Annotated in this window: 102 protein-coding genes, 3 tRNA genes and 2 pseudogenes (1 of these 107 cut by a window edge); 84 read left to right on the forward strand and 23 right to left on the reverse strand. The window is 72.9% G+C overall.

Annotated elements, in window-relative coordinates:
- The 6 genes and pseudogenes from BMX65_RS24170 to BMX65_RS24195 form a co-directional block, all read left to right on the forward strand.
- A pseudogene (locus BMX65_RS24170) lies at positions 1 to 191 on the forward strand (ATP-binding protein); the annotation flags it as partial.
- Between the two features lie 211 nt (positions 192 to 402).
- Positions 403 to 1185 (forward strand): fumarylacetoacetate hydrolase family protein, encoded by a 783-nt coding sequence (locus BMX65_RS24175; protein ID WP_075002472.1) that lies wholly within the window; start codon positions 403 to 405, stop codon positions 1183 to 1185.
- Positions 1178 to 2665, forward strand: a complete 1488-nt coding sequence (gene gltX / locus BMX65_RS24180; protein ID WP_075002473.1) for a glutamate--tRNA ligase — start codon at positions 1178 to 1180, stop codon at positions 2663 to 2665. Before BMX65_RS24175 ends, gltX begins: the two co-directional genes overlap by 8 nt.
- Before the next feature lie 165 nt (positions 2666 to 2830).
- Positions 2831 to 2902, forward strand: a tRNA-Gln gene (locus tag BMX65_RS24185).
- 47 nt (positions 2903 to 2949) lie between these two features.
- Positions 2950 to 3022 (forward strand) — tRNA-Glu (locus BMX65_RS24190).
- Positions 3023 to 3068: 46 nt separating this feature from the next.
- Positions 3069 to 3141 (forward strand) — tRNA-Glu (locus tag BMX65_RS24195).
- A 496-nt stretch (positions 3142 to 3637) separates the two neighbouring features.
- Here BMX65_RS24195 and ndgR read toward each other — a convergent pair.
- Positions 3638 to 4360, reverse strand: coding sequence for an IclR family transcriptional regulator NdgR (ndgR, locus tag BMX65_RS24200; protein ID WP_075002474.1), 723 nt, complete (start codon positions 4358 to 4360; stop codon positions 3638 to 3640).
- 166 nt (positions 4361 to 4526) lie between these two features.
- On the opposite strand from ndgR, the gene leuC reads away from it, so the two are divergent.
- From leuC to BMX65_RS24220, 4 genes are all read left to right on the forward strand, one after another.
- Positions 4527 to 5951 (forward strand): 3-isopropylmalate dehydratase large subunit, encoded by a 1425-nt coding sequence (gene leuC, locus BMX65_RS24205; RefSeq protein WP_075002475.1) that lies wholly within the window; start codon positions 4527 to 4529, stop codon positions 5949 to 5951.
- Positions 5952 to 5981: 30 nt separating this feature from the next.
- On the forward strand, positions 5982 to 6575 hold the full coding sequence (leuD, locus tag BMX65_RS24210; protein ID WP_075002476.1) for a 3-isopropylmalate dehydratase small subunit: 594 nt from the start codon (positions 5982 to 5984) through the stop codon (positions 6573 to 6575).
- A gap of 421 nt (positions 6576 to 6996) precedes the next feature.
- Positions 6997 to 7251, forward strand: a complete 255-nt coding sequence (locus BMX65_RS24215; RefSeq protein WP_075002477.1) for an SCO5555 family protein — start codon at positions 6997 to 6999, stop codon at positions 7249 to 7251.
- A 124-nt stretch (positions 7252 to 7375) separates the two neighbouring features.
- Complete coding sequence (locus BMX65_RS24220; protein ID WP_075002478.1) at positions 7376 to 8023, forward strand: HU family DNA-binding protein; 648 nt, start codon at positions 7376 to 7378, stop codon at positions 8021 to 8023.
- A gap of 794 nt (positions 8024 to 8817) precedes the next feature.
- On the opposite strand, the gene BMX65_RS24225 is transcribed toward BMX65_RS24220, so the two are convergent.
- Positions 8818 to 9021 (reverse strand): hypothetical protein, encoded by a 204-nt coding sequence (locus BMX65_RS24225; protein ID WP_075002479.1) that lies wholly within the window; start codon positions 9019 to 9021, stop codon positions 8818 to 8820.
- A 9-nt stretch (positions 9022 to 9030) separates the two neighbouring features.
- Positions 9031 to 9702, reverse strand: coding sequence for a 2-phospho-L-lactate guanylyltransferase (gene cofC, locus BMX65_RS24230; protein ID WP_177214340.1), 672 nt, complete (start codon positions 9700 to 9702; stop codon positions 9031 to 9033).
- Positions 9703 to 9953: 251 nt separating this feature from the next.
- Between cofC and BMX65_RS24235 the strand changes: the two genes are divergently transcribed.
- The 3 genes from BMX65_RS24235 (at position 9954) to BMX65_RS24245 (ending at position 13073) form a co-directional block, all read left to right on the forward strand.
- Positions 9954 to 10808 carry a lysophospholipid acyltransferase family protein gene (locus BMX65_RS24235; RefSeq protein ID WP_075002480.1) on the forward strand — a complete coding sequence of 285 codons (855 nt, stop codon included), beginning with the start codon at positions 9954 to 9956 and terminating at the stop codon, positions 10806 to 10808.
- Positions 10805 to 11839 carry an NAD(P)H-dependent glycerol-3-phosphate dehydrogenase gene (locus BMX65_RS24240; RefSeq protein ID WP_075002481.1) on the forward strand — a complete coding sequence of 345 codons (1035 nt, stop codon included), beginning with the start codon at positions 10805 to 10807 and terminating at the stop codon, positions 11837 to 11839. The genes BMX65_RS24235 and BMX65_RS24240 overlap by 4 nt, the downstream gene beginning before the upstream one ends.
- A 97-nt stretch (positions 11840 to 11936) precedes the next feature.
- Positions 11937 to 13073, forward strand: coding sequence for a D-alanine--D-alanine ligase family protein (locus BMX65_RS24245; protein ID WP_075002482.1), 1137 nt, complete (start codon positions 11937 to 11939; stop codon positions 13071 to 13073).
- 124 nt (positions 13074 to 13197) lie between these two features.
- Here the strand turns inward: BMX65_RS24245 and BMX65_RS24250 are convergent, their stop codons facing one another.
- Both BMX65_RS24250 and BMX65_RS24255 read right to left on the reverse strand, forming a co-directional pair.
- The gene (locus tag BMX65_RS24250) at positions 13198 to 13728 is read right to left on the reverse strand and encodes a DUF3515 domain-containing protein (protein ID WP_075002483.1); all 531 of its coding nucleotides are present in this window, start codon (positions 13726 to 13728) and stop codon (positions 13198 to 13200) included.
- A 26-nt stretch (positions 13729 to 13754) separates the two neighbouring features.
- Positions 13755 to 13988 (reverse strand): Lrp/AsnC family transcriptional regulator, encoded by a 234-nt coding sequence (locus BMX65_RS24255; protein WP_019355801.1) that lies wholly within the window; start codon positions 13986 to 13988, stop codon positions 13755 to 13757.
- 313 nt (positions 13989 to 14301) lie between these two features.
- Here BMX65_RS24255 and BMX65_RS24260 point away from each other — a divergent pair, with 313 nt between their 5' ends.
- A complete protein-coding gene (locus BMX65_RS24260) occupies positions 14302 to 15270 on the forward strand; it encodes a thiamine-phosphate kinase (RefSeq protein WP_075002585.1) in 969 nt (322 codons plus the stop codon).
- Positions 15271 to 15283: 13 nt separating this feature from the next.
- Complete coding sequence (thiD, locus tag BMX65_RS24265) at positions 15284 to 16102, forward strand: bifunctional hydroxymethylpyrimidine kinase/phosphomethylpyrimidine kinase (protein ID WP_075002484.1); 819 nt, start codon at positions 15284 to 15286, stop codon at positions 16100 to 16102.
- A gap of 270 nt (positions 16103 to 16372) precedes the next feature.
- Here the strand turns inward: thiD and rpmB are convergent, their stop codons facing one another.
- On the reverse strand, positions 16373 to 16558 hold the full coding sequence (rpmB, locus tag BMX65_RS24270) for a 50S ribosomal protein L28 (protein WP_016470082.1): 186 nt from the start codon (positions 16556 to 16558) through the stop codon (positions 16373 to 16375).
- A gap of 308 nt (positions 16559 to 16866) precedes the next feature.
- On the opposite strand from rpmB, the gene BMX65_RS24275 reads away from it, so the two are divergent.
- From BMX65_RS24275 to mutM, 9 genes are all read left to right on the forward strand, one after another.
- Positions 16867 to 18630, forward strand: a complete 1764-nt coding sequence (locus BMX65_RS24275; protein ID WP_075002485.1) for a DAK2 domain-containing protein — start codon at positions 16867 to 16869, stop codon at positions 18628 to 18630.
- Positions 18631 to 18777: 147 nt separating this feature from the next.
- The gene (recG, locus tag BMX65_RS24280; RefSeq protein WP_239502229.1) at positions 18778 to 20982 is read left to right on the forward strand and encodes an ATP-dependent DNA helicase RecG; all 2205 of its coding nucleotides are present in this window, start codon (positions 18778 to 18780) and stop codon (positions 20980 to 20982) included.
- A gap of 75 nt (positions 20983 to 21057) precedes the next feature.
- The gene (rsmD, locus tag BMX65_RS24285) at positions 21058 to 21657 is read left to right on the forward strand and encodes a 16S rRNA (guanine(966)-N(2))-methyltransferase RsmD (RefSeq protein WP_075002487.1); all 600 of its coding nucleotides are present in this window, start codon (positions 21058 to 21060) and stop codon (positions 21655 to 21657) included.
- Positions 21658 to 21710: 53 nt separating this feature from the next.
- Complete coding sequence (gene coaD / locus BMX65_RS24290) at positions 21711 to 22190, forward strand: pantetheine-phosphate adenylyltransferase (RefSeq protein WP_079172055.1); 480 nt, start codon at positions 21711 to 21713, stop codon at positions 22188 to 22190.
- A 150-nt stretch (positions 22191 to 22340) separates the two neighbouring features.
- Positions 22341 to 23444, forward strand: a complete 1104-nt coding sequence (locus tag BMX65_RS24295) for a F0F1 ATP synthase subunit B family protein (protein ID WP_075002489.1) — start codon at positions 22341 to 22343, stop codon at positions 23442 to 23444.
- 203 nt (positions 23445 to 23647) lie between these two features.
- Positions 23648 to 24205 carry a YceD family protein gene (locus tag BMX65_RS24300; RefSeq protein WP_019355810.1) on the forward strand — a complete coding sequence of 186 codons (558 nt, stop codon included), beginning with the start codon at positions 23648 to 23650 and terminating at the stop codon, positions 24203 to 24205.
- Positions 24206 to 24207: 2 nt separating this feature from the next.
- Positions 24208 to 24381, forward strand: a complete 174-nt coding sequence (gene rpmF / locus BMX65_RS24305) for a 50S ribosomal protein L32 (RefSeq protein ID WP_016470089.1) — start codon at positions 24208 to 24210, stop codon at positions 24379 to 24381.
- Between the two features lie 19 nt (positions 24382 to 24400).
- Positions 24401 to 25297 (forward strand): ribonuclease III, encoded by an 897-nt coding sequence (rnc, locus tag BMX65_RS24310; protein ID WP_075002491.1) that lies wholly within the window; start codon positions 24401 to 24403, stop codon positions 25295 to 25297.
- Positions 25298 to 25395: 98 nt separating this feature from the next.
- Complete coding sequence (gene mutM, locus BMX65_RS24315) at positions 25396 to 26283, forward strand: bifunctional DNA-formamidopyrimidine glycosylase/DNA-(apurinic or apyrimidinic site) lyase (RefSeq protein ID WP_075002492.1); 888 nt, start codon at positions 25396 to 25398, stop codon at positions 26281 to 26283.
- A gap of 204 nt (positions 26284 to 26487) precedes the next feature.
- Here mutM and BMX65_RS24320 read toward each other — a convergent pair whose 3' ends face one another.
- The gene (locus tag BMX65_RS24320; RefSeq protein ID WP_075002493.1) at positions 26488 to 27372 is read right to left on the reverse strand and encodes a CAP domain-containing protein; all 885 of its coding nucleotides are present in this window, start codon (positions 27370 to 27372) and stop codon (positions 26488 to 26490) included.
- A gap of 222 nt (positions 27373 to 27594) precedes the next feature.
- On the opposite strand from BMX65_RS24320, the gene BMX65_RS24325 reads away from it, so the two are divergent.
- From BMX65_RS24325 to BMX65_RS24340, 4 genes are all read left to right on the forward strand, one after another.
- Positions 27595 to 27927 (forward strand): acylphosphatase, encoded by a 333-nt coding sequence (locus tag BMX65_RS24325; protein ID WP_272944200.1) that lies wholly within the window; start codon positions 27595 to 27597, stop codon positions 27925 to 27927.
- Between the two features lie 312 nt (positions 27928 to 28239).
- The gene (locus BMX65_RS24330) at positions 28240 to 28446 is read left to right on the forward strand and encodes a hypothetical protein (RefSeq protein ID WP_019355816.1); all 207 of its coding nucleotides are present in this window, start codon (positions 28240 to 28242) and stop codon (positions 28444 to 28446) included.
- A gap of 252 nt (positions 28447 to 28698) precedes the next feature.
- Positions 28699 to 32277 (forward strand): chromosome segregation protein SMC, encoded by a 3579-nt coding sequence (gene smc, locus BMX65_RS24335; RefSeq protein ID WP_075002494.1) that lies wholly within the window; start codon positions 28699 to 28701, stop codon positions 32275 to 32277.
- A gap of 238 nt (positions 32278 to 32515) precedes the next feature.
- Positions 32516 to 33955: a sugar porter family MFS transporter gene (locus BMX65_RS24340; RefSeq protein WP_075002495.1), complete on the forward strand. Its 1440-nt coding sequence runs from the start codon at positions 32516 to 32518 to the stop codon at positions 33953 to 33955.
- 102 nt (positions 33956 to 34057) lie between these two features.
- Here BMX65_RS24340 and BMX65_RS24345 read toward each other — a convergent pair whose 3' ends face one another.
- On the reverse strand, positions 34058 to 35077 hold the full coding sequence (locus BMX65_RS24345) for an LLM class flavin-dependent oxidoreductase (protein ID WP_075002496.1): 1020 nt from the start codon (positions 35075 to 35077) through the stop codon (positions 34058 to 34060).
- 108 nt (positions 35078 to 35185) lie between these two features.
- Here BMX65_RS24345 and ftsY point away from each other — a divergent pair, with 108 nt between their 5' ends.
- Positions 35186 to 36418 (forward strand): signal recognition particle-docking protein FtsY, encoded by a 1233-nt coding sequence (ftsY, locus tag BMX65_RS24350; RefSeq protein ID WP_075002497.1) that lies wholly within the window; start codon positions 35186 to 35188, stop codon positions 36416 to 36418.
- Between the two features lie 136 nt (positions 36419 to 36554).
- On the opposite strand, the gene BMX65_RS24355 is transcribed toward ftsY, so the two are convergent.
- Positions 36555 to 37289: a bifunctional DNA primase/polymerase gene (locus tag BMX65_RS24355; protein WP_075002498.1), complete on the reverse strand. Its 735-nt coding sequence runs from the start codon at positions 37287 to 37289 to the stop codon at positions 36555 to 36557.
- 374 nt (positions 37290 to 37663) lie between these two features.
- Between BMX65_RS24355 and nsdA the strand changes: the two genes are divergently transcribed.
- From nsdA to BMX65_RS24465, 22 genes are all read left to right on the forward strand, one after another.
- Entirely contained in the window at positions 37664 to 39232 is a 1569-nt protein-coding gene (gene nsdA / locus BMX65_RS24360) for a transcriptional repressor NsdA (protein ID WP_075002499.1), read from the forward strand.
- 260 nt (positions 39233 to 39492) lie between these two features.
- The gene (locus tag BMX65_RS24365; protein ID WP_075002500.1) at positions 39493 to 40818 is read left to right on the forward strand and encodes an ammonium transporter; all 1326 of its coding nucleotides are present in this window, start codon (positions 39493 to 39495) and stop codon (positions 40816 to 40818) included.
- Positions 40815 to 41153: a P-II family nitrogen regulator gene (locus tag BMX65_RS24370; protein ID WP_019355823.1), complete on the forward strand. Its 339-nt coding sequence runs from the start codon at positions 40815 to 40817 to the stop codon at positions 41151 to 41153. Before BMX65_RS24365 ends, BMX65_RS24370 begins: the two co-directional genes overlap by 4 nt.
- On the forward strand, positions 41150 to 43867 hold the full coding sequence (locus BMX65_RS24375; protein WP_075002501.1) for a [protein-PII] uridylyltransferase: 2718 nt from the start codon (positions 41150 to 41152) through the stop codon (positions 43865 to 43867). The genes BMX65_RS24370 and BMX65_RS24375 overlap by 4 nt, the downstream gene beginning before the upstream one ends.
- A gap of 125 nt (positions 43868 to 43992) precedes the next feature.
- A complete protein-coding gene (ffh, locus tag BMX65_RS24380) occupies positions 43993 to 45552 on the forward strand; it encodes a signal recognition particle protein (RefSeq protein WP_075002502.1) in 1560 nt (519 codons plus the stop codon).
- A 32-nt stretch (positions 45553 to 45584) separates the two neighbouring features.
- Positions 45585 to 46106 carry a GNAT family N-acetyltransferase gene (locus tag BMX65_RS24385; RefSeq protein ID WP_239502222.1) on the forward strand — a complete coding sequence of 174 codons (522 nt, stop codon included), beginning with the start codon at positions 45585 to 45587 and terminating at the stop codon, positions 46104 to 46106.
- Positions 46107 to 46322: 216 nt separating this feature from the next.
- A complete protein-coding gene (locus tag BMX65_RS24390) occupies positions 46323 to 46985 on the forward strand; it encodes a hypothetical protein (protein WP_177214341.1) in 663 nt (220 codons plus the stop codon).
- A gap of 250 nt (positions 46986 to 47235) precedes the next feature.
- Positions 47236 to 47688 carry a 30S ribosomal protein S16 gene (gene rpsP, locus BMX65_RS24395; RefSeq protein WP_075002504.1) on the forward strand — a complete coding sequence of 151 codons (453 nt, stop codon included), beginning with the start codon at positions 47236 to 47238 and terminating at the stop codon, positions 47686 to 47688.
- A gap of 2 nt (positions 47689 to 47690) precedes the next feature.
- Entirely contained in the window at positions 47691 to 47930 is a 240-nt protein-coding gene (locus BMX65_RS24400; protein ID WP_075002505.1) for an RNA-binding protein, read from the forward strand.
- Positions 47931 to 48072: 142 nt separating this feature from the next.
- The gene (rimM, locus tag BMX65_RS24405) at positions 48073 to 48696 is read left to right on the forward strand and encodes a ribosome maturation factor RimM (RefSeq protein WP_075002506.1); all 624 of its coding nucleotides are present in this window, start codon (positions 48073 to 48075) and stop codon (positions 48694 to 48696) included.
- Entirely contained in the window at positions 48693 to 49607 is a 915-nt protein-coding gene (gene trmD / locus BMX65_RS24410; protein ID WP_075002507.1) for a tRNA (guanosine(37)-N1)-methyltransferase TrmD, read from the forward strand. Before rimM ends, trmD begins: the two co-directional genes overlap by 4 nt.
- Before the next feature lie 209 nt (positions 49608 to 49816).
- Positions 49817 to 50167 carry a 50S ribosomal protein L19 gene (gene rplS / locus BMX65_RS24415; protein ID WP_075002508.1) on the forward strand — a complete coding sequence of 117 codons (351 nt, stop codon included), beginning with the start codon at positions 49817 to 49819 and terminating at the stop codon, positions 50165 to 50167.
- 44 nt (positions 50168 to 50211) lie between these two features.
- Entirely contained in the window at positions 50212 to 50928 is a 717-nt protein-coding gene (lepB, locus tag BMX65_RS24420; protein ID WP_075002509.1) for a signal peptidase I, read from the forward strand.
- A 499-nt stretch (positions 50929 to 51427) separates the two neighbouring features.
- The gene (gene lepB / locus BMX65_RS24425; protein ID WP_079172060.1) at positions 51428 to 52444 is read left to right on the forward strand and encodes a signal peptidase I; all 1017 of its coding nucleotides are present in this window, start codon (positions 51428 to 51430) and stop codon (positions 52442 to 52444) included.
- Positions 52338 to 53393: a signal peptidase I gene (gene lepB / locus BMX65_RS24430; protein ID WP_075002586.1), complete on the forward strand. Its 1056-nt coding sequence runs from the start codon at positions 52338 to 52340 to the stop codon at positions 53391 to 53393. The genes lepB (BMX65_RS24425) and lepB (BMX65_RS24430) overlap by 107 nt, the downstream gene beginning before the upstream one ends.
- 86 nt (positions 53394 to 53479) lie before the next feature.
- Positions 53480 to 54217 (forward strand): signal peptidase I, encoded by a 738-nt coding sequence (lepB, locus tag BMX65_RS24435; protein ID WP_075002511.1) that lies wholly within the window; start codon positions 53480 to 53482, stop codon positions 54215 to 54217.
- A 39-nt stretch (positions 54218 to 54256) separates the two neighbouring features.
- Entirely contained in the window at positions 54257 to 54580 is a 324-nt protein-coding gene (locus BMX65_RS24440; protein ID WP_019355837.1) for a DUF2469 domain-containing protein, read from the forward strand.
- Positions 54581 to 54826: 246 nt separating this feature from the next.
- Positions 54827 to 55342 (forward strand): YraN family protein, encoded by a 516-nt coding sequence (locus BMX65_RS24445; RefSeq protein ID WP_079172056.1) that lies wholly within the window; start codon positions 54827 to 54829, stop codon positions 55340 to 55342.
- Entirely contained in the window at positions 55342 to 56955 is a 1614-nt protein-coding gene (locus tag BMX65_RS24450) for a YifB family Mg chelatase-like AAA ATPase (protein ID WP_075002512.1), read from the forward strand. The genes BMX65_RS24445 and BMX65_RS24450 overlap by 1 nt, the downstream gene beginning before the upstream one ends.
- A gap of 239 nt (positions 56956 to 57194) precedes the next feature.
- Positions 57195 to 58535: a DNA-processing protein DprA gene (gene dprA, locus BMX65_RS24455; protein ID WP_420856837.1), complete on the forward strand. Its 1341-nt coding sequence runs from the start codon at positions 57195 to 57197 to the stop codon at positions 58533 to 58535.
- A 295-nt stretch (positions 58536 to 58830) separates the two neighbouring features.
- Positions 58831 to 59685 (forward strand): RNA polymerase sigma factor WhiG, encoded by an 855-nt coding sequence (gene whiG, locus BMX65_RS24460; protein WP_075002514.1) that lies wholly within the window; start codon positions 58831 to 58833, stop codon positions 59683 to 59685.
- Between the two features lie 100 nt (positions 59686 to 59785).
- Entirely contained in the window at positions 59786 to 60325 is a 540-nt protein-coding gene (locus tag BMX65_RS24465; protein WP_075002588.1) for a TetR/AcrR family transcriptional regulator, read from the forward strand.
- A gap of 391 nt (positions 60326 to 60716) precedes the next feature.
- Here BMX65_RS24465 and BMX65_RS31700 read toward each other — a convergent pair.
- Positions 60717 to 61388, reverse strand: a pseudogene (locus BMX65_RS31700) (peptidoglycan DD-metalloendopeptidase family protein); the annotation flags it as partial.
- A 553-nt stretch (positions 61389 to 61941) separates the two neighbouring features.
- Between BMX65_RS31700 and rpsB the strand changes: the two are divergent.
- The 5 genes from rpsB (at position 61942) to BMX65_RS24495 (ending at position 66846) form a co-directional block, all read left to right on the forward strand.
- Positions 61942 to 62850 (forward strand): 30S ribosomal protein S2, encoded by a 909-nt coding sequence (gene rpsB / locus BMX65_RS24475; RefSeq protein ID WP_075002515.1) that lies wholly within the window; start codon positions 61942 to 61944, stop codon positions 62848 to 62850.
- Positions 62851 to 62997: 147 nt separating this feature from the next.
- Positions 62998 to 63834: a translation elongation factor Ts gene (tsf, locus tag BMX65_RS24480; RefSeq protein ID WP_075002516.1), complete on the forward strand. Its 837-nt coding sequence runs from the start codon at positions 62998 to 63000 to the stop codon at positions 63832 to 63834.
- Between the two features lie 197 nt (positions 63835 to 64031).
- Positions 64032 to 64787 carry a UMP kinase gene (gene pyrH / locus BMX65_RS24485; RefSeq protein WP_026004505.1) on the forward strand — a complete coding sequence of 252 codons (756 nt, stop codon included), beginning with the start codon at positions 64032 to 64034 and terminating at the stop codon, positions 64785 to 64787.
- A gap of 283 nt (positions 64788 to 65070) precedes the next feature.
- On the forward strand, positions 65071 to 65628 hold the full coding sequence (gene frr, locus BMX65_RS24490; protein ID WP_075002517.1) for a ribosome recycling factor: 558 nt from the start codon (positions 65071 to 65073) through the stop codon (positions 65626 to 65628).
- A gap of 39 nt (positions 65629 to 65667) precedes the next feature.
- Positions 65668 to 66846: a phosphatidate cytidylyltransferase gene (locus tag BMX65_RS24495; protein WP_075002518.1), complete on the forward strand. Its 1179-nt coding sequence runs from the start codon at positions 65668 to 65670 to the stop codon at positions 66844 to 66846.
- A gap of 283 nt (positions 66847 to 67129) precedes the next feature.
- Here the strand turns inward: BMX65_RS24495 and BMX65_RS24500 are convergent, their stop codons facing one another.
- On the reverse strand, positions 67130 to 67867 hold the full coding sequence (locus tag BMX65_RS24500; protein ID WP_075002519.1) for a VOC family protein: 738 nt from the start codon (positions 67865 to 67867) through the stop codon (positions 67130 to 67132).
- Between the two features lie 202 nt (positions 67868 to 68069).
- On the opposite strand from BMX65_RS24500, the gene rlmN reads away from it, so the two are divergent.
- The 4 genes from rlmN to BMX65_RS24520 all read left to right on the forward strand — a co-directional run bounded on the left by rlmN (position 68070) and on the right by BMX65_RS24520 (position 73325).
- Positions 68070 to 69176, forward strand: a complete 1107-nt coding sequence (rlmN, locus tag BMX65_RS24505; protein WP_075002520.1) for a dual-specificity RNA methyltransferase RlmN — start codon at positions 68070 to 68072, stop codon at positions 69174 to 69176.
- 163 nt (positions 69177 to 69339) lie between these two features.
- On the forward strand, positions 69340 to 70416 hold the full coding sequence (locus BMX65_RS24510) for a thiamine ABC transporter substrate-binding protein (RefSeq protein ID WP_075002521.1): 1077 nt from the start codon (positions 69340 to 69342) through the stop codon (positions 70414 to 70416).
- A 149-nt stretch (positions 70417 to 70565) separates the two neighbouring features.
- The gene (locus BMX65_RS24515; protein WP_075002589.1) at positions 70566 to 72176 is read left to right on the forward strand and encodes an ABC transporter permease; all 1611 of its coding nucleotides are present in this window, start codon (positions 70566 to 70568) and stop codon (positions 72174 to 72176) included.
- Positions 72177 to 73325: an ABC transporter ATP-binding protein gene (locus BMX65_RS24520; RefSeq protein WP_075002522.1), complete on the forward strand. Its 1149-nt coding sequence runs from the start codon at positions 72177 to 72179 to the stop codon at positions 73323 to 73325.
- Here the strand turns inward: BMX65_RS24520 and BMX65_RS24525 are convergent.
- From BMX65_RS24525 to BMX65_RS24540, 4 genes are all read right to left on the reverse strand, one after another.
- A complete protein-coding gene (locus BMX65_RS24525; RefSeq protein WP_075002523.1) occupies positions 73303 to 74547 on the reverse strand; it encodes a hypothetical protein in 1245 nt (414 codons plus the stop codon). The genes BMX65_RS24520 and BMX65_RS24525 overlap by 23 nt on opposite strands.
- Entirely contained in the window at positions 74529 to 75308 is a 780-nt protein-coding gene (locus tag BMX65_RS24530) for an ABC transporter ATP-binding protein (RefSeq protein ID WP_075002524.1), read from the reverse strand. Before BMX65_RS24530 ends, BMX65_RS24525 begins: the two co-directional genes overlap by 19 nt.
- Positions 75309 to 75452: 144 nt before the next feature.
- Positions 75453 to 76814: an aspartate aminotransferase family protein gene (locus BMX65_RS24535; protein WP_075002525.1), complete on the reverse strand. Its 1362-nt coding sequence runs from the start codon at positions 76812 to 76814 to the stop codon at positions 75453 to 75455.
- Between the two features lie 2 nt (positions 76815 to 76816).
- Positions 76817 to 77305: an Lrp/AsnC family transcriptional regulator gene (locus tag BMX65_RS24540; RefSeq protein ID WP_086022648.1), complete on the reverse strand. Its 489-nt coding sequence runs from the start codon at positions 77303 to 77305 to the stop codon at positions 76817 to 76819.
- A 171-nt stretch (positions 77306 to 77476) separates the two neighbouring features.
- On the opposite strand from BMX65_RS24540, the gene BMX65_RS24545 reads away from it, so the two are divergent.
- Positions 77477 to 78910, forward strand: coding sequence for a gamma-aminobutyraldehyde dehydrogenase (locus BMX65_RS24545; RefSeq protein WP_075002526.1), 1434 nt, complete (start codon positions 77477 to 77479; stop codon positions 78908 to 78910).
- 132 nt (positions 78911 to 79042) lie between these two features.
- Here the strand turns inward: BMX65_RS24545 and BMX65_RS24550 are convergent, their stop codons facing one another.
- The 3 genes from BMX65_RS24550 to BMX65_RS24560 all read right to left on the reverse strand — a co-directional run bounded on the left by BMX65_RS24550 (position 79043) and on the right by BMX65_RS24560 (position 81258).
- Positions 79043 to 79399, reverse strand: a complete 357-nt coding sequence (locus tag BMX65_RS24550; RefSeq protein ID WP_075002527.1) for a zinc-ribbon domain-containing protein — start codon at positions 79397 to 79399, stop codon at positions 79043 to 79045.
- A 72-nt stretch (positions 79400 to 79471) separates the two neighbouring features.
- Positions 79472 to 80224, reverse strand: a complete 753-nt coding sequence (locus BMX65_RS24555; RefSeq protein ID WP_075002590.1) for a glycerophosphodiester phosphodiesterase — start codon at positions 80222 to 80224, stop codon at positions 79472 to 79474.
- On the reverse strand, positions 80221 to 81258 hold the full coding sequence (locus BMX65_RS24560) for an adenosine deaminase (protein WP_075002528.1): 1038 nt from the start codon (positions 81256 to 81258) through the stop codon (positions 80221 to 80223). The genes BMX65_RS24555 and BMX65_RS24560 overlap by 4 nt, the downstream gene beginning before the upstream one ends.
- Before the next feature lie 118 nt (positions 81259 to 81376).
- Here BMX65_RS24560 and BMX65_RS24565 point away from each other — a divergent pair, with 118 nt between their 5' ends.
- The 7 genes from BMX65_RS24565 to BMX65_RS24595 all read left to right on the forward strand — a co-directional run bounded on the left by BMX65_RS24565 (position 81377) and on the right by BMX65_RS24595 (position 89976).
- The gene (locus BMX65_RS24565; RefSeq protein WP_075002529.1) at positions 81377 to 82045 is read left to right on the forward strand and encodes a DUF4190 domain-containing protein; all 669 of its coding nucleotides are present in this window, start codon (positions 81377 to 81379) and stop codon (positions 82043 to 82045) included.
- A gap of 355 nt (positions 82046 to 82400) precedes the next feature.
- Complete coding sequence (locus BMX65_RS24570) at positions 82401 to 83924, forward strand: aminobutyraldehyde dehydrogenase (RefSeq protein WP_075002530.1); 1524 nt, start codon at positions 82401 to 82403, stop codon at positions 83922 to 83924.
- A gap of 88 nt (positions 83925 to 84012) precedes the next feature.
- Positions 84013 to 85254 carry a polyamine ABC transporter substrate-binding protein gene (locus BMX65_RS24575; RefSeq protein ID WP_075002531.1) on the forward strand — a complete coding sequence of 414 codons (1242 nt, stop codon included), beginning with the start codon at positions 84013 to 84015 and terminating at the stop codon, positions 85252 to 85254.
- Positions 85255 to 85302: 48 nt separating this feature from the next.
- The gene (locus BMX65_RS24580; RefSeq protein ID WP_075002532.1) at positions 85303 to 86505 is read left to right on the forward strand and encodes an ABC transporter ATP-binding protein; all 1203 of its coding nucleotides are present in this window, start codon (positions 85303 to 85305) and stop codon (positions 86503 to 86505) included.
- Positions 86502 to 87470: an ABC transporter permease gene (locus tag BMX65_RS24585; protein WP_075002533.1), complete on the forward strand. Its 969-nt coding sequence runs from the start codon at positions 86502 to 86504 to the stop codon at positions 87468 to 87470. Before BMX65_RS24580 ends, BMX65_RS24585 begins: the two co-directional genes overlap by 4 nt.
- Positions 87470 to 88369, forward strand: coding sequence for an ABC transporter permease (locus BMX65_RS24590; protein WP_420856836.1), 900 nt, complete (start codon positions 87470 to 87472; stop codon positions 88367 to 88369). Before BMX65_RS24585 ends, BMX65_RS24590 begins: the two co-directional genes overlap by 1 nt.
- 176 nt (positions 88370 to 88545) lie before the next feature.
- On the forward strand, positions 88546 to 89976 hold the full coding sequence (locus BMX65_RS24595; RefSeq protein ID WP_075002534.1) for an NAD(P)/FAD-dependent oxidoreductase: 1431 nt from the start codon (positions 88546 to 88548) through the stop codon (positions 89974 to 89976).
- 179 nt (positions 89977 to 90155) lie between these two features.
- Here the strand turns inward: BMX65_RS24595 and BMX65_RS24600 are convergent, their stop codons facing one another.
- Entirely contained in the window at positions 90156 to 90800 is a 645-nt protein-coding gene (locus BMX65_RS24600) for a phosphatase PAP2 family protein (RefSeq protein WP_239502221.1), read from the reverse strand.
- Positions 90801 to 91368: 568 nt separating this feature from the next.
- Positions 91369 to 92727: a 4-aminobutyrate--2-oxoglutarate transaminase gene (gene gabT / locus BMX65_RS24605; RefSeq protein WP_075002535.1), complete on the reverse strand. Its 1359-nt coding sequence runs from the start codon at positions 92725 to 92727 to the stop codon at positions 91369 to 91371.
- A 580-nt stretch (positions 92728 to 93307) separates the two neighbouring features.
- Here gabT and BMX65_RS24610 point away from each other — a divergent pair.
- From BMX65_RS24610 to BMX65_RS24670, 14 genes are all read left to right on the forward strand, one after another.
- Positions 93308 to 95359: a type IV secretory system conjugative DNA transfer family protein gene (locus BMX65_RS24610; RefSeq protein WP_079172057.1), complete on the forward strand. Its 2052-nt coding sequence runs from the start codon at positions 93308 to 93310 to the stop codon at positions 95357 to 95359.
- A 72-nt stretch (positions 95360 to 95431) separates the two neighbouring features.
- Positions 95432 to 97474, forward strand: a complete 2043-nt coding sequence (locus tag BMX65_RS24615) for a PucR family transcriptional regulator (protein WP_079172058.1) — start codon at positions 95432 to 95434, stop codon at positions 97472 to 97474.
- A gap of 334 nt (positions 97475 to 97808) precedes the next feature.
- Positions 97809 to 99263, forward strand: coding sequence for an aldehyde dehydrogenase family protein (locus BMX65_RS24620; RefSeq protein WP_075002538.1), 1455 nt, complete (start codon positions 97809 to 97811; stop codon positions 99261 to 99263).
- Positions 99264 to 99403: 140 nt separating this feature from the next.
- Positions 99404 to 99994 (forward strand): TetR/AcrR family transcriptional regulator, encoded by a 591-nt coding sequence (locus tag BMX65_RS24625; protein WP_239502310.1) that lies wholly within the window; start codon positions 99404 to 99406, stop codon positions 99992 to 99994.
- Complete coding sequence (locus tag BMX65_RS24630) at positions 99991 to 100956, forward strand: phosphotriesterase family protein (protein WP_107437566.1); 966 nt, start codon at positions 99991 to 99993, stop codon at positions 100954 to 100956. Before BMX65_RS24625 ends, BMX65_RS24630 begins: the two co-directional genes overlap by 4 nt.
- Before the next feature lie 233 nt (positions 100957 to 101189).
- Positions 101190 to 101957, forward strand: a complete 768-nt coding sequence (locus BMX65_RS24635) for a metallophosphoesterase (RefSeq protein ID WP_075002540.1) — start codon at positions 101190 to 101192, stop codon at positions 101955 to 101957.
- 160 nt (positions 101958 to 102117) lie between these two features.
- Positions 102118 to 102264, forward strand: coding sequence for a hypothetical protein (locus BMX65_RS33020; RefSeq protein ID WP_162637704.1), 147 nt, complete (start codon positions 102118 to 102120; stop codon positions 102262 to 102264).
- A gap of 382 nt (positions 102265 to 102646) precedes the next feature.
- On the forward strand, positions 102647 to 104572 hold the full coding sequence (locus BMX65_RS24640) for an acyl-CoA dehydrogenase family protein (protein WP_075002541.1): 1926 nt from the start codon (positions 102647 to 102649) through the stop codon (positions 104570 to 104572).
- 155 nt (positions 104573 to 104727) lie between these two features.
- Entirely contained in the window at positions 104728 to 106017 is a 1290-nt protein-coding gene (dxr, locus tag BMX65_RS24645; protein WP_075002542.1) for a 1-deoxy-D-xylulose-5-phosphate reductoisomerase, read from the forward strand.
- Positions 106014 to 107318: a M50 family metallopeptidase gene (locus BMX65_RS24650; protein ID WP_075002543.1), complete on the forward strand. Its 1305-nt coding sequence runs from the start codon at positions 106014 to 106016 to the stop codon at positions 107316 to 107318. The genes dxr and BMX65_RS24650 overlap by 4 nt, the downstream gene beginning before the upstream one ends.
- Before the next feature lie 166 nt (positions 107319 to 107484).
- Positions 107485 to 108642, forward strand: coding sequence for a flavodoxin-dependent (E)-4-hydroxy-3-methylbut-2-enyl-diphosphate synthase (ispG, locus tag BMX65_RS24655; RefSeq protein ID WP_075002544.1), 1158 nt, complete (start codon positions 107485 to 107487; stop codon positions 108640 to 108642).
- Positions 108643 to 108795: 153 nt separating this feature from the next.
- Entirely contained in the window at positions 108796 to 109641 is an 846-nt protein-coding gene (locus BMX65_RS24660; RefSeq protein ID WP_075002545.1) for a GNAT family N-acetyltransferase, read from the forward strand.
- Positions 109642 to 109713: 72 nt separating this feature from the next.
- On the forward strand, positions 109714 to 110283 hold the full coding sequence (locus BMX65_RS24665) for a GNAT family N-acetyltransferase (protein ID WP_075002546.1): 570 nt from the start codon (positions 109714 to 109716) through the stop codon (positions 110281 to 110283).
- Between the two features lie 122 nt (positions 110284 to 110405).
- Entirely contained in the window at positions 110406 to 112115 is a 1710-nt protein-coding gene (locus BMX65_RS24670) for a proline--tRNA ligase (protein WP_075002547.1), read from the forward strand.
- A 64-nt stretch (positions 112116 to 112179) separates the two neighbouring features.
- Here the strand turns inward: BMX65_RS24670 and BMX65_RS24675 are convergent, their stop codons facing one another.
- The 3 genes from BMX65_RS24675 to BMX65_RS24685 form a co-directional block, all read right to left on the reverse strand.
- Positions 112180 to 113133 (reverse strand): aminoglycoside phosphotransferase family protein, encoded by a 954-nt coding sequence (locus BMX65_RS24675; protein WP_075002548.1) that lies wholly within the window; start codon positions 113131 to 113133, stop codon positions 112180 to 112182.
- A gap of 73 nt (positions 113134 to 113206) precedes the next feature.
- Positions 113207 to 113686, reverse strand: coding sequence for a ferritin-like domain-containing protein (locus BMX65_RS24680; RefSeq protein WP_075002549.1), 480 nt, complete (start codon positions 113684 to 113686; stop codon positions 113207 to 113209).
- Positions 113683 to 114390 carry a hypothetical protein gene (locus BMX65_RS24685; protein ID WP_075002550.1) on the reverse strand — a complete coding sequence of 236 codons (708 nt, stop codon included), beginning with the start codon at positions 114388 to 114390 and terminating at the stop codon, positions 113683 to 113685. Before BMX65_RS24685 ends, BMX65_RS24680 begins: the two co-directional genes overlap by 4 nt.
- Before the next feature lie 304 nt (positions 114391 to 114694).
- Between BMX65_RS24685 and rimP the strand changes: the two genes are divergently transcribed.
- Together rimP and nusA are read left to right on the forward strand one after the other, a co-directional pair.
- Positions 114695 to 115252, forward strand: a complete 558-nt coding sequence (rimP, locus tag BMX65_RS24690) for a ribosome maturation factor RimP (protein ID WP_075002551.1) — start codon at positions 114695 to 114697, stop codon at positions 115250 to 115252.
- Positions 115253 to 115254: 2 nt separating this feature from the next.
- Positions 115255 to 115343, forward strand: the beginning of a protein-coding gene (nusA, locus tag BMX65_RS24695) for a transcription termination factor NusA (protein WP_075002552.1). 934 nt of this gene lie beyond the right edge of the window; only the first 89 of its 1023 coding nucleotides appear in the window; its start codon is at positions 115255 to 115257; the stop codon falls past the right edge of the window.

Consider the following 115343-nt stretch of genomic DNA (forward strand, 5'->3'; position numbering starts at 1 on the left):
GCGGGCTGCCGTTCGTGATCGCGCTCAACGGGTTCGACGGGCATCAGCCCTACGCACCCGAAGAGGTCCGCGAAGCCCTCCAGATCGGCCCCGACGCGCCCATCATCACCACCGACGCGCGGCACCGCGCGGACGCCAAGAGCGCGCTGATCACCCTGGTGGAGCACGCCCTGATGGCGCGCCTGCGCTGAGCACCGCGCTCCGCGGCGGGCATCCGTCCGGCGGGACGCGGCTGCGTCCCGCGGGCCGGCCGGTCCGGCGGAGCCCTCCCGCGCCGGGCGTCGACGGCTCCGCGGGGCGGAGCCGGGGGCGGCCGGGAGCCGGGAGAACCCGTCCCCGGGCCCTGCGACCGGTGGAATACGCTGGGGGTCTCAGCCATCGGCCCCGCAGCGAAGGACCCCTGTGCGCATCGCAAGATTCTCCCTGGACGGAACCGTAGGGTTCGGCGTCGTCGAGGGCGAGCCCTCCAGCCCGGAGGGCCCCGTCCTGGACATCATCAAGGGCCACCCCTTCGCCGAGTTCGAGCGCACGGGCCAGAAGCTGCCCCTGAGCAAGGTCCGGATCCTGCCGCCGACCCTGCCCAACAAGGTGGTCGCGGTCGGCAGGAACTACGCCGAGCACGCGAAGGAACTCGGCAACGAGGTCCCCGAGGTCCCGGTCACCTTCCTCAAGCCGTCCACGTCGGTGATCGGCCCGAACGACCCCATCGGCTACCCGTCCTTCTCGAACGAGGTGCACCACGAGGCGGAGCTGGCGGTGGTCATCGGCCGGCTGTGCAAGGACGTGCCGCGCGAGCGCGCCAAGGACGTCATCCTCGGCTACACCTGCGCCAACGACATCACCGCGCGTGACGTGCAGCGCACGGAGAACCAGTGGGCCCGTGCCAAGGGCTTCGACGGCTCCTGCCCACTGGGCCCCTGGACGGAGACCGAGCTGGACGCCGCCGACGTCGGCATCATGTGCACCGTCAACGGCGAGCAGCGCCAGTTGGGCCGCACCAGCGAGATGATCAGGCCCGTGGAGGACCTGATCGTCCACATCACCCAGGCCATGACTCTGCTGCCGGGCGATGTCATCCTCACCGGCACCCCCGCGGGGGTCGGCCCCGTGAACGTCGGCGACGAGGTCGCCGTCACCATCGAAGGAATCGGCACTCTCACCAATAAGGTGATCAAGCGTGACTAACGCGACCGCGGACACGGACGTCCGCGTACGTTTCTGTCCCTCCCCGACCGGTAACCCCCACGTGGGTCTGGTCCGTACCGCCCTGTTCAATTGGGCGTACGCCCGGCACACCGGCGGCACCCTGGTCTTCCGGATCGAGGACACCGACGCCGCGCGGGACTCCGAGGAGTCCTACGAGCAGCTCCTGGACGCGATGCGCTGGCTGGGCCTCGACTGGGACGAGGGCCCGGAGGTCGGCGGCCCGCACGGCCCCTACCGGCAGTCCCAGCGGACGGACAGCTACGCGGACATCGCGCGCAAGCTGCTGGAGGGCGGCTACGCCTACCCGTGCTACTGCACGGCGGAGGAGCTCGACCAGCGCCGCGAGCAGGCCCGCAAGGAGGGCCGCCCCTCCGGCTACGACGGCCGCTGCCGCGAGCTGACCGGCGAGCAGATCGCCGACTACGAGGCCGAGGGGCGCAGCCACGTCGTCCGTTTCCGGATGCCGGACGAGCCGATCACCTTCACCGACCTGGTCCGCGGCGAGATCACCTTCCAGCCGGAGAACGTCACCGACTACGGCATCCTGCGCGCCAACGGCGCTCCGCTGTACACGCTGGTCAACCCGGTCGACGACGCCCTGATGGACATCACGCACGTGCTGCGCGGCGAGGACCTGCTCTCCTCCACGCCGCGGCAGATCGCGCTCTACCGGGCCCTGACGGAGCTGGGCGTCGCCCGGCGCATCCCGGAGTTCGGGCACCTGCCGTACGTGATGGGCGAGGGCAACAAGAAGCTCTCCAAGCGTGACCCGCAGTCCTCCCTCAACCTCTACCGCGAGCGCGGTTTCCTGCGCGAGGGCCTGCTCAACTACCTCTCCCTCCTCGGCTGGTCGATCTCCGAGGACCGGGACGTCTTCTCGATGGAGGAGATGGTCGCCGCCTTCGACATCCGGGACGTCAACGCCAATCCGGCGCGCTTCGACCTGAAGAAGTGCGAGGCCATCAACGCCACGCACCTGCGGGAGATGGCGCTGAAGGACTTCGTCGCGGCCTGCGAGCCGTGGCTGAAGGCCCCCTACGCGCCCTGGGACGAGGCGGACTTCTCCCGGCAGGCGTTCGAGGAGCTGGCGCCGTTGGCCCAGACCCGGCTGACGGTCCTCTCGGACATCACCGACAACGTCGACTTCCTCTTCCTGGAGAAGCCGGTCGAGGACGAGAAGTCCTGGCAGAAGGCGATGAAGGAGGGCTCGGCCGACCTGCTGCGCACGGCCCGCGCCCGGCTGGACACCGCCGACTGGCGGTCCGCCGAGTCGCTCAAGGAGGCCGTCCTGGCCGCGGGGGAGGAGCACGGGCTGAAACTGGGCAAGGCCCAGGCGCCGGTGCGGGTGGCCGTCACCGGCCGTACCGTCGGCCTGCCGCTCTTCGAGTCCCTCCAGGTGCTCGGCAAGGACCGCACCCTGGAGCGCATCGACGCGGCCCTGGCCAAGCTCGGTTCGTAGCAGCCGAGGTGGGGACGGTGCACCGGAGCGGGCGCCGGGAACTCGTTTTGGAGCACCGTCCTCGATCAGGTAATGTTCTGTCTGTCGCCGAACGGGGCAGGCCGAAAAGGCCGGAACCGCACGGCGGCCACCCAGACAAAATCCCCCCGGGGGGTTGCGTTTCGGTGGGCTATGGTGTAATTGGCAGCACGACTGATTCTGGTTCAGTTAGTCTAGGTTCGAGTCCTGGTAGCCCAGCAAGATCCGCGTTCTGTTCGGAAGCGTTCATGTTCTGCGAGATCGAGGCCCCCGTTGTGTAGCGGCCTAGCACGCCGCCCTCTCAAGGCGGTAGCGCCGGTTCGAATCCGGTCGGGGGTACGGATTCCGTCCGGAGTCGGCAGACCCGGGTGGGATCACAGATAGGGCCCCCGTTGTGTAGCGGCCTAGCACGCCGCCCTCTCAAGGCGGTAGCGCCGGTTCGAATCCGGTCGGGGGTACTCGATCACGAAGGCCCCGCACCTCACGGTGCGGGGCCTTCGTCGTGCCGTATCCGGTCCGCTCCCGGCCCCCGACCCGGCGGCCGGACTGCTCGCGAGCAGGGCCGTCACCAGCGATCCGCGCGAGTACGCGGTGATCCAGTACGGGGAGTCGACGGAGAAGCCGCCGCCTGCGCCGCCGACGCCGGGCCTACGCACCGGCTCCCCTGTGCCGCCTTCGGCCGCCGGGCCCAGGACGGCAGGGGTGCGGCCGGGAGCCGGCACGCGACGTACGCCGTGTCCGCCGGGGTGCACGAGAGCGTCTACGCCGCCATGCCGCCATGCCGCCATGCCGCCATGCCGCCCTGCGGGCCGGCGGCCGCCCGCGGAAGCGCGCCCGTCGGACGACAGCGGGACCGCGCCGCTCAGCGGCTGTCGGCCGCCTCCGGCGGAGCCTGATCCGCCGGAGACCGCGGGCGGCGCGGTGGACCGGGGCGCCCCGCGGCGTCCCGGCGGATCAGATCCCGCCCGGCCGCCGCAGCGACTCGCTGAGCCGGGTCGCCGCGTCCACGATGGCCTGGGCATGCATCCGGCCCGGGTGGCGGGTGAGCCGCTCGATGGGCCCGGAGACGGAGACCGCGGCCACCACCCGGTTCGAGGGGCCGCGCACGGGCGCCGAGACGGACGCCACCCCCGGCTCCCGCTCGCCGATCGACTGCGCCCAGCCCCGGCGCCGCACCCCGGACAGCGCGGTGGCGGTGAAGCGGGCGCCCTGCAGTCCGCGGTGCAGCCGCTCGGGCTCCTCCCAGGCCATCAGGATCTGCGCGGCCGAGCCCGCCTTCATGGGCAGGGTGGAGCCGACCGGCACGGTGTCCCGCAGCCCGGAGAGGCGCTCCGCCGCGGCCACGCAGATGCGCATGTCGCCCTGGCGGCGGTAGAGCTGCGCGCTCTCGCCGGTCACATCGCGCAGGTGGGTGAGCACCGGGCCCGCCGCCGCCAGAAGCCGGTCCTCGCCCGCCGCCGCGGCCAGCTCGCCCAGCCGGGGACCGAGGATGAACCGGCCCTGCATGTCGCGGGCCACCATGCGGTGGTGCTCGAGAGCCACCGCGAGCCGGTGCGCCGTGGGGCGCGCGAGACCGGTCGCGGAGACCAGCCCGGCGAGGGTGGCCGGACCGGACTCCAGAGCGCTCAGTACCAGAGCTGCCTTGTCGAGAACGCCGACGCCGCTAGAGTTGTCCATGCGTCGATACTCACGTCTCAAACTGTGAAACGCAAGTTCAATTTTCCCGGCGAACCGCCAATCTTGAAGGACGGGCCGCCGCTGCGCGGGGGTCCCCCGGCCGCAGGCCGGGGGAGGTACTGATCTCGACATGTGGTCGGCGGCGCTGCCGACCGAAGGGAATGCGATGGGACGCACACTCGCGGAGAAGGTCTGGGACGACCATGTCGTCAGGCGCGCGGAAGGCGAGCCGGACCTTCTCTTCATCGATCTGCACCTGCTCCACGAGGTGACCAGCCCGCAGGCGTTCGACGGGCTCCGCAAGGCGGGCCGTGCCGTGCGGCGGACGGATCTGACCATCGCGACCGAGGACCACAACACCCCCACCCTCGACATCGACAAGCCGATCGCCGACCCGGTCTCCCGGGTCCAGTTGGAGACGCTGCGGAAGAACTGCGCCGACTTCGGCGTGCGGCTGCACCCGCTGGGCGACGTCGAACAGGGTGTCGTGCACGTGGTCGGGCCGCAGCTCGGCCTGACCCAGCCCGGCACGACGGTGGTCTGCGGGGACAGCCACACCTCGACGCACGGCGCGTTCGGCGCGCTCGCCTTCGGCATCGGCACCTCCCAGGTCGAGCACGTGCTCGCGACCCAGACGCTGCCCATGGCGCCGTTCCGCACCATGGCGGTCACCGTGAACGGCGAGCTGCCCGAGGACGTCACCGCCAAGGACCTGATCCTGGCCGTGATCGCCAGGATCGGCACCGGTGGCGGGCAGGGGTACGTGATCGAGTACCGCGGCGAGGCCATCGAGAAGCTGTCGATGGAAGCCCGCATGACCATCTGCAACATGTCCATCGAGGCGGGCGCCCGAGCCGGGATGATCGCCCCGGACGAGACCACCTTCGCCTACGTCCAAGGCCGCGAGCACGCCCCCCGCGGCGCGGACTGGGACGAGGCGGTCGCCTACTGGAAGACGCTGCACACCGACCAGGACGCGGCCTTCGACCACGAGGTGGTCATCGAGGCGTCCGAACTCGCGCCGTTCGTCACCTGGGGCACCAATCCCGGACAGGGCGCGCCGCTGTCGCACGCGGTGCCGGACCCGGCCTCCTTCGAGGACGCCAGCGAGCGGTACGCCGCGGAGAAGGCCCTGGACTACATGGGACTGCGCGCCGGGCAGCCGCTGCGCGAGGTCGCCGTCGACACCGTCTTCGTCGGCTCGTGCACCAACGGCCGGATCGAGGACCTGCGTTCGGCCGCCTCGGTGCTGCAGGGGCGCACGGTGGCCGACGGCGTCCGGATGCTGGTCGTGCCCGGCTCCGTACGGGTCGCCCTGCAGGCCGTCGAGGAGGGGCTGGACGCGGTGTTCACCGCCGCCGGGGCCGAGTGGCGGCACGCGGGCTGCTCGATGTGCCTGGGGATGAACCCCGACCAGCTCCAGCCCGGTGAGCGCGCCGCCTCCACCTCGAACCGCAACTTCGAGGGCCGCCAGGGCAAGGGCGGACGCACCCATCTGGTCTCACCCCAGGTGGCGGCGGCGACGGCGGTACTGGGCCACCTGGCCTCGCCCGCCGACCTGGCCGATGTACGCGAGCCGGCCGCGGTCTGACGGTCCGGGAAGCTCAAGGGAGAAGCACTGATGGAAGCCTTCACCACACACACCGGCCGGGCCGTCCCGCTGCGCCGCAGCAACGTCGACACCGACCAGATCATCCCGGCCCACTGGCTCAAGAAGGTCACCCGCGACGGCTTCGAGGACGGTCTCTTCGAGGCATGGCGCAAGGACCCGGAGTTCGTCCTCAACCAGTCCGCCCACCAGGGGGGCACGGTGCTCGTCGCCGGCCCCGACTTCGGCACCGGCTCCTCCCGGGAGCACGCCGTCTGGGCGCTGCAGAACTACGGCTTCAAGGCCGTCGTCTCCTCCCGGTTCGCCGACATCTTCCGGGGCAACTCGCTCAAGAACGGCCTGCTCACGGTGGTGCTGCCGCAGGAGACGGTGGAGGAGCTGTGGCGACTGGCCGAGGCCGACCCGGCCACCGAGGTGACCGTCGACCTGGTCCGGCGCAAGGTGCTGGCGCCCGGCGTCGACGCGGACTTCGAACTGGACGAGAACGCCCGCTGGCGCCTGCTGGAGGGGCTGGACGACATCAGCCTCACCCTGAAGAACGAGGAGGCCATCGCGGAGTTCGAGAGCTCCCGGGCCGCCTTCAAACCGCGCACGACGGCTGCCTGACCTGCCCGCGCCCTGTCCGGCGCCGCAGGGCTGAGCACCCCTCAAAAAGCGCTCTCCGCGCCCCCGCCGCATCTGGCGGGGGCGCGTTTCTGTTGTGCGGCGGGGGCGCGGCGGGGGCGCCGCGGGTGTACGGCGGGAGGGGCACCGGCCGCCCGGCCGGGAGGTGCGGCTCCCTCGGCGCGCCGCCACCGCCCTGCGCCACGTGTGCGCACACACGTGCGCTGACGAATGACGTGAATTAGTCTTGACGCAGGCTCCTGTCGCACTACGAAAGAGTGCTGTTCGCGACTCGCCCGCACGTTCCGCCGAGAGGTGCCAACACAGCCCCTTCCCGGCGGAGTTGGGGCCCACACCTGTTACGTCCCCGCCGCACGCTGACCCGCTGGAAGCGACAACTCACCCCCAATGGCACAATCACCGCATGGAACGCGACGGTCAACTGGAGCTCTACGACCGACTCGCCGCCCGACTGAAGGAGGCGCACTCGCGGGTGTGCTCCCCGCACATCCCGCAGAGCGCACGGGTGCCGCTGGCCCGGAAGCTGCTCGTGATCACCGCGGCTTCCAAGCACGATCTCGCCGGTGCCGAACGGCGTCTGGAGCGCCTGATGGCCGACATCGGCGAGGGGCGGTTCAGCGCCGCGGCAGGGGACGTACGCACGGACGGAACTCCGTGACGGGCGAGTTCGTTGCGGCACAAGGGTGATTCGCCCGTTTCGTGTTTGATTTGCGGTATATATCTGCCTAGCGTGCGAAAAAGCTGAACACATTCGTTCCGGCAATGTCTCCGAAGGGGAAGACGTGAACAAGGCGCAGCTCGTTGAAGCTATCCAAGATGACCTCGGTGGACGCCAGCAGGCCGCGGACGCGGTCGATGTAGTCCTGGACGCGATCGTTCGTGCGGTCGTCGCCGGTGAGCGAGTTTCGGTCACCGGCTTCGGCTCTTTCGAGAAGGTCGACCGCCCGGCCCGGTACGCCCGCAACCCGCAGACCGGCGAACGGGTGCGGGTGAAGAAGACCTCCGTGCCGCGCTTCCGCGCCGGTGCCGGATTCAAGGACCTGGTGAGCGGCGCGAAGAAGCTCCCCAAGAACGACGTCGCGGTCAAGAAGGCCCCCAAGGGCAGCCTCTCCGGTGGCACGGCCACCAAGAAGGCCACGGCCAAGAAGGCGGGTGCCAAGAAGGCGGCGGCGAAGAAGACCACGGCCAAGAAGGCCACGCCGGCGAAGAAGGCGGCACCGGCGAAGAAGGCCACGGCCAAGAAGACGGCGGCGAAGAAGGCACCGGCGAAGACCGCCGCGGCCAAGAAGACCACCGCCAAGAAGGCACCGGCCAAGGCCACCACGGCCAAGAAGGCCCCGGCGCGCAAGAGCACGGCCAAGAAGGCCCCCGCGCGCAAGACCGCCGCCCGCAAGACCACGGCCAAGAAGACCACCTCGCGTCGGCGGTGAGCCGCGTACCGCGGTTCGTCCGTACGCGACTCGCCCCCCGCGGTTGAGCGGGGGAAACGATCCCTCCCGCCGGCGGCGCACGCCACCAGCGGCGAGCGGACCACGCGGCCGTGCGCCGCGACGCCAGCGCCGGGCCGGGCTCCCTCGGGGGAGCCCGGCCCGCGGCGCGTCCGCTGCCTGTCGCCCCCGGCCGGCCGGTTCCCGGTCCCTGGCCACGGGCTGTGGGTTCCCGGCCCCTGGCCCCCGCCTGCGGGCTCCCGGCCCCGTGACATACGGCCGCCGCCCCTGGTCGGCCTGTTCCCGGCCCCGGCCCCGGCCCCGGCCCCGGCCCCGGCTCCCTGGTCTGTCCGCTCCGCTACCGGCTCCGGCCTGTCGCCTGCACGCCATCGGCCTGGCGGTTCCCGGCTCCGGCTCCCGGTCTGCCGGTCTCCGGGCCCCCGCCCTCTCGGCTCCGGTCCACGGGCTCTGGGTTCACGGCCCGTGGCCCCACGGCCCGTCCGACGACCCTGGAGCCACGACACACGGCGCCGGGCCCCAGACCCCGTCAGCGGCTGACGGGGCGACCGGACAGCGACCGCTCCCGGCGCGACGGGCGTGCGCACTCCGAGGCATGTCCCTCACCACCGGCAGCACCACCGGCAGCACCACCGGCAGCACCACCTGCAGCACCGCCCACGGCACAGCCGACAGCGCCCGCAGCGGTGCAGAGGCCGCGCGAGCGGGCCGCGGCGCCCCGTGTGCTCTCCGCGGGCATTGAGGGCATCCCCCGCCGGGCCGGCGCCGGGGAGCGCCCGCTACAGGGTCTGCAGGGTCACCACGGTGATGCGGCGTGCGTCGCCCTCGCCCTCGGTCTCGATCCGCACCCGCTGGCCGGGGCGGAGCAGCAGCAGCCCGCCCGCGTCGAACGCGGGGGCCTCGAAGGGGAGCGGTGTGCCGTCGTCCAGCAGCACACTGCCGGACCGGGACGCCGGATCGTAGGTGTACGCCGTGGCCTGCATACCCGCAGCCTAGCGGCCCGGGTCCGGGACGGGTCCGGCGAGCAGCGCCGCGGTGAAACCGCCCACCCCCAGGGCGTGCGCCGCGGCCAGGTCCGCGGGCGTGTCCACGTCCTGCCGCACACTGGGCACCCCCGTCACCGGCAGCTCCGCCGCCCCCGAAGCACGGTGCCGCGCCCGGGAGAGGCCGCCGAAAGCCGGGGAAAGCGGGGTCCGGGGAAGAGCGGTCAGCAGCGTGGTGCCGATTTCCGCGGCGTCGGGAAGAAAAGCGCGCGGAAATCCGGCCGCCGTATTCAGGGCCCGCTCCAATTCCGCGGGCCGCAGTGCCGGCAGGTCGGCGTTGAGCGCGGCGACGGCGGCGCCGGGGTCCGCTGCGCGGGCGGCGGACGCTCCGTGCGCGAGCGCGGCGTTGAGCCCTCCGCCCGGCGGGTCCGGCACCGTGCCGGCGCCCAGGGCGCGCAGTTCGCCGGTGGCCAGCGGATCGTCCGTGACAACCACCACACCGCTCACGACCCGGCAGGCGAGCGCTGCCGTGACCGTGTCCTGCGCGAACGCCAGCGCGAGGGCGGGCAGCGCCGGGCCGTCCGGGACGCCCGCCAGCCGGCTCTTGGCCCGGGGGAGAGGCTTCAGCGGCACCACGAGAGTCCACGTCACGGGCGTCACATGTGGCTTCATCGACCCCATTCTCACCTGCTGCCCGAGCGGTCCGAGGGGGGGCGGGGTTACCGTGTGCCCTGCGGTCGGGCACGGACAGTGTGCTCGACAGCGAGGCAGTCCGCGGCGACACTTGTGCGGTTGTCGATGTGCCCCCAGAGGAAGGGCCCCACAAGGAGCCCCCTAAGGAGATGGTGTCCGGGTGTCCCGCCAAACCGTGTCCGCGCCGGGAGCAACCCCGCGACCACCTGCCGGAGAGGCCGGGCCGAAGGGGGCGCGCAGTGCCGGGGAGTGACGGCAAACCCAGGAAGATCGGCTTCTGGTACCGCCTGGCCGCGGTCCTGGCGAAACCGCCGCTCATCCTGCTCTTCAAACGGGACTGGCGCGGAATGGAGCACATTCCGCAGGACGGCGGCTTCATCACCGTCGTCAACCACAACTCGTATCTCGACCCGCTCTCCTACGCGCATTACCAGTACAACACCGGCCGGGTCCCCCGGTTCCTGGCCAAGGTGGGCCTGTTCAAGGGCGGCTTCGTGGGCGCCGTGATGCGCGGAACCGGACAGATTCCGGTCTACCGGGAGTCGGCGGACGCGGTGGGTGCCTTCCGGGCCGCCGTGGAGGCCATCGAGAAGGGCGAGTGCGTCGCCTTCTACCCCGAGGGCACCCTCACCCGTGACCCGGAGATGTGGCCGATGGCCGGCAAGACCGGTGCCGCCCGGGTCGCGCTGCTGACCAGGGCACCTGTCGTCCCGGTCGCACAGTGGGGTGCCAACCTCGCGATGCCGCCGTACGCCAGGGAGAAGAAGCTGCGGCTCTTCCCCCGCAAGACGCTCACCGTGCAGGCGGGCCCGCCGCTGGACCTCTCGGCGTTCTACGACCGGGAGCCCACCGCCGAGGTGCTCCGCGAGGTCACCGACGTCATGATGGACGCCGTCAGCGAGCAGCTCGCCGTCGTCCGCGGCGAGCCCGCGCCCGCGGAGCGGTACGACATGCGCAAGGCAGCGGCCCGCAGGCGGGAGCAGCGCGCCGTCCGGGAGGACCGGCAGGAGGCGCGCACCGCGGACGGACAGCACGAACCGGCCGGTGGGGCACCGGCCGCGGCCGAGGCGGCAGAGGGAGAGACGAACGCGTGAGCCGGCACGAGGGGCGGCAGCAGGAACGCCGGAGGAAGGCCGCCGTGTTCGGCACCGGCTCCTGGGGGACCGCCTTCGCGATGGTGCTCGCCGACGCCGGGGTCGAGGTGACCCTGTGGGGCCGCCGGGCCGAGGTCGTCGAGGCGATCAACACCACGCGCCGCAACCCCGGGTACCACCCCGGGACGGAACTCCCCGCCGGGGTGCGGGCCACCACCGACCCCGCCGAGGCCGCCCGGGACGCGGAGTTCACCGTCCTCTCCGTCCCCGCCCAGACGCTCCGCTCCAACCTGGAGTCCTGGCGGGAGCTGCTGCACCCCGGCACGGTGCTCGTCTCCCTGATGAAGGGTGTCGAACTCGGCACCGCCAAGCGGATGAGCGAGGTCGTCCAGGAGGTCGCCGGCGTCCCCGCCGAGCGGGTCGCCGTGCTCACCGGTCCGAACCTCGCCCGGGAGATCGCCGCCCGGCAGCCGGCGGCCGCCGTCGCCGCCTGCGCGGACGAGGAGGCGGCGCGGGCCCTGCAGAGCGCCTGCCACACCCCGTACTTCCGGCCCTACACCAGCACCGACGTGGTCGGCTGCGAGCTCGGCGGGGCCGTCAAGAACGTCATCGCACTGGCCGTGGGCATCGCCGACGGGATGGGCCTGGGGGACAACTCCAAGGCGTCGCTGATCACCCGGGGCCTGGCCGAGACCACCCGGCTCGGCCTGGCGATGGGTGCGGAGGCGCACACCTTCGCCGGCCTGGCGGGCATGGGCGATCTGGTGGCCACCTGCTCCTCGCCGCTGTCGCGCAACCACACCTTCGGCACCAACCTCGGCCGCGGCATGACCCTCCAGGAGACCATCGCGGTCACCGAGCAGACCGCGGAGGGCGTCAAGTCCTGCCAGTCGGTGCTGGACCTCGCCCGACGGCACGGGGTGGAGATGCCGATCACCGAGACGGTGGTGGAGATCGTCCACGAGGGCAAGCCCCCGCACGTGGCGCTCAAGGAACTGATGTCCCGCAGTGCCAAGGCCGAGCGGAGCTGACCGCACCGCGACGGTCCCGCGCGGGCACGTCCGGCACCCGGCGCCACGAGGGGCCGCCGCCTCGGCGCCGGGGGTACGACGCGGTAAAGTCCCAGCGATGAGCAGCCAGAGCCCCGCCCCCAAGCCCCGAGTCGCCGTCGTCTTCGGCGGACGCAACTCAGAGCACCAGATCTCCGTCCTCACGGCCGGCGCTGTGCTCGACGCCATCGACCGCGACAAGTACGAGGTGCTGCCCATCGGCATCACCGCGGACGGCCGCTGGGCCCTGGCGGCAGACGACCCGGCCCGGATGGCCCTCGAGGGCCGCGAGCTGCCCACCGTGGAGCGGGTCGCGGACTCGGACACCGGCGCCGTGCTGTTGCCGGTCTCGCCCGGCAGCCGGGAGGTCGTCCACACCGAACCCGGCCAGGTGCCCAAGGCCCTGGGCGAGATCGACGTCGTCTTCCCGGTCCTGCACGGCCCCTACGGCGAGGACGGCACCCTGCAGGGGATGCTGGAGCTGGCGGGGGTGCCCTATGTCGGCTCCGGCGTGCTGTCCTCCGCCGTCGGCATGGACAAGGACTACATGAAGCGGATCTTCGCCTCCTTCGGGCTGCCGGTGGGCCCCTACGTCACCGTCCGGCCCCGGGAGTGGGAGCGCGACCCCGCCGCGGCGCGCAAGAAGATCGTCGACTTCGCCTCCGAACAGGGCTGGCCGGTCTTCGTCAAGCCCGCGCGGGCCGGCTCGTCCATGGGGATCACCAAGGTCGCCGGCCTGGGAGAACTGGACGAGGCCGTGGAGACCGCCCGGCGCCACGATCCGAAGATCATCGTGGAGTCGCTGCTGCGCGGCCGCGAGATCGAATGCGGCGTCCTGGAGTTCGAGGACGGTCCGCGGGCCAGCGTCCCGGCCGAGATCCCGCCGGTCAGCAACCACGACTTCTACGACTTCGAGGCCAAGTACATCGACTCCGCCTCCGGCATCGTCCCCGCCCCGCTCAGCGCGGAGGAGACCGAGCGGGTGCGGGAGCTGGCCGTCCGGGCCTTCGAGGCCGCCTCCTGCGAGGGGCTGGTGCGGGCCGACTTCTTCCTGTGCGAGGACGGCGAGTTCGTCATCAACGAGATCAACACCATGCCGGGCTTCACCCCCATCTCGATGTACCCCCGGATGTGGCAGGAGGCCGGGGTCAGCTATCCCGAGCTGGTCGACCGCCTCATCCAGGGAGCCCTGCGCCGCCCCACGGGCCTGCGCTAGCCACCGGAGCCCGCCCCGCGGCATGCCGGTGCGCCCCCGGGCAGCGCCCCCGGGCAGCGCCGCAGGGGCCCGCGCACCCGGCGAGCCCGCAGGAGAGACACCGGGGTGTCCGGGGCCCGGGTGGTCAGTTCCCGGCGCTGTCCTCCGCCGCCCGCTCCGTGGGCACCGTGCGCTTGACGGCGCCCGCGAGATCGGGGAGCACCTCGGCCTCGGGCCCGTAGGCGCCGGGCACGGTCAACTCGACGTAGGCGACGCGGTCCGTCGTGGTGAAGCGGTATCCGTCGTCCCGCTTCTCGATCAGCCAGGAGACCCCGTTGACGTCGGCCGCCTCAGCGGTGGGGTTGTACTCTTCGGTACCGGGGGTGAGCACGGGGGGTTCGGGCACTCCGCAGCGCAGTGCGATGGCCGGATCGCCCCAGACGGCTGTGAAGTCGGAGACCTGGTCGGCCCGGCCGCGCCGCTGGTCGTGAACCCTTTCCGGCAGCGCGGCGTGCAGTGCCCGGCACACCTTCGCCGTCCTGCCGGACGGGCTGGGCGGGGTGGGGCCCGTCTCGCCGGTGACCGAGCAGGCTGCCGCGACCAGGGACGCCAGCGCGGCCACCGCCGCGAGCGGGGCGGTGGAGACGGAACGAGAGGAAGCAGTCCGGCGTCGCATACTCACCGGGCGAGCATACGGGGGACCTAGAGATGGACGATGGGGCAGGTCAGGGTGCGGGTGATGCCCTCGACCTGCTGCACCTTCGCGACCACCATGCGTCCGAGATCGTCCATCGTCTCCGCGCGGGCACGCACGATCACGTCGTACGGACCCGTTACATCCTCGGCCTGGATCACGCCCGGGATCTTGGAGACGATCTCTGCGACGGTCGAAGCCTTGCCGACCTCGGTCTGGATCAAGACGTACGCCTGTACCACGGAACCTCCTCGGGGGCTACGAGGATCATGCGGGGCGAGAGAGAAACGCCACCGTACCGCGTCACCTGCCCCGCCGGGAGACCACCGGGCTGCCCTCGTGGCGCGGGGCACCCGGGTACCGGCGGGAACAGCGGGAACCGGGGGGCCGCCGCGGCGCACCACGGGACCCGCATCCCGGGCGGGTGGACGAGGCACGGGAGTGCACGATGAGCGATGTGAGTGAAGGGGCAGAGCAATGCGGGATGTGAACGGCAGTACCGCGTCGGAACCCACGCCCGCGATGGAGGCCCCCCACGGCCCCGCGCGGGGGCGGATGCCGGGCACCGTGGGCGCGCTGGGGGAGTTCGGGCTGATCCGGGAGCTGACCTCCCGGCTGACCACCACCCCCGCCGTCCGGATCGGCCCCGGGGACGACGCCGCCGTGGTGGCCGCGCCGGACCGGCGGGTCGTGGCCAGCACCGACATCCTGCTGGAGGGGCGGCACTTCCGGCGCGACTGGTCGACGGCGTACGACGTGGGCCGCAAGGCCGCAGCCCAGAACCTCGCCGACATCGCCGCCATGGGCGCCGTCCCCACCGCGCTGCTGCTCGGCCTGATCGTCCCGGTGGACCTCCCGGCCAACTGGCCCACCGAACTGATGGACGGCATCCGCGACGAGGCCCAGGTCGCCGCCTCCGCCGTGGTCGGCGGCGACGTGGTGCGCGGCGACAGCATCGCCGTCTCCATCACCGCGCTGGGCGATCTGCGCAACCGGGAGCCGGTCACCCGCTCCGGGGCCCGGGCCGGGGACGTCGTCGCCGTCACCGGATGGCTGGGCTGGTCCGCCGCCGGGCACGCCGTGCTCTCCCGGGGCTTCCGCTCGCCCCGGGCCTTCGTGGAGGCGCACCGCAGGCCCGAGCCGCCCTATCACGCGGGACCCGCGGCCGCCGGGCTGGGCGCCACCGCGATGACCGACGTCAGCGACGGCCTGGTGGCCGACCTCGGGCACATCGCCGAGGCCAGCAAGGTGCGCATCGACATCCGCTCGGCCGACCTCGACGTCCCCGCGCAGATGGCCGACATCGGGCAGGCCGTCGGCGTCGACCCGCTCCAGTGGGTGCTGACCGGGGGAGAGGACCACGCCATCGTCGCGACCTTCCCGCGCGAGCAGAAGCTCCCCGCGCGCTGGCGCGTCATCGGCTCGGTGCAGGGCGCCTCCGCGCGGCCCCAGGTCACCGTGGACGGCGCCCCCTGGGCGAATGCGGGCGGCTGGGACCACTTCTCGCCCGACGCGGACCGCTGAGTACCGTCGCACCATGGACGATGTGAACCTCACCGGCAGCGGGCCGCCCCGGGTGCTGACCGTCGCCGGGTCCGACTCCGGCGGCGGCGCCGGCATCCAGGCCGACCTGAAGACCATGCTCGCGCTCGGTACCCACGGCATGAGTGTGATCGCCGCCGTCACCGCGCAGAACTCGCTCGGCGTGCAGGGGAGTTGGGAGCTGCCGCTGGAGGCGGTAAGGGCCCAGTACCGCAGCGTGGCCGACGACATCGGGGTGCAGGCGGTCAAGACCGGCATGCTGGCCTCGGCGCCCCTCGTGGAGACCGTCGCCGAACTGCTGGCCGGCACCGCGGCGCCGGTGGTCGTCGATCCGGTGGGCGTCTCCAAGCACGGGGACCCGCTGCTGGCCGGGGACGCGGTGGGCGCACTGCGCGGCAGGCTGCTGCCCGTCGCCACCGTCGTCACCCCCAACCTGGACGAGGTCGCGCAGTTGACGGGCATCGAGGTCACCGGCGAAGCGGGGCTGCGCGACGCCGCGACCGCCCTGCTGGAGCACGGACCGCGCTGGGCGCTGGTCAAGGGCGGCCATCTGCCCGGCGAAGCCGTCGACCTGCTGACCGACGGCACCGAGGAGCACTGGCTGCGCGCCCCCCGGCACGACAACCGGCACACGCACGGCACCGGCTGCACGCTGGCCAGCGCGCTCGCCTCGTACCTGGCCCGGGGGCTGCCGGTGCCGGAGGCCGCACGGGCGGCCAAGGAGTACACGACCGGCGCCATCGCGGCGGGCTTCGCGCTGGGTGCCGGACTCGGGCCGGTGGATCACGGGTGGCGGCTGCGCGGACGGGGCTGAGCCGCCGTCGCCGCCGCCCGGCCCCCGGGCTGCCGTGCCGCACCCCCGGGCCGTCCGGTGTGGCACCGGGAGCCCGGGGCGGCGCCGAGCACGGACCGGCCACCGGGAACGGGGAACGATGAACGGGGAACGCGGAACGATGAACGGGGAACGCGAAACGGCGAACGGTGAACGGGGAACGGGGAACACAAAGGGAACCGGCCCGCACGAGGCGGGCCGGTTCCCTTGTTCGGCTGTCGGCGTGAGCCGCGCTGCGTTACGTCGAGGACGTCAGCGCGACACCTTGCCGGCCTTGATGCACGAGGTGCAGGCGTTGAGGCGCTTCGGCGTCCCGCCGACCACGGCACGCACGCGCTGGATGTTCGGGTTCCAGCGACGGCGGGTGCGGCGGTGCGAGTGGGAGATGTTGTTGCCGAACTCCGGCCCCTTGCCGCAGACGTCGCAGTTCGCAGCCACGGGTCACTCCAAAGACTTCAGATGCACGTACGGTGAATCCCGGCGACGCAGACCAAGATGACCGGCTGTGCCAGGGGGATCGTCGCCCGCCGGAGAGAAAACGTCCGGACCAGGCAACCGGAGCAGCATACAACGGCCGGTCTCGAACAGCGAAACCCAGGCCCCCGCTCCGGTCCCGACCTGGGATTCCGTCCGGACTCCCACTAGCCTTCCGGCAGCGCCCCGCCCGGCGGACCGACCGGCCGGACACCGGCCGTCCGCCCCGGCTGAAGCACGCCGGCCGCAGCACTCTGGAGGAGGTCCCGCACGTGCCGCAACCGCTCGACGCCGCCGCGGTACGCCGCTGGTGCGCCCTGGGCCGGGAGGCGCTGCGCGCCCACTGCGCGCGGATGGACGCCATCAACGTCTTCCCGGTCGCGGACGGCGACACCGGCACCAACCTGTGCCTCACCTTCGAAGCCGCCTGCGAGGCGCTCCCGGCCCGCGACGGTGCAGGCGAGGCGGCGGACGGTGCGGCGGACGGGGAGCCGGGCGCCGGAGCCGTGCTGCGCGCCATGGCCCGGGCCGCGCTCCTGGCGGCCAGGGGCAACTCCGGGGCGATCCTCGCCGAGTATCTGCGCGGTATGGCGCAGGGCCTCGGCGAGGCGGACGGTCCCCCCGCCGAGCGGCTGTCCGATGCCCTCCGGGGCGGGGCGAGCGCTGCGTACGCCGCCGTCGCGCACCCCGTGGAGGGGACGATGCTGACGGTGGCGGAGGCCGCCGCCGCTGCGGCCGAGGCCGGGGACGACCCCGTGGCCGCGGCGCGGCGCGCGCTGGACGCCACCCCCGACCGGCTGGAGGCGCTGGCCCGGGCCGGTGTGGTGGACGCGGGCGGACTCGGGCTGACCGTGCTGCTGACCGCGCTGTGGGCGGCACTGGGTGAGCAGGTACCCGGCGGGGAACCCGCCGCGGCCACCGGAGAGCCGTCCGCGGCCCCTGCCGGCCCGGTCGCTCCGGGGGCCTCGGCCGCCCCAGCGGCCCTTCCGGCCGACGGCTCGCCGCAGCCGCCCTTCCGCCCGGAGTTCGAGGTGATGTACCTGCTGGCGGCCGAGGACCCCGCGGCCGTCGACGCGCTCCGGGCCCGGCTGGACCCGCTCGGCGACTCCCTGGTCGTCGGCGGCGGGGAGGGCCTGTGGAGCGTCCACGTGCACGTCGCCGACGCCGGAGCCGCCGTGGAGGCGGGCCTGGCCGCGGGGCGCCCGCACCGCATCCGGATCACCCACCTGCCGATGGCCGGGGCCGGGGACGGGGCGCCGGGCGGACCGCGGTGCGCCGCGGAGGGGCCCGAGCAGGGCCCGGACCCCGGAGCGCGGGCCGTCGTCGCCGTCGTGCCGGGTGAGGGGCTGGCCGCGCTGTGCCGGCGGGCCGGCGCCGCGGTGCTGTCCGCCATCGACGCCGCGGCCGCCATGGGGGGCGCGGACGACGTGCGTGCTGTGGGTGCCGTTGGCAGCGTTGGCAGCGTTGGCGGCATTGGCGAGGGAGCGCTGGTGGCGGCGGTGCGGGCGACCGGAGCCGGCGAGGTCGCGCTGCTGCCCAACGACAGCGGACTCCACCCCGTGGCCGCCCGGGCCGCCGACACCGTCCGGGCGGCCGGCATCCGGTGCGCCGTCATCCCCACCCGCGCCGCCGTCCAGGGCCTGGCGGCCCTGGCCGTGCACCAGCCGGACCGCCGCTTCGACGAGGACGTCGTCACCATGACCTCGGCCGCCGGGGCCACCCGGTACGCAGAGGTGACCGTCGCCGAACGCCGCTCGTGGACCAGCGCCGGGATCTGCCAGGCGGGCGACGTGCTCGGCCTGGTGGACGGCGACGTCGCGCTGATCGGGAGCGGGACCGAGCGGGTCGCCACCGAGGTGCTCGACCGGATGCTGGCGGCGGGCGGCGAACTGGTCACCCTCGTTCTCGGCGCGGACGCCCCCGCGGGGCTGGCAGCGGCGCTGGAGCGCCATGTACGCGAGTGCCACCTGGCCGTCGACACCGTCGTCCACGAGGGCCGGCAGCACGAGGCGGAGCTGCTGATCGGGGTCGAATAGCCGCCACAGTCCGCGCTCCTGGCGCGTGGCACCGGCCCTGTCACCCCCGTCCGGCAGGATGGAGCCGTGCCCTCGACAGAAACCAGGCGAAGCGAACCCCTCCAGGAGCCGCTGAAGGCGCTGCTCGGCGGAAACACCGCGAAGGCGATGTCCGAGCACCTCGGGCTGCGCACGGTCGGCGACCTGCTGCACCACTACCCGCGCCGGTACGCCGAGCGCGGCGAGCTGACGCGGCTGTCCGAGCTGCCGCTGGACGAGCACGTCACCGTCGTCGCCCGGATCCACGACGCGCGCGTGCACAAGTTCAACCACGGTCGGGGCCAGCGTCTGGAGGTCACGCTGACCGACGGCAGCGGCCGGCTCCAACTCGTCTTCTTCGGCCGCTCGGTCCACTACCACCAGCGGCAGCTGCTGCCCGGCAAGCGCGGCCTGTTCGCCGGGAAGGTCGGGGTCTTCAACCGCAAGCTCCAGCTCTCCCACCCGGACTACAAGCTCCTGGACGAGGAGAGCGACGAGCAGACCGTCGCGCGGTTCGCGGGCGCCGTGCTGCCGCTGTACCCGGCGTGCAAGCAGCTCTCCTCCTGGAACATCGAGCAGTCCGTCGGCACGGTGCTCGACGCGCTGGAGGCCACCGCCTGGCAGGGCCTGGCCGACCCGCTGCCCGAGCCGCTGCGCGCGCAGCGCGGCCTCGTCCCGCTCGCCGAGGCGCTGGAGAAGATCCACCGGCCGAGCGGCAGGACGGACATCGCAGAGGCCCGCTCGCGGCTCAAGTGGGACGAGGCGTTCGTCCTGCAGGTCGCCCTCGCCCGGCGCCGCGCCAAGGAGACCGAACTGCCCGCCGTACCGCGCCGGCCGGCCGCCGGTGGGCTGCTGGACGCCTTCGACGCGCGGCTGCCGTTCACCCTCACCGACGGGCAGCACGAGGTCAGCCGGGAGATCTTCGCCGATCTGGCCACCGTGCACCCCATGCACCGGCTCCTGCAGGGCGAAGTCGGCTCCGGCAAGACACTGGTGGCGCTGCGGGCGATGCTCGCCACCGTCGACGCGGGTGGCCAGGCGGCGATGCTGGCGCCCACCGAGGTGCTGGCCCAGCAGCATCACCGGTCCATCACCGAGATGATGGGCGAACTCGCGGAGGGCGGCATGCTCGGCGGCGCCGAGCAGGGCACCAAGGTGGTGCTGCTGACCGGCTCGATGGGCACCGCGGCCCGGCGCCGGGCCCTGCTGGACCTGACGACCGGCGAGGCGGGCATCGTGGTCGGCACCCACGCGCTGATCGAGGACAAGGTGGGCTTTCACGACCTGGGGCTGGTGGTCGTGGACGAGCAGCACCGGTTCGGCGTCGAACAGCGGGACGCGCTGCGCTCCAAGGGCGGCCACGCCCAGGGGGAGAAGCGCACTCCGCACCTGCTGGTCATGACCGCGACCCCCATCCCCCGGACCGTCGCCATGACCGTCTTCGGCGACCTGGAGACCTCCGTACTGGACCAGCTCCCCGCCGGGCGGTCCCCGATCGCCACCCATGTCGTCCCGGTCAGGGACAAGCCGCACTTCCTCGCCCGCGCCTGGGAGCGGGTGCGCGAGGAGGCGGAGGCGGGCCACCAGACCTATGTGGTCTGCCCCCGGATCGGCGACGACGAGGACGCGGGCGGCAAGGCCGGCGGCCGCAGACGGGCCGCCGACGAGGAGGAGCCGGGCGGTTCCGCGGAGGACGAGGGCGCCGACAGCGAGGAGAAGCGTCCGCCGCTGGCCGTCCTGGACGTCGCCGAGCAGCTCGCCTCCGGTCCGCTGGCCGGACTCCGGGTGGCGGCCCTGCACGGGCGGATGCAGCCGGAGGCCAAGGACGAGGTGATGCGGCGGTTCGCCGCGGGCGAGGTGGACGTGCTGGTCGCCACCACCGTCATCGAGGTCGGGGTGAACGTGCCCAACGCGACCGGCATGGTGGTCATGGACGCCGACCGGTTCGGCGTCTCGCAACTGCACCAGTTGCGCGGCCGGGTCGGCCGGGGCACGGCACCGGGGCTGTGCCTGCTGGTGACGGACATGCCGCAGGAGTCCCCCGCGCGGACCCGGCTGGAGGCCGTCGCGGCCACCCTCGACGGCTTCGAGCTCTCCCGCATCGACCTCGAACAGCGCCGCGAGGGCGATGTCCTGGGCCAGGCGCAGTCCGGCGTGCGCTCCTCGCTGCGGATGCTCGCCGTCATCGACGACGAGGAGATCATCGCCGCGGCCCGCGACGAGGCCACCGCGTTGGTCGCGGCCGACCCGGAGCTGGCGGACCATCCCGAGCTGCGCACCGCGCTGGACGCGCTGCTGGACGAGGAGCGGGAGGAGTACCTCGACAAGGGCTGACCGAGGCCACGCGGCGCCGGACCCCGCATGGGATCCTGATGCCGAGCACGCACCCCACACAGAGGATCCGCACCCATGACCCGCGTCATCGCCGGCGCCGCAGGCGGGCGACGGCTGGCCGTCCCGCCGGGCACCGGCACCCGCCCCACCTCCGACCGGGCCCGCGAGGGCCTGTTCTCCAGTTGGGAGTCCCAGCTCGGAGGCGCCGCGGGCTGGCAGGGCCTGCGGGTGCTGGACCTGTTCGCCGGCTCGGGTGCCGTCGGGCTGGAGGCGCTGTCCCGGGGAGCCGGGCAGGTGCTGCTCGTCGAGGCGGATCCGCGTGCCGTGCGCACCGTCAAGGAGAACGTGCGGGCGCTGGGGTTGGCCGGGGCCGAGGTGCGCTCCGGCAAGGCGGCTCAGGTGCTCGCAGGTGAACCGCCTTCGACCCCGTTCGACCTGGTCTTTCTCGATCCGCCGTACGCGATGGCCGACGACGAGCTGCAGGAGACACTCCTCACACTCCGGGCCAGGGGCTGGCTGGCGCCCGCCGCGCTGGCCACCGTGGAGCGCAGCACCAGGGGCGGCGATTTCCGCTGGCCGGAGGGTTTCGAGGGACTCAGATCCCGTCGCTACGGCGAGGGAACGCTTTGGTACGGTCGCGCCGCCGCGCGGGAAGTTACTCCCGCGTCATGCTGAGATCACCTGAGGCAGGGCCCCGCGCCCGCCGTGAGGAGAGCGAGGAAGTGCCAGTGCGCCGCGCAGTCTGCCCGGGGTCGTTCGACCCCATCACCAATGGCCACCTCGACATCATCGAGCGCGCTTCCCGGCTGTACGACACGGTGCATGTCGCCGTGATGATCAACAAGTCCAAGAAGGGGCTCTTCGCGGTCGACGAGCGCATCGACCTGATCCGCCAGGTCACCGAAGCCTTCGGGAACGTCGAGGTCGAGGCGTTCCACGGGCTGCTGGTCGACTTCTGCAAGGAGCGGGACATCCCCGCCATCGTCAAGGGGCTGCGCGCGGTCAGCGACTTCGACTACGAGCTGCAGATGGCGCAGATGAACAACGGCCTCTCCGGCGTCGAGACGCTCTTCGTCCCGACCAATCCCACCTACAGCTTCCTCTCCTCCAGCCTTGTCAAGGAGGTCGCCACCTGGGGCGGCGACGTCTCGCATCTCGTCCCCGAGGCCGTCGACCGGGCGCTGGCCGAACGTCTCACCAAGCCCTGACGTGCGCCGGGCCGCAGCCCCCGGGATGCGGACCCGCACCGTCCCCGGGGGCGTATGCGTCCAGGACCCGGACGGTGCTGACCTGCCCGGACCGGCCGGCTTCCGGGAAGGAGTAACAGGCCCGCGCCCACGGGTCGTACAGTCACCTGCGTGGACGTACAGCAGAAACTCGACGAGATCGTGGCGACCGTCGACGGCGCGCGCTCGATGCCCATGTCCGCCTCCTGCGTGGTCAACCGGGCAGAGTTGCTCGCCAAGCTCGAGGAAGTGCGCCAGGCGCTGCCCGGCTCCCTGGCCGAGGCGCGCGAGGTGATCGGCGGCCGCGAGCAGGTGGTGGCCGAGGCCCACCAGGAGGCGCAGCGCGTCATCGAGGTGGCCCAGGGCGAGCGCGCGGCGCTGGTGGCCGGCACGGAAGTGGCCCGGCGCGCGCAGGAGGAGGCCGACCGCATCCTGGCCGAGGCCCGCCGGGAGGCGGGCGAGATCCGGGTCGAGGCCGACGACTACGTCGACAGCAAGCTCGCCAACTTCGAAGCCGTGCTCTCCAAGACCATCGGCTCCGTCGAGCGCGGCCGGGAGAAGCTGCTGGGCAGCGGGCCCGGTGCCGAGGAGTGGCACGAGGAGTACGCGCACGAGGCGCCCGAGCGCACCGGCGACCCCCGCGAGCTGCAGCGCCGGGCCGACAGCTATGTCGAGGCGCGGCTCGGTTCGGTCTCGGCGGTGCTCACCAAGACGCTGGAGGCCGTGGGACGCGGCCGGCTCAAGCTGCACGGCCACGAGCCCATCGACGAGCTGGCCGCGCACATGGCGGCGCAGGACGGTGCCGAGGGCTTCGCGCAGCACACCAGCGACGCCGACTACCTGGCCGGGCTCGCGCACACCGACCCGGCGGCGCGGGCGACGCAGGACGAGCAGCCCCAGCCGCCGCAGCCCGCGCAGCCGCCGCAGCCCTCCTACAGCCCGGCGCAGCCGCAGGACCCTTACTACGCGCAGCAGCAGATGCCCTACGACGGGGGGCAGCAGCACGATCCCTACGCCTACGCCCAGCAGGCGCAGCAGGATCCGTACTACGCGCAGCAGCAGCACGACCCCTACGGCTACGGCCAGCAGCAGGACGGCTACTATCAGCAGCCCCAGCAGCAGCACTACCAGCAGCCGCCGCAGCAGCAGCTCGACGAGACCAGCCTCTTCGACACCAGCATGATCGACATCGATCAGGTCCGGGCCTACGAGCAGCGCCACGGCCACGGGGGCTGATCCCGGCGGCCCGCGGGGCGCGGCGCCACCCGGGGTGCGGATTGGGCCATGAGGGAGCCGTCAAGTATCCTGTCTCTTCGGCCGTGCGTGGATGTCACGGCCCCAGCCCCACCCGTAGAAAGCAGGAAGCCCTGAACGCCCCCCTCGACCACCGCGCGCCCCTCGTGTTCGACACACGCGAGCTGGGGCGGCGACCTGGTGCGATGAAGCGGCTCTCCCGCGAGGTGGAGTCCCCCGGCGACCTGGGTGTCGAGTTCATCAAGGTTCCCGACGGGGCGACGATCGAGCTGGACCTCCGCCTGGAGTCGGTCATGGAGGGGGTACTCGTCACGGGTACCGCCCGTGCGCCGCTCACGGGGGAGTGCGTAAAGTGTCTGGAGCCGCTCGACCAGCGAGTCGAAGCGGACTTCCAGGAGATGTTCTCCTATCCCGACGCCGACGACCGGGGCCGCCCCGTTGCGGAGCCCGGCGAGGACGAGGAGGACGAGGACACACTCTTCCTCGAGGGCGATCTGTTCGACCTCGAACCCGTGCTGCGGGACGCGGTGGTGCTCGCACTGCCGCTGCAGCCGGTGTGCCGCGAGGACTGCCCCGGCCTGTGCCCCGAGTGCGGGGCCCGGCTGGCGGACGACCCCGACCACAGGCACGAAGAAGCCGTCGACATCAGGTGGGCGGCACTGCAGGGACTCGCCGAGACCATGCCGGACGGCGAGAAGGACAACGAGCCCCGCACCGACGGGGACGACTCACAGGAGAAGTAGCCGTGGCTGTTCCGAAGCGGAAGATGTCGCGCAGCAACACGCGCCACCGCCGGTCGCAGTGGAAGGCTGCGGTCCCCACCCTGGTGAAGTGCGAGCGCTGCCGCGAGCCCAAGCAGCAGCACATCGCGTGCCCGAGCTGCGGCACCTACAACAAGCGTCAGGTCCTCGAGGTCTGATCGGCGGGTGACAGGCTCCATGTCCGACGCCGGAACTCCGCAGAGTCCCGTCCCCGGGAAGGGGGGAGACTCCGCGGAGCTGGTGGACTCGGCCTCGTCGCACGCAATTCTGGAAGGGCGGCTCGGTTACCGACTGGAGTCCGCCCTTCTGGTGCGTGCGCTGACGCACCGCAGCTACGCCTACGAGAACGGCGGGCTGCCCACCAACGAGCGCTTGGAATTCCTCGGTGACTCGGTCCTCGGACTCGTGGTCACCGACACCCTCTACCGGATGCATCCGGACCTCCCGGAGGGCCAGCTCGCGAAGCTGCGGGCCGCGGTGGTCAACTCGCGTGCCCTCGCGGGGGTCGCCCGCGGGCTCGACCTGGGTGCTTTCATCCGCCTCGGCAGGGGTGAGGAGGGCACCGGCGGCCGGGACAAGGCGTCGATCCTCGCGGACACGCTGGAAGCGGTCATCGGCGCCGTCTACCTCGACCAGGAGCTGGAGGCGGCCTCCGAACTGGTGCACCGCCTCTTCGACCCGCTCATCGAGCGGTCCTCCAACCTCGGTGCCGGTCTCGACTGGAAGACCAGCCTGCAGGAGCTGACGGCCGCCGAGGGACTCGGCGTCCCGGAGTACCTGGTCTCCGAGACGGGCCCCGATCACGAGAAGACCTTCACGGCTGCTGCCCGCGTCGGTGGTGTCGCGTACGGCACCGGCACGGGACGCAGCAAGAAGGAGGCCGAGCAGCAGGCCGCCGAGGCCGCCTGGCGCGCCATCTCGGCCCGCGCCGAGGCCGCCGCGGAGGGCGAGGGCGACGGTCCGCGGACCGGCAAGGCCGCAGCCGCCGGCAAGGGCGCCGCGGCGCCGTCCGTCCCGGACGGGCAGCGCAGCGAGCCCACCGAGCCCACCGAGGGCAGCGCCGCGTCGCGCTGACCCCGCGCACACCGCACCGTCCGGCACGGCCGCCCTCCTCGGGGCGGCCGTGGCGTTTCCGGCCCCCAGCAGGCGGGGCCCTGCCCGTGAGGAGTCCCGTGCCCGAGCTGCCGGAAGTCGAGGTCGTCCGCCGCGGCCTGGAACGCTGGACGGGTGGCCGCACCATCAGCACCACCGAAGTGCTGCACCCGCGGGCCGTCCGGCGCCACCTGGCCGGTGCGCCGGACTTCACCGCGCGACTGGCGGGCCGACGCCTCGGACCGGCACAGCGCCGGGGCAAGTATCTGTGGCTGCCCGTCGAGGACGGTTCCCACGCGCTCCTGGCCCACCTGGGGATGAGCGGACAGCTCCTGATCCAGCCGCCCGGCACCCCCGACGAGCGGCACCTCCGGGTCCGCATCACCTTCGCGGACGCCGCGGGCGGTGAGCTGCGCTTCGTCGACCAGCGCACTTTCGGCGGGCTCTCGCTCCACGCGACGGCCGAGGACGGGCTGCCCGACGTCATCGCGCACATCGCCCGTGACCCACTGGACCCCGCCTTCGACGAGGCGGCCCTGCACACGGCACTGCGCCGCCGCCGTACCACCGTCAAGCGCGCTCTGCTGGACCAGTCGCTGATCAGCGGCGTCGGCAACATCTACGCCGACGAGGCGCTGTGGCGCTCCCGGCTGCACTACGACCGCCCCACGGCGACCCTGACCCGGGCGCAGACCGCCGAGCTGGTCGGACATGTGCGGGAGGTGATGACGGCCGCGCTGGCCCAGGGCGGCACCAGTTTCGACAGCCTCTATGTGAACGTCAACGGCGAGTCCGGCTACTTCGACCGCTCGCTGGACGCCTACGGCCGCGAGGACGAGCCCTGCCGCCGCTGCGGCACCCCGATGCGGCGCAGCGCCTGGATGAACCGCTCCAGCTACTTCTGCCCCCGCTGCCAGCGCCCCCCGCGCCCGCGCGGCGACGGCCGCCCGAGTCCGGCACGGGCTTAGCTCCGTCGCTCGGGCAGGCCGGTGACGCGATGTGCCGGACCCGGCAGCGATCCGGCCACGGTCGCCCCTCCTCCGCCCCGGACACCGAAGCTTCGCGGAGCTCGCGCGTCAGACACCCCTGGGAAGAGTCTTCCGCGAACCGGAGCGCCCCCTGTCCGGCCCGGACAGGGGCTCATCCAGGGGCCGGGTCCGCACGGGGCGGGCTCAGAAGCCGAAGTCCTGGGTCCACCAGGGGCCGCCCTCGGCGAAGTGCGCGCCGACGCCCAGGGTGCGGTAGTCGCAGTTGAGGATGTTGGCCCGGTGACCGGGGCTGTTCATCCAGGAGTCCATCACGGAGCGGGCGTTGGCCTGGCCGCGGGCGATGTTCTCGCCGCCCAGGTCGCTTACGCCGGCCGCCTCGGCGCGGTCCCAGGGGCTCTTGCCGTCGGGTGAGGTGTGCGAGAAGTACCCGCGCCGCGCCATGTCCTCGCTGTAGTCCCCGGCCAGTGCCGCCAGCTCGGCGTCGGCCGTGAGCGGCTTGCAGCCCGCTTTGGCCCGCTCCTGGTTGACCAGCGCGAGGATCTCGCTCTCCGCGGCGGACTCCTGGTCGGCGGCGGCGGTGCTGCCGCCGCCCGATCCTCCGGGGTCCGGCCTGGAGCTGCCGGCGCGGGAGCCGTGCTCCTCCTCGCGGGTGGGCTCAGGGGTCTTCGACGCCTGCTTCGAGGGGGAGGCGGTCGGCTTCCCGGAGGGGGGCTCGCTCTTCCGCGAGGGGGTGGGGCTGGGGCTGGGGCTCTTGTCGGCATCGCCGGGGGGTGCCGTGGAGTCGAGGTCGGTGGGGGTGGCGGAGACCGGCGGGACCGCGGGGCCGGTGCCGTCGGCCTGCACCCGGCTGTCCCGGGGTCCGCCGAGCCCGCCGGGCGCGGGTATCAGCCCGGACGCCACGGCGACGGTGCCCATCGCGAGCGCGGCGGAGGCGCCCAGCACTCCGGTCCGGACGGGGGTGCCTGCGCGTCTGCGGCGCCTGCCGCCCCGGTGGGGGTGTACGGCCTGCGGCTCGGAGGACTCCGGCGGGACGGCTGGAGTGGGGGTAGCGCGTCGATGGCGGCCCATCTGTGCTGTCCTCACATTGCTCGGCGATACGGCGTCAAGGTTCCGTCTTCCTTCACTCCCAGGTGTGAGCGGGAAGTGAAGAGAGTTGCCGGGCAATGTACGGCATCCCCACGGGGGCTGATGTATCCGCTCGGGAATTGTCCGGATAGCGTGCACCCCATGGCTGCCATCAATCCGACCGACGACGCGGACGGAACGCCGCGCGAACAGCTGAGTGAACAGATGAGTGAGCAGTTCGCCGAGCAGTTCGCCGAAGAGCCCGACAGGGTACGGCCCGAGGAGCCCGCGCGGCTGACCGCCTGGGTGCGCGGGGAGGTGCAGGGGGTCGGCTTCCGCTGGTTCACCCGCGCGGCGGCGCTGCGGATCGGCCGGCTCGTCGGCTTCGCGCTGAACCTCGGCGACGGCCGGGTGCAGATCGTCGCCGAGGGCACCCGCGCCGACTGCGGACACCTGCTGGAGTGGCTGCGGAGCGGGGACACGCCCGGGCGCGTCGACGGCGTCACCGAGATCTGGGACACACCCCGCGGGGGGTATCGCGGCTTCGCGATTCGGTGATCCACAACAGTTGCCAATCGCGCTCCACCATGCAAAGCTTCCGCAACGAGTGAGCGACGTGGATCTTCCATCCGCCCCCGCGGGACAGCCGCCTCCGGCGCCGGACGCCGTCGAGCCGAAACAGGCCCGGGGGTAGCTACGTGTGATCGTGTTGACCGTCAAACCATTTGGTGAGATCCTGAAACCCCGCGCACCTGAGCTGTTTGATCCAGAGAACCTTTAGCAAAAGTCCAGAGCAGACCCTCAACGGTGCGATTCCCTCACGACCCACCACATCCACGGTCGGTCACTCAGTGTGGAGGACCATCCATCATGGCAAAGGCGCTTCTCGGTCACGTCGGCGGCTACGACCCCCGAGTGCTCGCCGAGATGCGACGGCTGCAGCAGCGTGTCCAGGACCTGGAATCCGAGCTCGTTCGGATGCAGGCTGAGAACGACGCTCTGTCCGCCGCCGCCCGGCACCACGACTCGGTGTTCGAAGACCTCGACGTGAAGACGGCCGAGCCTGCGCTGACCTGATCCTCGCCCGCCGGGCAGGACGGGCTGAGCAGGACAGCCGTAGTCGGAAATCTCAAGGGACGCTTCGGCGTCCCTTAGTTTTTGTCTCCTGGTGATCCGCTGGTGTGTGGGGTGTGTGCTCATCGTGGCGCGATGCGTTACGTCTGATCTGCCCCCGCCCCCTCCAGGTGAAACCCCCGCGCGAAACCCTTCCCGTCGCTTCGGCGCCGTCGGCGCGACATCCTGCGGCCTCCCTCGGTAGGGTCCGGACGCGTGCACCTCAAGAGCCTGACACTGCGGGGATTCAAGTCCTTCGCCTCCGCCACGACGCTGCGCTTCGAGCCCGGCATCACCTGCGTCGTCGGCCCCAACGGCTCGGGCAAGTCCAACGTGGTCGACGCCCTCTCCTGGGTGATGGGGGAGCAGGGTGCCAAGTCCCTGCGCGGCGGCAAGATGGAGGACGTCATCTTCGCCGGGACCACGGGCCGCCCACCGCTGGGCCGCGCCGAGGTCTCGCTGACCATCGACAACGCCGACGGCGCGCTGCCCATCGACTACTCCGAAGTCACCCTCACCCGGATCATGTTCCGCAACGGGGGCAGCGAGTACCAGATCAACGGCGACACCTGCCGGCTGCTGGACATGCAGGAGCTGCTCTCCGACTCCGGCATCGGCCGCGAGATGCACGTCATCGTCGGCCAGGGCCAGCTCGACGGCGTCCTGCACGCCGACCCGACCGGGCGGCGCGCCTTCATCGAGGAGGCGGCGGGCGTCCTCAAGCACCGCAAGCGCAAGGAGAAGGCGCTGCGGAAGCTGGACGCCATGCAGGCGAACCTCTCCCGCGTCCAGGACCTCACCGACGAGCTGCGCCGCCAGCTCAAGCCGCTCGGGCGGCAGGCGGCCGTGGCCCGCAAGGCCCAGGTCATCCAGGCGGACCTGCGCGATGCGCGGCTGCGGCTGCTCGCCGACGACCTGGTCGCGCTGCGCGAGGCGCTGCGGACCGAGGTCGCCGACGAGGCGGAGCTCAAGCAGCGCAAGCAGGCCGCCGAGGCCGAGCTGCGGGAGGCCCAGCGCCGCGAGGCCGACCTGGAGCAGCAGGTCCGCACCCTGGCGCCCCGGCTGGAGCGGGCCCAGCAGACCTGGTACGAACTCTCCCGGCTGGCCGAGCGGGTGCGGGGCACCATCGGTCTGGCCGATCAGCGCGTCCAGCACGCGGCCGCCCCCCAGGCGGAGGAGCGCAGGGGCCGGGACCCGGAGGAGATGGAGCGCGAGGCGGCCCGGATCCGGGAGCAGGAGGCCGAGCTGGAGGCCGCGTTGGAGGCCGCGAGCACCGCGCTGGAGGACACGGTCGCGCACCGTGCGGAGCTGGAGCGGCGGCTGGAGCAGGAGGAGCGCCGGCTCCGGGACGCGGCACGCGCGCTCGCCGACCGCCGGGAGAGCCTGGAGCGGCTGCGCGGCAAGGCGGGGGCCGCGCGCAGCCGCGCCGCCTCGGCCGAGTCCGAGATCGAGCGCCTCGCCGCCGCGCGCGACGAGGCCCTCCACCGCGCCGAGCAGGCCCAGACCGAGTACGAGGAGCTGCGCGGCGAGGCCGACGGCCTCGACGAGGGCGACGTGCGGCTCGCGGACCGGCACGAGGAGGCCAAGCGCGAACTGGCCGAGGCCGAGCGGGTCCTCGGCTCCGCCCGCGACGCGCTCACCGCGGCGGAGCGCGAGCGGGCAGCGACCGCGGCCCGCCACGACACGCTGGCGCTGAACCTGCGCCGCAAGGACGGCACCGCGGCGCTGCTGGCGGCCAAGGACCGGCTCACCGGCCTGCTGGGCCCGGCGGCCGAGCTGCTGACCGTGACCGCGGGCCACGAGCTGCCGATAGCGGCCGCCCTCGGCGCGGCCGCCGACGCGGTGGCCGTGGCGGACGTGTCGACGGCCGCCGAGGCGCTGCGGCTGCTGCGCAAGGAGGACGCCGGCCGCGCGACGCTGCTGGTGGCCGGCGACAGGGGGCCGGGCACCGGGGACACCCGGGGACATCCCGGTGCCCCCTCCGCGGGCACCCCGGCCGTCGCGCTGGTGACCGTGCCCGAGCGGCTCCGCCCGGCTGTGGAGCAACTCCTCGGCCGCACCGTCGTGGTCGACACCCTGGAGGCGGCGGAAGCGGTCGTCAGAGCGCACCCGGAGCACACCGCGGTCACCGCGCAGGGCGACCTCCTCTCCGCCCACCGCGCCGGCGGCGGATCGGAGGGCGCGCCCTCCCTGCTGGAGGCCCAGGCCGCGGTGGACGAGGCGGCCGCGCAGCTCACCGAGCTGGAGGACCGCTGCGAGCAGCTCGCCGCAGAGCAGGACCGGGCCGCCGCGGAGCGCCGGGCGCGCGCCGCGGAACTGGAGGAGAGCGCGGCCCGCAGGAGCAGCGCCGAGCGGGAGAAGTCCCGGGTCGCCGGCCGGGTGGGCACCCTCGCGGGGCAGGCCCGGGCGGCTCAGGGCGAGGCCGAGCGCGCCGCGGCCGCGGTCGCCAAGGCGCAGGAGGCGCTCGCCGCGGCCCGCCAGGAGGCCGAGGAGCTGGCCGAGAGCCTGGCCTCGGCCGAGGAGGCGCAGGAGGCGGAGGGCGCCGAGGACCCCGACACCTCGGTCCGTGACCGGCTCGCGGCCGACGGCGCCAACGCGCGGCAGACCGAGATGGAGGCCCGCCTCCAGGTCCGTACGCACGAGGAGCGGGTCAAGGCGATCGCCGGGCGGGCCGACTCCCTGGACCGGGGCGCCCGCGCCGAGCGCGAGGCCCGGGCCCGGGCCGAGGAGCGCCGGGCGCGGCTGCGCCACGAGGCGGAGGTCGCACGGGCCGTCGCGGACGGGGCGCGGCAGCTGCTCGCCCATGTCGAGGCGTCGCTGGAGCGGGCCGGGCAGGAGCGCGAGGAGGTCGAGCGGACCAAGGCGGAGCGCGAGCGGACGCTGGCCGACGAGCGGGGACGGGGCCGGGGGCTCAAGGAGGAGTTGGACAAGCTCACCGACTCGGTGCACCGCGGCGAGGTGCTCGGCGCCGAGAAGCGGATGCGCATCGAGCAGTTGGAGACCAAGGCGCTGGAGGAGCTGGGCGTCGAGCCCGCGGGGCTGGTCCGCGACTACGGCCCCGACCAGCCGGTCCCGCCGTCCCCGCCGGCGGAGGGCGAGGAGCTGCCCGAGGACCCGGAGCATCCGCGGAACACGCCGGTCCCCTTCGTCCGGGCCGAGCAGGAGAAGCGGCTCAAGGCGGCCGAGCGGGCCTACCAGAAGCTGGGGAAGGTCAACCCGCTGGCGCTGGAGGAGTTCGCTGCGCTCGAGGAGCGGCACCAGTTCCTGAGCGAGCAGCTCGAGGACCTGAAGAAGACGCGTGCCGACCTGCTGCAGGTCGTCAAGGAGGTCGACGAGCGGGTCGAGCAGGTCTTCACGGAGGCGTACCACGACACCGCGCGCGAGTTCGAAGGTGTCTTCGCGCGGCTGTTCCCCGGCGGCGAGGGCCGGCTGGTGCTCACCGACCCGGGCGACATGCTGTCCACGGGTGTGGACGTGGAGGCCCGGCCGCCGGGCAAGAAGGTCAAGCGGCTCTCGCTGCTCTCGGGCGGCGAGCGGTCCCTGACGGCGGTCGCGCTGCTGGTGTCGATCTTCAAGGCCCGGCCCAGCCCGTTCTATGTGATGGACGAGGTCGAGGCGGCGCTGGACGACACCAATCTGCAGCGGCTGATCCGGATCATGGAGGAGCTCAAGGACAGCTCCCAGCTGATCGTGATCACCCATCAGAAGCGCACGATGGAGGTGGCCGACGCGCTCTACGGGGTCTCCATGCAGGGCGACGGCGTCTCCAAGGTGATCAGCCAGCGGCTGTCCTGAGCGGTCGGCGAGGCGGCCGGAGACGGGTACCACTCTTCACAAGTCGAACGATGATCTCGCTTCGTGTGCTCTGAGTCGCAGAAGCCGACCTATTGACTTCATGAATTGAACATTTACAGTCTGAGAAGCCGCCGTTAAGCCGGAGGCCAGCGCGATTTCCCCGCGCAGGCCCGTCTTCGTTCCTTGCACGGTGGTGTCCCCACCCGGCACCGGCGCCGGGGAACCTCAGGAGAAGAACGTGACCAGCACAGCGCAGGAAGCGCAGACGCCGCAGCCGCGGCCAGGCACCGGAGCGCACACTGCGCCCCTCGGCCGTGTCGTCTTCATCACCGCAGCCGCCGCCATGGGCGGCTTCCTCTTCGGCTACGACAGCTCAGTGATCAACGGGGCGGTGGAGGCGATCCGCGGCCGCTTCGACGTCGGCTCCGCGATGCTGGCGCAGGTCATCGCCGCCGCCCTGATCGGCAGCGCGATCGGCGCCGCCGTCGCCGGACGGACCGCCGACCGAATAGGCCGCATCAAGGTCATGCGGCTGGCCGCCGTCCTCTTCGTCGTCAGCGCCGTCGGCTCGTCCCTGCCCTTCGCCCTGTGGGACCTGGCCATGTGGCGGGTGCTGGGCGGTATCGCCATCGGCATGGCCTCCGTCATCGGCCCGGCCTACATCGCCGAGGTCTCCCCGCCCGCGTACCGCGGCCGGCTCGCCTCCTTCCAGCAGGGCGCGATCGTGCTCGGCATCGCCGTGTCGCAACTCGTCAACTGGGGCATCCTCAACCTCGCCGACGGCAAGCAGCGCGGTGACGTCGCCGGGCTGGAAGCCTGGCAGTGGATGCTCGGCATCATGGTGATCCCCGCGGTCGGCTACTTCCTGCTCTCCTTCGCCATCCCGGAGTCCCCGCGCTTCCTGATCTCCGTCGGCCGCCAGGACAAGGCCCGCGAGGTGCTGGCCGGGGTCGAGGGCGAGCACGAGGGGCTCGACACCCGGATCGGTGACATCGAGACGGCGATGCGCAGCGAGCACAGGTCCACCTTCCGGGACCTGCTCGGCGGGCGCTTCGGCCTGCTGCCCATCGTCTGGGTCGGCATCGGGCTCTCCGTCTTCCAGCAGCTCGTCGGCATCAACGTCGTCTTCTACTACTCCTCGACGCTGTGGCAGTCGGTGGGCATCAACCCCGAGAGCTCGTTCTTCTACTCCTTCACGACGTCGATCGTGAACATCATCGGCACCGCCATCGCCATGGTCTTCGTCGACCGGGTCGGCCGGAAGCCGCTCGCGCTGATCGGCTCCGTCGGCATGGCCCTCTCGCTGGGCTCGGTCGCCTGGGCGTTCTCCGCCAAGACCGGCTCCGGCGACAACGTCTCGCTGCCGGACGCGCAGGGCGTCGTCGCACTGGTCGGCGCGCACACCTTCACGCTGTTCTTCGCCCTCTCCTGGGGCGTGGTCGTCTGGGTGCTGCTCGGCGAGATCTTCCCGAACAAGATCCGTGCCGCCGCGCTCGGTGTCGCAGCCTCCGCGCAGTGGGTGGCCAACTGGGCCATCACCGCGAGCTTCCCGAGCCTCTCGGAGTGGAACCTGTCCGCCACCTACGTCGGCTACACGGTCTTCGCCCTGCTCTCGATCCCGTTCATCCTCAAGTGGGTGCCGGAGCCGAAGGGCAAGGCGTTGGAGGAGATGGGCTAGCCCCCCCGCCGCCCACTCCTCGCACGGCGCTGCCCCGGTTCCTTCGCCAGGAGCCGGGGCAGCGGGCTGTCCGGGGCCGCTGCCCGCCGCCGCGGCAGGCGCTCAGGGCTCGATCTCCGGCAGCCGGGGCATGACCTCCTCCACCAGCAGCCGCAGCGACCGCCGGCCCTCCTCGACGGGCATGCCGCCGCACAGCGGATGCAGCAGGATCTGCCGCGACCCCTCCGGCTGCCCGGCCACCAGTTCCAGGCACTCCCGCGGAGTGACGAAGCGGTAGACCCCCTCGGCTCGCAGCTCCGCCACCGTGCCCGCCTCGGCGCGCATCGCCGAGTGCAGGCCCGGTGTCTGCCAGGAGGCGTAGCGGCGCGCCTCGTACAGGAAGTGCTCGCCCAGCTCGGCCCACGCCCGGTCCGGGTCCTCGGTCAGGTGCAGGGCCGGCAGCTCCGGCGGCGGCATCAGGCACAGCGGGGTGCCGCCCGCGGCCGCGCAGCGCTCCTCGTAGTAGCCCGCCAGCTCCGGCAGGTGCGCGGGAAGGAACAGCGGCAGCCCCAGCCGCGCCGCGCGGCGGGCGGCCGGCCGCGATCCGCCGCCGACGAACAGCGGCGGGTGCGGCCGGCTGCCGGGGCGCGGGGTGACGCGCACCGTGCGGCCCCGGTAGCGGAAGGGCTCGCCCGTCCAGGCCGCCAGCAGCGTCTCCAGCACCTCGTCCTGCAGCGCCCCGCGGCGGGCGAAGTCCAGCCCCAGCGCGGCGTACTCCGGTGGCCGGTACCCGAGCCCCGCCACCGTGACCAGCCGCCCGCCGCCGACGAGATCGAGCACCGCGATGTCCTCCGCCAGCCGCAGCGGGTCGTACAGCGGCGCCAGGATCGCGCAGGCCGTCACCAGCGTGTGCCGCGTACGCCCCAGAAACGCGCCCGCCAGCGCGAGCGGCGCGGGGAGCCAGCCGTCCGGCGAGCCGTGGTGCTCCTCGACGATGAGAGAGGTCACACCGTGCGCGTCGGCGTAGCCCGCCATCTCCAGCGCGGCCCGGTAGCGGTCCCCGGGCTGTGCGTCCGCCGCCCGTACGCCCGGGGGCTGTTCGGGCTGGACGAGATTGAAACGGACGCTGGTCGTCACGGTCACGGGGTACCCCCACCCGGTGGACGGCGATGCGGGTGCTGGACCGTAGTGGAGCACGCGCGAAGAGGGAATGGCCGTGCAGCCTTGCCGGTGGTCGATACTGGAGCCGCTATGGAAATCGTCATCCTTGTAGTAGTCATCGCCGTGGTCGCGCTCGCCGCGATCAGCGGGCTCGTGGTCAGCGGCCGGAGGAAGAAGGCGGCCGAGGCCGAGCAGCCCGACACCGCCGCGAGCACCGCCGAGACCCCCGCCCGGACAGCCGAGCCCAAGGTCGGAGAGGAGGCGGAGGCCCCGCCCGAAGGCGCCCGCCGCACCGTCGAGGAGGTGGGCCTTCCCGAGACCGAGGAGGCGGCGGCCGAGGCGCCCGCCACCGCAGCGGAGGCCGCCGCCGCGCCCGAGGTCGAGACCCCGGCGCCGACGGCCGGACGGCTGGTACGGCTGCGCGACCGGCTCTCCCGCTCCCAGAACTCCCTGGGCAAGGGCCTGCTGACCCTGCTGTCCCGGGAGCACCTGGACGAGGACACCTGGGAGGAGGTCGAGGACACCCTGCTGACCGCCGACGTCGGCGTCGGCCCCACCCAGGAGCTGGTCGAACGGCTGCGGGAACGCGTCAAGGTGCTCGGCACCCGCACCCCCGAAGAGCTGCGCGGCCTGCTGCGCGAGGAACTGCTCGCGCTGGTCGGCACCGACCTGGACCGCACGGTGCACACCGAGGTGGAGGGCGCCGTCGACCGCCCGGGCGTGGTGCTCGTCGTCGGCGTCAACGGCACCGGCAAGACCACCACCACCGGCAAGCTCGCCCGGGTGCTGGTGGCGGACGGCAAGTCGGTGGTGCTCGGCGCGGCCGACACCTTCCGCGCCGCGGCGGCCGACCAGTTGGAGACCTGGGGCACCCGGGTGGGTGCCCGTACGGTCCGGGGCCCGGAGGGCGGCGACCCGGCCTCGGTCGCGTTCGACGCGGTCAAGCAGGGCACCGAGGCGAGCGCCGACGTGGTGCTGATCGACACGGCGGGCCGGCTGCACACCAAGACCGGGCTCATGGACGAACTCGGCAAGGTCAAGCGCGTCGTGGAGAAGCAGGCGCCGGTGGACGAGGTGCTGCTGGTGCTGGACGCCACGACGGGCCAGAACGGCCTGGTGCAGGCACGGGTGTTCGCCGAGGTCGTGGACATCACCGGCATCGTCCTCACCAAGCTGGACGGTACGGCCAAGGGCGGCATCGTGGTGGCCGTCCAGCGGGAGCTGGGCGTCCCGGTCAAGCTCGTCGGCCTCGGCGAGGGCGCCGACGACCTGGCCCCCTTCGAGCCGGAGGCGTTCGTGGACGCCCTGGTCCAGGAGGGCTGACCGGCCGGTTTCAGCGTGCGCACCGCCGAGCGGCGCCGCCGCGACGTGCCCCCGAGGCGTCGCGGCGGCGCCGCTCGCCTCACCGGGAACGACCGCTCGCGCCTGCGCCGTGGTGGCGTGCCGCGACCGGAGGGGGCTACCGCACGGCCGCGGGCCTGTCCTGGGGGGTGCGCGGCCGCACCACGGCCGAGCGGTGGCAGACGTAGGCGAGTGTGCCCAGCAGCAGCCGCGCCTGCGGGGGACGGCCGGCACGTTCCAGCGTGGGCGGCCGCAGCCAGCGCACGGGGCCGTGTCCGGCCAGATCGGAGGGCGGTGCCGTGATGTGCTCGCCCTCCCCCCTGCCGCGCAGGTCGAGATCGGCGTCGTCCCAGCCCATCCGGTAGAGGAGCTCGGGCAGCTCGGCGGCCGCGCCCGGCGCGACCAGGAACCAGGCGCGCCCGGCCGGGGTCGCGGCCACCGGGCCCAGCGGGACGCCCATCCGCTCCAGCCGCGCCAGTGCGCACAGCGCGGCGTGCTCGCCGACCTCGATCACGTCGAAGGCGCGGCCCGTCGGCAGCAGCATGGCGGCGCCCGGAACCGCTGCCCAGGCGCGGGACGCCTCCTCCACGGTGGCGCCCGCCGGTACCTCCAGGGAGGCGTCGAGCGGATGGTCGCCGGGGGAGGGGCAGGCCCGTGCGCCGCAGGAGCAGACGACCCGGCCGCCCGAGCGGGTGGCGCGGGCGCCGGGGATCAGGTCCCAGCCCCAGAGGCTCGTGTACTCCGCGACGCGGGTGCACACCTGGGCGCGTTCGCGCCTGCGTGCGCCGGGCCGCAGTTCGCGGATCTCGCGGATGCCGCTGAGACCGCTGATGGCACCGATCGTGAAGCCCATGCTCACTCCAACGGATCCCGAATGCTTATGGTTACGACTGCATTGCATACAGTGACGGCCGAGTTCCCGGCGTTCTCGGCGTTCCCGGGGGCTCCTGGGTGAGGGCAGGGTGCAGTGGGGGCAGCCTCCCCGTGGAGTTGTTTCCCTGGTGTCAAGTCAAGCGCGTCCGTGCGCCTCCGGGTTCATTCGAAGGGGTGGCGAATGGTGGCGATTCTGCAATTACACTCGCCCAGGTCGTGATCGTAGGATTACTTTCGGTACACACAGTGGAGAGCGCGGCGACCGACTATGCCGGAGGCATGGCCGGGTCGAGGGTGCGGCGGGTGCGGCGGAGCGCGGACCGATCCGGCCCTGAGCGCGTGCACCGAAGCGGGATGGGGGCGTTACCAGTGGCTGAGCGAGGCCAGGCGGGCAAGAGCCCGAACGAGCGGCTGGGCTCGTGGTTCATGCGCAGCGGCTGGTCCAAGGGCGAACTGGCGCGGCAGGTCAACCGCCGCGCACGGCGGATGGGCGCACACCACATCAGCACCGACACCTCCCGGGTGCGCCGGTGGCTGGACGGCGAGCAGCCCCGGGAGCCCATCCCCCGCATCCTCTCCGAACTCTTCTCCGAGCGGTTCGGCTGCGTCGTGGCGGTCGAGGACCTCGGACTGCGCCCCGCCCGGCAGTCCCCGGCGGCCTCCGGCGTGGACCTGCCCTGGGCCGGACCCCAGACCGTGGCGCTGATCAGCGACTTCACCCGCAGCGACCTGATGCTGGCCCACCGCGGCTTCCTGGGCGCCTCACTCTCCGTGTCCGCGGGCCCCGCACTGATCGAACCCATGCAGCGCTGGCTCGTGCCGGGCACCGGCGCCGAGGCCGGATCGCCGGGGGAGCAGCCGGCGGCCCCCGCGCTCACCGTCCCCGCCCCCCGCGACGGACAGCGCCGTGCGGCGCGTGGCGGCGAGGACGGCGCGCCGCCGCGCGGGCCGCAGTTGTCCGCACCCGAACTGGAGCTGCTGGAGCAGACGACCGAGATGTTCCGCGGCTGGGACGCCCAGTGCGGCGGAGGGCTCCGCCGCAAGGCCGTCGTCGGCCAGCTCCACGAGGTCACCGACCTGCTCCAGGAGCGGCACTCCGAACCCGTCCGCCGCCGGCTCTTCCGGGTCACCGCCGAACTGTCCGAGCTCGCCGGCTGGATGAGCTACGACGTCGGACTCCAGCCCACCGCGCAGAAGTACTTCGTGCTGGCGCTGCACGCGGCCAAAGAGGCCGGTGACCGGCCCCTGGGGTCCTACATCCTCAGCAAGATGAGCCGCCAGATGATCCATCTGGGCCGCCCCGCGGACGCCCTGGAGCTGGTGCACCTCGCCCAGTACGGCAGCCGGGAGGGCGCCACCGCACGCACCCAGGCCATGCTGCACGCCATGGAAGCCCGCGCCTACGCGAACATGGGTCAGCCCGGCAAGTGCAAGCGCGCGGTGCGGATGGCGGAAGAAACGTTCACGGACATCGACCGCGCGGACCCGGACCCCGACTGGATCCTGTTCTTCTCCGAGGCCGAGCTGTGTGCGGAGACCGCGCACTCCTTCCGGGACCTGGCCTACTCCTCAGGCCGCAGCCCCACCTACGCCTCGCTGGCACGGCCCGCGATGGAGCGTGCCGTCGAGCTGTTCGGCCGGGAGGCCCGGGAGGCGGAGGGCGGCGGCCACCGGCGCTCCTACGCGCTCAACCTGATCGGCATGGCCAGCGTGCACCTGCTCCAGCGGGAGCCCGAGGGCTGCGTGGCCCGGGCCAGCGAGGCCCTCGGCGTCGCCAAGCGGCTGCGCTCCGAGCGGGTCAACAACCGGCTGCGCCGCACCACGGCCGGCGCCGTCCGCGAGTTCGGGGAACTCGCGGACGTGGTGCAGCTCAGCGAGCGGCTCCAGGCCGAGCTGGCCGAGAGCGAGGCCGCCGCGGGCTGACCCGCGCCGGGCGGCGACGGGAATCCCCGGCGGACGACCACCGGGGAGCGCAGCGTACGCGCGTCCCCGCGCGGAAAGCCGCGCTTCATCTCCTCGTAACAGCGGCGGGCCGGTTTTCACGGCCTGGAAACACCCGGGGGCGACGGCGGAAACCGGGCTTCGGAAACCTGGCATTCAGTCCGCCCTCCCTCCTTCTTCGGCCGGGAGGCGCCCCTACGATCCGGCCCCCGCAGGACCGCGACCCCGAGGAGACGCCCACAGTGAACGGCGCGGATACCACTTTCGTCTTGGTCAGTGCGTTTCTCGTGATGGTGATGACGCCTGGCCTCGCCTTCTTCTACGGCGGCATGGTCCGGGTGAAAAGCGCCCTGAACATGCTGATGATGTCCTTCATCTCGCTGGCGATCGTCAGCGTGCTGTGGGTGCTCTACGGCTACTCGCTGGCTTTCGGCCCGGACACCGGCGGAGTCGTCGGCAATCTGGACTTCGTCGGCCTCAAGGGCATCTCCGCCGACTCCCTCACCGGGAAGGGCGGCATTCCGGTCTTCGCCTTCGTCCTCTTCCAGATGATGTTCGCGATCATCACGCCCGCACTGATGAGCGGCGCCCTCGCCGACCGGGTGAAATTCAGCGCCTGGGCGGTGTTCCTCACGCTGTGGGTGACGGTCGTCTACTTCCCCGTCGCGCACTGGGTGTGGGCCGAGGGCGGCTGGCTCTACGACCTGGAGGTCATCGACTTCGCGGGCGGCACCGCCGTGCACATCAACGCCGGTGTCGGAGCGCTGGCCGCCGTCCTCGTCGTCGGCAAGCGCATCGGCTTCAAGAAGGACCCGATGCGTCCGCACAGCCTGCCGCTGGTGATGCTCGGTGCCGCGCTGCTGTGGTTCGGCTGGTTCGGCTTCAACGCCGGCTCGGAGCTCGCCGCCGACGGCACCGCCGCCAACATGGCGCTCAACACCCAGCTCGCCACTGCGGCCGCCATGCTCGGCTGGCTGGTCTACGAGCGGGTGAAGCACGGCGCGTTCACCACGCTGGGCGCCGCCTCCGGTGCCGTGGCCGGACTGGTGGCCATCACCCCCTCCGGCGCCGCGGTCAACGCCATGGGCGCGCTGCTGATCGGCGTCGTCGCGGGCGCGGTCTGCTCGTGGGCGGTCAGTCTCAAGTACAAGCTCGGCTTCGACGACTCGCTGGACGTGGTCGGCGTGCACCTGGTCGGCGGCGTCATCGGCACCCTGCTGGTGGGCTTCCTGGCCGTGGACGGCGTGGGCGGCCTCACCCAGTTCGGCAAGCAGGCGCTCGGCGCCGGCTCCGTGATGGCCTTCTCCTTCGCGGTCTCCTGGCTGCTGGCCAAGCTCGTGCACGCCACGATGGGCTTCCGCGCCGACCCGGACGACGAGGCGGCCGGCGTCGACCAGGCGTTCCACGCCGAGACCGCGTACGACTTCAGCGCCGTCGGCGGCTCCTCGGTCCGCGACCGGGGCGGCCCCGCGGCCGCCGGATCCGCCGCCGCGGGGAGCGCGGCCGCGCAGGCCCCGCGCGCTGACAGCGCCCGTCACGACAGCCACGACAGCAAGGTGGACGCATGAAGCTCATCACCGCCGTGATCAAGCCCTACCAGCTCGACGAGGTGAAGGAGGCGCTGCGGGCCTTCGGCGTCCAGGGCCTCACCGTCACCGAGGCCAGCGGCTACGGGCGGCAGCGCGGGCACACCGAGGTCTACCGGGGCGCCGAGTACACCGTCGACCTCGTCCCCAAGGTGCGCATCGAGGTGCTGGCGGAGGACGAGGAGGCCGAACAGCTCCTGGAGATCGTCGTCAAGGCCGCACGCACCGGCAAGATCGGCGACGGGAAGGTGTGGACGGTGCCCGTCGAGACCGCCGTCCGGGTGCGCACGGGCGAGCGGGGACCGGACGCGCTGTGAGGGACGCGGCGACGGCCCCGGCGGCGGGAGCACCGGTACCGGACAGCACCGGGCGATCCGCGGGGAACGGGCCCTCCGGCACGTGGGCGTGCCCGGGAGCGGACCCCCGCGGCGCGGACGAGGGCTACGCGGCCGCCCGGGTACGGCTCCTGCAGGACGCCGAACTCTCCGGACCCGACCGGCGCCGCGCCCTGTCCGCGCTGACCGACCAGTGGCTCCACGAGCTTTTCGGCCCCGACGCGCCCCCCGGGACCGCGCTGGTGGCCGTCGGCGGATACGGACACGGCGAGCTCTCCCCGCGCAGCGACCTCGATCTGCTCCTGCTGCACGACGGCAGCACCGGCGCCGCCGCCCTGGCCGCCCTCGCCGACCGCCTCTGGTACCCGGTCTGGGACCTCGGCCTCGCCCTCGACCACTCCGTCCGCACCCCGGACGAGGCGCGCACCGCCGCCGCCGACGACCTCAAGGTGCAGCTCGGCCTGCTGGAGGCCCGCCACCTCGCCGGGGAAGCGGACCTCACGGCGCAGTTGCGCACCGCCGCGCTCGGCAGGTGGCGCGCCCAGGCCCGCACCAGGCTGCCGGAGCTGCGCGAGTACGCCACCGAGCGGGCCCGGCGCCACGGCGAACTGCGGTTCCTGCTGGAGCCCGACCTGAAGGAGGCGCGCGGCGGGCTGCGGGACCTCACCGCGCTGCGCGCCGTGGCCGCCTCCTGGCTCGCCGACGCCCCGCGGGAGGGGCTCCAGCAGGCCCGGGACACTCTCCTCGACGCCCGCGACGCGCTGCACCTGACCACCGGACGCGCCACCGACCGGCTCGCGCTCCAGGACCAGGACCAAGTGGCCGAGGCGCTCGGCCTGCTGGACGCCGACACGCTGCTGCGCCGCGTCTACGAGGCGGCCGGCGCGGTCTCCTACGCGAGCGACGTCACCTGGCGCGAGGTCGAGCGCGTCCTGCGGCCCCGCAGCGCAGCTCCGCGCGGTGCCCGGCTGCGCGGGCTGCTGGGCGGTGGCCGGCGCTCCGCGGTGCGCCCCTCGGGGGAACCCGTGCCGGAGCGGACCCCGCTGGCCGAGGGCGTCGTGGAGCACGAGGGCGAGGCGGCGCTGGCCCTGCACGCGCGGCCCGACCGCGACCCCGTGCTGCCGCTGCGCGCCGCAGCGGCGGCGGCGCAGGCCGGTCTCCCGCTCGCGCTGCCCGCCCTCCGCAAGCTCGCGCGCACCGCACCGGACCTTCCCGTGCCGTGGCCGGCCGAGGCCCGCGAGGAGTTCGTCACCCTGCTCGGCGCCGGGGAGGCCACCGTCCCGGTGTGGGAGGCCATGGACGCGGCCGGTCTCGTCGCCCGTCTGCTGCCGGACTGGGAGCGGGTGCGCTGCCGCCCCCAGCGCAACCCCGTGCACCGCTACACCGTCGACCGGCACCTGGTCGAGACCGCCGTACGGGCGGCGGCGCTCACCCGCCGCGTGCACCGCCCCGATCTGCTGCTGACCGGTGCGCTGCTGCACGACATCGGCAAGGGATGGCCCGGCGACCACTCGCTCACCGGCGAGACCATCGCCCGCGACCTGGCGGCCCGCATCGGCTTCGACGAAGCCGACACCCGGACGCTGGCCGCCCTGGTCCGCCACCACCTGCTGCTCGTCGAGACGGCGACCCGGCGCAACCTGGACGATCCGGCCACCATCCGGTCCGTCGCCGAGGCCGTGGGCTCCCACGGCACCCTGGAGCTGCTGCACGCCCTGACGGAGGCCGACGCGCTGGCCACCGGCCCGGCCGCCTGGTCCGCCTGGCGCGCGGCCCTCGTCGACGACCTGGTCTCCCGGGTGGCGGCGGTGCTCTCCGGCGCCGCCGTCGCCGACCAGACCGACGGGCAGGAGCTGACGGCGGAGGGAGAGCGGCTGGCGATGGAGGCGTGGCGCACCGGCGGTCCCGTCCTGGCGCTGCGCCCTCAGAAGGGGACCGGCTCCGGCGGCGGCCAGGGGGCGGCGGAACCTCGTACGGACGGGGAAGCGGTCCCCGGCGGGGCCGCGCCCGAGCCTGTCGGGGTGGAACTTCGCGTGGCGCTGCCCGAGCAGCCCGGGGTGCTGCCCGCGGTCGCCGGAGTGCTGGCCCTGCACAAGCTGACCGTCCGGTCCGCCGATCTGCGGCTGGTGGAGCTGTCCGCCCTGGCCGGGGGCGTGCCGGAGGGACGCGCGGACAGTGCGGACCGGAACGGCCCGGACGCTGGCCGCCCGGCCGGGCCTGGTGGGACGCCGGCGCCCGGTGGGACCGTGACCGGGGAGACTCCGCGGGTCCTGCTGCTCACCTGGCGCGTCGCCGCGCAGTACGGCTCGCTGCCGCAGCCGGCCAGACTGCGCGAGGACCTGGTGCGCGCGCTGGACGGCTCCCTGCGGCTGGCCGCCCGGCTGGCCGAGCGGGAGGCCGCCTACCGGCCGCGCCGCAGCGGCGCGGTGCAGCCCCCGCCGCCGCGCGCCACCGTCGCTGCGGGCGACTCCGCGGCCGCCACCGTCCTGGAGGTGCGGGCCCAGGACGCCCCCGGTCTGCTGCACCGCATCGGCAGGGCGTTGGAGGAGGCCGGGGTGCGGGTCCGCAGCGCCCATGTGAGCACCCTGGGCGCCAATGCCGTCGACGCGTTCTACCTGACCGACGCCGCCGGATCCCCGCTCTCCGAGGTCGCGGCAGCCCGGCTCGCCCAGCGGCTGGAGGCCGAGCTGCGCTGAGCCCGAGTGCCCCGCGCGGGGCCGGGAGGAGTCCCGGATCCGGACAGGCGGGCCGGTCCCGCCCGCGAGGCGGCTACCCTTGGCAGAGATTGCCTCCGCCACCGACCCGAGGACCGACGAGCGCTGTGTTCGACACCCTTTCCGACCGCCTGAGTGCGACGTTCAAGAACCTCCGGGGCAAAGGGCGCCTCAGCGAGGCGGACATCGACGCCACCGCCCGCGAGATCCGCATCGCCCTGCTCGAGGCGGATGTCGCGCTCACCGTGGTGCGCGCCTTCATCAAGCAGGTCAAGGAGCGCGCGCTGGGGGCCGAGGTCTCCCAGGCGCTGAATCCCGCCCAGCAGGTCATCAAGATCGTCAACGAGGAGCTGATCGGCATCCTCGGCGGCGAGACGCGTCGGCTGAGGTTCGCCAAGAACCCGCCGACCGTCATCATGCTCGCCGGCCTCCAGGGCGCGGGCAAGACCACCCTGGCGGGCAAGCTGGGACGCTGGCTGCAGCAGCAGGGGCACACGCCGATGCTCGTCGCGGCCGACCTCCAGCGGCCCAACGCGGTCAACCAGCTCTCCGTCGTCGCCGAACGCGCGGGCGTGGCCGTCTTCGCGCCCGAGCCGGGCAACGGCGTCGGGGACCCGGTCCAGGTCGCCAAGGACTCGATCACCTACGCGCGTGACAAGCAGCACGACGTGGTCATCGTGGACACCGCGGGACGCCTGGGCATCGACCAGGAGCTGATGCAGCAGGCGGCCGACATCCGGGACGCGGTCAGCCCGGACGAGGTCCTCTTCGTCGTCGACGCCATGATCGGTCAGGACGCGGTCACCACGGCGGAGGCGTTCCAGGAGGGCGTCGGCTTCGACGGCGTCGTGCTCTCCAAGCTGGACGGCGACGCGCGCGGCGGTGCGGCCCTCTCGGTCGCCCAGGTCACCGGCAAGCAGATCATGTTCGCCTCGAACGGCGAGAAGCTCGACGATTTCGACGCCTTCCACCCCGACCGGATGGCCTCCCGCATCCTCGGCATGGGCGACATGCTCACGCTGATCGAGAAGGCGGAGCAGACCTTCAGCCAGCAAGAGGCCGAGAAGATGGCCGCCAAGCTGGCGAAGGGGCCCAAGGAGTTCACGCTCGACGACTTCCTGGCCCAGATGGAGCAGGTCCGCAAGATGGGCTCGATCTCCAAGCTGCTCGGCATGATGCCGGGGATGGGCCAGATGAAGGACCAGATCAACAACCTGGACGAGCGCGAGGTCGACCGCACCGCCGCCATCATCAAGTCGATGACCCCGGCGGAGCGGGCCGAGCCGACGATCATCAACGGCTCGCGGCGGGCCCGTATCGCACGGGGCTCCGGGGTGGACGTCAGCGCCGTCAAGGGCCTGGTGGAGCGCTTCTTCGACGCCCGCAAGATGATGTCCCGGATGGCCCAGGGCGGCGGCATGCCCGGGATGCCGGGTATGCCGGGCATGCCCGGTGGCGGAGGCAAGAAGAAGGGCAAGCAGCAGAAGAAGGCCAAGGGCAAGCGCCAGTCGGGCAACCCGATGAAGCGCCAGCAGGAGGAGCAGGCCGCCGCCGCACGCCGCGCCCAGGGCGGCCAGGGCGACGCCCTCGGCATCCCGGGCCCCGGTCAGGACCCCGGCGACTTCGAACTCCCGCAGGAGTTCAAGGACATGCTGCCCCCGAAGTGAGCGTCCCGCGGCAAAGGCGGATGATGTCGTCCATGCGCGTATACATCCGCCCCCCGCGGCCCGCCGACGAGCAGCTCTACAGCGAGGCCGTCGTCCGCTCGGCAGACCACCTCCACCCGTGGAACCCCGTCGAGCCGGACGGCTTCCCCGACCTGCTCCGCCGCCAGGGGCCCGCGCTGCGCACCTTCCTCATCCTCGACCGCGAGGACGAGGGGCTCGTCGGCCGGGTGAACGTGGCCAACATCGTCCGTGCGCGCTTCCGCAACGGCTCCCTCGGATACGACAGTTACGTCCCCTACGCGGGTACCGGCCGGATGACCGAGGGCATGCGGCTGGTCGTGGACCGCTGCTTCCAGTCGGGCCCCGACGGGCTCGGGCTGCACCGGCTGGAGATCAACGTCCAGCCGGAGAACGACCGCTCCCTGGCCCTGGCCAAGCGGCTCGGCTTCCGGCACGAGGGCTTCTCGCCGCGGATGCTCTACATTGACGACGCCTGGCGGGACCACGAGCGCTTCGCGCTCACCGTCGAGGAGTGGCCCGGTCTGGAGGGCTGAGGGCCGCGCCGGCCCGGTGGAAGGCCCGGCCCGGGGTGCCTCCCGGGCGGGCGCCTCCGCGGGGCCGCCCGTGCCGGTGTCTCCGCCGGGCTGTGCGCCCCTCCCGGTGATACGTCCGGCTTGCGGTGGGTGCGCGGCTTGGGTGTACATCTGCGTACCCGCACCCATCTCCCCGGGCATCACCGAGAACTGACTGGTACGTGCAAAATATTTGCGATGCCCCGTAATCGGAACACCAGGGCACTCCCGCTCGTTGGGCACGACGTGAGCACGACACCACCAGTTCTCGCCGCCGAGCTGGCAGCCGCCTGGGCCGACATTCAACGGCACCACCCCGAGCTGCCGGATCTGGCCGCGCCCGAATCACTCATCGGAGAGTCCTCGTCCGCCTGCGGCACCGGGCTCTCCTTCGAACGGCTGCTCCACGAGGCGGTCCACGGCATCGCGGCGGCCCGCGGTGTCCGGGACACCTCGCGGGCCGGCCGCTACCACAACCGCCGCTTCCTGGCGATCGCCGTGGAGCTCGGTCTCGACCACCCCGAGGAACCGCATCCCAGCAGCGGCTTCTCCCTCGTGGTGCTCACCCCCGAGACGCGGCGGCGCTACCGCCCCACCGCAGACCGCCTCCAGCGGGCGCTGAAGGCGTACAGCGCCGCCACCGAGACGGACACCGGACGCAGCTTCCGCGGTCCGGCGGCCCGGCACGGCTCCTCCGGGGGCGGGGTCCGGGTCAAGGCCGTCTGCGACTGCGGGCGCAACGTCCGGGTCGTCCCCTCCGTACTGGCGCAGGCCCCGATCATGTGCGGAGCGTGCGGAAAACAGTTCCGTATCCCCGTCGACCCGGCCCCGGTGCCGGAGCCGATGGCGGCCGTGGGCTGACCCCGCCCGCGGCCCCCGCGCGACACCACCGCCGGTGCGGGCCCAGGGGGCGGCCCGCGGCCGGGGCGGGGCCGGAACGGGGGCGGTTTCTGCCGGGCTCCGCGGTGTGGCATCATGGTCGGCTGAACTCGACAGCCGCACAGGACCCCTCTCTCCTCCGGCTGACGCGTCCATTCGGACACCCGGCGCTACAACCCCACGTGGCAGTCCGCCGTGTCCACCCACGTCAAGACCAGGAGACACCACACCCGTGGCAGTCAAGATCAAGCTGAAGCGTCTGGGCAAGATCCGTTCGCCTCACTACCGCATCATCGTCGCCGACTCCCGCACCCGCCGCGACGGCCGGGCCATCGAGGAGATCGGCCTGTACCACCCGGTGCAGAACCCCTCGCGCATCGAGGTCGACTCGGAGCGTGCGCAGTACTGGCTCAGCGTCGGCGCCCAGCCGACCGAGCCCGTCGAGGCCATCCTCAAGGTCACCGGCGACTGGCAGAAGTTCAAGGGCCTGCCCGCCCCGGAGCCGATGAAGGTCGCCGAGCCCAAGGCCGACAAGCGCGCCCTGTTCGAGGCCGCTGCCAAGGAGTCCGCCGACGAGCCCAAGGGTGAGGCCATCACCCCCAAGGCCAAGAAGGCTGACAAGGCCGACAAGAAGGCGGACGGGGCCGACGCTTCGGCCACCGCCACCGAGTCGACCGAGGCCTGAGGATGCTCGAGGAAGCCCTCGAGCACCTGGTGAAGGGCATCGTCGACCACCCCGACGAGGTGCAGATCGAGTCCCGCAACCTCCGTCGCGGGCGTGTGCTCGAGGTCCGGGTGCACCCCGACGATCTCGGCAAGGTGATCGGCCGCAACGGCCGCACCGCGCGCGCTCTGCGCACCGTCGTGGGAGCGCTCGGCGGCCGGGGCATCCGCGTCGACCTCGTCGACGTGGACCAGGTCCACTGAAGCGCAGCATGCAGCACCGGCACGGGCCGGGGACGGCAGCCAAGCCGTCCCCGGCCCGTTGTCGCGCCCGGACCCCCGGTCCGCGGGCCTTCCCGGACCCGCGGACCCCCACCGAGTACGGAACCGAGCACGGAGAAGCACAGTGCAGCTAGTCGTCGCGCGGATCGGCCGCGCCCACGGCATCAAGGGCGAGGTCACGGTCGAGGTCAGGACCGACGAGCCCGAACTGCGGCTCGGCCCCGGCGCCGTGCTGGCCACCGAACCGGCCGCCGCCGGGCCGCTCACCGTGGCCGCCGGGCGGGTGCACAGCGGACGGCTGCTGCTGCGCTTCGAGGGTGTGGGGGACCGCACCGCCGCCGAGGCCCTGCGCAACACGCTGCTCGTCGCCGAGGTCGACCCGGACGAGACTCCCGAGGACCCGGAGGAGTTCTACGACCACCAGTTGCTCGACCTGGAGGTCGTCACGGTGGACGGTGCGGTCGTCGGGCGGATCGAGAGCGTCGCGCATCTGCCGGCCCAGGACCTGCTCGTGGTGCGGCGCGCGGACGGCGGCGAGGCCCTGATCCCGTTCGTCGCCGAGATCGTCCCGGAGATCGACCTGGAGGCTCAGCGCGCGCTCGTCGATCCGCCCCCCGGCCTGCTCGGCGAGGAGCCCGCGGACGCGGGGCCGGAGAACGAGGAGTCCGCGTCCGGGGAGTCGTCCGGCGGCCCGGACCCGCGCCCGGCACCGGACGCCGAGGGACCCGGCCGGGGGAGCCCCCGGTGAGGCTCGACGTCGTCACGATCTTCCCCGAGTACCTGGAGCCGCTGGACGTCTCGCTGGTCGGCAAGGCGCGGGCGCGCGGAGTGCTGGACGTCCGCGTCCACGACCTGCGCGCCTGGACGCACGACCGGCACCACACCGTCGACGACACCCCGTACGGCGGCGGCCCCGGCATGGTCATGAAGCCCGAGCCCTGGGGCGAGGCGCTGGACGAGGTGCTGGCCTCGGGCGAGCCGGGCCAGGACTCCCCGGTACTCGTCGTCCCCACTCCCAGCGGGCAGCCGTTCACCCAGGAGCTGGCGGTCGAGCTGGCGGGCAAGCCGTGGCTCGTCTTCACACCCGCGCGGTACGAGGGCATCGACCGCCGCGTCATCGAGGAGTACGCGGAACGGCTCGACGTGCGCGAGGTGTCCATCGGCGACTACGTCCTCGCCGGTGGTGAGGCACCCGTCCTCGTCATGGTCGAGGCCGTCGCGCGGCTGCTGCCCGGCGTGCTCGGCAACGCCGCCTCCCACCAGGACGACTCCTTCGCGCCCGGCACCATGGCGAATCTGCTGGAGGGCCCCGTCTACACCAAGCCGCCCGAGTGGCGCGGACGGGGCATTCCGGAGGTGCTGCTGAGCGGTCACCACGGCAGGATCGCCCGCTGGCGCCGCGACCAGGCGTTCGCCCGGACGGTCGGCAACCGCCCCGAGCTGGTCGAGCGCTGCGCCCCCGAAGCCCTCGACAAGCACGACAGGGCCGCCCTGGCGGCTCTGGGCTGGGAGCCGGGCACGGACGGCCGCTGGCGGCCGGGCCCCGGGGCGGCGCCGCACGACGGCGCCGGGCAGCGAGGCGGCGTCGCCGAGGAGGCCGCGGAGCAGGCGGACTCCGACCGGCAGCACGGCCTCGAGCAGGACGGGTCCGGAGCGTAGGGCCCGGGGGCGGAGCGGGAGCCGATTTGGGCCGGGTGGGGAGCCCGTGGAAGAATGGGCCGACCCCGGCCTCCGGCTGGGATCTTCCGCTTCGTCTCCGGCGCGCGACCCTGCCACAGGGGGACCGACGCCCGCCGAGGAAGCGGCCTTCGGACCATCACCACGATTCCGCGGATGACCTGTGGCATCGGCGAAGAAAGCAGACGGACATGTCCCACCTTCTCGACAGTGTCGACTCCGCCTCCCTGCGTACGGACGTACCGGCCTTCCGCCCCGGCGACACGGTCAACGTGCACGTCCGCGTCATCGAGGGCAACCGCTCCCGTGTCCAGCAGTTCAAGGGCGTCTGCATCCGCCGCCAGGGCTCGGGCGTGCGGGAGACCTTCACCGTCCGCAAGGTCAGCTTCAGCGTCGGCGTCGAGCGCACCTTCCCGGTGCACACCCCGATCGTCGAGAAGATCGAGGTCGTGACCCGCGGTGACGTCCGCCGCGCCAAGCTGTACTACCTGCGTGAGCTGCGCGGCAAGGCCGCCAAGATCAAGGAGAAGCGCGCGAGCTGAGCGCGCGTCCTCGGCGCCCGGCGGGCCGGTTAGGCTTCCGCTCGATGGAGACCGAGGAAGAGTACGACACACCGGAGCGCGACCGCTCTTCGGTTCCCGAGCAGGGAACGAAGAGCAGGTCGCGCTCCGTGCGTCTGGGCCTGCTCGCGGTGTCGGTCCTGGGGGCGCTCTTGCTCACAAGTGCATTCATCGTGCAACCTTTTCTGATCCCGAGTTCCTCGATGGATCCGACCCTGCGCGTCGGGGACCGGGTGCTGGTGAACAAGCTGGTCTATCGTTTCGGAGACGGTCCGGGACGCGGGGACGTCGTCGTCTTCGACGGCACCGACTCCTTCTCGGGGGAGGCCGATCCCGACGCGAACCCGGTGATGGCCGCGCTCCGCGAGGCGGGCGCTGCGACCGGGCTGGCGCGGCCCTCCGGGACGGACTACGTGAAGCGGGTGATCGGGGTCGGCGGCGATCGGGTGCGCTGCTGCGACAGGCGGGGGAGGATCGAGGTGAACGGCCGGCCCGTGGACGAGGAGTATCTGCACTCCGGAAACGCCCCCTCCGCCGTGCCCTTCGACATCCGGGTGCCCGAGGGGCGCCTGTGGGTGATGGGGGATTACCGTTCCCGCTCCCGCGACTCCCGCGACCACCTCGGCGAACCCGGCGGCGGCACCGTTCCGGTCGAGCGCGTGATCGGGCGGGCCGACTGGATCGGCTGGCCGCCGAGCCGCATCGGATCGGTACCGTCCGGCGCAGGCAGCGGCCATGACTGATCCCGAGGGCCCCTTGGGCGACGCGGGGTCCGGCGGGCCGGGCGCCGGGGCGCGCGGCCCGGACGGCGCCTACGGCGGTCGTGCCGGTCATGACGCACCCGATCGTCACCGTCCGCACGGCGGGTACGGCAGGGACGGCGCATCCGGCGGGAGAGGGGACCAGTTCCGCGGCCCGGGGCCCGGTCCCGCCGGCGGCGCGCCCCCGCCCGGCGCCGACTACCCGTACACGGAGCCCTACGACTACTCGGGGACCTACGACTACTCGGGGTCCTATGGCTCCGCAGGGCCCGACCGCACCGGGCCCTACGACCGAGCGGAGCCCTGGGGCCGCTCCGAGCCGTTCGGCGGCCCAGGGCCCGCCGCCCCGCCCGGGCCCGCTCTTCCCGGACAGGACGTGTCCGGTGGACCGGCGCCCGGGCCCGGGAATGCCGAGCGCGCCGACGCCGGGCGGGCCGCCGACGGCGCGCTCCGCGGGGAGGCCGCTGCTGCAGCCGAGCCGGTGGATCCGGCGCAGGAGGCGCCGCCGCTGCGCCGCCCCGGGCAGGGCAGGGCCGACCGCAGACGCGCGGCCAAGCGCATCCAGCGCCGCCGCAGGCTCTCCGCGACCAAGGAGCTCCCGATCCTGGTCTGCGTCGCGCTGCTGATCGCGTGGGTGCTCAAGACCTTTCTCGTGCAGGCGTTCGTGATCCCCTCGGGCTCCATGGAGCAGACCATCCGGATCGGGGACCGGGTGCTGGTGGACAAGTTCACGCCGTGGTTCGGTGCCGAGCCGCACCGCGGGGACGTGGTCGTCTTCCAGGACCCGGGCGGCTGGCTGGAGAACGAGAAGAAGGAGCCGGACAACGCACCCGCCGGGATCAAGCAGGGCAAGGAGCTGCTCACGTTCATCGGACTGCTGCCCTCGGACGACGAACAGGATCTGATCAAGCGGGTCGTCGCCGTCGGTGGGGACACGGTGCGCTGCTGCGACAAGCAGGGGCGCGTCACCGTCAACGGCACGCCGCTGAACGAGCCCTATCTTCACCCGGGCAACGAACCCTCCCGGATGAAGTTCACGGTCGAAGTCCCTGCGGGGCGGGTTTTCGTGATGGGCGATCATCGGGCCAACTCCGCCGACTCGCGCTATCACTTGAAGGATCCGAATCGAGGAACGATCGGAGAAGACCGAATCGTTGGTAAAGCTGTCGTCATTGCGTGGCCGTTCGACCACTGGAGGCGGCTCGAGGAGCCGGGAGTGTACGCCTCCGTCCCTGACCCCGGAGGCGGAGCCGTCTCCCTGCAGATGAACCGGGACAATCGGGTGGCGCAACTGCCGTTCTCCGCGGAACTTCCGCTCGTTATGGGAATGGTGGGCCTGTACCGGTGGCGGGACAGGCGAATGCGCGGCGTGAGGAGTGGATGTGGGGGACTTGGCGGTCGGTACGCGGTCCGGTTCCGGGTACCCGGAGGACGGAGGCCCGGGTACGGACGGCAGGACGGGCGACGCAGAACCACCGGCCGTGGAAAGAGGGAGTGACAGCGTGACGGCGGAGACCGACGGGACGGCAGCCCGCTCAGGGGCGGACGGGGACGGTCCGTGGACCCCCGGACCGAAGCCGCAGCACGAGGCACCGGACCCGGACGGGGCGGCCGAGGCGGCGGACCCGGACGGAGAAGCCGGGGAGCCGGACGACAAGAAACCGGCGAAGAAGCAGCGCCCGTTCTGGAAAGAGCTGCCGATGCTCATCGGCATCGCGCTCATCCTCGCCCTGATCATCAAGACATTCCTGGTCCAGGCGTTCTCCATCCCCTCCGACTCGATGCAGGACACGCTCCAGCGCGGTGACCGGGTGCTGGTGGACAAGCTGACGCCGTGGTTCGGAGCGACCCCGGAACGCGGCGAGGTCGTCGTCTTCCACGACCCGGGCGGCTGGCTCCCCGAGGCGCACGTCGAGGAGAACTTCCTGCAGACCGCGCTCAGCTTCATCGGCCTGATGCCCTCGGCCAACGAGAAGGACCTGATCAAGCGGGTCATCGCGGTCGGCGGGGACACGGTGGAGTGCAAGAAGGGCGGAAAGATCCAGGTCAACGGCACGGCGCTGGACGAGTCCTCGTACATCTATCCGGGCAACACCCCGTGCGACGACAAGCCGTTCGGGCCGCTGAAGGTCCCGAAGGGCAAGCTGTGGGTGATGGGCGACCACCGCCAGGACTCCCTCGACTCCCGCTACCACCAGAACCAGCCCGGTGACGGCTTCGTCCCGGAGAAGCAGGTGGTGGGACGGGCCATCGTCAAGGCGTGGCCGATCAACCGCTGGGGCACGCTGCCGGTCCCCGAGACCTTCGACCAGAAGGGCGTGCAGTCGCGCGCGCTGAGCGCGGCGCCGGGTGCGGTCGGGTTCGCGGGCGCCGTCCCGCTGGTGCTCTGGCGGCGACGGCGGGCGCAGTCGCGCGCTGCCGCGCGGTCCGCGCTCCACGAGGGCTGACGGCTTCGAGTACCGCCCGGTAGGGTCAGCGGTCTGCGCCGACACAGGCTGTCGGGTCCGTTGCGCAAGAGCCGGGGAGTGCGGAAGTGAGCAAGGCAGAACGTACCGACGAGGGCCGCGGCCGCCTGGGTGACCGGATCTCCGGAGTGGTTGTGGCCCTCGGGTGCGTGCTCTTCCTCGGCGGCTTCGTCTGGGGTGCCGTGCTCTACAAGCCCTACACGGTGCCCACCGACTCCATGGACCCCACGGTGCAGGCCGGTGCCCGGGTGCTGGCCCAGCGGGTGGACGGCGACGAGGTGCGGCGTGGCGACGTCGTCGTCTTCCAGGACTCGGTGTGGGGCACGGTGCCCATGGTCAAACGGGTGGTGGGCGTCGGCGGGGACAAGGTGGCGTGCTGCGACCGGAAGGGCCGGCTCACCGTCGACGGCCGACCTGTCGACGAGCCCTATCTGCATGCCCGGGGTGACGACTCGCAGCGGGCCTTCGAACCCACCCGCGTGCCCGCGGGAAAGCTCTTCCTGCTGGGGGACAACCGGCAGGCGTCCCTCGACTCCCGGGTGCACCTGGAGGACGCCGACCACGGTGCCGTGCCGCGCTCCGCCGTCCAGGCCCGGGTCGCCGCCATAGCCTGGCCCAGCAGCGCGGCCGGGATGCTCCCGGAGCCGAGCGGCTTCGCCGACATGCCCGGCGGAACCTCCGATCGCGGGCCGCTACCGCTGGCACTGACCGCTGTGCTCGTGGGGGCCGTCCTGGTGCTGGGCGGGGCGGCGTACGGACCGCTCGCGCGGCGCCGAGCGACTTCGGCCCGACGCCGCTCGGGGTGACGCACAATGGGGGGACGCACGGCTGAAGGGGAACATGCCATGAGCGCCGAGGACCTCGAGAAGTACGAGACCGAGATGGAGCTCAAGCTCTACAGGGAGTACAGAGATGTCGTCGGGCTGTTCAAATACGTGATCGAGACCGACCGGCGCTTCTATCTCACCAATGACTACGAGATGCAGGTCCACTCGGTGCAGGGGGAGGTCTTCTTCGAGGTGTCGATGGCCGACGCCTGGGTCTGGGACATGTACAGACCGGCCCGGTTCGTCAAGCAGGTACGGGTCCTGACGTTCAAGGACGTGAACATCGAGGAGCTCAACAAGAGCGAACTCGATCTCCCGGAGGACTCCGGCTTCAAGAGCTGAGCCGCTGCTCCGGCCTGCGGCCCCCGGCCAGGCGATCCCGGCGATACACATCCCACGGCGTCCCCGTGGCCCGCGACCCGGCAACGGGTCCGGCGCCCCGGGGACGCCGTGCTGAGGGCTCGGCTGAAGACTCACTCGTGCAAGTGACGGAGATATCCACAATCACCGGGTTCTCCACAGAAGACGAGCAAGATCACCGAAACTCCTCCGGAGCCGCCACAGTCGGTGTCCGGAGGTGGTGCCGTGATGAACACCGGCGAAACGCACAGCGGAGCTGACACCGCACGTCCCCGTCCCCGGCCCCGGCAGGCAGCCGGGGAACGCCCGGGCGGCCCGAGCACGCGGGGCGGCCCGGACCCCGGGCGGCGCGGTGCCCAGCGAAGGCCCGCCCGCGCGAGGGGCGCCCTGGGACGGTACGGAGAGGACCTGGCGGCGCGCCGGCTGCGCGAGGCGGGCATGGCGGTCCTGGAGCGGAACTGGCGCTGCGCCGAGGGCGAGATCGACATCGTCGCGCGGGACGCCGACGCCGTCGTGATCTGCGAGGTGAAGACCCGCAGGGCGGTGCCGTTCCAGACCCCCATGGGCAGCCTGCCCCCGGCGCGGACAGCCCGGCTGCGGCGACTGGCGGGGCGCTGGCTCAGCGAGCGCTGGATCGCGCGCTACGGCCGCCCGCCCACCGGCGGAGTGCGCATCGACCTCGTCGGCATCGTCCTGCCCGGCCGGGGCGCGCCCGTCGTGGAGCACGTCCGGGGGATCGGCTGATGGCCTTCGCCCGTACCTGCGCGGTCGCCCTCGTGGGAGTCGAGGGTGTGCTGGTCGAGGTCCAGGCCGACCTGGAACCGGGCGTCGCGGCCTTCACCCTGGTGGGGCTGCCCGACAAGAGCCTCACCGAGAGCCGGGACCGGGTCCGGGCCGCGGTGGTGAACTCCGGAGTCCCCTGGCCGCAGAAGAAACTCACCGTCGGCCTCAGCCCCGCCTCGGTGCCCAAGGGCGGCAGCGGCTTCGACATCGCCGTCGCCTGCGCCGTCCTCGCCGCGGCCGAACGCCTCGACCCGCGCCAGACCGCCGAGGTCGTGATGATCGGAGAACTGGGTCTCGACGGCCGGGTGCTCCCGGTCCGCGGAGTCCTCCCCGCTGTGCTGGCCGCCGCCGACGCGGGGTACCGGCAGGTGGTGGTGGCCGAGCAGAACGCGGCGGAGGCCGCGCTGGTCCCCGACGTCTCCGTGCTCGGTGTGCGCAGCCTGCGCCGGCTCATCGCCGTACTGGCCGACGAACCGCTCCCCGAGGAATCCGACGACACCGACGCAGGGCTGCCCGGCGCCGCCCGCGCCGGGCTCACCGGACTCCCCGCGGCGCCGGGACTCACCGGCCTGCTCGGAGAGGAGCGCCCCGTGGACCTCGCCGATGTGGCGGGACAGCACCGTGCCCGGCACGCCCTGGAGATCTCCGCTGCGGGGCGCCACCACCTCTACTTCAAGGGGCCGCCCGGCGCCGGGAAGACGATGCTCGCAGAACGGCTGCCGGGGCTGCTGCCCCCGCTCAGCAGAAAGGAGTCGCTCGAGGTCACCGCCGTGCACTCGGTCGCGGGCGCCCTGCCCGGCGGACAGCCGCTGGTCGCCAGGCCGCCCTACTGCGCCCCGCACCACTCGGCCACCATGGCCGCGCTGGTCGGCGGCGGCTCCGGCCTGCCCCGCCCCGGTGCGGTCTCCCTCGCCCACAACGGGGTGCTCTTTCTGGACGAAGCGGCGGAGTGCGGGGCGCAGGTCCTGGATGCCCTGCGGCAGCCGCTGGAGTCGGGGCATGTCGTGGTGGCGCGTGCTGCCGGGATGATGCGGATGCCGGCTCGCTTCCTGCTGGCGCTGGCCGCCAACCCGTGTCCCTGCGGGCGGCACGGCAGCACCGGTGGCGGGTGCGAGTGCAGGCCCTCCGCGGTGCGCCGCTACCGGGCGCGGCTCTCCGGGCCGCTGCTGGACCGCGTCGACCTGCGGGTCGCGGTGGCGCCGCTGGCCCGCTCCGAGCTGGCCGCGATCGACGGCCGCGCGGAGTCCACCCGCGTGGTGGCGGCCCGGGTCCAGGAGGCCCGGGAACGCGCCGCGGTGCGGTATGCGGAGACACCGTGGCAGACCAACAGCGAGGTCCCCGGGCACGAACTGCGCACCCGCTACCCGGCGGTCCCCGGCGCGCTCGCCGACGCCGAGGACGATCTGGAGCGCGGACTGCTCACCGCGCGTGGCCTCGACCGGGTGCTGCGGGTCGCCTGGACCGTCGCCGACCTCGCGGGACACCCCCGGCCGACCCGCGGCGACGTCCATACCGCCCTGGAGCTGCGGACCGGCATCCGCCGCGGCTCCCCGCCCGCGGAGGTGCCCGTATGAGCGCCGAACATCTGCGCCCCGGGGCCGGGTGCGCCGGTCCGGGGAGCACCCCGCCTCCGGTCGTCCCCGAGCACAGGCAGCCCACCGGGGAGCCGGACCGCCGCGCGGCGCCCCACGGGGCCGCTGCGCGGGGGCCCGAGCCGCCTCGACCGTCCGGGGGTGCCGGGGCGTCCGGCAGAGTCGGGCCGGTCGACGGTGCCGGACGGGCCGATGGCGCCGGGCCGTCCGACGGGGTGGGGATGTCCGGTGCGCCCGGTCAGTCCGGCGGCGCCCGAGCGCCGGAAGGGCCAGGATCGTCCGACGGGGTCCGACGGGCTGATGAGGCCGCGCCGTTCGACGGCCTCTCACGGGCCGTCGGCCCCCGGCCGTCCGACGCCGAGGCCCGACCGGCTGTCGCGGCACCCCGGAGCGCGACCGGGCAGGCGGATCCGGTCCGGCCGGGGCAGGTGCCGGAGGAGCCCGAGCGCCTGGCACGGGCGGCCCTCACCCGCATCGCGGAGCCCGGCGACGAACTCGTCGGAAAGTGGCTGGCCGTGCATGGAGCATGCGCGGTGGTGGCGGCGCTGAGCGGGAGCGGTCCACCGCTCAGCGGCGCGGGAGAGCGGCGATGGGCGGGGCTGAGACTGCGGGCCGCCCGGGCGCGGCCGCACGCGGACCTGGCCGCCATCGCCGCGAGCGGCGGCCGCTTCGTCTGCCCGGAGGACCCCGAGTGGCCCCGCCAACTGGACGACTTGGGGCACGCCCGACCGTTCGGGCTGTGGCTGCGGGGCGAACCCTCCCTCCGGCTGTGGGCGCTGCGCTCGGTGGCCGTCGTCGGTGCCCGCGCGTGTACCGAGTACGGCGCGCACTGCGCCGCCGCGCTCGGTGCGGGGCTCGCCGAACACGGATGGACGGTGGTGTCGGGTGCCGCCTACGGCGTCGACGCCGCTGCCCACCGCGGGGCTCTGGCGGTCCGGGGACCCACCGCGGGGGTTCTGGCCTGCGGAGCCGATGTCGCCTACCCGCCGGGCAACCAGGAGTTGATCCGCGCGGTGGGTGAGCGCGGCCTGCTGATCGCGGAGCTGCCGCCAGGCGACCATCCCACCCGCAGCAGATTCGTGCTGCGGAACCGGGTGATCGCAGCGCTCACCCGGGGAACGGTCGTGGTGGAGGCGGCCCTGCGCAGCGGAGCGCTGGTCACGGCCCGCCGCGCCCTCGGACTGGGGCGGCAACTGATGGGTATGCCCGGTCCGGTCACCTCCGGGCTCTCCCAGGGTGTCCACGAACTCCTGCGCGGCGAGGCCACCGTGGTCACCGACGCCGACGAAGTGATCGAACAGGTGGGAATGGTCGGTGAGCTGGCTCCCGAGCGCCGGGCGCCGTCCGTGCCGAGGGACGCGTTGAGTCCCGGCGCGGCGCGGGTCCTGGAAGCGCTCCCCGGCCGGGGAGCGGCGGAGCTCGCCCGTATCGCGTGTTCTGCCGCTGTCCCGCCGGATGAAGTGCGCGCACGCCTCCACGAACTGCGGGCGCTCGGCTTCGTCGAACGAGACGGCGAGTGCTGGCAGTTGACCGCGTCGGGCAAGGGGCACCCCATCGGGTGATGAGGCGGTCCTTGACCTGGGGCTATCGGGTGAAAGGGTGAGCTGTGCGTCCTCGCCGGGGCGGCGCGGGTCCCGCGGGGCAGGCCACCCCGGCCCCGTGCCCGGTCATCCGCGCCGCGTCCGCCTCCAGCACCGCCGAGCAACCGCGGAAAGGAGCATGCCGGCGCGGAGAAGAATGCGGGACGTCGCTGACCGCGACGCGGCGGTCACGCTACGCTCACATCATCTCGCAGCCACACTCACGCTTTCGCACCGACAGACCACCACTACCCAGCAGAACGGCTCAAGGCGACGTATGCCTCAGCACATCTCCGGGCCCGACCGCACCGCCGCAGCGGCCGCCGCAGCCGCGCGCATCGTGGTCGACGACGATACGCCCAGGACTGCGCCCAGCTCGCTGGATGAACTCTGGCGGTCCTACAAGGCCACAGCGGACAGCGCGCTGCGCGAACAGCTCATCCTGCACTATTCGCCACTGGTCAAATACGTCGCGGGCAGGGTCAGCGTCGGCCTGCCGTCCAATGTCGAGCAGGCAGACTTCGTCTCCTCCGGGGTCTTCGGACTCATCGACGCCATCGAGAAGTTCGACCCCTCCCGCTCCATCAAATTCGAGACCTACGCCATCACCCGCATCCGGGGCGCGATGATCGACGAACTGCGGGCGCTGGACTGGATCCCCCGGTCGGTGCGGCAGAAGGCCCGTGCCGTGGAGCGCGCCTACGCCACCCTCGAGGCCCGGCTCCGGCGCAGCCCCTCCGAGTCGGAGGTCGCCGAGGAGATGGGCATCGAGACGGAGGAACTGCACGGCGTCTTCAGCCAGTTGTCCCTGGCGAACGTGGTGGCTCTGGAAGAACTGCTGCACGTCGGAGGGGACGGCGGCGACCGGCTGAGTCTGGTGGACACGCTGGAGGACACCGCGGCCGACAACCCCGTCGAGGTCGCCGAGGACCGGGAGCTGCGCCGGTTGCTGGCGCGTGCCATCAACACCCTCCCCGAACGGGAGAAGACGGTGGTGACCCTCTACTACTACGAAGGTCTCACCCTCGCCGAGATCGGCCAGGTTCTCGGGGTCACGGAGAGCAGGGTCAGCCAGATCCACACCAAATCGGTTCTGCAGCTCCGCGCCAAACTCGCCGACGCGGGGCGCTGACCCAGCCGGTCGTGCGGGACCCGTGCAACTTTCGACCGTCCCTCCGTAAGCTGGGGGCGTGCCCAGGATTCGAGCGGCCTCCGTGGCCGAGCACCGGACGATGCAGCGCGCGGCCCTGTTGGACGCCGCCAGGTCACTGCTGTCCGAGGGCGGCACGGAAGCCCTGACCTTCCCCGCCCTCGCGCAGCGCACCGGCTTGGCGCGCTCCTCCGTCTATGAGTACTTCCGCTCCCGCGCCGCGGTCGTCGAAGAGCTGTGCGCTGCCGACTTCCCGGTGTGGGCAGCCGAGGTCGAGTCGGCGATGCGGGCCGCACCGACGCCCGAGGGCAAGGTCGAGGCATACGTCCGCAGACAGTTGGCCCTGGTCGGGGACCGTCGTCACCGCGCCGTCGTCGCGATCTCCGCGGGCGAGCTGGACGCCGGGGCCCGCGAGCGGATCCGCGCCGCACACGGGGGGCTGATCTCCATGGTCGTCGAGGCGCTCGGTGAACTCGGCCACGCCCGGCCCCGCCTCGTCGCCGTGCTGCTGCAGGGCGTCGTGGACGCGGGAGTGCGCCGCATCGAGCTCGGGGCCGCCGAGGACCCGGAGCAGATCGCCGAGGCCGCCGTCTCCATGGCACTGAGCGGCGTCCGGGGCTGACAGCGGACAGAGGGTCGGCGTCGAAGGGCGAACGCTCCGCCTCCCGGCATCCGGCCGGCCGGCCACCGCTCGCGGGCCGCGGCGTGGCCCGGGACCTGCCGTCGATCCGCCGGTGCGCCCAGAGCGCGCCCAGTGCCAGAACAGAGGCGCAGATGCTTGCGGCCGGGCCGCCTCCGCCGACCGCAGTCGCCGCCCGCTGCGCCCGGCCCGCTCCGCCGTCCTTCGCTGCCCGCCGCTGCGGCGGCGCACTGTCCTCACCCGGCACCGGCACCCCGCGAACCGGCAGCAGCCGGGAGGGTCCGCCGAGGAGCGCGGCGGGCAGCAGGGAGAGCGGGTCGAGGTAGCGCTTGCCCCGCAGCAGCCCCCAGTGCAGGCAGGCGCGTGGACAGTGAGTGCCGCGCAGGAGCGTGCCCACCCGCTGGCCCGCCCGCACCCGGTCGCCCTTGTGCACGGAGGGCCGCACCGGCTGGTACGTCGTCCGCAGCGGAGGCCGCCCCGAGCCGCCGAGCTCGATGGACACCACCCACTTTCCCGCGACCCGTCCGGCGAACGACACCCGGCCCGCCGCCACCGCGCGCACCGGCTGCCCGGCACCGGACGCGAGGTCGACCCCACGGTGGCCCGCCGCCCACGGTTCGGGCGGCGGGTCCCAGCCGCGCGACACCCGCGGCCGTCGGGCACCGCCTCTTCCCCGGACCGGCCAAGCCCTCCCCGTCACGGGAGGAACCGCTTCCCGGCCCGGGGGATCGCGGTCTCCGGACGCGTGGCTCGGCCCGCTCCCCGCTCCCGCGGCCGCATGGGCGTCTCCGGCCGCGGACAGCTTCACGGCACGGGCCTCCGCAGATGCGGCAGCCGTGCCCGCGCGGGGAAGGCAGCCCAGCCAGACCAGCAGCCCCAGCAGCACGACCGCTCGCGCCACCGCGTGTCCGGCGGCGCGAGCGGCTCTCCGTTGCCGCGGAGCGCGGGAACGGAGAGGCCGGGAACGTGGAGTCCGGGAACGGAGAGTCCGGGAGGTCGGGAGAGCGCGGCGTGAGCCGTCGTCCGGGAAGGTGTGCTGTTCCATGGGAGAACGGTGGCCCGGTGCGCCGTCGCGCGGGGATCATGGCCCGAAGCTGTGGACAACCGACCGGCTGTGGACAGCTCCGTCACCCGGACGAGGGAGATCGGGGCGGCAGGGGAGCGGCTGCGAGGCCGTTCCGCGCTCATCACCCGTGCGAGGGCCTGCGGCCGGGCGGCATTCCGGTTCTTCTGCTCTGGTTCCCCAGCCCTGCGCCGGTCCCCCCGTCGGTCCCCCTCCCCGCACTGGCGCCGCGCCGTTGGCCCCCGCGGAGCTCTCGCGCCCTCCGAGGGTTCTCCCGTGCCCGACGCCCCGGTAGGGCTCCCGGCCCCCGGCGGGCGCGGCGCCCCTCCGCGGTCCCGTACACTGCTGGTGCGGCCCGGGTGACCGGGCTGACTTCGCACGCCCCGCCATCCTCACCCGGTGGCCGCGCATCTCGGTCCCAGGAAGGGTCCCGGACTCCACACCGGAACCCTCCGGGCGGCGCGTCGGGGGCGTCAGGCAAGCGGGGGCGTCCGGCCTCCGCTGACGACAACCGAGTACACCAAGGAGAACGGCCATGGCCGTCGTCACGATGCGGGAGCTGCTGGAGAGCGGCGTCCACTTCGGGCACCAGACCCGCCGCTGGAACCCGAAGATGAAGCGCTTCATCTTCACCGAGCGCAACGGCATCTACATCATCGACCTGCTCCAGTCGCTGTCGTACATCGACCGCGCCTACGAGTTCGTCAAGGAGACCGTCGCCCACGGCGGCTCCATCATGTTCGTCGGCACCAAGAAGCAGGCCCAGGAGGCCATCGCCGAGCAGGCCACCCGCGTGGGCATGCCCTACGTGAACCAGCGCTGGCTCGGCGGCATGCTCACCAACTTCTCGACGGTCTACAAGCGGCTGCAGCGCCTCAAGGAGCTGGAGCAGATCGACTTCGAGGACGTGGCCGCCTCCGGTCTCACCAAGAAGGAGCTGCTGGTCCTCTCCCGCGAGAAGGCCAAGCTGGAGAAGACCCTCGGTGGTATCCGCGAGATGCAGAAGGTGCCCAGCGCCGTCTGGATCGTGGACACCAAGAAGGAGCACATCGCGGTCGGCGAGGCGCGCAAGCTCAACATCCCGGTGGTGGCGATCCTCGACACCAACTGCGACCCCGACGAGGTCGACTACAAGATCCCGGGCAACGACGACGCGATCCGCTCCGTCACCCTGCTGACCCGCGTGATCGCCGACGCCGTGGCCGAGGGCCTCATCGCCCGTTCGTCCGGCGGCTCCGGCGAGGGCAAGGGCGAGAAGGCCGCCGGTGAGCCGCTGGCCGAGTGGGAGCGTGACCTCCTCGAGGGCGAGAAGGCCGCCGAGAAGCCCGCCGAGGCCGAGGCCGAGAAGCCCGCCGAGGCCGAGGCCGAGGCCCAGCCCGCCGCTGAGGCTGCCGAGGCCGCCGAGGGCGAGCAGGCGGCGGCCCCCGCCGAGCAGCAGGGCTGACCCACGGCCCACGTGGATCACGTGGGCCCACAGGTCTGCGGTGGGACGGCGGGGGCCGGGTGCCCCCGCCGTCCAGCCGTGAGCTGAGCCGGTCCCGTGTGACTCCGAACCAACCTCACCGACTTTCCGAGAAGAGATTCACAGACCATGGCGAACTACACCGCCGCCGACGTCAAGAAGCTCCGGGAGCTGACCGGCGCCGGCATGATGGACTGCAAGAAGGCGCTGGACGAGGCCGAGGGCAACGTCGACAAGGCCGTCGAGGTTCTGCGCGTCAAGGGCCAGAAGGGCGTGGCCAAGCGCGAGAGCCGCACCGCCGAGAACGGCGCGGTCATCACCCGCATCGCCGCCGACAGCGCCACCGGCGTGCTGGTCGAGCTCAAGTGCGAGACGGACTTCGTTGCCAAGGGTGAGAAGTTCCTCGCCGCAGCCGAGGCCATCGCCGCGCACATCGAGGCCACCTCCCCGGCCGACATCGACGCGCTGCTCGCCTCCGAGATCGAGTCGGGCAAGACCGTGCAGGCGTACGTCGACGAGGCCAACGCAAGCCTCGGCGAGAAGATCGTGCTGGACCGCTTCGCACAGTTCTCCGGTGCCTTCGTCGGCTCCTACCTGCACCGCACCAGCCCGGACCTGCCCCCGCAGGTCGGTGTGCTGGTCGAGCTGGACGCGGCGAACGAGGAGATCGCCAAGGACGTCGCGCAGCACATCGCCGCCTTCGCCCCGGCGTACCTGACCCGCGAGGACATCCCGGAGGAGACGGTCGCCAACGAGCGCCGCATCGCCGAGGAGACCGCCCGCGAGGAGGGCAAGCCCGAGGCTGCCCTGCCGAAGATCATCGAGGGCCGGGTCAACGGCTTCTTCAAGGAGAACACCCTCCTGGACCAGCCTTTCGCCAAGGACAACAAGAAGTCCGTGCAGAAGGTCCTGGAAGAGGCCGGTGTCTCGCTGAAGCGCTTCGCCCGCTTCCGCGTCGGCGCCTGAGGACCCCCGTTCCCGACGCACCCCGCGGCCGGTTCTGCTCGCTCGGGGGTGGAGCACACCGGGTAGTGCGCACGGAACCGGCACGGGCCCGATAAGGTCGGGCACAGGGCAGTTGTGACGAGGAGGCCATTGCCGCAGAGGGAACCGCGAGGATCCGACGGCAATGGCCTCTTTCGTATGTGCACGAGGAGATCTCCATGAGCAGCAATGACACCGACAACGACAGCGACGGCCGACGGCGCTTCCTGCTGAAGCTCTCCGGCGAGGCGTTCGCCGGTGGCGGCGGACTCGGTGTCGATCCCGACGTCGTGCACAAGATGGCCCGGGAGATCGCCTCGGTCGTCCAGGACGGGGCCGAGATGGCCGTCGTCATCGGCGGCGGCAACTTCTTCCGGGGCGCCGAGCTCCAGCAGCGCGGCATGGACCGGGCGCGCTCGGACTACATGGGCATGCTCGGCACCGTGATGAACTGCCTGGCGCTCCAGGACTTCCTGGAGAAGGAAGGCATCGACTCGCGGGTGCAGACCGCCATCACGATGGGGCAGGTCGCCGAGCCCTACATCCCGCTCCGCGCCATCCGCCACCTGGAGAAGGGCCGCGTCGTCATCTTCGGCGCCGGTATGGGGATGCCCTACTTCTCGACCGACACCACGGCCGCCCAGCGTGCTCTGGAGATCAACGCCGAGGTGATGCTCATGGGCAAGAACGGCGTGGACGGCGTCTACGACTCCGACCCGGCGCGCAACCCCGCGGCGGTGAAGTTCGACGCGCTCGAGTACGGCGAGGTCATCACCCGCGATCTCAAGGTCGCCGACATGACCGCGATCACACTCTGCAGGGACAACAAGCTGCCGATCCTCGTCTTCGAGCTGCTGGCCGAAGGCAATATCGGCCGCGCCGTCAAGGGTGAGAAGATCGGCACCCTGGTCAGCAATCAGGGCACCCGGCCCTGACCGGCCCCGGCCCGGGCCCCGCCCCTGACTCCGGAGCCGTACCCGGCATTGGCCCGGTCGGCGGATCCGCGGGTCCGGCGGGACGGCCGGCCACGGGTCCGGAGGTGCCGGCGGCAACATCGTCGCGCCGGAACGGCCCGGTACGGGGATGGACAACAGCCTGCCGGTCGGACACCGTGCAGGCAGCAGGGCATCGCGGGGGCCGGGGCGGCCCGCGGGGCGGCCGTCAGCTCACAGCCCCGGATGAAGCAGTCAGGCTCATTCATCGAACCAGGAGCACGTGGTGATCGAAGAGACCCTCCTCGAAGCCGAGGAAAAGATGGAGAAGGCGGTCGTCGTCGCCAAGGAGGACTTCGCCGCTATCCGCACCGGCCGTGCGCACCCGGCGATGTTCAACAAGATCGTGGCCGAGTACTACGGCACGATGACGCCGATCAACCAGCTCGCGTCGTTCTCCGTACCGGAGCCCCGGATGGCGGTGGTCACTCCGTTCGACAAGAGCTCGCTGCGCAACATCGAACAGGCCATCCGCGACTCGGACCTGGGCGTCAACCCGTCGAACGACGGCCATATCATCCGGGTGACATTCCCCGAGCTGACCGAGGAACGCCGCCGGGAGTACATCAAGGTCGCCAAGGCCAAGGGCGAGGACGCCAAGATCGCCATCCGGAGCATCCGGCGCAAGGCCAAGGAGGCCATGGACAAGGCCATCAAGGACGGCGAGGTCGGTGAGGACGAGGGCCGCAGGGGCGAGAAGGAACTCGACGACACCACCTCCAAGTACGTCGCACAGGTGGACGAGCTGCTCAAGCACAAGGAGTCCGAGCTGCTCGAAGTCTGAGCCCACCGTCCCAAGGTCCGAGGTCGAAGGCTGCTATCTGTGAACGACTCATCCTGGGGAGCGCCGCAACCGGACGCGGGCTACTGGGGCCCTCCCGAACAGGGCTCCGCCGCTCCCGCGGCGATGCCCCGCCCGGGCGATGGTCCGGTGTCCGCCCACGACGTGAGCGTCCCCGTGCACGATGTGGGCGGCGACGCGTCGCAGACTCGGCGTATGCCCATTGCACCCGACCCCGGGAGCCCCGGTGACGCCGGAGACGGCCGTGACGGCCGGCGCCGCCCCGATGGCCCCGGCCCCACAGATCCCACCGGTCCCTCCGGTGCGCGGCACGGCCAGGACGGGCCGGAACCGCAGCACACCCCACGGCGGCCCGAAGCGCCCGCGGCTGCGGAGGGGGGCAGGAAGCGCGCCGGGCGGGACCTGCCCGCGGCGATAGGGGTCGGTCTGGGCCTCGGCGTCGTCATCCTGGCCGCGCTGTTCTTCTACAAGCCGGCCTTCCTCGGAGTCATCGTGCTGGCGGTCGTCGTCGGGCTCTGGGAACTGGCCTCGCGGCTGCGGGAGCGCAAGGAGATCCAGGTCCCGCTGGTGCCGCTGGCACTCGGCGGCGCGGCCATGACGGTCGCCGGCTATCTGCGGGGCGCGGAGGGCGCCTGGATCGCCATGGCGCTCACGGCTCTGGCCGTGCTGGCCTGGCGCATGACGCAGCCTGCGGCCGACTACCTGCGGGATGTGACGGCGGCTCTCTTCGCTGCCTTCTACGTGCCCTTCCTCGCCACCTTCGTCGCCCTGATGCTGGCCGCGGACGACGGACCCTGGCGGGTGCTGACGTTTTTGATCCTCACGGTGGTCAGCGACACCGGTGCCTACGCGGTGGGCTGGCGATTCGGACGGCACAAGCTCGCCCCCCGGATCAGCCCCGGCAAGACCCGGGAGGGACTGGTCGGCGCGGTGGCCTTCGCCATGGCGGCGGGTGCCCTGTGCACACAGTTCCTGATCGACGACGGGCGCTGGTGGCAGGGTCTGCTGCTGGGCCTCGCGGTCGCGGTCAGCGCCACCCTGGGCGATCTGGGCGAGTCGATGATGAAGCGGGACCTGGGCATCAAGGACATGGGAACCCTGCTGCCCGGGCACGGCGGCATCATGGACCGGCTCGACTCGCTGCTGCCGACCGCGCCCGTGGTCTGGCTGCTGCTGGTGGTCTTCGTCGGCGCGGGCTGAATCCGCCCCGCGCGAGAGGTCCGGCGCAGAAGGCCGGGCGTGGGAGATCCGGCGAGCGCCCATGCCCGTACACGCGGGTGCGGAGTACGGGCGCCAGGTGTGTCCATGTCCCGGCGGTGCCGCATGCTCGGCGCCGGTCGGGAGCACCGGCCGCCGGGGACCCTGCTGCGTGGGAGGGGGAGCGAGCCCGCCCACGCGTCCGCCGCGGCGGCCGAGGAACGCGGGACGCGGTGCGTGACCCCGCCGGTCAGGGCGTGGCCACGGTGGGCCGGGGCGCTGGACCTCACATCGGGGTGAGCACGCAGAACTCGTTGCCCTCCGGATCGGCGAGGACCGTCCAGGACACGTCGCGCTGGCCGACGTCGATGTCGGACGCGCCGAGCGCCCGCAGCCGCGCCACCTCCGCCGCCTGGTCGTCACCGGGGTAGGGGCGCAGGTCGAAGTGGATGCGGTTCCAGCAGGTCTTCGGGTCGGAGCTGCGGAGGAATTCGAGGTACGGGCCGATTCCTTGCGCCGAGCGCAGCACCGCCTTCTCGTCGGTCACCTCGTGCACGGTCCAGTCCATCGCCTCGCCCCAGAAGCGGGCCATCGCCTGCGGGTCCGCGCAGTCGACCGCCACCGCGGCCATCGGCCCGGTGTCCCGGTAGACCTCCCGGGGCTCCAGCACGCAGAACTCGTTGCCTTCCGGGTCGGCCAGGACCGTCCAGGGGACATCGCCCTGCCCCACGTCGGCGGGTGCCGCCCCGAGTTCCTCGAGGCGGGCGGTCAGATGCGCCCGGTGGGCGGCAGAGGCGGTGGCGAGATCGATGTGCACCCGGTTCTTCCCCGTCTTGGCTTCGGGGACGCGCAGGACGTCCACGCAGAGGGCGACGGGGTCGGGGTAGGTGAAGCCCGGGGGCTCGACATTGGTCACCTCCGGTCCGTCGTCGACGACGGACCAGCCGAGCGCCGCGGCCCAGAAGCGGCCGAGTGCGGAGTTGTCCTGCGCCTTCATCGCAATCTGTACCAGCCGCGTCGCCATGCCGCTGATCCTAGGCCCATCCGGTCCGGGCCCCTCGGCACCGTGCGCAGGACGCCCGGCCCTCCGCCGCCCCCCCGCACCAGGCAGGGCTGCTCCCCGGGCCGTGCCGCGCTGCGCCGACGGCCGCCGACGGGGAGCTGCCTGCCGGCCCCCACCCGCTGACCAGCGGCCCGCCAAAATGATCTGCGACACTGGTACGGCTATGCCTGCACCCGGAGAACTCACGTTCGTCGCCCCGCGCGGCGCCAAGAAGCCGCCCCGCCACCTCGCCGATCTCGCTCCTGAGGAGCGCCGTGCGGCGGTCGAAGAGCTCGGCGAGAAGCCCTTCCGCGCCAAGCAGCTCTCGCAGCACTACTTCGCGCGGCTGGCGCACGACCCGCAGCAGTGGACCGACATCCCGGCCGCTGCCCGCGAGAAGCTGGCGTCCGGGCTGCTGCCCGACCTGATGAGTGTGGTGCGGCACATCAGCTGCGACGACGACGCCACGCGCAAGACGCTGTGGCGGCTGCACGACGGGACGCTCGTGGAGTCGGTCCTGATGCGGTACCCGGACCGGGTCACCATGTGCATCAGCTCGCAGGCCGGCTGCGGGATGAACTGTCCGTTCTGCGCCACGGGCCAGGCCGGTCTGGACCGGAATCTGAGCACCGCGGAGATCGTCCACCAGATCGTCGACGGGATGCGCGCCCTGCGGGACGGCGAGGTGCCGGGCGGACCGGCGCGGCTGTCGAACATCGTCTTCATGGGGATGGGCGAGCCGCTGGCCAACTACAAGCGGGTGGTCGGCGCCATCCGTCGGCTGACCGACCCCGAGCCGGACGGCCTCGGGCTGTCCCAGCGCGGTATCACCGTCTCCACGGTGGGGCTCGTGCCCGCGATGCTGCGCTTCGCCGACGAGGGCTTCAAGTGCCGGCTGGCGCTCTCCCTGCACGCGCCCGACGACGAACTGCGGGACACCCTGGTGCCGGTCAACACCCGGTGGAAGGTGCGCGAGGTGCTCGACGCCGCCTGGGAGTACGCGGCCAGGTCCGGGCGCCGGGTCTCCATCGAGTACGCGCTGATCAAGGACATCAACGACCAGGCGTGGCGTGCGGATCTGCTGGGCCGGCTGCTCAAGGGCAAGCGGGTGCACGTCAACCTCATCCCGCTCAACCCGACGCCCGGCTCCAAGTGGACCGCCTCCCGGCCCGAGGACGAGGCCGCGTTCGTGCGGACGCTGGAGTCGCACGGTGTACCCGTGACCGTACGGGACACCCGGGGTCAGGAGATCGACGGTGCGTGCGGCCAGCTCGCGGCGACCGAACGCTGACGCCTGACTGGTAGTGTTCGAACGGGCCGCCCGGTGCGGCCCACACAACCGAACAGCCGACAGGGGAGCGCTCACAGCGCTGAGAGTGCGGCCGTACGCCCCGTACGTGCCGCAGACCCTCGAACCTCGCCCGGGTCATGCCGGGTAGGAAGTCGATGCACTGATGAAGAAGCACGCGCGGCGGGCTGCCGCCGCAACCACCGCTGTCCTCACCCTCGCAGTTCTGGCCACCGCCTGCGGCGGCTCGGACGACAGCGCCGACTCCAAGACCGTCACCCTCGTCACCCACGACTCGTTCGCCGTCTCGAAGTCCGTGCTGAAGGACTTCGAGAAGCGCAGCGGCTACAAGGTCGAGGTGCTGCGCGGCGGCGACGCGGGTGCCGCCGTCAACCAGGCAGTGCTCAACAAGGGCAACCCGCAGGGCGACGTCTTCTTCGGCGTCGACAACACGCTCCTCTCCCGCCCGCTGGACAAGGGCGTCTTCGCCCCCTACGAGGCCGAGGGCCTGGCGAAGGTGCCCGAGCGGCTGCAGGCGGACCCGGAGAAGCACCGGGTCACCCCGGTGGACACCGGCGACGTGTGCGTCAACTACGACCGCCGGTGGTTCGCCGACAAGAAGCTCGACCCGCCGCGTACCCTGCAGGACCTGGCGAAGCCCCGCTACAAGGACCTGCTGGTGACCGAGGACGCCGCCAACTCCTCTCCCGGCCTGGCGTTCCTGCTGGCGAGCGTCGCCGAGTTCGGCGAGGACGGCTGGCAGGACTACTGGAAGAAGCTGCGCGCCAACGGGGCCGAGGTCGCCGGGAGCTGGGAGCAGGCGTACAACGACCGCTTCAGCGGCTCCCGCGAGGGCAAGGGCAAGGGCGACAAGCCGCTGGTCGTCTCCTACGCCTCCAGCCCGCCCGCCGAGGTCATGGGCGAGAAGAACCCGCCCGAGCAGGCGCCGACCGGCGTGGCCAAGGGGACCTGCTTCCGGCAGACCGAGTACGCCGGACTGCTCCGCGGTGCGAAGAACACCGAGGGCGGGCAGGCGCTGCTGGACTTCCTGCTCAGCAAGCGGTTCCAGGAGGATCTGCCGCTGAAGATGTTCGTCAACCCGGTCCGCGAGGACGCCCGGCTGCCGGAACTGTTCACCAAGTACGGCGAGACCGTGGACGACCCCGCCACCGTCGCCCCGCGGAAGATCGCGGAACACCGTGAGCAGTGGATCAAGACGTGGACGTCGCTCGCCGTGAAGTAGTCGACCGCGACGCCGCGGCCCGGGACCTGCCGGACTCTCCGGAAGGGCCGGTGCCGCCCGGCGTCCCGGACGGCCCCGCCGCGCCCGCGCGACCGTCCGCCGCCGCGGACCGCCGCGGCGGCGGTGGCACCGGCGTGCGGCTCGCGCTGATGGCCGTCCCGGCGGCGTTCTTCGCCCTCTTCTTCGGCTACCCGGTGGCCGCGATCGTCTTCCGGGGGCTGCACGAGGGCGGCCGCTGGCAGTCCGGCCGGATCGCTCAGGTGCTCGGTGATCCCGACATCCTCCAGGTGCTCTGGTTCACGCTGTGGCAGGCCGCCGCTTCGACGGCGCTCACGCTCGCGCTGGCGCTTCCCGGCGCCTATGTGTTCGCGAGGTTCGACTTTCCGGGCAAGCGGCTGCTGCGCGCCGTGGTGACGGTGCCGTTCGTGCTGCCGACGGTCGTGGTCGGCTCCGCGTTCCTCGCGCTGGCCGGGCGCGGGGGAGCGCTGGATGTCTGGTTCGGGATGCGTCTGGACACCAGTGTGTGGGCGATCCTGCTGGCCCACGTCTTCTTCAACTACGCGGTTGTCGTGCGCACTGTCGGCAGTCTGTGGTCCCAACTCGACCCGCGCCAGGAGGAAGCCGCGCGCGTCCTGGGCGCCGGTCGGTTCACCGCCTGGCGGCGGATCACCCTGCCCGCGCTGGCGCCGTCCGTGGCGGCCGCCGCGCTGATCGTCTTCCTGTTCACCTTCACCAGCTTCGGCGTCATCCAGGTCCTGGGAGGGCCGCGGTACGCCACGCTGGAGGTCGAGATCTACCGGCAGACCGCCACCCTGCTGGACCTGCCGACCGCCGCCGTGCTGACGCTCACCCAGCTCGTCGCCGTCGCCGCGCTGCTGGCCGTGCACGCCTGGGCACTGCGCAGGCGGGAGAGCGCGCTCAGCCTCGTCCCCGCCGAGTACACCGCCCGCCGCCCGGCAGGGCCGGGCCAGTGGACGACGGTGGCCACCGTGCTGGGCGTGATGCTCGTGCTGACGGTCGTCCCGCTGCTCGTGCTGGTCCAGCGGGCACTCGACGGACCGGACGGATACGGTCTCGCCTTCTTCCGCGCACTGGGCGCCCGCTCGGACAGCGCGACCTTCGTCGTCGCGCCCGTCGAGGCCATCGGCAACTCCCTGGCCTACGCCGCCGTGGCGACGGCCATCGCCCTGGTGGTGGGCGGGCTCGCCGCCGCCGCCCTCACCCGGCGGGCCGGTCGGCTGGTGCGGGGTTTCGACGCGCTGCTGATGCTTCCGCTGGGCACCTCCGCCGTCACCGTCGGGTTCGGCTTCCTCGTCGCACTGGACGAGCCGCCGCTGGATCTGCGGTCGAGCTGGATCCTGGTGCCGCTGGCCCAGGCGCTGGTCGGCGTGCCGTTCGTCATCCGCACCATGCTGCCGGTGCTGCGTGCCGTGGACGTGAGGCTGCGGGAGGCCGCGGCCGTGCTGGGCGCCTCCCCGCTGCGGGCCTGGCGGGAGGTCGACTTCCCACTGGTGCGGCGCGCGCTGCTGGTGGCCGCCGGGTTCGCCTTCACCGTCTCGCTGGGCGAGTTCGGCGCGACCGTGTTCATCGCCCGGCCCGACGCGCCCACCCTGCCGGTCGCGGTGGCCCGGATGCTGGGGCGGGCCGGGGAGGCACACTACGGCCAGGCCATGGCCCTGAGCACGCTTCTCATGCTCGTCTGCGCGGGGGTGCTGCTCGCGCTGGAGCGGGTACGAACCGACGGCCGGAGGGAGTTGTAGATGCTGCGGCTGGACGCAGTGACCGTGAGCTTCGGCGAGCGGACCGCGCTGGACGCGGTCGACCTGGAGGTGGCCGAGCACGACACGGTCTGTGTCCTGGGGCCCAGCGGCAGCGGAAAATCCACCCTCCTGCGCGTCGTCGCAGGGCTGCAGGAGGTCCACAGCGGCCGGGTGCTGCTGTCGGGGCAGGACCAGACCGGTGTGCCGCCGCACCGGCGGGGCGTCGGCTTGATGTTCCAGGACCACCAGCTCTTCCCGCAGCGCGATGTCGCCGGGAACGTCGGCTTCGGACCGCGAACGCACGGCATGGGCCGGGCCGAGGCCGACCGCCGGGTCGCCGAACTGCTGGACCTGGTGGGACTGCCCGGTGCGGGGCGACGGGCGGTGACCGCGCTGTCCGGCGGCGAGCAGCAGCGGGTCGCGCTGGCCCGCGCACTGGCCCCGGAGCCGAGGCTGCTGATGCTGGACGAGCCGCTGGGCCAGCTCGACCGCGGACTGCGCGAGCGCCTCGTCGTCGAGCTGCGCGGCCTCTTCCGCCGGTTGGGTACGACGGTGCTCGCCGTCACCCACGACCACGGGGAGGCGTTCGCGCTCGCCGACCGGGTCGTGGTGATGGAGCGCGGCCGGATCGCCCAGGCGGGCACCCCGCTGGAGGTCTGGCAGCGCCCCGCCTCCGCGTTCGTGGCCCGCTTCCTGGGGTTCGACAACATCACCCCGGCCACCGTCGACGGCGGCACCGCGGACACCGCCTGGGGGAAGCTGCCCGTGCCGGACGACATCCCGCAGGGCGGCGGCCAGGTGCTCGTACGCCCCGGCGGCGTGCTGCTGCGGGAGCCTCGGGAGGGGCTGCGCTGCACGGTGGAGGCGCGCACGTTCCGCGGCGGGGACGCCTCCACGGTCACCGTGCTGCTGCGCCCGGACGCGGGGCCGCCCCTGGAGGCGGCCTGCACGCTGCGGGACGCGCCGCAGGAGGGAGCCGAGGTGGGGGTCGTCTTCGACCCGCGGGAGGTGGTCGCCCTGGGTGACCCGCACGGCGCACCGGACGCGGCGCACACTCCCGCGCCGCGCACGGCCGGCCCCGGTCAGGGGCCCCTCGTCCGGCCCGGGCCGGGAGACGGAGGAGCGGTCAGCCCGGAGGCAGCGCCGTGAACAGCCCGGCAGCCGCCGCGAGCGGCGCGTACACGGCCGCGACGGATGCTGCCCGCAGCAGTGCCACGCCCCGGCCCAGTTGCCGCGGCGCCCCGAGGCGCTCCAGCAGCTCTCGCACGGGGGCACGGGCGCGCCGGACCCGGGCGAGCGCCGCCAGCCCGGCGGCGGCCGCGCAGCATCCGGTCAGGGCGGCGGCGACGGCCACCAGCGGGCCCGGAGCGGGCACCCACTCGCCGGCCGGACGGGCCCGGAAGACCGCCACCAGCGCCGCGGCCACCGCGCTCAGCCCGCCCAGCGGGCGCCCGAGGAAGGATGCTTCGCGGACCAGCGAGCGCCCGGCCAGCAGCCGCACCGGGCCCGGTCGTGCGGCGCCCAGCAGATGTCCGCTCAGCGCCACCAGTCCGGGGCCGGCCACCACCAGGCCCACTCCGATGAGCGTCCACGCGGCGGCGAACGGCGAGCCCGCGACCTCCCCGGGGTGTTCTGCCAGGTCCCAGGCACCGCCGCTGGTGCGCGCCGCATAGGCCGCCAGCAGCAGGCCCGCCGTTCCGGTCAGCAGGCCGGAGGCCGCCTGCAGGGTGCTGCGCAGCAGCTCGGCGCGGCGCGAGGTCTCCGTACCGTCCCGCCGCCGGGCGGAGTCCACCGCTCCGCGGCCGTCCGCGGACCGCCAGGAGTCCTCCGGTGCGGGTGCCGCGGCGCCGGCCCGGGCACCCCAGGCGGCCGCGAGGGCGGCCGCCACCGGGAGCGCGCTCAGCAGCGTGACGGCGGCCGGGACGGGCAGCGGGGGCCCCTGCAGCGGCAGCACGGCCGCCGACGGCCGGGAAAGGTTCAGGACCGACAGCGAGCCGCCCGCGCTCCCGACGCCTCCCCGTACGGTCAGCAGCAGCGTCAGCGCGCTGCCCGCCAGGGCGGGTACCGCGGCGGTGCGTGCGGCCAGCAGCGGCAGCCGGGCGGGTCCCAGTCCGGCTGTGTGCAGGCCGAGCCGGGTCTCGGCCCGCGGTTCGGTGCGCCCGAGGACCACGGCCAGGTGCGCGGTGGCGGCAAGGGGGATCAGGCACCACAGCAGCCGCATCAGGACGGCCGCCCGGTGGCCGGGGTGCTCCAGGGCGTAGGAGAGCGCCGCGAGCAGCAGCAGGCCCCCGGCGGCGGAGGCGCACAGCAGCAGCAGGCGGAGCAGCAGCGCCGCGGGCGTCGCGGTGAGCGTCAGACGGAGAGTGAGCACGCTGCCGCGCCTTCCGGTCCTGCGGGCACCGCGGCGGGGCCGCCGGGCGCGGGGGTGCGCGCCCTGCGGCCGTCGGTGAGGGCGACGATGCGGTCGGCGAGTGCGGCACCGGTCGCCTCCGCGGTGCGTGCCGCCTGGTCGAGTGCGAAGTCGTGTCCGGCGAGGAGGACCGTGATGCCCTGCGAGCGGGCCGCGGCGCTGAGCGCCCGCAGCACCTGGGCGCGGTCGGTCTGATGCAGGGGTGCCGTGGGCTCGTCGGCGAAGAGCACCGTGGGGGAGTGGACCAGCGCCCGGGCCACGGCGATGCGCTGGCGCTGGGCCTGCCGGAGTGCGGGCGGCCGCTTTCCGGCGCAGTCCCCGACGTCCAGCCGCTCCAGCCAGGAGCACGCTGTGCTGCGGGCCGCGCGGTAGCCGTCGCCGTGCAGCAGGAGGGGGAGCGCGGCGTTCTCCCAGGCGGTCAGTTCGGGGACGAGGTGCGGGGTGCTGTCGATCCAGCCGAAGCGGTGCAGCCGCAGCCGTTCGCGCGCTGCCCGGCCGAGGGTGTGCACGGGGGCGCTGTTGAACCACACCTCTCCCTGGTCCGGCAGCAGCTGCCCGGACATGCAGCGCAGCAGTGTGGTCTTTCCGCTGCCCCGCGGCCCTGTGACGGCGAGGATCTCGCCTTCCCGGACGCCGAGCGAGACGCCCTGCAGCGCGGGTGAGCCGTCGTAGGCGTAGTGCAGTCCTCGGGCCCAGAGCACGTCGTCCGGCGGGGCGGCCATGGGGCACCTCCACTCAACATCGCGAGCCGTCATTCCCTCTGGAGGGTGAAACGAGGGGCGGGGGCATCGGTCACTGGATCGATGCCCCCGCCCCCCGTGCGGCCCTGTGCGGTGGTCGGGCAGGGCCGCGCTCCGCGGCGCGGCTCAGAGCTTCGTCCACGCCTCCGTGAGGACGGAGCGGAGGATCTGCTCGGCCTCGTCGAAGACCTTCTGGTCGGAGATCAGCGGCGGGGCGAGCTGGACGACCGGGTCGCCCCGGTCGTCGGCGCGGCAGTAGAGGCCGTTCTCGAACAGCGCCTTGGACAGGAAGCCGTACAGGACGCGCTCGGACTCCTCTGCGGTGAACGTCTCCTTGGTGGCCTTGTCCTTGACGAGTTCGATGCCGTAGAAGAAGCCGTTGCCGCGCACGTCGCCGACTATGGGCAGGTCGTGCAGCTTCTGCAGGGTGCTGAAGAAGTTGCCCTCGTTGTCGAGCACGTGCTGGTTGAGGCCCTCGCGCTCGAAGATGTCGAGGTTGGCCAGCGCGACGGCGGCCGAGACGGGGTGGCCGCCGAAGGTGTACCCGTGCAGGAACGTGCTGTCACCGCGGTAGAAGGGCTCGGCTATGCGGTCGGAGATGACCGCGGCCCCTATCGGCGAGTAGCCGGAGGTCATGCCCTTGGCGCAGGTGATGATGTCGGGCACGTAGCCGAACTTGTCGCAGGCGAAGACGGTGCCCAGCCGCCCGAAGGCGCAGATCACCTCGTCCGACACGAGCAGCACGTCGTACTGGTCGCAGATCTCCCGGACCCGCTGGAAGTAGCCGGGCGGCGGCGGGAAGCAGCCGCCCGCGTTCTGCACCGGCTCCAGGAAGACCGCGGCCACGGTCTCCGGGCCCTCGAAGAGGATCTGCTGCTCGATCTGGTCGGCGGCCCAGCGGCCGAACGCCTCGGGGTCGTCGCCGTGGATCGGGGCGCGGTAGATGTTGGTGTTGGGCACCTTGTGCGCGCCGGGGACCAGCGGCTCGTAGGGGGCCTTGAGCGCGGGCAGCCCGGTGATGGCCAGGGCGCCCTGCGGGGTGCCGTGGTAGGCGACGGCGCGGGAGATGACCTTGTGCTTGAGCGGGTTGCCGGTCAGCTTGTGGTACTGCTTGGCCAGCTTCCACGCCGTCTCGACGGCCTCGCCGCCGCCGGTGGTGAAGAAGACCTTGTTCAGGTCGCCCGGGGCGTGCTGTGCGAGCCGCTCGGCCAGCTCGACGGCCTTGGGGTGCGCATAGGACCAGATGGGGAAGAAGGCGAGGTCCTGGGCCTGCTTGGTGGCGGCCTCGGCCAGTTCGGCGCGGCCGTGCCCCGCCTGGACGACGAACAGGCCCGCCAGCCCGTCGAGGTAGCGCTTGCCGTCGGTGTCGTAGATGTAGACGCCCTCGCCGCGGGCGATCGTCGGAACCGGCGCGTTCTGGTACGACGACATGCGGGTGAAGTGCATCCACAGGTGGTCGTTGGCGGTGCGGGAGAGGTCCTTGCTCACTGTTATCGCGTTCCCCAGGTGTAGGTCTGCTTGCGCAGCTTGAGGTAGACGAAGCTCTCCGTCGAGCGCACGCCCGGCAGGGTCCGGATGCGTTTGTTGATCAGTTCGAGGAGATGGTCGTCGTCGTGGCACACGATCTCGACGAGCAGATCGAACGAGCCCGCCGCGATCACGACGTAGTCGACCTCGTCGAGCCCGGCGAGCGCGTCGGCGACCGGTTCGACGTCCCCGTCGACCGTGACGCCGAGCATCGCCTGGCGCATGAAGCCGACGGTGAGCGGATCGGTCACGGCGACGATCTGCATGACGCCTTGCTCCTGGAGCTTCTGGACGCGCTGCCGCACGGCCGCCTCGGAAAGCCCGACGGCCTTGCCGATGGCGGCGTACGGACGCCGTCCGTCCTCCTGGAGCTGTTCGATGATTGCCAGGGACACGGCATCCAGGGACGAGGAGCCTGCTGTCTTCTTCGAGTCGCGAGCCACGGGTGCCACTGTGCATGAGACATCCGCCGTCCCGCAACCCTTGAGCGATGTAATCCGCAGCCAATCGACTGACTGAACACTGATTCCGTCGTTCAATGGCGGTGGGCGTATCGAAAACGTTGCTCGGCCGGTTAGGGTGGCGGTCTCACCCATTGGACAACGGAGCAGGAGGGGTGCGAAGTGACCACCGAGCTGCGTCGACTGCGCAACTACATCGACGGGGAGTTCAGGGACGCCGCGGACGGCCGGACCACCGAGGTGGTCAACCCGGCGACGGGTGAGGCGTACGCCACGGCGCCGCTGTCCGGCGCCGCCGACGTCGACGCCGCGATGGCCGCCGCCGAGGCCGCCTTCCCGGCCTGGCGGGACGCCACGCCCGGCACCCGCCAGCAGGCGATCCTCAAGATCGCCGACGCGCTGGAGGCGCGCGCCGACGAGTTCCTCGCCGTCGAGTGCGAGAACTGCGGCAAGCCGCTGGAGCTGACCCGGCAGGAGGAGCTGCCGATGATGCTCGACCAGATCCGCTTCTTCGCGGGCGCGGCCCGGATGCTCGACGGCAAGGCGGCCGGCGAGTACATGGAGGGCCTGACCTCGTTCGTGCGGCGCGAGCCGATCGGGGTGTGCGCCCAGGTCGCCCCGTGGAACTACCCGGCGATGATGGCCGTGTGGAAGTTCGCCCCGGCCCTCGCGGCGGGCAACACGGTCGTGCTCAAGCCCTCGGACACCACTCCGGCCTCGACGGTCTTCCTGGCCGAGGTGATGGGCGCGATCCTGCCCAAGGGTGTCTTCAACGTGGTGTGCGGCGACCGGGACACCGGGCGGCTGCTCGTCGAGCACAAGACCCCGGCGATGGCCTCCATCACCGGCTCGGTGCGGGCCGGCATGGAGGTCGCCGCCAGTGGCGCGAAGGACCTCAAGCGCGTCCACCTGGAGCTGGGCGGCAAGGCACCCTGCGTCGTCTTCGACGACGCGGACATCCCGGCGGCCGTCGAGGGCATCCGGGACGGCGGCTTCTTCAACGCCGGACAGGACTGCACCGCGGCCACCCGGGTGCTCGTCCAGGAAGGCGTCCACGACGAGTTCGTGCAGGCCCTGGCCAAGGCCGCCGCCGAGGTCAAGACCGGCGACCTGAGCGACGAGGACTGCTTCTACGGTCCGCTGAACAACCCGTCCCACCTGGAGAAGGTGGCGGGCTTCATCGACCGCCTCCCCGCACACGCCAAGGTCGAGGCGGGCGGCGAGCGGGTCGGCGACAAGGGCTACTTCTACGCCCCCACCGTCGTCTCAGGACTCAAGCAGGACGACGAGATCATCCAGAACGAGGTCTTCGGCCCGGTGATCACCGTCCAGAAGTTCACCGACGAGGCGCAGGCGGTCGAGTGGGCGAACGACGTGGAGTACGCGCTGGCGTCCTCGGTGTGGACCACCGACCACGGCACCGCCATGCGGATGTCCAAGGTGCTGGACTTCGGCTGCGTGTGGATCAACACCCACATCCCGCTCGTCGCCGAGATGCCGCACGGCGGCTTCAAGAAGTCCGGCTACGGCAAGGACCTGTCGATGTACGGGCTGGAGGACTACACGCGGGTCAAGCACGTCATGACGGCGCTGTGAGCTGACCCCGCGGGGTGCGGCCGCCCCGCCGGGCGGGGCCGCACCCGCGACAGGCCCGCACCCCGGCCGGGGTGCGGGCCTGTCCTTCGCGGGCGGCTCCCGCCGGAGCGGGCCGCGCCAGGGCTCCGGGCCTCAGGACTGGTACGGGTTCTGCGGCCCGCGGTCCGCGAAGGGGTTCTGGCCCTGCGCGCCCGGCTGCTGCGGAGCACCGGCCACGGCCTGCGGAGCCGCCCCCGCGGCCGGAGCCGCGCCCTGGGCCTGCCCCAGCATCTGCTCGGCGCTCTCCTTGGAGATCTCGGTGTGCGCGCCGCAGAAGGTGCACTGCAGGGAGTGCTTCGCGGGTGCGATCGGGAACAGCGGGATGAAGAAGAGCGAGAACTTCGTCACCCGCTTGCGCAGCGCGTGCGCGGCCGGGTTGCCGCAGAACCCGCAGAGCAGGTTGAGCATGGCGAGCTGCATCAGCTTGCTGCTGGTACCGAAAATGATCACGGTGGTTCCATTCACGAGTGCGTAGCGAGCGGATCTGAGCCAATCACCCGCGGACGCTCTCCGGAAGCCGGTTCATGTAACAGGCGTGCGCCAACTCCGCGCGCGCCGCGGGCTGTCCAGCGCGCGCACCAGCCGCCCGACATGGTTGGTGGTGATCCCGTCGGCCCCCAGCGCGGCGAGCCTGCGCATGGTCCGTACCCGGTCGGCCGTCCACGCGGAGACCAGCCGCCCGTCCGCGTGCGCGCGGGCGACCAGTTCCGGGGTCAGCAGCCCGAAGCGGTAGTTGAGCCAGCGCGGCCGCAGCTCCGCCAGCAGCGTCGGCCGCACCGGTGCCGCGCGCTCCCAGGTGAGCGCCAGTTCGGCGCCCGGCGACGCCGCGCGCACCCGCCGCATCGCCTCCGGACCGCCGCAGTAGTAGACGCGGTCCGCCGCGTCCGCGGCCCGCACGGCCGCGACAGCGGCCGCTGCCGCGCCGGGATCGGGCAGATCGACCAGGGTGCGGACCCCGCGCGTGGCGGCCAGTGCCTCGGTGAGCGCGGGGACGCCGGGAGCCAGCGCCGCCAGCCGCGCGCGGGTCAGCGCGGCCACGGCGGCATCGTGCCCCCACAGCCGCTCCAGGGTGCGGTCGTGCAGCACCACGGGCACCCCGTCCCGGGTGAGCCGCACATCCAGCTCCACGGCGTCCGCCCCCGCGGCCATGGCGGCCCGGAAGGAGGGCAGGGTGTTCTCGCGCGCCGCCCAGGGCGCGCCCCGGTGCGCCACCGCGGCCGGCCTGCGGCCGGAGGAGGCCGCAGGCCGGTCCGTTCCGGCCGGCTCTCCGGTCACCCCGTACGCTGCCAAGCTGCCAGGTGTGCGTCGATCTCCTCGCACAGCCGGGCCTTGCCGCCCTCGTCCAGGAAGGACACCCGCACCGCGTTCCTGGCCAGCGTGGCCACTCCCGCCGCGTCCAGGCCCAGCAGCTTCGCCGCGATGCCGTACTCGGTGTTGAGGTCGGTGCCGAACATCGGCGGGTCGTCGCTGTTGATCGTGACCAGCACCCCGGCCTTGACCATCTCCGCGACGGGGTGGTCGGCCAGGGTCTCCACCGCGCGGGTCGCGATGTTCGAGGTCGGGCAGACCTCCAGCGGGATCCCGCGCTCGGCCAGGTGCTCCAGCAACCGGGGGTCCTGGACGGCGCTGGTGCCGTGGCCGATCCGCTCGGCACGCAGCGAGGTGAGCGCGTCCCAGATCGTGCCCGGGCCCGTGGTCTCCCCCGCGTGCGGGACGCTGTGCAGCCCGGTGGCCAGCGCCCGGTCGAAGTAGGGCTTGAACTGCGGGCGGGGCACCCCGATCTCCGGACCGCCGAGGCCGAAGGAGACCAGCCCGTCCGGGGCCATCGCGGTGGCGATCCGGGTCGTCTCCTCGGCCGCCGCCAGTCCCGCCTCGCCCGGGATGTCGAAGGTCCAGCGCAGCACCACGCCCAGTTCCCGCTCGGCGGAGCGGCGGGCGTCCTCGATGGCCTCCAGGAAGGCGCCGTCGGGGATGCCGCGGCTCACGGAGCTGTAGGGCGTCACGGTCAGTTCCGCGTACCGGATCGCCTGCCGCGCCATGTCGCGGGCGATCTCGTAGGTGAGCAGGCGCACGTCCTCGGCGTCGCGTACCAGGTCCACGACCGAGAGGTAGACCTGGATGAAGTGCGCGAAGTCGGTGAAAGTGAAGTAGTCGGCGAGGGCCTCGGGGTCCGCCGGCACGCCCGCCTCCGGATGGCGGGCCGCGAGTTCGGCCACGATCCGCGGCGAGGCGGAGCCGACATGGTGCACATGCAGCTCTGCCTTGGGCAGCCCTGCGATGAAGGCGGCCAGATCTGAGGATTCGGACAAGGGGTGCCTCCGGCTCCGTTGCGGGTCCGGTCATCGTAGGCGCCCCGGTGCCGGACGTGGTGTCCGAGCTGCCGCATAGCATGAGGTGAAGGGACCATGCGGAAGGAGAGGGGACGCGATGGACAAGGGGGCGGGACCACTGCCGCCTGCCGGAGCGCCCGGGCAGCCGAGCGGGGGGAGCGACGACGGCCAGGGGAGCGGGAAGCCGCCTCCGATACCCCTGGCCCCGGACGGCCCCGGCCGCTCCTACGGCGTACCGCCCGCGGCGGGGTACCCGCCGCAGGGCGCGCCGGCGGCGCCGGGGCCGTACGGTGGCCACGGCGGCGGACCACCGGGCTACGGCGCGACGGGCGGACATCCGGGCTACGGTGCTCAGCCCGGTGCGGGCGGCGGCTACGGCACGGGAGCCTACGCGCCGTACGGCTGGTACGGACCGCCGCCGCCGGCCGGCAAGTCGGTGGCCGCCATGGTGGTCGGTATCGGCAGCGTGGTGCTGGTCCTCACCTGCTGGGGAAGCTTCCTGGCCGTCCTCTCCTCCCCGGTCGCGCTGGTCCTGGGCGTCAGCGCGCGGCGTGCGGTGGCCAGGGGCGAGCAGGGCGGCAGCGGGCAGGCGATGGCGGGGTTCGTCCTCGGCATCGTCGGACTGGCGCTGGCGGTGATCGTCAGCACGTTCCTGATCCTGGGCCTGACGGTCTGGTCGGACGGTCCCGGCGGCGGGCCGGGGGGCGGCGACGGCGACTCCTTCGACGCGCGGGGCCCCCGGGTGCCGGTCGCGGCGGTGCGCTGAGCGGACTTCCCGAGCGGCACGGCAAAGGGGCGGCCTTCCCGCGGTGGTGCGGGAAGGCCGCCCCTTTGCCGTGCCCTTTTGCCGTGCCCCTTTGCCGTGCCGGTTTGCCGTGCCGGTCCTGTGCCACGCGGGGTGCCGGGCGGGCGTGCAACGCCCACCGGCGAAGGGAAGAGGACCCGGGGAGAGTATCGATTCCGTGGCGTAATCAAAAGATAACTACGGAATCCCTTGTTCGATGCTCGAACCCCTGTCAGGATCTGCTGCCAACAGCGGTCTGGGCCACGGTGCCGGATTACCCGAACCGTGCCGCGGAGCCGCCGGAGCACGCCGCACCCCGCAGTGGTCAGGAGTCCCGATGGTCCAGCGCTTCGATGTGTCCGAGCGGTTCGCCGCGGGCGTCCAGTACGTCGCCGGCAGGCTCGGATCCGGCACCTCGGGCCGCTCGCACGCGATCGTGGACCCCGCGACCGGTGAGGAGGTCCTCCGGTTCGAGCTGGCCGGCGCCGCCGACGTCGACGCGGCGGTCCGCACCGCCCGCGCGGCCCTGCCCGGCTGGGCGGGCGCCACTCCGGCCGAGCGCTCGGAGGCCATGCACCGCTGGGCCGCCCGGCTCGCCGAACTGACCGACGAGTTCGTGTACGCCGAGTCGCTGCAGTGCGGCAAACCGCTCAAGCTCTCCGCCGAGTTCGACGTCCCGGGCTCCTTCGACAACGTCGCCTTCTTCGCGGGCGCCGCCCGCCACCTCGCCGGTGCGGCGGCCGCCGAGTACAGCGGGGAGCACACCTCCTCCGTCCGGCGGGAGCCGCTGGGTGTCATCGGCTCCATCGCTCCGTGGAACTACCCGCTGCAGATGGCGGCCTGGAAGATCCTCCCGGCCGTCGCGGCGGGCAACACCATCGTCCTCAAGCCCTCCGAGCTCACCCCGCTCACCTCCGTGATGTTCGCGCAGGCCGCGGAGGAGGCCGGGGTCCCGGCCGGGGTGATCAACATCGTCACCGGCGCCGGGCCGGACGCGGGCGAGGCGCTCGTCGCCCACCCCGGGGTCGCCATGACCTCCTTCACCGGCTCCACGGCCGTCGGCAGGCGGGTGGCCGAGATCGCCACCACCGCTTCCCGCCCCGCCAAGCGCCTGCACCTCGAACTCGGCGGCAAGGCGCCGTTCCTGGTGTTCGACGACGCGGACCTGGCCGCGGCGGCACACGGCGCGGTCGCGGGCGCCCTGATCAACACCGGCCAGGACTGCACCGCGGCGACCCGGGCCTACGTCCAGCGCCCGCTCTACGACGCCTTCGTCGGCGCCGTCGCCGAACTGATGAAGGCGGTGCGCGTCGGTGACCCGTTCGCGGCGGAGACCGACCTGGGACCGCTGATCTCCCACGCCCAACGCGACCGGGTGGCCGGCTTCGTCGACCGGGCCCGCTCCTACGCCACCGTGGTCACCGGCGGCGAGGTGCCGGGCGGAGAACTCGCCCGGGGCGCCTACTACCGTCCGACGCTGCTCACCGACGCACCGCAGGACAGCGAGGCCGTCCAGCAGGAGATCTTCGGCCCGGTGCTCGTGGTCCTGCCCTTCGACACCGACGACGAGGGGATCGCGCTGGCCAACGACACCCCCTACGGGCTCGCCGCCTCCGCCTGGAGCCGGTCGGTCTTCCGCACCGGGCGGGCCGCACGGGAACTGCAGGCCGGCTGCGTGTGGCTCAACGACCACATCCCGATCATCAGCGAGATGCCGCACGGCGGATACAAGGCGTCCGGCTACGGCAAGGACATGTCCGCCTTCTCGTTCGAGGAATACACCCAGATCAAGCACGTGATGGCCGAGACGACCGGCGCCGTGCGCAAGGACTGGCACCGCACGGTCTTCGGCGACCGCTGACGACCACCGGCCGGCCGACAGCATCCCGCCCGCCCCCGGGGTGCCCCTCCCGCCCCCGCCCCGCCCCCTCCCAGGAAGGCGGTCCCCCATGGACCTGTTCGAAGGACTGCCGGAGCCCGTCGCCAAGGCATGGGAACGCAGTCTGACCACTGGCCGCGCCGCGATGTCCCGGCGCCGGCTGCTGCGCGCCGCCTCCCTCGCCGCCGCCGGCTCCACCCTCGCCGCGTGCGGAATCCCGCCCGCGGCGGGCGACAAGAGCGGCACCGCGCCCGAGGACGCCCCCGACCACTCCCGCGAGGAGAAGGTTCTCAACTTCGCCAACTGGCCCCTGTACATCGACGTCGACGAGAAGAACAAGAAGAAGCGCCCCACTCTCGACCGCTTCGAGCGCGAGAGCGGGATCAAGGTGAAGTACATCGAGGACATCAACGACAACAACGAGTTCTACGGCAAGATCAAGCCGCAGCTCGCCGCAGGCCAGGACACCGGCCGCGACCTGGTGTGCCTCACCGACTGGATGGCCGGCCGCATCATCCGGCAGGGCTGGGCGCAGCGCCTCGACCCGGCGAACCTGCCGCACGCCGTCACCAACCTGGAGGACCGTTTCCGCGCGGCCGCCCACGACCCGGGGCGGCAGTACAGCTACCCGTGGGCGGGCACGGCCTGCGTCGTCGCGTACAACAAGAAGGCCACCAAGGGGAAGAAGGTCACCAGCGTCACCCAACTGCTGGAGGACGAGTCCCTCAAGGGCCGGATATCCATGCTGACGGAGATGACCGACACCATCGGGCTGACCCTGCTCGACATGGGCGTCGACTCCGAGCACTTCTCGGCGGACGACTTCGACGCCGCCGTCGCCCGCATCCAGAAGGCCGTCGACCGCAGGCAGCTGCGGCGCTTCAGCGGCAACGACTACATGGACGAGCTCAACTCCGGTGACATCGCCGCCTGCCTGGCGTGGGCCGGCGACGTCGTACAGCTCCAGTTCGACAACCCGGACGTGGAGTTCGCCGTCCCCGACCAGGGATACCTCTTCGGCACGGACGACCTGCTCGTCCCCGCCAAAGCCCGGCACCGCAGCAACGCCGAGGCACTGATCGACTATTACTACCAGCCCAAGGAGGCCGCCGAACTGGCCGCCTGGGTCAACTACATCTGCCCGGTCACCGGCGCCCAGGCCGAGATGGAGAAGATCGACAAGGAGCTGGCCGACGCTCCGCTGATCTTCCCCGACGCGCGAATGATCGCCAAGGGCAAGAACTTCCGGCCGATGAGCGCCAAGGAAGAAGCCCGCTTCGAGGAGAAGTTCTCCAAGCTCATCGGGGCCTGAGCCGCCCGCGTCCCTGCCCGCGCCAGCCCGCATCCCCGAGGACCGGCCATGACCATCACTCTTTCCGGCATCAGCAAGACTTTCGGCGACGTCACCGCCGTCCAGCCGCTCGACCTCACCGTTCCCGAGGGGACGTTCTTCGCCCTGCTGGGCGCCTCCGGCTGCGGCAAGACCACCACACTGCGCATGATCGCGGGTCTGGAGGAGCCGACCTCCGGCAGCATCCTGCTGGGCGACGAGGACATCACCCGCCTCCCGCCACACAAACGCCCCGTCAACACCGTCTTCCAGAACTACGCGCTCTTCCCGCACCTGGACGTCGCCGAGAACATCGCCTTCGGACTGCGCCGCCGCGGGGTGAAGTCGGTCCGCAAGCAGGTCGCGGAGATGCTCGACCTCGTCCAGCTCGGTGACATGGCCCGCCGCAGACCCCGCCAGCTCTCCGGTGGACAGCAGCAGCGCGTCGCCCTCGCCCGTGCCCTCATCAACCGCCCCCAGGTCCTGCTGCTGGACGAGCCGCTGGGCGCCCTGGACCTGAAGCTGCGCCGCCAGATGCAGCTCGAACTCAAGCGCATCCAGACCGAGGTCGGCATCACCTTCGTGCACGTCACCCACGACCAGGAAGAGGCCATGACCATGGCCGACGGCGTGGCCGTGATGCACGGCGGACGCGTCGTCCAACTCGGGCCGCCCGCCGAGCTGTACGAGAACCCGCGCTCCACCTTCGTCGCCAACTTCCTGGGCACCTCCAACCTGATCGAGGCCGAACTGCTCTCCGGCGCCCCCGCGTCCGGCGGTGCGGCGCCGGAGGCGGGCGCCGGGAACGGTGCCCCGGACGAGGCCGGAGACGGCGCCGAGGTGCGGGTCAAGGTGGTGGAGACCGGCGACCCGCTCCGGCTGCCCGCGGCCCGCTGCTCGGCCGAGAGCGTGCCCCCGGGCGGCAGAGTGCTGGTCGGCGTGCGGCCGGAGAAGATCTCCCTCGCCCGCACCGACGAGGCGGGCACGGTCCCGCCGGAGGTGCCCGACGGCCGCAACCGGCTCACCGGCCGGATCCGGGACGCCAGCTATCTGGGCGTCTCCTGGCAGTACCTCGTCGAGACCCCGACCTGCGAGCTCACCGTCTACGAGCAGAACGTGGAGCGCGACAGCAGACTCGCACCGGGCGCCCACGTCGTCCTGCACTGGCGGCCCGCGCACACCTTCGCGCTGGACGCGGACCAGGACGCGCACGCGGGGGAGGAGGCCCTGTGACCGCCGTGGCCACACCTCCGCCCGCCGGCCCCGCGCCCGGCGCGGCGCCGGGCACCGGCCAGGAGCCCGGCACCGCGGACTCCGCGGGCGGGGGCCGGCGGTCGCGGCGCGGGCTGACCCCGTACTGGCTGCTGCTGCCGGCCGGACTCTGGCTCGCGGTCTTCTTCGTCGCCCCGCTCTTCTACCAGGCGTCCACCTCGGTGCAGAGCGGCTCGCTGGAGGAGGGCTTCCGGGTCACCTGGCAGTTCTCGAACTACACCGACGCGCTGGGCACCTACGGCGAACACTTCCTCCGCTCGTTCGGCTACGCGGCCGTCGCGACGGCGCTGTGCCTGCTCATCGGCTATCCGCTGGCGTACATGATCGCCGTCCGGGCCGGGCGCTGGCGCAACCTGCTTCTGGTCCTGGTGATCGCGCCGTTCTTCACCAGCTTCCTCATCCGTACCCTGGCCTGGAAGACGATCCTCTCCGACGGCGGTCCCGTGGTGGCCGTCCTGAGCTCCCTGCACATCCTGGACGTGACCGGATGGCTGGGGCTGACCGGTGACGACCGCGTCCTGGCCACCCCGCTCGCCGTGGTCTGCGGGCTGACGTACAACTTCCTGCCGTTCATGATCCTGCCGCTCTACAGCTCCCTGGAGCGGATGGACACTTCCCTGCTCGAAGCGGCCCGGGACCTGTACGCCACACCGTCGACGACGTTCCGGAAGGTGACCTTCCCGCTCTCGCTCCCGGGTGTGGTCGCAGGCACGCTGCTCACCTTCATCCCGGCATCCGGCGACTACATCAACGCCCAGCTCCTGGGGTCGCCCAACGAGCAGATGGTCGGCAACGCCATCCAGAAGCAGTTCCTGAACGTTCTCGACTACCCGACGGCGGCAGCGATGTCCTTCATCCTGATGGCGCTCATCCTGATCATGGTCAGCGGCTACCTGCGCAAGGCGGGAACGGAGGAACTGGTCTGATGTCCCCGACCCCGACCCCGGCCCCGTCCCCGACCCCGGCCCCGTCCCCGTCCCCGACCCCGACCCCGGCTGCCCGTGCCGCGGCCCGCCCCGGACCGCTCGCCGCCGCGCTGCGGCTGCTGCGCCGGAACGCCGTCGTCCTGGCGGGATGCGCGGCCCTGGCCTATCTGCTGGTGCCCAACCTGGTCGTCCTGCTGTTCTCCTTCAACAAGCCGGCCGGCCGCTTCAACTACACCTGGCGCACCTTCTCCACCGACGCCTGGACCGACCCCTGCAGCGTCGCCGGGATGTGCAGCGCACTGGGGCTCAGCCTGCAGATCGCGGTGCTGGCCACGCTGATCGCAACAGTCTTCGGCACGTTCGCCGCCTTCGCGCTGGCCCGCTACCGCTTCCGGGGCAAGAGCACCACCAACGCACTGATCTTCCTGCCGATGGCCATGCCCGAAGTCGTGATGGGCGCCTCTCTCGGCACCCTCTTCCTCAACACCCGCGTCGAGTTCGGGTTCATGACGATTCTGATCGCACATGTCATGTTCTGCCTGAGCTTCGTCGTGGTCGCCGTCAAGGCCCGGGTGATGAGCATGGACCCCCGCCTGGAAGAGGCCGCCCGCGACCTCTACGCGGGCCCCTTCCAGACGTTCTGGCGCGTCACCCTGCCGCTCGCCGCACCGGGGATCGCCTCCGGCGCCATGCTCAGCTTCGCCCTGTCGTTCGACGACTTCATCATCACCCAGTTCAACGCCGGCCCCTCGACGGTCACCTTCCCCATGTTCGTCTGGGGCGCCGCACAGCGCGGGGTCCCGGTGCAGGTCAACGTGATCGGCTCGGCGATGTTCGGGCTGGCGCTGGTGATCGTCCTTGCAGGGCAGCTCGCGGCCAACCGCCGCGGCAAGCCCTGACCCTCGCCCCCGGTGAACCGCCCGCGACCGGCACCGGCATCCCGACCAGCACCCTGTCCGGCCGCGCCGGACGCTCGACGCGGCGCCGCGCCTGCCGCGCGCCGCGCGGAGCAGGCAGGAAGAAGGACGACCATGAACGACACCGGGACCGCACATCCGAGCACGACGAGGAGTCGATGACCGTGAGTGATGCCGTGGACTCTCCTGTTGCCCTCCGCTCCCTCGCCGACGCCCGGCCCACCCCCTTCTGGCTGGACGACCCGGCCCACCGCCCCGAGCACCGCCCGGCCCTCGTCGGCGACGAGCACTGCGACCTGCTGGTGGTCGGCGGCGGTTACAGCGGCCTGTGGACCGCGCTGCTCGCCAAGGAGCGGGACCCCGCCCGCGACGTGGTGCTCGTCGAGGGCGAGGAGGTCGGCTGGGCCGCTTCCGGGCGCAACGGCGGCTTCTGTGCGGCCTCGCTCACCCACGGCTTCGGCAACGGCCTCGCCCGCTGGCCCGAGGAGATCGCCGAACTCGAACGGCTGGGACACCGCAACCTGGACGCCATCGAGGAAGCCGTCACCCGCTACGCCATCGACTGCGACTTCGAGCGCACCGGCGAAATCGCCCTGGCCACCGAGCCCTACCAGGTCGCCGAACTGGAGGAATGGGCGCAGCAGGCCGAGGAGCTCGGCGTGGGCGGGGGACTGACCCTGCTCGACCGGGAAGCGGTGCGCGCCGAAGCCGACTCGCCGACCTTCCTGGCCGGACTCTGGGACCGCACCGGAGTCGCCATGGTCAACCCCGCTCGCCTCGCCTGGGGCCTCAAGCGCGCCTGCGAACAGGCCGGTGTCCGCATCCACGAGCACACCCCCGCGACCCGGCTGGACACCCGCGGCGCCGAGATCGCCGTCGCCACCCCCTACGGCCGGGTGTACGCGCGCAGCGTCGCCCTGGGCACCAATGCCTTCCCGTCCCTGCTGCGCCGGGTGCGGCCCTACATCGCCCCCGTCTACGACTACGCGCTGATGACCGAGCCGCTCGACGAGGAGCAGCGGGCGGCGATCAACTGGCACAACCGCCAGGGCCTCAGCGACAGCGCCAACCACTTCCACTACTTCCGCATCACCACCGACAACCGCATCCTGTGGGGCGGCTACGACGTCCTCTACCACTACGGCAGCCGGATCTCCCGCGACTACCACCAGCGTCCCGAGACCTTCGCCAAGCTCGCCCAGCACTTCTTCCGCTGCTTCCCGCAGCTCGAAGGGCTGCGCTTCACCCACAGCTGGGGCGGCGTCATCGACACCTGCTCGCGCTTCTCCCCGTTCTTCGGCACCGCCGCCGACGGCCGCGTCGGCTACGCCGCGGGCTTCACCGGACTCGGCGTCGGCGCCACCCGGTTCGGAGCCGAGGTCATGCTCGACCTGCTCGCAGGCGAGCGCACCGAGCGCACCGCGCTGCGGATGGTGCGCAAGAAGCCGCTCCCGTTCCCGCCCGAGCCGGTGCGCTGGGCCGGGATCGGGCTCACCCAGTGGTCGCTGGCCCGCTCCGACGCGCAGGCCGGGCGGCGCAACTTGTGGCTGAAGGCCATGGACAAGGTGGGCATGGGATTCGACAGCTGACGGCGCCGCCTGCGTGCCCGCCTGCGTGCCCCACGGGGAGGGCGCCTGCCGTGCGACAGCTCCCCGGCGTGCGGAGTGCGACGGGCGTGCGACGGGCGCACGGCGGAGGCACGGCCGGGGCCGGCCGGCGTCCGGCTGCCGGGTGTCGGGGCACCGGCGGACACGGGGTTGCCGGGCGGTCAGGCCCGGGTCGGCGCGCTGCTGCCGTGCGGCCGGTTCCGGCCGGTACACGGCAGGCGGGCGCCGGATCCCAGCCGGTGTGCGGCCGCGCAGGCCACGCACAGCAGCAGCACACTCAGACACCAGCCCGCCAGCACATCCAGCGGCCAGTGGTATCCCCGCCACACCAGTCCGAGCCCGTTGCCGACGACCAGGGCGGCGACCAGCGCCCGCGCCGCCCGGCGCACGGCAGGGGAGAGCCCGCCGCTCAGCAGGAGCAGCGCGCCACCGAGCGCCGCCGCGGTGGTGGCGGCGTGCCCGGACGGGTAGAAGCCTCCACCGCCGGACGGACCGACGCGATCCGTCCACGCCTTCAGGCCCAGCACAAGGGGAACCATCAGCGCCACTGCCGTCCCGTAGCAGACCACCGGCCACCAGCGGCGGCCCCCCGAACGCAGCAGCGACAGCGCCATCGCGGCGGCGAGCAGCGGCAGCGCCACCTCCAGGTTGCCCAGGTCCGAGAGCAGCTCGGCCGGCATCTCCGGCGGCGCCGCCCGGCGCACGGCCGCCCCCAGCTCCTCGTCCCGGCGGACCAGCGCGCCCCCCACCAGCACCTGCCAGGTGCCCAGAAGCAGCAGGAGAGCGCACAGACCGCAGACCGGCACCAGCAGCCGACGACGGCGCGGTGCTCCGGAGCTGGGAGGTGCCGTGAGCGTGGCCGGCCGCCCGGGAACCGGGGGGACAGTTCCAGGGCGGCCGTGTCGACCGGGTTGCCGCCGGTCCCGGGGGGTGTGGGACAAGCGGCTGTCCGATCGGTGAGGAACGTGCGCGAGGGCACGACCGGGCCTGTCTTGGGGAGCGACCGGCTCGGACCGGGAACCCGGAGGTGGCCCTCCGCGCCTCCCGGCGACTCCAGAACCGTACGGCAGCGGCTCGGGCCCCGACAGGCGCATTACGCACCGGACATCGGCCCCGCACACATTCTTCACCGGTGCTGCTCCCCTGCTGGTCACCGCCCGCTCCGGCGGCACGCGGCGCCGGTCCACCCGCGTCGGGGCCACGCTACCGGTCCCGAACGCGGTTGCGGGGAGGACCGGCCGCCCGCAGTGGCCGGTCCTCCCCGCACCCGTCTGCGGCGGCGTGCCGCGTGCCGCGCCGCCGCATGCCGCGAGCCGCCGGCCGGTGGGAAGAACCGGCCGACGGCTCGCTCAGGAGGGCTCGGAGCCCTCGGTCTCACAGGCCCGCGACTGCCTCCTCCAGGACGTCCAGACCCTCGTTGAGCAGGTCCTCACCGATGACCAGCGGCGGCAGGAAGCGCACGACGTTGCCGTAGGTGCCGGTCGTCAGGACGAGCAGGCCCTGCTGGTGGCACGCCTTCGCGAGCGCCGCGGTGGCCTCCGGGTTGGGCTCCTTGCCGCCCGGCTTCACCAGCTCGACGGCGAGCATGGCACCCCGGCCGCGGACATCGCCGATGATCTCGGAGCTCTCCGCCAGCTTCTCCAGCCGCGGCTTCATGATCTCCTCGATGCGCCGGGCCTTGGCGGGGAGGTCGAGCTCGCGCATCGTCTCGATGGAGCCGAGCGCCGCCGCGCACGCCACCGGGTTGCCGCCGTAGGTGCCGCCCAGGCCGCCGCTGTGCGCGGCATCCATGATGTCGGCCCGGCCGGTGACCGCGGCGAGCGGCATGCCGCCCGCGATGCCCTTCGCCGTCGTGATCAGGTCCGGCACGAGGCCCTCGTCCTCACAGGCGAACCACTGGCCCGTGCGGCAGAAGCCGGACTGGATCTCGTCCGCGACGAAGACGATGCCGTTGTCCCGCGCGAACTGCTGGATGCGCGGCAGGAAGCCCTTGGCCGGGACGATGAAGCCGCCCTCGCCCAGCACCGGTTCGATGATGATCGCAGCGACGTTGTCCGGGCCGATCTGCTTGGTGATCTGGTCGATCGCCTGGGCCGCGGCCTCCTCGGCGCAGTTCTCCGGGCCGGTCAGCCAGCGGTAGGGGTAGGCGACCGGGACCCGGTAGACCTCGGGCGCGAACGGGCCGAAGCTGTGCTTGTACGGCATGTTCTTCGAGGTGAGCGCCATCGTCAGGTTGGTGCGGCCGTGGTAGCCGTGGTCGAACACCACGACGGCCTGGCGGCCGGTGTGCGCCCGGGCGATCTTGACGGCGTTCTCCACCGCCTCGGCGCCGGAGTTGAACAGCGCGCTCTTCTTGGCGTGGTCGCCCGGGGTGACCGCGGCCAACTCCTCGCAGACCCGCACGTAGGGCTCGTAGGGGACGACCATCGCGCAGGTGTGGGTGAAGTCGTTGAGCTGCTCGGTGGCCCGGCGCACGACCGCCTCGGCGCTGTTGCCGACCGAGGTCACGGCGATGCCGGAGCCGAAGTCGATGAAGGAGTTGCCGTCCACGTCCTCCAGGACGCCGCCGCCCGCCCGGCGCGCGAAGACCGGCAGCACCGTCCCGATGCCGTTGGCGACCGAGGCCTGCTTGCGGGCCATCAGCTCCTGCGACACAGGCCCGGGGACAGCGGTGACCACACGCCGCTCCTGGGGGAGGGAAGGCCCTCCGGACAGTTCCGTCTTTCCGGTCATAGCGCACTCCTCGGGAGGAACGGGTGTCTGGCACTTCGCAGGCTAGGGGCACGCGGACGGAGGACACATGCACCGCTCCGGAGAAGTGCGGGCCGCGTGTTGGCCACGACGGACATAGGTGTGCGGGTGGCAGGCCGTACCGCCTCGCCTCTCCGCCCGGCCCGGGCACCCGCGTCCGCCCCTGTCCGTCCCTGCCCGTCCCTGCCCGTCCCTGTCCGTCCCTGTCCGCTCCCGTCCGCCCTCGTCCGGCAGCCGGCCCGGCCGCCGGAGGTGTGCGCTCACCGCCGCTCTCCGCGGGCCCCGCCGCCAGGCCCGGGCCAACTGACATGGTCAGCCGCTAGATTGGGGGGCAGGAGGGCGCCGGTCGGGTACCGGACCGGCGCGTCGGGGCGTCAGGGAGCTGAGGCAGCACATGGACATGGGGCTTCCCCACCGGAAGCAGGGCACAGGCAGCACGCACCACACTGCCCCCACCCCCACCGGCCACCCTGCGGTCCCACCCCAACCCCCCCAACCCTCCGCACCCCCCGACACGAGCGCCGGCCCCCGGGTCCCCGGCGTGGAGGCGGGCCCTCCACCCATGCCCTCCGGCGCCCCCCAGGGCGGCCCCCCGCTCGCGGACTGGCTGCGCCTGCCCCGCCCGGAGGCGGCCCCGGGCGTATGGCGCTGCGGCTACGAACAGCGCCCACCGGAAGACCCCGACCGCACCCCCGCCCGCCAGCTCGTCAGCGGCGCCCTCATCTCCTTCCTCATGGGGTGGCTGCTGTGGTCGCTGCTGTGGAACGGGTATCTGGGAAAGTTCTGGCTGTGGCCCCTCTTCGCCATGACCCCCGACGCCGTCGGATCGGGTCGTAAGTTCCTCGCCTACAGCTACTACGCGCTGGTCGCTGTCGCCCTCATCTTCTTCTTCGGCCGTATCGGCCGCTGGGACGAGCTGGCCCGCCGGAGCCTGACCCGGTTGAAGCGCCGGGGCGGACCCGGCCCGGGGGGCGTCGTGCCGGACGGTCGAACGGAACACGCACCCGTCCCCCCACCGCACCTCGACCCCGCCCAATGGCCTGAGCTGCGGGCCGGTGGTGCCGGGCGGGCGGCCGAGGTGCTGGCCGGGGAGCTGGGCGCCGGCCGGATGACGGATGTGGACCATGCTCGGCTGGAGCGCGCGTGGCAGACCGTACGGGCGCGGCCGCAGCGGCTGGAGGCGTTCGTCGAGAGTGTGCTCGCGCAGGGCGCGGAGGCGTGCGCGCACCCGTCGGGGGCCCGGGACCTGTCGGTGCGGGCGGCCCGGCACGATCTGTCGCTGCGCCAGGTCCGCATCGGGCGGGCCGCCGACTCCGAGCGCAATCCGCACGAGTACCGCGGGGCCGGTATCGCGCTGGACCCCTCGTTGCTGGGCACGTCCGCGCTGGCCGTCGGCCCGCCCGGCACCGGCAAGACGAGCAGGCTGGCCCGCCCGGTGGTGGAGTCGCTCTGTCTGCAGGCGCTGGCCGGGCAGGCGGCGGTGATCGCGGTGAGTCCGGCGGGTTCGCAGTTCGTGCGCGACGACTCCTTCGACCTCGTCATCCGGGTCGGGCACTCGGGCTCGACGCACGACCTGGACCTGTACGGCGGTACGACGGATCCGGACGAGGCCGCGGGGATGCTCGCCGAGGGGCTGGTGGGGGACCTGGCCGCCGCGCTGCCGGGTGGCGACAGCCGCCGCGCGGCGACGTCGCTGGCCCAGCTCATCGGTCCGTTCGCCGCGGTGCACGGCCGGTTTCCCACCGTCCCCGAGCTGCGCGAACTGCTGGACGGCGGTCCGGGCGCGCTCGACGCGCTGCGGGAGGCACTGCGGGCCGAGGGGCAGGGCGGGCAGCTCCGGGAGCTGGACGCCTTCGAGCGGCAGTCCGGGCGCGCGGGGGACATCGCCGCGCTGCTGGCTGACCGGATCGCGCTGCTGGACCGGCCCGCCTTCGCCGACTTCTTCCTGCCCGAGGGCAGCCCGAAGGCGGCGGGTCGGCGTCCGTTCTCGCTGCGTGCGCTGGAGCATCCGCTGCGGGTCCGGGTGGACCTGCCCGAGCGGGGGCACGCGGAGGCGTCGCGGATCCTGGCCCGGCTGCTCCTCGCGCAGTTCACCGAGTGCGCCGTGGCGCGGGGTGACCAGTCGCTCTTCGCCTGCCTGGTGCTGGACGACGCGGCGCAGACCGTCACCCCGCAGGCGCTGCGGGGCCTGCAGCGGCTGCGCTCGGTGCACGCGGGCGTGCTGCTGACGCTGCGGGCGCTGGACGATGTGCCCGAACCGCTCCGCGGGCCGCTGCTCGGTGCCGTGGGGTGCCGGATGGTGTGTGCGGGTGTCACCCCGTGGGATGCCGAGCGGTTCGCCGAGGCGTGGGGTACCGAGTGGGTGCAGACCCGTACGGTCACCAATCGGCAGCTGGTCTCGGACGAGCCCGTCACCCGGGTCCTGCACGCGGTGCGGCGGCTGGCGACGGGCAAGCACGTGACGGCCGAGTCGGTGACCGTGCGCAGTGAGCAGCGGGAGCGCTGGTCCGCCTCCGACCTGGCCAACGAGCTGCAGCCGGAGCACGCCGTGCTGTCCGTGACCACGGTCCGCGGGGAACGGACGCCGCCGATCCTGACGAAGCTGGGGGAGTGACGCGCGTCCCGTTCCAGGGGCGTACATCGGGGGGCCCGAATGCGGGCCGGCGGCTGTACGGTGAAGTGCGTTATGCCACCGACTCTTGCCGCGCTCGTCCAGAACTCCGCGCTCCGCCTCTCCGTGCTCGCGGGGCACGGGAGGCTGGATGCCACCGTGCGGTGGGCGCACTCCAGTGAGCTGGCCGATCCGACCCCGTACATGGACGGCGGAGAGCTCATCCTCTTCACGGGGCTCAAGCTCGACGCGGACGACCGCGGCGCGATGCGCGCCTATGTGGACAAGCTGGTGAGCAAGGGCGTGGTCGGGCTCGGCTTCGCGGCGGGTGTCAACTACGAAGGGGTACCGCAGGCCCTGGTCGACGCCTGCCGGGGTGCGGACCTCCCGCTGCTCGAGGTGCCCAGGCGTACCCCGTTCATCGCGATCAGCAAGGCGGTGTCGGCGGACATCGCCGCCGAGCAGTACCGCGCGGTGAGCGCCGGGTTCGATGCGCAGCGTGAGATGACCCGCGCCGCGCTCTCCCGGGAGGGTCCCTCCGCGCTGCTCGCGCGGCTTGCCTCGCAGGTCGACGGGTGGGCGGCGCTCTATGACGCCTCCGGTTCGGTGGTCGCCACGGCGCCGGCCTGGGCGGTGCGCCGGGCGACCCGCTTCGTCGGCGACGCCGAGCGGTTGCGGGACCGTCCCGCGCCCGCCAGCGCGGTGGTCAGCGAGGGGGACGGTGGGGACGACCGGGTCGAACTCCAGTCGATCGGCAGCGGGCGCCGTGCCAAGGCGGTACTGGCCGTCGGGACGGCGGCGCCATTGGGTACGGCCGAGCGCTATGCCGTGAACTCCGCCATCGCGCTGCTGACCCTGACCATGGAGCGGTCCCGGGCGCTGCAGGAGGCGGAGCAGCGGCTGGGTGCCGCGGTGCTCAAGATGCTGCTCGTCGGCGAGGGCGAGCATGCTCGTGCGGTGGCCGGGCAGCTCTACGGCGGCCTGCTGGACGCCCCGATGCGGGTGATCGTCGCGGAACCGGCGTCGGCGGCTGCCGCGAGGTTCGCGCAGGAGGGCATCGCGGCGGTGCAGTCGGCCCAGTCCGCCGGGCCGCCCCCGGTGCCCACGGCCTCCGCGGTCCGGCCGTCGTCGTCGGCACCCGCCGGGTATCTGGCGCGCGCGGGTGAGCTGTGCGGGCTGGCCGACCTGGCAGCCGCGGCGGGCACTCCCACGGTGGTGCCCGCGTCGTCCGAGGCGGCGCGGCCCGGCGGCGTGAAGGCGTCCACCAGGGCGTCCGCCAGGTCTTCCGCCAAGCAGTCCGTGCAGCCGTCCGCCGCCCGGCCGTCCGCGGCGCAGTCGGCAGCCTCGAAGCAGGCCGCCGGGAAGCCGTCGGCCGCCGGCGCGTGGGACGGTTCGACAGGGGCGGCCACCGGGGCGGGGGCTTCCGCAGCCTCCGGTGTGGTGGTCGGCGCGGGAGGCCCGCAGGCCGACCCGTCGGACACGGGGCGGCTGAGCCGCATCGTCTGGCCGCTCGAGGAGCTCGCGGATGCGGTCGAGACCGCTGCGGCGCGCAACGGCGAGGCGGTGCTGGTGGTGCCGGACGGGGCGCGGCTGGTCGTGCTGGCGTCGGACGGCGGCGCGGCGGTGGCCGGGTGCGCGGAGTTCGCCGGGACGGCGTCCGCGGCGCAGCCCGGACGGCGGTCCGGCGGGGGCGGCGAGGAGGGGCTGGCCATCGGCGTCTCGGCTCCGGTCGGTCTGGCCGCGGCCGCGGTCGCCTTCAAGCAGGCCGACCAGGCGCTGTCGGTCGCCCGGCGGCGCGGGGTGGCGTTGGTGGAACACGAGGACGTCGCCGCGGGGTCGGTGCTGCCGCTGCTGGCCGACGACGCCGTCCGCGCCTTCGCCGACGGGCTGCTGCGCGCGCTGCGGGAGCACGACGCGAACGGCAGGGGCGACCTGGTGGCGTCGCTGCGCGCCTGGCTGTCCCGGCACGGGCAGTGGGACGCTGCGGCGGCCGAACTCGGTGTGCACCGCCACACGCTGCGGTACCGCATGCGCCGGGTGGAGGAGATCCTGGGCCGTTCCCTCGACGACCCGGATGTGCGCATGGAGCTCTGGCTGGCCCTCAAGGCCACCGGCTGAACCCCGCGGACCGGCTGCTCCGCCCGGCGCGGCGCATCGCCGGGGGAGCCGACGGGCACTCCGAGGTGTCGTCGATCCCGTCACCGAGTCGTCGCCGGTCCGGCTGCCGCGGAGCCGACCGGGGAGCCCCCGGTGGTCGCCGTCCTGGGGGCCGCGTCGGGTACCGGGGCGTACGGGGACAACTCACGCGGACCGGAGCGCGCCGCGTACAGTGACAATCCGTATGACGGCACACGCGAAATACTCCACCCTGGCGAAGAAGCGGACGGGCTGCGACGCCCTACCGTGGACGCTGGAACCGAGGCACTCTCCCGCATCCGGAAGGCGATCCGCCGTGACGACAGCGACTTCTCCGCACGCATTCTGGCTCGCCGGCCGCAAGGCCACCGGCGACACCACGCTCGACGTCACCTCGCCCTGGGACGGCAGGCACGTCGGCACCGTCAGCATCCCCACCTCCGCGCAGGTGGAGGAGGCCGTGGCCGCCGCCGCCGCGGTGGCCGGTGAGTTCTCCGCCACCCCCGCGCATGTCCGCGCCGCCGCGCTGGACCACCTCACCCGCCGCCTCGTGGAGCGCACGGACGAGATCGCCGAGCTGATCTCCGCGGAGAACGGCAAGCCGATGAAGTGGGCGCGCGGTGAGGTGGGCCGCTGCATCTCCGTCTTCCGCTGGGCGGCGGAGGAGGCCCGCCGCTTCAACGGGGGCGAGGCGCAGCGTCTGGACTCGGACGCGGGCGGCACGGGCCGGCTGGCCTTCACCCGCCGCTTCCCCTACGGCCCGGTCCTGGGGATCGCGCCGTTCAACTTCCCCCTCAACCTGTGCGCCCACAAGGTCGCCCCGGCGCTCGCCGTGGGCACCCCGATCATCCTCAAGCCGGCGCCCGCCACCCCGCTGTCCGGGCTGATCCTCGGTGAGCTGCTGGCCGAGACGGACCTGCCCGCGGGGTCCTGGTCGGTGCTGCCGGTGCCGAACGAGCAGATGCCGGGCCTGGTGCAGGACGAGCGGCTGCCGATCATCTCCTTCACGGGTTCGGCGCCGGTCGGCTGGTCGATCCTGGACTCCGCACCGCGCAAGCGCGTCACCCTGGAGCTGGGCGGCAACGGCGCGGCGGTCGTGCTGGCCGACTACGCCTCCGAGGCGGATCTGGACTGGGCGGCCCAGCGCATCGCGACCTTCTCCAACTACCAGGCGGGCCAGTCCTGCATCTCGGTCCAGCGGGTCGTCGCCGACGCCTCGGTCTATGACCGGCTGGTCCCCAAGGTCGTGGCGGCCGTCGAGGCGCTCACCACCGGTGACCCCTCGGACGAGGCGACCGATGTGGGCCCGCTGGTGAGCGAGGACGCCGCACGCCGGGTCGAGTCGTGGATCGGCGAGGCCGTCTCGCGCGGTGCCAAGGTGCTCACGGGCGGCAAGCGGGACGGCGCCTCCGTGGAGCCGACGGTGCTGGAGAACGTGCCCGCCGACACGCAGATCGGCTGCGAGGAGGTCTTCGGGCCCGTCATGTCGTTCGTGAAGGTGAACGGCGAGCAGGAGGCGTTCGAGACCGTCAACGACTCCAGGTACGGTCTGCAGGCCGGTCTGTTCACCCACGACGTGCAGGCGGCCTTCCGTGCGCACCGCGCGTTGGAGGTCGGCGGTGTCGTCGTCGGCGACGTGCCGTCCTACCGGGCCGACCAGATGCCCTACGGCGGCGTCAAGGACTCCGGCGTGGGCCGCGAGGGCGTGCGGTTCGCGATGGAGGACTACACCTACGAGCGCGTCATGGTGCTCACCGGTCTCGACCTCTGAGCCGGTCCCTTTCCGGCGTTGCATGCTGCCGGGTGCTGCTGCGGAATCGCGGCAGCACCCGGCAGCGGTGTGTCGGGGCGGGCACGGTCTCTGCACGCCGGTCGGCCTCTTCTGTACCTACCAGTATGTACACTGCGGGTATGGACGGTGAGGACACGGCGGGCAGGCTGATCGAGGCCACCCAGGAACTCCTGTGGGAGCGCGGATACGTGGGCACGAGTCCGCGGGCCGTCCAGCGGCGTGCCGGGGTGGGTCAGGGCAGCATGTACCACCACTTCGGCGGCAAGCCCGACCTGGCCCGGGCCGCCGTGCACAGGAGCGCGGAGGAGATGCAGGCCCGGGCCGAGGCGGACCTCTCCGGCGCGGGCGGTGCGCTGGGGAGGGTGCGTGCCTACCTGACCCGCGAGCGCGCGGTGCTGCGCGGCTGCCGGGTCGGCGGACTCGCCCAGGACCCGGACGTGGTCGCCGACCCCGGACTGCGGGCCCCGCTGCAGGAGACCTTCGACCGGCTCCGCGCCCGCCTGGCGGAGGTGCTCGAAGAAGGCCGCGCCGACGGTGAGTTCCGGCCGGACCTCGACCCGGCGGGAACAGCGGCCACCGTCGTCGCCGTCGTCCAGGGCGGCTACGTGCTCGCCCGGTCGGCAGGGCATCCCGGGCCGTTCCACGAGGCTGTCGACGGTCTGCTGCGCCTCCTGGACGCACACGCGGCCGAGCCGGACACCCGCCCGTGACCGGTGAGCGCACCGGGGCCGCAGCCGGCCCGCACGCGGAGACCGGCCCGCCCGGGTACGGCCCGGCGGTACGCACCGTCGAAGGCGACCTTCCCGGAGCGGAGCTGGGCGTCTGCGACGCCCACGACCACCTCTTCCTGCGCAGCCCGCGGCTGCCGGGGCAGGAACTGGCCGACCCGGACGCCGCGGAGCAGCAGTTGCGCGCATTCGCCGAGCACGGCGGCCGCAGCCTCGTGCAGTGGACGCCCCATGGCCTGGGCCGCCACTCCGGCGCGCTGGCCGACCTGGCCCGGCGCACCGGCGTGCGGCTCGTCGCCGCGACCGGGCTGCACCAGGCCCAGCACTACACCGGGGAGCTGCCGTCCGATCCGGCGGCCCTCTTCGTGCAGGAGCTGACCCGCGGGATGCGCGGCGGGGTGTGCGGCGAGGCGCCGCGGGCCGGTCTGATCAAGGTCGCCGGTGACTTCCACGGGCTCGGCCGGCACGCGCGGTGGACGATGGCCGCCGCGGCCGAGGCGCACCGGGCGACGGGGGCGCCGATCGCGGTGCACCTGGAGCTGGGCACCGGCGCAGCCGAGGTGCTGGACTTCCTGTGCGGGCAGCAGGAGGTGCCGCCCTCCGGTGTGCTGCTGGGCCACCTGGGGCGGTGCCCGGACCCGCGGATGCAGCGGGCGGCGGCCGCCTCCGGTGCCTGGTTGGTCTTCGACGGGCCTTCGCGCACCCACCATGCGACCGACTGGCGCCTCTTCGACAGCCTCGCCGAACTGCTGGAGCGCGGGCACGGGGACCGGGTGCTGATGGGCGGCGACACCGTCACGGCGACGGCCCGCGCAGAGACAGGGGTGCCGTATGTGGCGCGCACCCTGCGTCCCCGCGTCGCCGACGAGTTGGGCGCTGCCGCGGCGCGGCAGATCTTCGAGGTCAACCCTCGGCGCGCTTTCGCCGTCCACTGGAAGGACTGAGCAGCCGAACCCGCTCGAGCACGCCGCCAGGAACCGAGTACGACCCGAACCGAGCCGGACCCGGACCGAGTCGAGTACGGCCCGAACCGGGCCCGGCGGGCCCTGCACCGGGCGGCCGGCCGGATCCGGAGGGAGCAGTTCCGTCCCGGCCCGGAGAGCCGGACCCCCGGTTCCCCGGCCGCCGCCGACCGGCGCGGCCCCGCCGCATCCCACGACCGAGTGAGGACCCACTCATGTTCACCTTCGCGCAGTTCAGCGACATCCACCTCGGCCAGGACCGGGGCGACGGCGGCACACGCGCCCGCGAACGCACCGAGCGCGTGCTGGCCTGCCTCTCGCGCGTGCTCGACGGGCTCGACGCCGTCCTGCTCACGGGGGACATCGCCGATCACGGCCGGGAGGAGGAGTACACACTGGCGGCGAAGCTGTTCGCCGACCACGGCGTGCAGCCGCTGATCTGCCCCGGCAACCACGACGTGCGCGGCGCCTACCGCGCGGTGCTGCAGAACGGCGACGCCGCCGACGCCTCGCCCGTCGACGAGGTGCACCGGCTGCCCGGCGCCACCTTCCTGATGTGCGACTCCAGCGTGCCCGGGAAGGGGCACGGCCGTCTCGACGACGCCACGCTCGACTGGCTCGACCGGGAGCTCGCCGGGACGCCGGACGACGCGCCCGCGTTCGTCTGCTTCCACCATCCGCCCGCACCGCTGTACGGCCAGTACGTCGACCCCATCCGGCAGTTCGGCGAGGAACGGCTGGCCGAGGTCGTCGGCAGGCACGGCACCGTGGCGGGGCTGCTGTGCGGGCACAGCCACACCCCGGCCGTGACCACCTTCGCGGGGGTGCCGCTGGTCGCCGCACCCGGTGTGGTCTCCACGCTGAAGATGCCCTGGGAGGGCGAGGAGGGCGGGCCGATCGACTACACGCTGCCCCCGATGATCGCCTTCCACGTCCTCGACGACGACGGCAGGTTGACCACCCACTTCCGGGTCGTCCCCTGAGCCGGACACGGTCCCGGGCACCGGAACCCGCGAGAGCGGGCGGCTGCCGCAAGCCGCCGCTTCGCGCCGGGCGGCCGCACTACAGTGCTCGGGGGAACGTGATTCCGGGATACTCGTGTGCGATACGCGGAGCCGGGGGCCCGCGGGAGGGGTGGGGGCCATGCGTCTGGGCAAGGGATGGCAGCACCGGCGGATCTGCCGCGTCCTGACCGTCGGCGTGGCGGCTGTGGCACTGCTGCTGCTGATCGTCACCGTCGTACTGACACTCGGAGGCCATCCGGCCGCCGGGAGCAGCGGCACGCCCTGAGGCGCTCCGCGGCCGCGGATTCCGCTGCCCGCGCCCTGTCCCCCGGGCCCGGGCGGGGCGCTCTGCCCGTCATCCGACAGTGCGCCGGGCGCGTGCGCCGGCCGGCACCGTTCTGCGGCGCTCCCGGGCGAGGGGAGGCCGGCCCTTCGCGCGGCAGGTTCACCGCACAGGTCGGCGCGACGCCCCGATCCGGTCCGGCGGACAGCCCGGCCGGCGGTGCGGGGGAGCTTCTCCTGCGCGGCGTCTGGTAGGTCCGGAGCGAATCGGGTACATACGACCGAGTAGTACCCGGCGGTGGTCCGGACCCGGCAGCCCGGTCGGCTCCCCGCCGGTACCGTCCCGCACCGCGTGTCCGCCTCCACACCGTTTCGAGGTGAGCGAGATGACCGTCTCCGAGCGTGAAGCACGCGAAGTCGCCGAGGCAGCCCGGGAGAAGGACTGGCGCAAGCCCAGCTTCGCCAAGGAGCTGTTCCTCGGCCGCTTCCGCCTCGACCTCATCCACCCGCACCCGGAACCGGCGGCCGAGGACGTCGCACGGGGCGAGGAATTCCTGGGCCGCCTGCGCGAGTTCGCCGCTTCGAAGATCGACGGAGCGCTGATCGAGCGCGAGTCCCGGATCCCGGACGAGGTGCTCGGCGGGCTCAAGGAGCTCGGCGCGCTCGGCATGAAGATCGGCACCGAGTACGGGGGCCTGGGGCTCACCCAGGTGTACTACAACAAGGCGCTCGCGCTCGTCAGCTCCGCCAGCCCCGCGGTCGGAGCCCTGCTCTCGGCGCACCAGTCCATCGGCGTGCCGCAGCCGGTGAAGCTGTTCGGCAGCCCGCAGCAGAAGGACGCCTACCTGCCGCGCTGCGCGCGCACCGACATCTCCGCCTTCCTGCTGACCGAGCCGGACGTGGGATCCGACCCGGCGCGGCTGGCGACGACGGCCGTCCCGGACGGGGACGACTACGTCCTCGACGGCGTGAAGCTGTGGACGACCAACGGGGTGATCGCCGACCTGCTGGTGGTCATGGCCCGCGTCCCCGAGCCGGACGCCGACGACCCGCGGCGCGCCGAGGGCCACCGGGGCGGCATCTCGGCCTTCGTCGTCGAGGCCGGCTCCGAGGGCATCACCGTCGAGAACCGCAACGCCTTCATGGGGCTGCGCGGCATCGAGAACGGCGTCACCCGCTTCCACCGGGTGCGGGTCCCGGCCGCCAACCGGATCGGTCCCGAGGGCGCCGGGCTCAAGATCGCGCTGACCACCCTGAACACGGGCCGGCTGTCGCTGCCCGCCACCTGCGCGGGCAGCGGGAAGTGGTGTCTGAAAATCGCCCGCGAGTGGTCCCGGGAACGGGTCCAGTGGGGCAGGCCGGTCGCCGAGCACGAGGCCGTCGGCAGCAAGATCTCCTTCATCGCGGCGACCACCTTCGCCCTGGAGGCGGTGTTGGACCTGTCCTCGCAGATGGCGGACGAGGACCGCAACGACATCCGGATCGAGGCCGCCCTCGCCAAGCTCTACGGCAGCGAGATGGCCTGGCGGATGGCGGACGAACTGGTGCAGATCCGCGGCGGCCGGGGCTACGAGACCGCCGAGTCGCTCGCGGCCCGCGGCGAACGCGGCGTGCCGGCCGAGCAGTTGCTGCGCGACCTGCGGATCAACCGCATCTTCGAGGGCTCGACCGAGATCATGCACCTGCTGATCGCGCGGGAGGCCGTGGACGCGCATCTGTCCGTGGCCGGCGACCTGATCGACCCGGACAAGACGCTCGCCGACAAGAGCAGGGCGGCCGTCGGTGCGGGCGCGTTCTACGCGAAATGGCTGCCCGGACTGGTCGCCGGGCCCGGCCGGATGCCGGGCGCCTACGGTGAGTTCGCAGCCCTCGCGGGGCATCTGCGCTACATCGAGCGCGCCGCCCGCAAGCTGGCCCGCTCCACCTTCTACGCCATGTCCAGGTGGCAGGGCCGGATGGAGACGAAGCAGGGGTTCCTCGGCCGCATCGTCGACATCGGCGCCGAGCTGTTCGCGATGAGCGCCGCGTGCGTGCGGGCCGAGAAGCTGCGGCGGGACGGCACCGAGGGGCAGGCGGCACACCAACTGGCGGACGCGTTCTGCCGGCAGTCCCGCCTCCGCGTCGAAGAACTCTTCGGACGTCTGTGGAGCAACACGGACGACCTGGACGGCACGGTCGTCCGCCAGGTCCTGGACGGGGCCTACACCTGGCTGGAGGAAGGCGTCGTCGACGCGTCCACCGAGGGCCCCTGGATCGCCGACGCCGCGCCCGGACCCGCCGGGAGGGAGAACGTGCACCGCCGCGTCCCGTGACCGGCCCCCTCCGGGCGCCCCGGGGCCGGCGGGCGGTGGAGCCCGGCAGCCCCGGAGTGCCGGGCGTCCCCGCGCGCGTGCCGGATTCCCGCGTGCACCCGGCTCCGCCCCGGTGCGCTGTCCGGTCCCGTCCGGGGAGCGGACACAATAGGGGCATGACCGACTCCCTCGCTGACCCGCATCTGCGCCACCCCGGCACCGAGCCGTCCGGCAACGGCACGGTGGCAGCGGCGCCGACGGGCGCACCGCGCGACATCGTGATCCTCGGCTCGACGGGTTCGATCGGCACGCAGGCCGTCGACGTCGTGCTGAAGAACCCCGGCCGGTTCCGGGTGACCGCGCTGGCCGCCTCGGGCGGCCGCGTGGACCTGCTCGCCGAGCAGGCACGGCTGCTGCGGGTGGGCACGGTGGCCGTGGCCCGAACGGAGGCGGTGCCCGCGCTGCGCACGGCCCTGCGTGCGGCGTACGGCACCGGAGAGCCGCTGCCCGAGGTGCTGGCGGGGCCGGACGCGGCGACGGAGCTGGCCGGCTCGCCGTGCCACACGGTGCTCAATGGCATCACCGGCTCCATCGGCCTGGCGCCCACCCTGGCGGCGCTGGAGGCAGGACGGATCCTGGCACTGGCCAACAAGGAATCCCTCATCGTCGGCGGACCCCTGGTCAAGGCGCTGGCCCGGCCGGGCCAGATCGTGCCGGTCGACTCGGAGCACTCCGCGCTGTTCCAGGCCCTGCTCGGCGGCACCCGCGCCGAGGTGCGAAAGCTCCTGGTCACCGCCTCGGGCGGCCCGTTCCGCGGGCGCAGCAGGGCTGAGCTGGCCGAGGTGACCCCGCGCGAGGCGATGGCCCACCCGACGTGGGAGATGGGCCCCGTCATCACCGTCAACTCGGCCACCCTGGTCAACAAGGGCCTGGAGGTGATCGAGGCCCATCTGCTGTACGACATCCCGTTCGAGCGCATCCAGGTGGTGGTCCATCCGCAGTCCGCGGTCCACTCGATGGTGGAGTTCACGGACGGCTCCACCCTCGCCCAGTGCGGACCTCCCGACATGCGGCTGCCGATCGCGCTCGGCCTCGGCTGGCCCGAGCGGGTGCCGGACGCCGGACCGGTCTTCTCCTGGACCGAGGCGATGTCCTGGGACTTCTACCCGCTGGACGAGGAGGCGTTCCCCGCCGTCCCGCTGGCGTGCCGGGTGGGCGCGCTGGGCGGAACGGCTCCCGCGGTGTTCAACGCCGCGAACGAGGAGTGCGTCGAGGCGTTTCTGGCCGGAAGGCTGCCGTTCACGGGCATCGTGGATACGGTGGCCGCTGTGGTCGAGGAGCACGGCACGCCGGACGGAACCGGGCTGACCCTTTCCGATGTCCTCGCCGCAGAGAAGTGGGCGCGTGCCCGCGCCCGTGACCTGGCGGCACGGTCCGCCACAGCAACAGCGGAGGCCCGCGCATGACGGCGCTCATGACCATCCTCGGCATAGTCGTCTTCGTCGTCGGCCTGCTGTTCTCCATCGCCTGGCACGAGTTGGGCCACTTCTCCACGGCCAAGATGTTCGGCGTCCGGGTGCCGCAGTTCATGGTCGGCTTCGGCCCCACCCTGTGGTCCAAGCACAAGGGCGAGACCGAGTACGGGATCAAGGCCGTGCCGCTCGGCGGCTACATCCGCATGATCGGCATGTTCCCGCCGGGGGACGACGGCGCCGTGCGGCAGCGCTCCTCCTCGCCGTTCCGCGGCATGATCGAGGACGCCCGCTCGGCCGCGTACGAGGAGCTCAAGCCGGGGGACGAGCACCGGATGCTCTACACCCGCAAGCCGTGGAAGCGCGTCGTCGTGATGTTCGCCGGGCCGTTCATGAACCTGGTGCTGGCCGTGGTGATCTTCCTGCTGGTGCTGATGACCTTCGGCGTCAACACCCAGACCACCACCGTCTCCACGGTCTCGGAGTGCGTGATCCCCGCCTCGGCGCAGACCGACAAGTGCCCCGAGGGCGCCAAGGACTCCCCGGCCAAGGCCGCCGGGCTGCAGCCGGGTGACAAGATCGTCTCCTTCGACGGGAAGCGCGTCGAGGACTGGGGCGCACTCCAGCGGAGCATCCGTGACACCACCGGGCCCGCCACCCTGACCGTCGAGCGGGACGGCGCGCGGCGCACGCTGCACGCGGACCTGATCGAGAACAAGGTGGCCAAATCCGACGGCCACGGCAGCTATGTGCCCGACGAGTACGTCTCCGCCGGGTTCCTCGGCTTCACCCCGGCCAGCGGCGTCGTGCAGCAGTCGTTCCCGCAGGCCGTGGACCGGATGGGCGACATGATGGCCAACGGCGTGGAAGCGCTGATCGCCCTGCCGGGGAAGGTGCCCGACCTGTGGAACGCGGCCTTCGACGGCGCCGAGCGCAAGCAGGACTCGCCGATGGGCGTGGTGGGCGCGGCCCGGGTCGGCGGCGAGGTCTTCTCGCTCGACATCCCGCCGAGCCAGCGGGTGGCGACGATGCTCTTCCTGGTGGCCGGGTTCAATCTGAGCCTGTTCCTGTTCAACATGCTGCCGCTGCTGCCGCTGGACGGCGGACACATCGCGGGGGCCGTGTGGGAGTCGCTCCGGCGGAATCTGGCCAAGGTCTTCCGGCGGCCCGACCCCGGCCCCTTCGACGTCGCCAAGCTGATGCCCCTCGCCTACGTGGTGGCCGGGATCTTCCTGTGCTTCACGCTTCTGGTGCTGGTGGCGGACGTGGTCAATCCGGTCAGACTCACCGGCTGACCCGACCCCGGTCCGACACGCGGACGCCCATGCGATTCCTGCATGGGCGTCATGGAATGCGGCATATTTCCCCGACGATGTGCCCGGTGCGACGGCAGTGCCGTAATCTCGGGGGCCGGAGCCCGCTGAACCCGGGACTGAACGACACCGTTGGGGTTGCACGCTGATGACAGCGATTTCGCTCGGAATGCCGGACGTCCCGGCCAAGCTCGCCGACCGCAGGGTGAGCCGGAAGATCCAGGTAGGACCGGTCGCGGTGGGTGGGGACGCGCCCGTGTCCGTGCAGTCCATGACCACGACCCGCACCGCGGACATCGGCCCGACGCTGCAGCAGATCGCGGAGCTGACGGCGTCCGGCTGCCAGATCGTCCGGGTGGCGTGCCCCACCCAGGACGACGCCGACGCGCTCGCCACGATCGCCCGCAAGTCGCAGATCCCGGTGATCGCCGACATCCACTTCCAGCCGAAGTACGTCTTCCAGGCCATCGACGCCGGCTGTGCGGCCGTCCGGGTGAACCCCGGCAACATCAAGCAGTTCGACGACAAGGTCAAGGAGATCGCCACCGCGGCCTCCGCCGCCGGCACCCCCATCCGGATCGGCGTCAACGCGGGCTCCCTGGACAAGCGGCAGCTGGAGAAGTACGGCAAGGCCACCCCCGAGGCACTGGTCGAGTCCGCGCTCTGGGAGTGCTCGCTCTTCGAGGAGCACGGCTTCCGCGACATCAAGATCTCGGTCAAGCACAACGACCCGGTCGTGATGGTCAACGCCTACCGGCTGCTGGCCCAGCGCTGCGACTACCCGCTGCACCTCGGCGTCACCGAGGCCGGCCCGGCCTTCCAGGGCACCATCAAGTCGGCCGTCGCCTTCGGCGCGCTGCTCAGCGAGGGCATCGGCGACACGATCCGGGTCTCCCTCTCGGCGCCGCCCGCCGAGGAGGTCAAGGTCGGCATCCAGATCCTGGAGTCCCTCGGACTGCGCCAGCGCGGTCTGGAGATCGTCTCCTGCCCGTCCTGCGGCCGCGCCCAGGTCGACGTCTACAAGCTCGCCGACGAGGTCACCGCGGGCCTGGAGGGCATGGACGTGCCGCTGCGCGTCGCCGTCATGGGCTGCGTCGTCAACGGCCCCGGCGAGGCCCGGGAGGCCGACCTCGGCGTCGCCTCCGGCAACGGCAAGGGGCAGATCTTCGTCAAGGGCGAGGTCATCAAGACCGTCCCCGAATCCAAGATCGTCGAGACGCTCATCGACGAGGCCATGAAGATCGCCGAGCAGATGGAGAAGGACGGCATCGCCTCCGGCGAGCCCGTGGTCACCACCGCGGGCTGAGCCCGGCCCGGGACTGCTCCCCGCGGCACCGCAGCCTCGCAGCCGCCGCGCGGCCGGACACGGCCGTGCGGCGGCGCGCTGCTGAGCGCCCGGGTACAGTGCCAGCAGATCGTCCCTTACGCCCGCGGGCCGCACGGTGAGGCACCGAGACCGTTGTTGACCACCACCTCCACCAAGGTCGTCGAACCGGCCGAACTGCAGGACGCGCTCGCCGTCCTGCGCCGGGAGCCGGTCAACAACGCGTTCGTCACGGCCCGCGTGCAGACCGCCGGGCTCGACCCGTGGCGGCTGGGCGGCGAGATGTGGGGCTGGTACCGGGACGGCAGTCTGGAGGCCCTCTGCTACAGCGGCGCCAACCTCGTCCCGCTGTGCGCGGGCCCCGAGGCCGTCCGCGCGTTCGCCGAGCGGGCGCGCCGCCAGGGCCGCCGCTGCTCGTCCATCGTCGGCCCGGCCGGTCCGACCGCCGCGCTGTGGTCCTGGCTGGAGCCGCACTGGGGCCCGGCCCGCGAGGTGCGGGCCAACCAGCCGCTGCTGGTCACCGACCGGGTGCCGCCCGACGTCCCGCCCGATCCGCTGGTGCGCCGCGTCGCCAAGGACGAGATGGACCTCGTGCTGCCCGCCTGCGTGGCCATGTTCACCGAGGAGGTCGGCGTCTCGCCGCTCGCCGGGGACGGCGGACTCGTCTACCAGGCACGGGTCGCCGAGCTCGTCGGCACCGGACGCTCCTTCGCCCGCATCGAGGACGGCCGGGTCGTCTTCAAGGCCGAGATCGGCGCCGTCACCCCCTACGCCTGCCAGATCCAGGGCGTCTGGGTGGCACCGGACCGGCGCGGCGAGGGCCTCTCGGAGACCGGCATGGCCGCCGTCGTCGACCACGCGCTGCGCGACGTCTCCCCGCTCGTCAGCCTCTACGTCAACGACTTCAACGCGCCCGCCCGCGCCGCCTACCGCCGCGTCGGCTTCCGTGAGGCCGGCGCGTTCATGAGCGTCCTGTTCTGAGCCCGCCCGCCGGTGCGACCGCGCTGCGCGGCCTCTTCGCGCGGGCCCGGCCGAGGAAGTAGCCTCCCGGCCATGCCGCACACAGCCGGGAGATCGCTCCCGGACCCCCGGAGCGTGGTCACCGGCCCGCTCGACCTCGCCGTCCGCGTCGACGAGGCGCTGGCCGTCCAGGCCGTCGCCTTCGGACTGACCGACGACGAGATCGGCATCCGCAGGCACATCGTGCTGCGGCACATGGCCTCGCCGGGTGCGCGGGCGCTGGGCGCCGCGACCGAGGAGGGCCGGCTGGTCGGCTTCGTCTACGGGATGCCGAACGACCGCTCCCAGTGGTGGTCGACGGTGGTGGAGCCCTACCTGCGCCGGCACGGCTGCCAGGACTGGCTGGACGACACCTTCGTGATCACGGAGCTGCATGTGCACCCCGCCTTCCAGCACCGCGGCATCGGACGCGAGCTGATCACCCGGCTCACCGACGCCGCCACCGAACCGCGGTCCCTGCTGTCGGCCCTCGACCTCGACAGCCCGGCCCGCGCCCTCTACCGCAGCCTGGGATACCGCGACCTGGCCCGCCGGGTGCAGTTCCCCAGCGCCCCGCAGCCGTACGCGGTCATGGGCGCGTGGCTGCCGCTGGCGCGGGCCTGAGCCGGGCGGCCGGCACAGCCGCCGCCCGGCATCTCGTTTCCGTGCTGCCGGTCCGGGCCGATAGGCTCCGTGGCGACGTGTTCCGTCACTCATCGCGAGTACAGCCCCGAGCAGGAGTCCCCATGGCAGCCCGTGTCCAGCGTTTGTCCAGGTCGATGCTGAAGACGCTGCGTGACGACCCGGCCGACGCGGAGACACTCAGCCACAAGCTGCTGGTCCGTGCCGGATTCGTGCGCCGCACCGCAGCCGGGATCTGGACGTGGCTCCCGCTGGGCAAGCAGGTGCTGGAGAACGTCACCCGCGTCGTCCGCGAGGAGATGGACGCCATCGGCGGCCAGGAGGTACTGCTCCCGGCGCTGCTGCCCAAGGAGCCCTACGAGGTTTCCGGCCGCTACGAGGAGTACGGCGACCTGCTCTTCCGTCTCAAGGACCGGAAGGGCGGCGACTACCTGCTCGGCCCCACGCACGAGGAGATCTTCACCCAGGTCGTCAAGGACCAGTGCACCTCGTACAAGGACCTGCCGGTCACGGTCTACCAGATCCAGACCAAGTACCGCGACGAGGCCCGCCCCCGCTCCGGCATCCTGCGCGGGCGCGAGTTCACCATGAAGGACTCCTACTCCTTCGACGTCTCCGACGAGGGCCTGGCCGAGTCCTACGCCGCGCACCGCGTCGCCTACCGGCGCATCTTCGAGCGCCTGGGCCTGGACTACCGCATCGTCTCGGCGGTCTCCGGGGCCATGGGCGGCTCCGCCTCGGAGGAGTTCCTGGCGCCCGCCGCGGCCGGCGAGGACACCTTCGTGCAGTGCCCGCAGTGCGGCTACGCGGCGAACACCGAGGCCGTCTCGGTCACGCTCCAGCCCGCCTCGACCGAGGGCCACGACCCGGTCGAGAAGCTGGACACCCCCGACACGCCCACCATCGAGGCGCTCGCCGCGCACCTGGGCGTGCCCGCCTCGGCGACCCTGAAGAACCTGCTGGTCAAGGTGGACGGCGAGATCACCGCGGTCGGCGTCCCCGGCGACCGCGAGGTGGATCTGGGCAAGCTCGGCGAGCAGCTCGCACCCGCCACCGTCGAACTGGTCACCGCGGAGGACTTCGAGGGCCGCCGGGACCTGGTCCGCGGCTACGTGGGACCGCAGGGCGGCATGGCCGGCAAGGCGTTCCGCTACCTCGCCGACCCGCGGGTGGCGCCCGGCACCTCCTGGATCACGGGCGCCAACGAGGAGGGCCGGCACGCCCGCAACGTGGTCTGCGGACGGGACTTCGAGGTCGACCAGTACCTCGACGTCGTCGTGGTCGAGCCGGGCGACCCCTGCCCGGAGTGCGGCGCCGGCATCGAGCTGGACCGCGCCATCGAGATCGGCCACATCTTCCAGCTCGGCCGCAAGTACGCCGACGCGTTCGAGCTCGACGTGCTCGGCAAGGACGGCAAGCCGGTCCGCGTGACGATGGGCTCCTACGGCATCGGCGTCTCGCGCGCCGTGGCCGCGCTGGCCGAGCAGCACGCCGACGAGCACGGCCTGTACTGGCCGCGCGAGGTGGCGCCCGCCGATGTGCACGTGGTCGCGGCGGGCAAGGCGCAGCAGACCGAGGCCGCGCTGGAGATCGCCGACCGGCTCGGCGCCGCGGGCGTCCGGGTGCTGGTGGACGACCGCACGAGCGTCTCCCCGGGGGTGAAGTTCACCGACGCCGAACTGATCGGGGTGCCGACCATCCTGATCGCCGGGCGGGGCATCAAGGACGGCCGCGTGGAGCTCAAGGACCGGCGCACCGGCGAGCGCGAGGAGCTCCCGGTCGAGGAGGCCCTCGCGCGGCTCACCCAGGGCTGACCGCGCTCACCGGGCACTGACCTGGTCCGGCCCGGTGCGGGATCTCCGCACCGGGCCGGACGCGTCACAGCCAGGCCGCGAACTCCAGCAGCATCTCCGCGTCCGCGGTGCCGCCGCCCGCGTACTGCCGGCACGCGGACTCGACCGCGCGGTAGAGCGTCCAGTGCCGCACCCGTTCGCGCGGCACGTCCAGCGAGTCGGCGAGCTTGTTGACGCGGCGACGGGTGGCGGCCGGGGCCCCGCTGGAGGCCATCAGGTCGTGCAGCCGGTCGCGCACCAGCCGGGCCAGGTCGTAGGCGGGCTCGCCCACCAGAGGATCGGGTCCCACCGTCAGCCAGTGCGCCCGCTCGCCGGAGCCGGCGGCGGCCAGCACGGCACCCTGGCGGAAGTCCCCGTGCAGCAGCACCGCCTCGCCCTCGGCTGGTTCGGCCAGCATCGCCGCGCGCGCCTCCAGCGCAGCGGCCACCAGCGGTTCGGCGTCCGGGGGCACCGAGGAACGCATCTGCGCCGCCTCCTGCGCGGTGTGCTCGGCGACCGTCTCCAGGCCGTGGCCCGCGGGCGGCGGCACCCACAGCCGCCGCACCACCGAGACCGCCTCCAGCGTCGCCTTGGCCTCCGCCAGCGACCGCAACGACACCTCGCAGCGCAGCCGCTCCAGCAGCAGTACGCCCTCCTCCGGCGCTGCCCGCAGCACCCGTACGGCACCGAGCCCGTGCCAGGCGGTCAGCGCCGCGTACTCGCGCGCGGTCCGCACCTGCGCGGGCGCCCCGTCCGGCGCCGGCAGCTTGAGGGCCGCCGGGGTGCCGTCGGCCTGCCGCACCAGCACCACCACGCTGCTGCGCCCGCCCGGAGTCACCACCCGTTCGGCCTCCAGCTCCCACTCCCGGAGCCACCGCTCCAGCAGTGCGGGGAGCTCCCGCAGCCAGTTCTGCGCCGCAGCGACCGCAGGGGCGCCCGGCTGGGCGGCCAGCGCGCGCGACAGCCGCTGCGGGGGTTCGAGGGGCAGCACGGAAGCCATTCCGGACGGGCCTTTCGTCAGGACTCTCGGGAGCATTCTCGGGGGGTGCGCACGGACCGCGCGCACGGCGGGATCACAGCGCGCCGGGGACGGCCGAGCCGTCCGGCGCCCCCGAGGGGGAGGCCGGTGAGTCCCCGGCGCCCAGCTCGGTCAGGCCCGGGAAGGCCACCCCGCCGCCCTTCCAGCGGACGGAGCGGACCGCGGCCTCGCGCAGTGCGTCGGCAGCCGTGCGCCGCCGTGCCCCCTCGCTTGCCCGCACCAGGTCCGCGTACACCCCGGCGACGCGGTCCTCCAACTGGGCGGCGAGCCGCACGGCCGCCGCGCTGTCCGGGACGGCGAAGGGCAGCGCGTAGGCGGCGGCGGCCGGTTCCGGCTCGCCGCCCAGCGCGCGGACGGTGCGGCGCAGCACGTCCCGGCGCGCCCGGTGCGCCTCGTAGCACTCCCGGGCCTCGCCCCTGCGGTCCTCGTCGATCCGGCCGCCGACGACCCCGTAGCCGTAGACGGCGGCATGCTCGGCGCGCAACGCCGCCTGCGCAGCGGTCAGTTCCGTCATCCCTCCGCCGCCCTCTCCCGGCGCGGCCCGGCCTCGTCGGCCATGCCGTCGTCCGCGCTCCCGCCGTCGTCTCCGCTGCCGGTGTCCTTGCCCCGCTGGTCGAGGAGGTATCCGTGCGCCGAGCCGCAGGCGGCCACCGAGGCGAGCAGCCGGGCGAGCTCGGGCGGCGCACCGTCCAGTGCCTTGGTGCGGGTGTCGGCCAACTGCCGTTCCGCCCTGGCCAGCGCCGCGAGCGCCGCTTCGGGGCTCTTTGGCACGGAGGCGGTGTCCGGGCCGGGCGGGCCTTCGGAGGCGCCGGTGCGCCCGCCTGGCTGCACGGAGCGGTCGGTGCCCGGCGCGCCGGAGGGGCTGCGGGAGCCGCGCGCGCCGGGGGAGGGGGACCGGGTGCCGGGCTCCCCGTCGCGCAGCACCCGCACGTGGCGGAGGACCTCCTCGCGCAGCGGCCGCAGCGGTGCGGCCAGTGCCGGGTGCACCTTGGTCGTGCCGTCGTAGCGGGCCAGCAGGTGTTCGCTGTCGCGGGCCGCGCTGCTGCGCAGCCGCCGTGCCGCGTCCGCACCGGCGCCGTCGGCGTCTCCCGCCGCCTCCCCGCTGGTGCATGCAGCGAGGAGCGGCAGCCCGAACGCCGCGCCGGTGGTGCCCAGGGCGCCGGTCAGCAGCGCTCTGCGGCGCGGCCGCGCCGCCGCCGGTGACGGCATCAGCGACATGTGCACTCCCTGGATGTGGGCGAACGGACGGCCAGACGGACTGCGGCCTCGCCCGGGTTCGTGACCGCGGTGGCGCGCCGGTCACGCCCCGCGAGGGTACCCGGGGTTCTTCCCGCGGCTGCCCGCGGCCACCCCTGCCGGCCCGGGTCCGCACCCGGACGCCGCACACAGCGGTGAGGCTGCGCACAGCCGTGCGTTGCGCCACCGGGTCGGCGCAGCGCGCCACAGACGATAGGCTTGGGCGGCGACACGCCCTTGTCACAAGGCCCCCTACAACAGCACACGCGGCCGAGGAGTCACCCGGATGAGCACCACCCAGAGCGAGAGGCTGCGCGGACTGCTGGAACCGCTCGTCAGCAAGAGGGGGTTGGATCTCGAAGAGATCGATGTGACCCCGGCGGGAAAGCGGCGCGTCCTGCGTGTCGTGGTGGACGCCGACGACGGGGTCCAACTGGACACCTGCGCGGAGCTGAGCCGCGCCTGTTCCGAAGTGCTCGACGAGAGCGACGCGATGGGCGGCGCCCCGTACGTGCTGGAAGTCACTTCTCCCGGGGCCGACCGGCCGCTGAGCGAGCTGCGGCACTACCGCCGCGCCGTCGGGCGGCTGGTGAAGGCGCAGCTCACCGATGCCGCCGGCGGCGGGGAGCTGACCGCCCGCCTGACCGCTGTCGACGACGAGGGCCTCGACCTGGAGGTGCCCGGGGTCAAGGGGCGCAAGCCCACCGCCCGCAGGCTCGCCTTCGACGAGATCGCCAAGGCGCGGGTCGAGATCGAGTTCAACCCCAAGGCCGCACAGCAGCGGCGCATGTCCGCGGACGGCGACGCCGAAGCCGCCGGGAACGAGAACGAGGAGGAGGCGTAGCCGTGGACATCGACATGAGTGCCCTGCGCGGGCTGGTCAGGGAGAAGGAGATCTCGCTCGACCTGCTGGTCGAGGCGATCGAGTCGGCCCT

The sequence above is a fragment of the Streptomyces qinglanensis genome, from assembly GCF_900111245.1.
GTDB lineage: Bacteria > Actinomycetota > Actinomycetes > Streptomycetales > Streptomycetaceae > Streptomyces > Streptomyces qinglanensis.

Coding starts and splice junctions, on each gene's coding strand:
- BMX65_RS24625 (WP_239502310.1), top strand. CDS start 99,404: ATGGACGGTGAGGACACGGCGGGCAGGCTGATCGAGGCCACCCAGGAA.
- BMX65_RS24650 (WP_075002543.1), top strand. CDS start 106,014: ATGACGGCGCTCATGACCATCCTCGGCATAGTCGTCTTCGTCGTCGGC.
- nsdA (WP_075002499.1), top strand. CDS start 37,664: ATGGGGGCGTTACCAGTGGCTGAGCGAGGCCAGGCGGGCAAGAGCCCG.
- BMX65_RS24330 (WP_019355816.1), top strand. CDS start 28,240: ATGGCAAAGGCGCTTCTCGGTCACGTCGGCGGCTACGACCCCCGAGTG.
- BMX65_RS24300 (WP_019355810.1), top strand. CDS start 23,648: ATGAAGCGGCTCTCCCGCGAGGTGGAGTCCCCCGGCGACCTGGGTGTC.
- BMX65_RS24250 (WP_075002483.1), bottom strand. CDS start 13,728: ATGCGACGCCGGACTGCTTCCTCTCGTTCCGTCTCCACCGCCCCGCTC.
- BMX65_RS24320 (WP_075002493.1), bottom strand. CDS start 27,372: ATGGGCCGCCATCGACGCGCTACCCCCACTCCAGCCGTCCCGCCGGAG.
- recG (WP_239502229.1), top strand. CDS start 18,778: ATGTCCGAGCACCTCGGGCTGCGCACGGTCGGCGACCTGCTGCACCAC.
- BMX65_RS24595 (WP_075002534.1), top strand. CDS start 88,546: ATGACCGTGAGTGATGCCGTGGACTCTCCTGTTGCCCTCCGCTCCCTC.
- cofC (WP_177214340.1), bottom strand. CDS start 9,702: ATGGGGTCGATGAAGCCACATGTGACGCCCGTGACGTGGACTCTCGTG.
- BMX65_RS24590 (WP_420856836.1), top strand. CDS start 87,470: ATGTCCCCGACCCCGACCCCGGCCCCGTCCCCGACCCCGGCCCCGTCC.
- tsf (WP_075002516.1), top strand. CDS start 62,998: ATGGCGAACTACACCGCCGCCGACGTCAAGAAGCTCCGGGAGCTGACC.
- rimP (WP_075002551.1), top strand. CDS start 114,695: ATGAGCACCACCCAGAGCGAGAGGCTGCGCGGACTGCTGGAACCGCTC.
- BMX65_RS24515 (WP_075002589.1), top strand. CDS start 70,566: ATGGCCGTCCCGGCGGCGTTCTTCGCCCTCTTCTTCGGCTACCCGGTG.
- BMX65_RS24450 (WP_075002512.1), top strand. CDS start 55,342: ATGGCCTTCGCCCGTACCTGCGCGGTCGCCCTCGTGGGAGTCGAGGGT.
- lepB (WP_075002509.1), top strand. CDS start 50,212: ATGGAGACCGAGGAAGAGTACGACACACCGGAGCGCGACCGCTCTTCG.
- BMX65_RS24530 (WP_075002524.1), bottom strand. CDS start 75,308: ATGGCCGCCCCGCCGGACGACGTGCTCTGGGCCCGAGGACTGCACTAC.
- BMX65_RS24245 (WP_075002482.1), top strand. CDS start 11,937: ATGAGCAGCCAGAGCCCCGCCCCCAAGCCCCGAGTCGCCGTCGTCTTC.
- BMX65_RS24580 (WP_075002532.1), top strand. CDS start 85,303: ATGACCATCACTCTTTCCGGCATCAGCAAGACTTTCGGCGACGTCACC.
- BMX65_RS24325 (WP_272944200.1), top strand. CDS start 27,595: ATGAGTGAGCAGTTCGCCGAGCAGTTCGCCGAAGAGCCCGACAGGGTA.
- BMX65_RS24445 (WP_079172056.1), top strand. CDS start 54,827: ATGAACACCGGCGAAACGCACAGCGGAGCTGACACCGCACGTCCCCGT.
- BMX65_RS24465 (WP_075002588.1), top strand. CDS start 59,786: ATGCAGCGCGCGGCCCTGTTGGACGCCGCCAGGTCACTGCTGTCCGAG.
- BMX65_RS24355 (WP_075002498.1), bottom strand. CDS start 37,289: ATGGGCTTCACGATCGGTGCCATCAGCGGTCTCAGCGGCATCCGCGAG.
- whiG (WP_075002514.1), top strand. CDS start 58,831: ATGCCTCAGCACATCTCCGGGCCCGACCGCACCGCCGCAGCGGCCGCC.
- BMX65_RS24675 (WP_075002548.1), bottom strand. CDS start 113,133: ATGGCTTCCGTGCTGCCCCTCGAACCCCCGCAGCGGCTGTCGCGCGCG.
- BMX65_RS24615 (WP_079172058.1), top strand. CDS start 95,432: ATGCCACCGACTCTTGCCGCGCTCGTCCAGAACTCCGCGCTCCGCCTC.
- BMX65_RS24575 (WP_075002531.1), top strand. CDS start 84,013: ATGGACCTGTTCGAAGGACTGCCGGAGCCCGTCGCCAAGGCATGGGAA.
- BMX65_RS24390 (WP_177214341.1), top strand. CDS start 46,323: ATGCCCCGTAATCGGAACACCAGGGCACTCCCGCTCGTTGGGCACGAC.
- BMX65_RS24370 (WP_019355823.1), top strand. CDS start 40,815: ATGAAGCTCATCACCGCCGTGATCAAGCCCTACCAGCTCGACGAGGTG.
- BMX65_RS24565 (WP_075002529.1), top strand. CDS start 81,377: ATGGACAAGGGGGCGGGACCACTGCCGCCTGCCGGAGCGCCCGGGCAG.
- ndgR (WP_075002474.1), bottom strand. CDS start 4,360: ATGGACAACTCTAGCGGCGTCGGCGTTCTCGACAAGGCAGCTCTGGTA.
- BMX65_RS24570 (WP_075002530.1), top strand. CDS start 82,401: ATGGTCCAGCGCTTCGATGTGTCCGAGCGGTTCGCCGCGGGCGTCCAG.
- BMX65_RS24215 (WP_075002477.1), top strand. CDS start 6,997: ATGGAACGCGACGGTCAACTGGAGCTCTACGACCGACTCGCCGCCCGA.
- leuD (WP_075002476.1), top strand. CDS start 5,982: ATGGAAGCCTTCACCACACACACCGGCCGGGCCGTCCCGCTGCGCCGC.
- BMX65_RS24510 (WP_075002521.1), top strand. CDS start 69,340: ATGAAGAAGCACGCGCGGCGGGCTGCCGCCGCAACCACCGCTGTCCTC.
- BMX65_RS24640 (WP_075002541.1), top strand. CDS start 102,647: ATGACCGTCTCCGAGCGTGAAGCACGCGAAGTCGCCGAGGCAGCCCGG.
- BMX65_RS24400 (WP_075002505.1), top strand. CDS start 47,691: ATGCTCGAGGAAGCCCTCGAGCACCTGGTGAAGGGCATCGTCGACCAC.
- BMX65_RS24385 (WP_239502222.1), top strand. CDS start 45,585: ATGCGCGTATACATCCGCCCCCCGCGGCCCGCCGACGAGCAGCTCTAC.
- BMX65_RS24670 (WP_075002547.1), top strand. CDS start 110,406: ATGGCAGCCCGTGTCCAGCGTTTGTCCAGGTCGATGCTGAAGACGCTG.
- gabT (WP_075002535.1), bottom strand. CDS start 92,727: ATGACCGGAAAGACGGAACTGTCCGGAGGGCCTTCCCTCCCCCAGGAG.
- BMX65_RS24260 (WP_075002585.1), top strand. CDS start 14,302: ATGCCGGGCACCGTGGGCGCGCTGGGGGAGTTCGGGCTGATCCGGGAG.
- BMX65_RS24440 (WP_019355837.1), top strand. CDS start 54,257: ATGAGCGCCGAGGACCTCGAGAAGTACGAGACCGAGATGGAGCTCAAG.
- thiD (WP_075002484.1), top strand. CDS start 15,284: ATGGACGATGTGAACCTCACCGGCAGCGGGCCGCCCCGGGTGCTGACC.
- BMX65_RS24685 (WP_075002550.1), bottom strand. CDS start 114,390: ATGTCGCTGATGCCGTCACCGGCGGCGGCGCGGCCGCGCCGCAGAGCG.
- dxr (WP_075002542.1), top strand. CDS start 104,728: ATGACCGACTCCCTCGCTGACCCGCATCTGCGCCACCCCGGCACCGAG.
- BMX65_RS24665 (WP_075002546.1), top strand. CDS start 109,714: ATGCCGCACACAGCCGGGAGATCGCTCCCGGACCCCCGGAGCGTGGTC.
- rsmD (WP_075002487.1), top strand. CDS start 21,058: ATGACCCGCGTCATCGCCGGCGCCGCAGGCGGGCGACGGCTGGCCGTC.
- BMX65_RS24635 (WP_075002540.1), top strand. CDS start 101,190: ATGTTCACCTTCGCGCAGTTCAGCGACATCCACCTCGGCCAGGACCGG.
- leuC (WP_075002475.1), top strand. CDS start 4,527: ATGGGACGCACACTCGCGGAGAAGGTCTGGGACGACCATGTCGTCAGG.
- BMX65_RS24520 (WP_075002522.1), top strand. CDS start 72,177: ATGCTGCGGCTGGACGCAGTGACCGTGAGCTTCGGCGAGCGGACCGCG.
- ftsY (WP_075002497.1), top strand. CDS start 35,186: ATGGAAATCGTCATCCTTGTAGTAGTCATCGCCGTGGTCGCGCTCGCC.
- pyrH (WP_026004505.1), top strand. CDS start 64,032: ATGAGCAGCAATGACACCGACAACGACAGCGACGGCCGACGGCGCTTC.
- BMX65_RS33020 (WP_162637704.1), top strand. CDS start 102,118: ATGCGTCTGGGCAAGGGATGGCAGCACCGGCGGATCTGCCGCGTCCTG.
- rplS (WP_075002508.1), top strand. CDS start 49,817: ATGTCCCACCTTCTCGACAGTGTCGACTCCGCCTCCCTGCGTACGGAC.
- dprA (WP_420856837.1), top strand. CDS start 57,195: ATGTCCGGTGCGCCCGGTCAGTCCGGCGGCGCCCGAGCGCCGGAAGGG.
- rnc (WP_075002491.1), top strand. CDS start 24,401: ATGTCCGACGCCGGAACTCCGCAGAGTCCCGTCCCCGGGAAGGGGGGA.
- rlmN (WP_075002520.1), top strand. CDS start 68,070: ATGCCTGCACCCGGAGAACTCACGTTCGTCGCCCCGCGCGGCGCCAAG.
- rpsB (WP_075002515.1), top strand. CDS start 61,942: ATGGCCGTCGTCACGATGCGGGAGCTGCTGGAGAGCGGCGTCCACTTC.
- BMX65_RS24610 (WP_079172057.1), top strand. CDS start 93,308: ATGCCCTCCGGCGCCCCCCAGGGCGGCCCCCCGCTCGCGGACTGGCTG.
- BMX65_RS24500 (WP_075002519.1), bottom strand. CDS start 67,867: ATGGCGACGCGGCTGGTACAGATTGCGATGAAGGCGCAGGACAACTCC.
- BMX65_RS24680 (WP_075002549.1), bottom strand. CDS start 113,686: ATGACGGAACTGACCGCTGCGCAGGCGGCGTTGCGCGCCGAGCATGCC.
- ispG (WP_075002544.1), top strand. CDS start 107,485: ATGACAGCGATTTCGCTCGGAATGCCGGACGTCCCGGCCAAGCTCGCC.
- BMX65_RS24225 (WP_075002479.1), bottom strand. CDS start 9,021: ATGCAGGCCACGGCGTACACCTACGATCCGGCGTCCCGGTCCGGCAGT.